We start from the raw sequence: 114288 nt of genomic DNA, 5'->3' as shown, positions 1-114288 counted from the left end.
GCTGGACAGCACCAACGAGGAGACCAACCGCATGTACGACGCGTGGCTCTCCTGTCTGAAGGACCACGGGGCGGAGGAGAAGTACAAGCGCAAGCCGAACGACCCCGCGGTGCTGGCCTGCCGGACCAAGGAACCGCTCAGCCCGCCGGAGCTGGACCCGGCCAAGAACCCGGACTACAGCGACGACGTACGCGAGATGGTGAAGTGCATGAAGGGGCACGGCATCAAAGCCCTGGTCCACGAAGGCAGTTGGGCCCTGGAGACCGGGGACGAGCTCAACCGCCCCCACTACGACGAGTACGAGATCGACTGCCAGGTGAAGGCGTTCGGTGGACACAAGTAACCACACCGGGAGCCCCCGTCGGCCGGGCGGACGGCGGTTGGCCGTCGCAGTGGTGGTACCGGCGGTCGTCGTGGCGGGCGCGTTCACCGTGACCGCGTGGCAGGACGACGACGGCAGGGCGGACACCTCGAAAGGCGACACCGTGCGGACCGCGACCGCAGTCGTGACCAGGAGCGACCTCTCCAACGCCCAGACCCTGGACGGAACCCTCGGCTACGGCCGGGCGACCACGGTCAAGGGCGGCCGGCCCGGCCTGGTCACCTGGCTGCCGGCGGCGGGGACGACGGTACGGCGCGGCGAGCCCCTGTACCGGGTCGACAACGTCCCCGTGCCGGTCCTCTACGGCGCCACCCCGCTGTACCGGACCCTTCGGGCCAGGGGCACCACCGGACCGGACGTGCGGACGGTGGCCGACAACCTCAGGGCACTCGGGTACGACATCGGCCCACAGCCTCCGATCGGCACGTGGGTCACTCCACGCCCGGTCACGCAGGACGGCGTCACCGCGGGCGAACCGGCGCCCACAGGCACGGCCTCGGACGCGCCCCCGACCCCGGCCGCCCCCACCCCTTCCCCAACTCCCTTACAGGTCAAGCGCGGTGACGCCGTCCTGACCGGCTCCCTCATCGCCGCCGTGAAGCGGTGGCAGACCGCCGCCGGTATGCCGGCCACCGGAGTGCTGGGTGTCGGCGACGTGGCGGTCCAGTCCGGTGCCGTGCGGGTCGACGGCGTACAGGCACAGCTCGCCGACGCAGCCGACGGGACTCTGATGACCGTCACCTCCACCACCAAGTCGGTGGCCGTCTCGGTGGATCCGTCAGAGGCGGGCTCGATGAAGCGCGGCGACCGGGTGACCGTGACCCTCCCCGACGACTCCACGGCCCGGGGGACCGTCACGGCCATCGGCGCCACCGTCCGCAGCAGCGACGCGTCGAGCGGCGACGACACCTCCGGACAGGCCCGGCTGACCGTCTCCGTCGCCCTGCGCGACACCGGGGCGGTGCGGGGAGTCAACTCGGCGCCGGTGCGGGTGAGTTTCACCTCGGAGACCCGCGAGAACGTGCTCACCGTGCCCATCGGCGCGCTGATGGCGCTGCACGAGGGCGGCTACGCGGTGCAGTTGCCGGGCGGCCGACTGGTCGCGGTACGGACCGGGATGTTCTCCAAGGGCCTGGTGGAGATCAGCGGCACGGGCATCGACGCCGGAACCAAGGTGGTGACGACCTCGTGAGCGGACACCCGGTCCTCGCGGTGCGCGGCGCGAGCATGGTCCACCCCGGCGGGGTCACGGCACTCGACGACGTCTCGCTCACCGTCGAGCAGGGCGAACTGCTCGGCATCGTCGGCCCGTCCGGCTCCGGCAAGTCGACCCTGCTGAACATCATGGGCACGCTGGACCGGCCGACCAGCGGCACCGTGGAGATCGACGGCCAGGACGTGGCGGAACTCTCCGACCGCCGGCTGTCGGCGCTGCGGGGGCGCCGACTCGGCTTCGTGTTCCAGCAGTTCCACCTCACGGACGGGCTGACCGCCGCAGAGAACGTCGCCACCGGACTGCTGTACGCCGGGGTGGCGCGCCGCAGACGCCGCCCGCTCGCCCTGGAGGCGCTGGAGCGCGTCGGGCTCGCCCGCCGGGCCCGGCACCTGCCCCACCAGCTGTCCGGCGGCGAGCGCCAGCGGGTGGCCATCGCCCGCGCGCTCGTCAACCGGCCCGTCCTGGTCCTCGCGGACGAGCCCACGGGCGCCCTCGACACCGCGAACGGCGTCGCCGTACTGGATCTGCTGACCGCGCTGAACCGTGAGGGGACCACCATCGCGGTCGTCACCCACGACCGGGACATCGCCGCCCAGCTGCCCCGCCGGGTGGAGATCCGCGACGGCCGCATCCGCTCCGACGCCCGCACCGACGTCTACGCCTGCACGGAAAGCCGCTCATGACCCACACCTCCACGAGAACGGCCGCCCGGCGCACCGGCGACAGGCCGGTACGGCTGGCCCCGTCGGACATCCTGGGCCTGGGGCTGCTGGGCATCCGTACCCGCAAGGTGCGGGCCGCCCTGTCGGCCCTCGGCATCTCGATCGGCATCGCCACCCTGATCGTCGTGACCGGGATCCCGGCGTCGAGCCAGAAGGCCCTGATGCGGGAACTCTCCGCACTGGGCACCAACATGCTCCAGGCCGTGCCCGCCCGGCAGGACCCACCGGTGCTGCTGCCACCGGAGTCGGTGGACATGGCCCGCCGGATCGGGCCCGTCACCACGGCCAGCGCGGTCGCCAACACCCACACCGAGGTGCTCCGCAACGACCGTCAGGGCGACGCCGACTACACGGGACTCACCGTCCTGGCCAGCAGACCGGACCTGCTGGGCGCGATCAACGCCGAGGTGGGTTCGGGACGGTTCCTCAGCGCGGACACCCAGCGGTTCCCGACCGCAGTGCTCGGCTCGGTCGCCGCCGCTCGGCTCGGCATCCCGAAGGTCGTCCCCGGCCGGAGCGCCCCGCAGATCTACATCGACCACCGCTGGTTCACGGTGATCGGCGTCCTGCACAAGACCCCGCTGTCGCCGGACATCGACCGCTCGGTGCTGGTGGGGTGGGACGCGGCACGCGCCCTGCTCCGGTTCGACGGCCACCCGACCGTGATCTACCTCAAGGCGAAGGAGTCGCGGATCGAGGCCGTACGGGACGTGCTGCCCGCCACCCTCAACCCCGAACTGCCCGGAGTGGTCCAGGTCAGCCGTCCGTCCGACGCGCTGGCCGCCAAGCGGGCCACCGAGTCCACGTTCTCGGCGCTCTTCCTGGGACTCGCCGGGGTCGCCCTGCTCGTCGGCGGCATCGGGGTCGCCAACACCATGGTGATCTCCGTCCTCGAGCGCCGCCGGGAGATCGGCCTGCGCCGCGCGCTCGGCGCCAACCGGGGCCAGATACGGGCCCAGTTCCTCACCGAGTCGGTCGTCCTGTCCGGTCTCGGCGGCCTGACCGGCATCGCCCTGGGCGCCCTGGCGACCCTCGCCTACGCCACCCACCAGCACTGGCCGCCGGTCGTCCCCCTCACCTCGGTGACCGCCGGGTTGGCCGGGGCGATCCTCATCGGCATGCTGGCCGGCGTCTACCCGTCCGTGCGGGCCGCTCGCCTGACACCGACGGAAGCGCTGGCGACGGCGTAGGGAGGTACGGCTCAGCGGGCCGGGGACCAGGCCGGTGCACGCCGGGGCTGTCGGCTTGGTCTGCAACGGGCATCTCGCCACGGTCCGGACCGGGGCTGTCGCCCTGCCCGTGCCGTACCCGATCATGGCCGTATGCGTGCTCGTTTCCTCGGGATCGCCGAGCTGACCGAAGTCCCGTCGGTGGCGGTCGTGGTCGATGTCATGCGGGCCTACACGGTGGCCGCCTGGGCGTTCGCCCAGGGGGCGGAACGGATCGTCCTCGCCGGATCGCTCGACGAGGCCCTGGAGCTCAAGGCCCGCCACCCGGACTGGGTGGCGCTCAAGGACGGGCCGCCCGCGCCGGGGTTCGACGCCGTCAACTCGCCCGGCATGCTGCGGTCGACCGACCTCGGAGGGCTGACCGTCGTGCAGAAGACGACGGCGGGAACCGTCGGCGCGCTGGCCGTCCGGGAGGCGTCCCTGGTGCTGTGCGCGGGCTTCGTGGTGGCGGAGGCCACGGCGCGTCTGCTGCGGGCCCGGGGATGCGACGACGCCACCTTCGTGGTCACCGGCGAGGACGGCCGGGCGGAGGAGGACCTGGCGTGTGCGCAGTACATCGCCGGACGGGCCGGTGGGGCGGCGACGAACGCGGCCGGGTACCTCCGGCGGGCCCGTGCCTCTCGGGCCGCGGCCGAACTGACGCAGGGGGTGCGGAAGGGCGTCCACCCCGACGACGTGGACCTCTGCCTCGAACTCGACCGGTTCTCCTTCGCCATGGTGGCGGCAGAGGAGGACGGGCTCATGGTGCTGCGCCCGTGGGCCGCCCCGTCGTCCGACGGCGAGGTGAGGCATGGCCGGTGAAGGCCCCGGCGGCTCGGCCGGGTGGGCGAAGGCCCTCACCGCGTTCGTCCTGCTCGTCCTCCTGCCCCTGGTGATCTGGTTCCTGGTCTCGTTCAGGGGGTCCGGCGCGTTCCCTTGGTGAGCGGGTCAGCGCCGAGCCGGGGCGACACCGGGCAGGTCCGCCCCCGTCGACAGGGTGGCCCTGACGGTGACGCGCGGATGCGGGGGAGCGGGTACGGCGAGCGTCCGGCCCGGCTCGCGCGCCGAGACGCTGCCGCCGATCGTGAGGGCCGTGACGGCGCGGCTGCCGGCCGCAAGCACGTACCACTTGTTCTTCGGCGACCGCCAGCCGGTGGCGGCCGCCACATGCCTGCCGAACCGTCCGCAGACCGCGGTCGACCGTTCCCGGGAGACGGTCCGCTCCGGTGCGCCGGGTCCGTCCGCCGCGCTGCGCAGCGTCACCGTCACGTCGCCGGGCCCGCGCCACGTGCTGGTGCGGGCGCACGTCCACACCGCGTGGCCGCCGCCGTCCGGGAGGTCCTGCTCGGCGAAGTCCCACGCGTGGACCGCGCTGACACCGCCGCCCCGCAGCGCCCCCAGGGAGCAGGCGTGCTGGGACCAGGCGGACAGGGCCGCCGGACCGGTGGCCTCCCTCGGCTCACGGGAGGGCGCCCCGGGTCCGGGCAGCGGGGTGTAGGTGAGGTGGACCGGGGACAGGCCGTCCAGCCCGGCCAGCAGGAAGGCGTGGTGCTCGGCGATCCGTTCCGACGACCGCAGTTGCAGCACCGGGACACTCGTGCAGCCGTCCGGCGCGGCCACCGGTCGTACGGGCTGGGTGATCCCCTCGCGCGACACGCCCAGCGGACGCCCCAGCACGTCGGGGCGCAGCAGGTCCCGGATCTCGGTCTCCGCGACCCAGGGCGCGATCAGGTAGCGCACACCCGCGCTGCCCGAGGTGAGGGCAACGGCGGCCGCGGTGGTCACGTCCGCGTCGTCGGCGCGGGCGACCGTCAGCGACCTGGGCCCGTCCGCCGACCGGGGCTCGGTGTAGCGGGCGAGCCGCCGGCCGTCGTGGAACAGGACCACGGCCAGGCCGCCCACGTCTCCGGCGTACAGCAGCTGCGGCGCGTCAGAGGGCGCCACCGTGGGCGTGCCGGGGGTCACGGCCAGGCGGGTACCGGGCCCCGGGCGGGTCCAGGTGCTCAGGGCCCGCCCGAGGAGGTTCTCGTCCCGGACGCGGGAGCCGCGGGGCGGCCAGGCGGTGAAGTCGACACGTGAGGTGTTGTCCCAGAGGTCGGCCGGGGCGCGGGTGAGGTCGGCGGGCCGCAGCCCGGAGCGCGTGGTCGCCGACGGCAGGGCGGTGCGCCGGGGCGCGGGGTCCGGGGGCGTGTCCGTGAGCACCGCCCCCACCACCAGCACCGCGAGCGCCGCCACGGCTCCCAGACGCACCCTGCGCCGACGGCGCAGCAGATCGGTGGGGCTGGCCCGCAGGGCACAGGCGTCGAACTCCTGCGGAACGAGGCCGTGCGAAACGAAGCCGTGCGGAACGAAGCCTTGCGGAACGAAGCCTTGCGGAACGCACTCTTGCGGAACGACGCCCGGCGGGACCCGCGCCCCGTCGGCCTGCTCGGCCGCGAACGCCCGGGCGGCGTGCAGCGCGCCCGCCGAGTCGGCCACATCGGCCGCCGTCAGCACATCGGCGACGGCCTCGTCCGGCATCCCCGGCAGCAGGCGGAGCATGAACGCGGCCCGCGCCGGGGCGGGAAGCTCCGACAGGGCCTGGGCGAAGCGCAGTTCCTCCGGGCTGCCCGAACCGGGGAACAGGCGCAGCCCCAGCACGAGCGGCAGACGCGGCAGCAGGGTGCGCGGCGGCGCCAGCCGGGCCGGCCACAGAGCCGGCCGACGGCCGAGCGCGAGAGCGTCGCGCACCACGGTCACCAGGTACGACCGCCGCAGCTCGGCCCGGTCCTGGCGGCCCTCCCGGCGCGGCAGCGGCACGCCCGGCACGACTCGCCCGGGGTGAGCGGCGGGCAGGACGCGCTGCACCACGGAGTGCGCCAGCAGGACCCGCCGGTGCCGGCCGAGGGAAGCGGGCAGCACGACGTGTGCCAGGCGGACCAGATCGCCGTACTGCCCGATGAGGGTGCTTTCGGCCTCCAGGACCGCGGCTCGGGAGGGACCGGCGGAGGGCGGGAAGGGGCGAAGGCGCATGGCGTGGCAGGCTTTCGTCGAGGGACGCGCTGGATGCATCCCGTCAAACGAGACCGCGCCCGGCAAGTCACTCGACCGGCGGTACCACCGAGCCCCGCGCGCGGCCTCCCCAGCGCTCCGGCTCAGCCCTGATGCAGCGGGCGAGCGCGTCACCCGTTCGCCCTGCATCCGGCCGGGCCCCACCCTGCGAATCCCTCGCACGGAACCACACCAGCCGCACTCTGCGCCTGTGCGAGCGGTCTCCGCACACAGCCCCACCGCACCGGAACCGGAGCCGAGCATGACGACCTTCCACTGGCTCTTCGGCGACCAGCTCGGACCGCACTTCCTCACCCCCGGCCCCCACGGACCGGACCGGGACGCCCCGGTCGTGATGGTCGAGGCCCGGTCGGTCTTCCGGCGTCGCCGGTTCCACCGGGCCAAGGCGCATCTGGTGCTGTCCGCGATGCGGCACCGCGCCGCGGAACTCGGCGACCGGGTCCGCTACGTCAAGGCGGACACCTACCGCGAGGGCCTGCGCCAGGCGGTCGGCTCCGCGCCGGTGACGGTCCACCACCCCACCTCCCGCGCCGCCCTGCGCCTGGTCGACGCGCTGGACGGCGTGCGCGTCCTGCCGGCGCGCGGATTCCTCGTCCCGCACGACGACTTCCGGACCTGGGCCGACGGACGTACCGGGCAGCGGCTGCGCCAGGAGGACTTCTACCGCTGGGTACGGCAGGGCCACGATCTGCTCATGGACGGCGCCCAGCCCGCCGGGGGCCGCTGGAACCACGACCATGACAACCGCAGGCCCCCGCCCCGGGGCGCCGGCACCCTCGGTGCCCCGGACCCCTACCGGCCGCGCGAGAGCGCCGTGGACGACGAGGTGCGCCACGACCTGGACCGCTGGGAGCGTTCCGGCGAGGTCTCCTTCGTGGGGCGCGACGGGCCGCGGCTGTTCCCCGCCTCCCGCCGTGAGGCCCTGGCCGCGCTGCGGCGGTTCGTGTCGCACCGGCTCGCCGGGTTCGGCCCGCACGAGGACGCGATGCTCGCGCGGGACCCGGTGCTGAGCCACAGCCTGCTGTCCTCGTCCCTCAACCTCGGTCTGCTCGACCCGCTGGAGTGCGTGTCGCTCGCCGAGGACGCCTGGCGGCGCGGAGACGCACCGGTCAACAGCGTGGAGGGCTTCGTACGCCAGATCGCGGGCTGGCGCGAGTACGTGTGGCAGCTGTACTGGTACTTCGGCGAGGACTACCGGCACCGCAACGCGCTCGGGCACCGTGCGCCGCTGCCCGAGTGGTTCCTGGAGCTGGACGCGGACGCCGTCACCGCGCGCTGTCTGTCCACGGTCCTCACCCAGGTCCGCGACACCGGCTGGACCCACCACATCCCGCGGCTGATGCTCCTGGGCAGCCACGCCCTCCAGCGCGGCTGGGACCCCGCCGCGGTGACCGACTGGTTCCACCGCTGCTTCGTCGACGGCTACGACTGGGTGATGCTGCCGAACGTCGTCGGCATGTCCCAGTACGCCGACGGCGGCCGGATGACCACCAAGCCGTACACCTCGGGCGGCGCCTACGTGAACCGGATGAGCGACTACTGCGGACCCTGCGCGTACCGGCCCACGGAGCGGACGGGAGACACCGCCTGCCCCTTCACGGCCGGCTACTGGGCCTTCCTGCACCGCCACCGCGCCCGTCTGGAGGGCAACCCGCGGATGACCCAGGCGGTGCGCGGACTGGACCGGCTCACCGACCTCGACGCGACTCTGGAACAGCATCGCGGGCACGCCGACGCCCCGCCCTGACGCAGCGGCGGCCGGCCGCGGGTGCCGCCGTGGTGCTCAGCCCGGTGTGATCGCCGTCTCCGCCGCCGTCTTGATCCGGGCACCGAAGGCGGGGGCGTCCTTGCGGGCCGCGGCCAGGGCCAGACCGACCAGCAGCTTGCCCAGGCCGTGGCCCTCCAGGACGTTGTGGAGGCGGACGCGGGTCCGGCCGTCGGGCAAGGACTCCACGTCGTAACCGCCCTCGCGGACCGCGACACTGTTCTTGGACACCTCGGTCCACCGGATCCGCACCGGTTCCTCGAACTCGGTGATGCGGAACTCCCGCGCGGTCTTCATGCCGGCGTCCTTCACCGTGCTCCGGAAGACCGTGCCGATCGCGGTCGGGGTCTCCGGAACCCGCTCGATCCGCAGGACCCTGGGGCTGAACTGCGGATCGTTGCGCCCGTCGGCGAGGTAGGCGAACACCTCCTTCGCGGGCCGGTCCACCTCGACCACCACGTCGAACCGTCCGGACATGGGAACTCCTCATCGGTCGGGCCGCGACGCGCTGCCGTGACGGCATCTGAATCTACGGGAGGGCGGCAGGGCACGCGAGAGCGCAGGCCGGGGCCCAGGTTGTTGGTTGGCCTCTCCCTCTTCGGGAACCCGGGGCACGGCCGCAGGGCAACCCGTCCGCGGCAGTCCGGGAGGTATCCGTGGCCCTTCGCCATCGTCTGATCCGAGTCAGCCCGAGTGCGGTGTGGGACGTCCTCGCCGACGGCCACCGCTACGCGGAGTGGGTCGTGGGGACCGCGCAGTCCGAACCGGTGCGCGGCCGGTGGCCGGAGAAGGGCGCCGCCATCCGCTTCCACATCGCGCTGGGCCCGCTGCACCTCACCAACGAGACCGTCGTACGCCACTGCGAGGAAGGCTCCCACCTCGAACTGGAGGCCCACGCCGGAGTGCTCGGCACCGCGCGCATCGCGATCGAGCTGCGTCCCTGGGGCGACCACTGCCTGGTCATCGTCGACGAGCACCCGCTGCGGGGCGCGGGCGGCCTGCTGCACAACGTCGGGTTCGAGGCGCTGATCCAGCTGCGCCACCGCGCCATGCTCGCCCGGCTGGCCAAGCTGTGCGAGAACCAGGACGGCCGGACCCACGAGGCCCCGCGACGGCTCTCGCCGGTCCGGTCCGGGGCCCAGGGAGCCGAAGGAGGCGGCCGTGCCTGACGCGGTGGTGATCGGCGCGGGCCCCAACGGCCTGGTGGCCGCCAACGTACTGGCGGACGCCGGATGGGCCGTCGAGGTGCTGGAGGAGCAGCCGGAACCCGGCGGCGCGGTCCGCCACGACCGCGGGGTCGACCCCGCCTTCGTCAACGACCTCTTCAGCTCCTTCTACCCGCTCGCCGCCGCCTCCCCGGTGCTGGCGTCACTGCGCCTGCACGAGCACGGACTGCGCTGGAGCCACGCCCGCAGCGTCCTCGCCCACCCCCTCACCGACGGCAGCTGCGCCCTCCTGGACCGCGACCTCGACACCACCGCCGCCTCCCTCGACGCCTTCGCGCCGGGCGACGGCGACGGCTGGCGGCGACTGCACGACGTATGGCAGAACCTGCGCCCCGACCTCCTCGACGCGCTCTTCACCCCCTTCCCGCCGGTGCGCGCCACGGGCCGTCTGGCCTGGCGGCTGCGGGCCGCGGGCGGGCTGCGCATGGCCCGGACCCTGGTGCTGCCGGTACGGCGGATGGGGGAGGAGGAGTTCCGCGGACAGGGCGGCCGGCTGCTGCTGGCCGGCAACGCCCTGCACGCCGACCTCGCCCCGGAATCGGCGGGCAGCGGCGGCTTCGGCTGGCTCATGGCCATGCTGGGACAGACCTACGGCTTCCCCGTCCCCGTAGGCGGCTCCGGCGCCCTGACCGAGGCCCTCACCCGGCGTCTCGAGACGCTCGGCGGGCGGGTCCGCTGCGGGCAGCGCGTGACGGATGTCGTCGTTCGCGGCGGACGGGCCGTCGGGGTGCGTACGGCGGCCGGCGACGCGGTACCGGCCCGCCGGGCGGTGCTCGCGGACGTGTCGGTGCCCGCGCTGTACGGCGGCCTCGTGGACCCCGAGCACCTGCCCGTGCAACTCCTGGACGACCTGCGCCGGTTCCAGTGGGACTTCGCCACCTTCAAGGTCGACTGGGCGCTCGACGGACCGGTGCCCTGGCAGGCCGAGGCGGCCTCCCGGGCCGGCACCGTGCACCTCGCCGACGGGGTCGACGAGCTGACGCGCTTCGCCGCGCAGATCGCCATGCGGCAGGTCCCGGACCGCCCCTTCCTGCTCTTCGGGCAGATGACCACCGCCGACGCCACCCGCTCCCCGCAGGGCACCGAATCGGCCTGGGCCTACACGCACATCCCGCACGAGATCGCCGCCGACGCCGGCGACGAGGGCATCACCGGTGACTGGGGCGCCAAGGACCAGGAACTCATGGCGGACCGCATGGAACGACAGGTGGAGCGGTTCGCGCCCGGCTTCCGCGCCCGGATCCGCGCCCGCCGCGTCCTGGCGCCCCCGACCCTCCAGTCCCTGGACGCCAATCTGAGCGGCGGCGCCATCAACGGCGGCACCACCGCCCTCCACCAGCAGCTCGTCTTCCGGCCCGTGCCCGGCACCGGACGCCCGGAGACCCCGGTCCCCGGCCTCTTCCTGGCGTCCTCCGGCGCCCACCCGGGCGGGGGAGTGCACGGGGCGCCGGGCGCCAACGCGGCCCGCGCCGCCCTGCACCGCCACCGGCCACCCGGCCTCACCCGAGCCCAACGCCTGCTCACCCGCCGCGACCGCACCGGCGACAGGCGCTGACCCCACGACACCGCCCCGCCGGGGCGGCCGTACCCGTCGAGGAGACCCATGAACGAGCAGACGGAGATTCCGGGCGGTCCCGACCGCGAGCACCGGCGTCCCGAGGGCGTCGACGACATCACCGTCGAGGCCCTCGGGGCGCTGTCCAAGGCGCTGGAGACGACCGAACGGGCCAGGGGCCGCCTGTACGACTTCCACCAGCTGACCGGCACCGCGGACCTGCAACTGGACCGTGCCGTCGAGCTGTTGGAGGAGGCGGGGCATCCCGAGTGGGCGGCGAAGGTCCGCTCGGAGGTCCTCGGGCGCAATGTCATCCCGGGGCACTGGACGTTCCAGATCGTCGAGGCCTACAACGCCACCTACTACCGGCCCTTCCAGCAGCTGGAGACCAGCGCGGTGGACGAACTCGCCCAGGGCAGGGACCACTTGTACGAGGCGGAGATGAAGGAGGAGCGGCGCACGGCGGGCCACCCCGACCACGTCGCGCGCCTGCCGGACCCCGAGCTCTGAGCAGTGGTCGGCGCGACACCCCCTCGACGGAAGGACTTCGGGCCCATGAGCAGCAGCCCCCTGGCGGGCCGGACGGTGGTCGTCACCGGAGCCGCCCGCGGTCTGGGTGCGGCCATCGCCGGCGAGTCGGCCCGGCGGGGCGCCCGGGTGGCGCTGCTGGGCCACGAGAAGTCCCGGCTGGAGTCGCTGGCGGCGACGCTGCCCGGGCCGACCATGGCGATGGAGGCCGACGTCACCGACCCGGACGCCCTGGCGGCCGCGGCCGCCGCCGTCCGGGCCCGCCTCGGGCCCGCCTCGGCCGTGGTCGCGAACGCGGGCGTGGCCGAGGGCGGTCCCTTCCTCGATTCCTCACCGGCCTCCTGGAGCCGTGTCGTCGACGTCAACCTCACCGGCAGCGCCCACACGGCCCGCGCCTTCCTTCCGGACCTCCTCGACACGGCCGGCTACTTCCTCCAGATCGCCTCGCTCGCGGCGATCGGCGCGGCCCCGCTGATGAGCGCCTACTGCGCCTCGAAGGCCGGGGCCGAGGCCTTCGCGCACTCCCTGCGGGCAGAGGTGGCCCACCGGGGCGTCGGCGTCGGCATCGCCTACCTCAACTGGACCGACACCGACATGATCCGCGACGCCGACCGGTACGCCGTACTGCGGGAACTGCGGGCCGCCATGCCCGGTCCGGCCCGCCGGGTGTACCCCGTCGAGACGGTCGCCGCGCGCGTGGTCGACGGCCTCGAACGGAGGCGTACGGCCGTATACGCACCGGCCTGGCTGCGCCTGACCCAACCGGTGCGCGCGGCACTGCCACCAGTCGTCCTGCGTGTCGCACGCCGCGCACTGCCCCGCCTGGAGGCCGAACGGCCCGTCGAGTCCACGGGCCCCCTCGGCGCGGGCGGCCTGGCGGACCTGGCAGGGCGGGACCGGGGGTGAGGGACGCGGCGCGGTGCACCGGCGCCGCGTGAACGACTCGCGCGGTACCGCCCCCTGGCACAAAAAGATGCCGCCCCGGACCGTGGGTCCGGGGCGGCACCGTCGTACGGCTCACCGCACGGTGGCGGCGGTCGCGTTGCCCGTCAGGAGCGGCGGGTGCGGCGGGCGGCGTAGAGGGCCGCGGCGCCGAGGGCGATGACCGCGGCCGCGCCGCCGGCTATCGGACCGACCGGCGCGCTGGAGCCGGTCTCCGCCAGCGGAGGCTTGCTCGAGGTCGGGGACGGCGGCGTCGACTGCATCGGCGGCACGTCCGGGGTGGTGGGCGGAGTCGAGGAGGAGGGCGGCGGCGTCGAGGGAGAGGCCGGCGGCGGGGTCGTCTCGTCGGCCGGCGGGGTGGTCGCGGGCGGCGAGGACGGGCTCTCGGGCGGGGTCGTCTCGGAGGACGGCGGGGGCGTGGGGGAGCTCGGCTGCTCCGGGGTGCAGGACTTGTCGCCGCCGTTCCACGCCGCGATCAGGTGGTACGGCGTGACGACGTTGCCCGGCTGGTAGGGGGCGGGGCCGTGCCCGTCCCCGGACTTGCCGTCGTAGATGACGTCGTCGCCGTACAGGTCGATCTGGCCGTAGCAGTCGGGCGACTTGACCGAGAGCTTCTGGTAGGTCTGCTTGGAGTCGTCCGAGGCGGCGACGTCCGCGGCGGTGAGGTAGACCGTGGCGTGGTCGACGAGGGTCTGGAGACCCGACGTGTACCAGTTGGGGCCCTCGGTGGTGTACTCGGCCAGCGAGACCGGGTACTTGCAGCCCTCGCCGACGTTCTGGCCGGGAGCCAGCCGCACCTCGACGGTGCCGGGGGCGCTGGACCACTGGTGGAAGCCGCCCTGCGAGGTCCAGTCGGCGTCGACCGGCTTTCCGGAGGCGTCGACGATGCGGTACTGGACCGTGGCCGACTGGCAGCCACCGACGGGCGTGGCGCTCGCGGCGGTGGCCCCGAGCAGGGGGATGACGGCGGCGGCGAAAGCGGTCGCGGCGACCGTGGCCGATGTTCTGGAGCGTGAGAGGCGCGTCAAGATATGCCCTAGCGGATCGGTGTGTGGGAGGTGGGCGGACGCGGGCAGTCGCTGCGGGCGGCGCGCAGCAGTGCAGGCCGCGGCGAAATCACTCGCGTCACTTCGCTCACCTGAGTCACAGGTGAGCGAGCCCGCATTCTTGTCGCTCCCCACAACCCCCGTCAATCTTTCACCAGTTCAGCACAGGAGCAACACAGTCGGCTTGCGTCGTCTGCCCCGTTATTCACTGATCCGGCGGCCGATCTGCCCCTCGGGCCAGGTGTTTTGACCCTCGTTCCAGCCGCCGCGCACCGGCCTCCGCGCCGAGGGCTTCCGCTCGTACGGCGCCCCCGAGTCGCCCGGAGTTGTGACGCCCACCCACGGCTTGTGGCCCCGACCCCCGGCGAGGGTATGACGACCAGGACACACCGCCCCTGCGGAGGAGTTGACCGGGTGAGGATCGTCGTGACGGGTGCGTCCGGATTTCTGGGCCGTCTGCTGGCCGACGCGCTGCTGCGGGCCGGGACCTTCGGCGGGGAGCCGATCGGCCGACTGGTCCTGGTCGACCGTGTGGCCGGGGCCGGCCGTCCGCAGGCGGGCGGACCGCTCGTGCAGGAGGTGCACGGGGACCTGGTCGAGGAGATGGAGACCGTGTTCGCCGAGCCCGTGGACGTGCTGTTCCACCTCGCCGCCGCGGTGTCCGCCGAGTGCGAGGCCGACTTCGACCTCGGGATGCGCGCCAACGTCGACGTCACCCGGGCCCTGTTGGACCGGGCACGCGCCCAGTCCCGTTCGGGCGGGCCGGCGGTGCGGCTGGTGTTCGCCAGCAGCATCGCGGTCTACGGCTCGCACCCGGACCTGCCCCTGCCACCGGCGGTCAGCGAGACCACGCTGCCGCTGCCGCGGTCGAGTTACGGCACCCAGAAGCTGATGTGCGAGCACCTGATCGCGGACTGCACCCGGCGTGGCTTCCTCGACGGGCGGGTCGTGCGGCTGATGACGGTGGTGGTCCGGCCGGGCCGGCCCAACGCGGCCGCGTCCGGCTTCCTGTCCGGCATCGTCCGTGAGCCGCTGGCCGGACTGCCCGCCGTCTGTCCGGTGGATCCCGGGCTGCGGGTGGCCCTGTCCTCGCCGCGGCGCACCGTCGAGGGGATCCTCCGGGTCGCCGAGGCCGTGCGCGGGACCGGGCCCGGACGCCTGGAGGGTCCGCTGCCGGTCAACCTGCCCGCCCTGACCGTGTCGGTCGCCGACATCCTCGCCACCCTGCGCCAGGTGGCCGGTGACACGGTCGCCGACCGGGTCACCGTTGCCCCCGACCCGGCCGTCGAGGCCATCGTGGGCTCCTGGCCGGCCGACTTCGACCACCGGCGCGCCGGTGCGCTGGGCCTCGAACCCGATGCGGATTTCCTTTCCGTGCTGAGGGATTACCTCGCCGATCACCGGTAATTCCCCCGACCCGATCTCCCGCCGGACGACTTCTCGCCGTCTGTGCATCCGGTCTTCCGGCCGTCCGTGCATCCGGTCTTCTCGCCGTCCGTGCATCCGGTGAGGCACAGCGACGTGAATTTCCTGCACGGTGCGCGCGAAGACGCGGGCAACCGCCGCCCCCGTGTCGAGGAGGCCTCATGCATGACGGCGCGGTACAGCAGGTGGTCCTGCCGGACAAGCCGGTCGTGGTGTTCTCGCGCGTCCGGCGGGCCGCCGGCCGGGAACCCGCCGAGGATCCGGTGACCTGGCGCGGTCTGGGACTGGAGACCATGGCGTCGTTGCTGGTCGAGTCGGTGCGGCGGCTGGGGGACAGGTTCTTCGAGGGGGCGTGCCAGTGGCCCCGCACGCATCCGCTCAACGAACGCGACACGGCCGTGGTGCATCACCCGCTCATCGTCGTCGAGTCCACCCGGCAGCTCGCCGCCGCCGTTCAGCGCCGGCATCTGCCCGAGTGCGGGAACGCGCTGTTCGAAGCGACGTCGGTGAGCCTGGGGCTGTCCCCGGCGACGCAGCCGACGGAGCGCCATGGCGCCACCCGGGTCCCGGCCCGGGTCGTGCTCAGTGACGTCGTGCCGCAGGCGGGCGCCCCGGCCTCGTTCCGGGTCACGGCCGAGTACCTGCACCGGGGCCAGGCCTTCGCGACCTGCGCCATGACCTTCGCCCCACCCGTCGGCAGCCAGGAGGACACGGGGGTCGCCGCGTCGCACCCCGGGCTGCTGCACCCGGCCGCGGCGGCGGTGGGCGCGGCGGCCGACGCGGACGTGCTGCTCGCCAGGGCCGCGCAGGGACGGTTGGTGATCGTGCCCCGCGACCCGGCCCACCCGGTCTTCCTGCCCGGTGCGCCGGACCGGCTGACGGCGCCCGCCCTCCTGGAGGCGGGACGGCAGGCGGTGCTGCTGTCCTCCGGCCGGACCGCCCGCGCGGTGGTGGGGTTGCGCCTGGTGGTCCGGGCGCCGGTCCCCACCGCCGGAGCGGTGATCGACGTGGCGCGGGAGCACAGCGGGGCCCGCTTCGCCGTGACCGTCGCGGGCCGGCCGGCGGCGACGGGCGCCGTGAGCCTGCTGCGGACGTGATACCCGCCGAACGGATGGCGCGGCGGAATGAATTTCCGGATCAACTGCAACCGCGTACCGGCGCCACGGTGAATGGTGTGCGAGCGGCCGAGACATTCCGGGCCGCTTCCCGGAACGACGGAAAAAAGCTCCGCGGAATGAAGGACAACCCCTCTGCGGAATGAACGACGAACCCGCCGCGGAAATGACGCGACACGTTCGCGCATCGGGAAAGGAATCGCCATGAAGCTGAGCGAGGAACTCCCCGTGGACCACAAACTGGCCACGGTCTACCGGTACGGCGCCGCCTTCTGCGGCCTGACCCTGCTCGTCTTCGGCGTCCTCGGGTTCGCCGACGAGCTGAGCCCGTTCAGCACCGACGGCGAGAACATCGCGGGGCTGTCGACCAACGGCCTGCTGAGCCTGATCTCCGTCCTGGTGGGCCTGGCCCTCATCGCCGGCGGCATCGTCGGCGGGAACTTCGCGTCGACGCTCAACATGGTCGTCGGGACCCTGTTCCTGCTCAGCGGCTTCGCGCACATCTTCATCCTGGACAAGCCCGCCAACTTCCTGGACTTCGGCATGACCAACGTCATGTTCAGCTTCGTCATGGGGCTGATCATCCTGACGTTCGGCATGTACGGCCGCGTGTCCAGCAGGCTGCCGCACGACAACCCGTACTGGCGTCGCCGGCACGCCCGTCAGGCGGCCCGCGAATCCCTGGCCGCCCGGCGCCGGCAGCACGGCGGGGCACAGCCCCTGCCCCCGGTCGGCGCGGCACCCCGAGGCGCGCTCACCGCGACCGACACGCCCTCCGAGCGGTGACCCGAACACCCCCGGGCCCGCTGCTCAGCCCTCCTGGAAATCCCTGGACCGCAGCGTGTCGAGCATGACCAGGGCCTCGTGCAGGCCCCGCGGCCGCAGCAGTCCGGGCCGAACCGACCGTCCCCAGCCGGGTCCTGTGAGCAGGACCCGGCTGCGGGTGCGCGCGCCCCTGATCCCCCAGCGGGTGGCGGCGACCTGCTGCACCAGCGCGAGGTTCGCCGTCCGGGCGGACTGTGACCACAGCACGACGGCGCCCGGGCCGACCCGTTCCACCGCCGCCAGCAGCGCGTCCCCGGGGACCGCGCCGCCCAGCATCAGCGTCGCCGTGCCGCGCTGGGCGAGGGCCGCGTTGAGCGCCTCCAGCGGCAGCGTGTGCTGCTCGCCGGGCAGACAGGCCAGGATCACCGGAACGGTCCGCGAGGTCTCCTGGCCCGCCGAGGCACACACGTAGACGTGCCGGAGGGTGGCCGAGATGTGCCACGACAGCAGGTGCTCCACCTCGACGTAACGCTCGCCCGCCGACTGCCACTTGCGGCCGACCGCCTGGAGCGCCGGGGCCAGGATCTCCTCCCAGGTGACGACCAGTCCGTGCCTGCCGATGGCGGCGGTGAGCTGCTCCTGCACGGCCAGGGCGTCCAGCCGGACCGCGGCGCGTGCCAGGCCCTTGCAGTCCTGCCGGGCGCTGCCCAGCGGCAGACCGCTGCCCGACCGGGAGGCGTGCCGGTCCGGTGGCGCGTCGGCCTCGGCCGCTGCTCCGGCGAGGCTGTCCACCGCGCCGAGGGCATGAGTGCCTTCGGTGAGCGCCTTCGCCGCCCTCGCCGCTTCCGCGGGCGGAATCCCGGCCGCGGTCAGCCGGCACATCTCCAGCACCATGGCGACGTCGTCCTGGGTCCACCGGCGGTGGCGTCCCTCCGTGCGGGCCGCCGGGCCCAGGCCGTAGCGGCGGTCCCAGGACCGCAGGGTGGTGGGTGACACGCCCAGGCGTCTGGCCAGCGAACCGGTGGTCACCCCGGCGCCCTCGGGCACCTCCGCGTCCGTCTCGCTCACGTCGAGGACCCCGCGGACGCTCCGTGGGAACCTCGGGAGCGGTTAGAGGGACGACTGCGTGCACAGCGGAATCCGATCACGATGCCCTCCGATCTCGTCGCGCGGCCGCCCGCCCGGCAAGCTCTCTTCCGCGCCCACGGGCCCGACGGATGCACGGCGACACGGACCGGCACCGGCGACACCGACCGACACCGGCGATACCGACCTGTGCCGGCGATACCGACCGGTACCAGCGATACGCCCTGTACCGGCGACACGGACCGGCACCGGCGACACCGACCAGCACCGGCGATACCGACCTGGACCGGCGACGCCGACCGGCACCGGCGACACCGACCAGCACCGGCGACGCCGCGCCGCACACCCCCCCCGGTCGGCCGGAAGGCGCCCGGCCCCGCCCGCGTCAGCCCGGGAAGCGCCCCGTGTCCCGCAGTTGCCAGCGGCGTTCGGCGTACGCCAGGTCGTCGCGCCACAGCCGTGCCGCGCCCGCCGTCATCGCACGGCGCAGCAGCGGTGCCGCCCGGCGGGCCACGGCGAAGCCGGGACGCTCGGAGGCGGCCACGACGGCCTCGACGACGGCGGTGCGCGGGCGGCCCCGTTCGTCCGGGCCCATGGGGGTCGCGTGCGTCTCGACGACGGAACCCACGCCCTCGCCCTCGGTGATGCGCATGACGACCGTGCGCGGTCCGGGCGTGGTGAACACCGCCCGCACCGGCACGACCAGCCGTCCGGCGACCTTGAAGGACACGTCCACCGTGAACCCGTCGTCGTCCGCCCCCTCGGACCCGGGCGTGTCGACGACGGTCAGGTCGACGAAGGAGTACGGGTGGAACCAGGCCCCGTGCCACGGGTCCAGCCGGTTGGCCACCACGTCCTCCGGCTCGCACACCCCCACCCCGGTGTAGACGGCGGCGACGGCCCGCGACACCTCCGGCCGCTCGGGGACCGCCGGTTCCGGCGTCGGGGGTTCACCGCCCACCGCGTCCAGGCGCACCCACACCAGCACGCCGTCGTCGTGCACGGGCAGTGGCTCCCAGCCCGCGAACGGCCCGCCGTCCAGGGCCAGTCCGTGCCAGTGGCACACCAGCGTCCCGCAGCGCACGGGGCTGTCGGCCAGGGGCGCTCCCAGGTGCGGGCAGATACCGGGGCCCGCCGCGAGCCGCCCGTCGGCCGTGCGCCACACCACCACTTCCTGCCCCGCCACCGTGGCCGACAGCGGCCGGTCACGGCGGACGTCCCGGGTGGCGCCGACGACGTACCAGTTGCCGGACGGCTGGGCCTGGGCCCGCTTCAGGGCCTCGGCGATGAGGCCGGGCCGGGCCTGGCGCCAGGTCGGTTGCTGCTTCTCCCAGCGCACCGGGCGGCGCCTCAGGGAGAGGGGGTAACGGGGGCGTCGTCGGGGGTTCATGCGATCTTCCGTTCGGGCCGGGACGAGGAGGCGGGGGCCGTCGGCTCACCGGGTACAGGCGATCGCGGGAGCTCGGTCCCGCGGTGCCGGAGTCGCGCCGCGCCCACCCTGACCAGGCCGTCGAGCGCCACGGCGGCACGACGGCGTCCGGGGACCACGGCACGGCGGTGCAGCGAGCGGTAGCCGTCCGCGGCGACCGCGTCCAGGATGCCGCCGTAGAGGACGAAGGCGGTGCGGATGCAGGGGCGTGCGACCGGGTCGAGCATGGCCAGTCCCGGGGCCGCCTCCTGGTAGACGCCGCGGTTGAGCCGCTCGAACTCCCGCAGGGCGGCCGTGATCCGGGGATCGGGGTGCCCGGTGTCCCGGCTCCAGTGCAGCAGCTCGCGGTCCACACCGTGGGCGGCCAGCAGGTCGGCGGGCAGGTAGACGCGGCCCCGGTCCAGGTCCTCGCCCACGTCCCGCAGGAAGTTCGTCAGCTGGAACGCCACCCCGAGGGCCGCCGCGTGCGGTGCCGCCTCCTCGCGCGGTACGACCGTGCCGAGCACCGGCAGCATCTGGAGGCCGATCACCTCCGCCGAGCCGTAGGTGTAGGTGCGCAGGTCCGCGTAGGTCGCGTAGTCGGTGACGTCGAGGTCGGCGCGCATCGCCGCCATGAAGTCGGTGAAGTGGCGGTGGTCGATGTCGTAGCGCCGCGCGGTGTCGGCCAGCGCGCGGACCACCGGTTCGGCGCTGTTGCCCGTGCGGAGTCCCGCCTCCAGCTCGTGCTGAAGGCGGGTCAGCTGCAGTGACCGCTCCTCGGCGCCGGTCGCGCTGTCGAGGCTGTCGACGATGTCGTCGGCCCAGCGCGCGAAGCCGTACAGGGCGTGCACGGCGGGCCGCCGGGCCACCGGCAGCAGCCGGGTGGCGAGGAAGTACGTCTTGCCGTGCCGGGCGTTGAGCCGTCGGCAGTGGGTGTACGCCTGCCGGAGTTCCGGGTCGGTGACGCCGGCCGCGTCGAGCTCACGGTCGGTCATGCCGGCCTCCGTTCCAGGGTTTCGCGTACGGCGGGGCGGGTTCGGCCCGGGCGGGCGCCGCCGGTGATGCGGGCGGCGGCGAGCTTGCCCGACAGGAGCACGGTCGGGACGCCGACGCCGGGCGTGGTGCCGCAGCCGGCGAGGACCGCGTTGGCCGTACCGCGGACCAGGTTGCGCGGCCGGAACGGGCCGGTCTGCGCGAAGGTGTGGGCCGCGGAGAAGGGCGTGCCGGCCGCGTGCCCCTGCGCCTGCCAGTCGGCCGGCGTGACCAGGCACTCCTCCTCGATCGCGTGGGCGAGCCCTTCCAGGCCGCGCCGCTCCAGCTCCTGGAGCAGGCTGTCGCGGTAGCGGGGGGCCAGCTCGCTCCAGTCGGCCGCGTCCGGACCGATGGCGGTGTTGGGGCAGGGGGCGAGGATGTAGTGCAGATGGTGTCCGGGCGGGGCCAGGCTCGGGTCGGTGGCCGTCGGGCGGGTGATGAGCAGCGACGGGTCGCTCATCAGACGGCCGGACTCGGTGAGTTCGGTGAAGGTCTGCCGCCAGGCCGCCCCGAAGGAGATGGTGTGGTGGGCCAGCGCCGGCCAGGTGCGGTCGGTGCCGGCGTGCAGGATCACCGCGGAGGGGGAGAAGCGCAGCCCCACCGGGCGGGTGGGCGTCCGCCCCAGCAGCCCGTAGGTGACGGGCAGGTCGGGGGTGAGCACGACGGCGTCGCAGGCGATGCGCCCGCGGTCGGTCACGACGGCCGTGATCCGGTCCCCGGAGCGTTCCAGGCGGGTGACCGTCTCCCCGAAGCGCAGCTCGGCCCCGGCGTCCGCGGCGGCGTCCGCCATGGCCCGGGGCAGCGCGTGCATGCCGCCACGCGGGAAGTAGACGCCCGCGATCGTGTCCATGTAGGCGATGACGGCGTAGGCGGCCAGGGCACGTTCGGGTGCGACGCCCGCGTACAGCGACTGGAAGGAGAACACGCGCCGCAGCCGCTCGTCGCCGAGGAACCGTCCGATGCGCGCGTCCAGCCGTCCGAAGCCGCCGAGGGCGGCCAGCCGGCCGAGGTCGGGGTGGAGCAGTTGCAGGGGCGAGTCGAAGTTCGCGTCGATGAAGCGCCGCATCTGCCCCCGGTAGAGCTTCTCCAGCCAGACGCGCAGCCTGCGGTATCCGTCGGCCTCGCGGGCCCCGGCGAAGCGCTCGATCTCCGTCTCCATGGCCTCGGCGTCGGTGTGCACGTCCAGGGTGCTGCCGTCGGCGAACCGCGCCCGGTAGGCCGGGTGCAGGGGCAGGAGGTCGACGCGTGCGCGCAGGCTGTCGCCGACGGCGGCGAACGCCTCGTCGGCCAGGTGGGGCATGGTGAGCACGGTGGGCCCGGTGTCGATGCGGTAGCCGTCGCGGACCAGGAGCCCGGCCCGCCCGCCGGGTGTCGCGTCCCGTTCCACCAGGGTCACCCGGCGTCCGGCGCCGAGCAGGTGGAGGGCGGCCGCCAGTCCGGACAGACCTGCTCCGACGACCACGACATGGTCGGTGCGGCCGGGAACGGTACGGGTCATCGGGCAGCCTCTTCGTCGGTGGCAGTGGTGCGGGTCATCGGGCGGCCTCTTCGTCGGTGGCAGTGGTGCGGGTCATCGGGAGGCCTCCTCGTCGGTGGCCGTCAGGATCAGCGAGGCGGGGACCGCCTCGGAGGCGGCGGTGGCGGGTGCGCCGGTCGCGGAGCGCAGCAGTGTCCTCAACCGCCGGGCGGCTTCGGGTTCGAGCACCGCGGTGTCCAGGTGGCGCAGCCCCTGGGCCACCAGCGTGCGGATCTTCACCTCCACGGTGTCGTGCGCGCCGGTGGTCACGAACACCTCGCGGACGGCGGCGAGTTCGGCTTCGGAGGCGTCCGCCCGGCCGAGCGTGCCGTCCAGCACCTCGATGGCCTCGCGGTCGCCCGAGGCCTCGGCCCGGACCCGCGCGACGGCGGCGAGGTAGGTGGGCTTGCCGCTGCGGATGTCGCCGCCCGCGGGCTTGCCGGTCTCCTGCGGGTCGCCGAAGGCGTCGAGAAGGTCGTCGCGCAACTGGAAGGCCAGCCCGACGCAGCGGCCGGCCGAGCACAGGGCGCGGGTCGCGGTGGGGCCGGCGTCCGCGAGGGCCGCCCCCAGGGCCAGCGGGCGCTCCACCGAGTACAGGGCGCTCTTGAGGCAGGCGGCGCGGATCGCCCGGGCCAGGGAGCGCCCGGAGGTCGCCTCGCCCTGCACGTCCAGGTACTGCCCGGCCACCATCTCGGTGCGCATGGCCCGCCACAGTTCCCGGACCCGCCGCGCGGTGCGGTGCGGCAGCTCGGTGTCCGCCACCACGTCGTCCGCCCAGGCCAGGGCCAGGTCCCCGGCGAGGATCGCGGAGGCCTGACCGAGCCGGTCCGCGCGCCGGGTGTCGCTCGTGCCGGCGTACTGCCGGGCCATGTCGACGTGCAGGGTCGGCCGTCCGCGGCGCAGCGTGGCGCCGTCCATCACGTCGTCGTGGACCAGCGCGCACGTCTGGATGAGCTCCAGGGCGGCGCCGATCCGCAGTGCGGCCCGGGCCTGGGCGGGTTCGGTGCCGCCGCAGGCCCGCAGCGCCCACCACACGAAGCGGGCGCGGGCCAGTTTGCCGCCGCTCTGCGTGAAGCGGGCCACGCGTGCGGCCAGGTCCTCGCCGAAGAGCGGATCGACGGCGTGGGCCGCGGCGAGCTGTTGGTCGAGAAGGTCGCCGAGGACCGTGCGCACGGCGCCCGACACGTCCTGGTCCACGGCGCCCGGATCCTCGGGAGCCGGCGGTGCTGCCGGCGGCGGGGGCCACGGATTCTCGCCGCGGCGATGGTCCCCCTGTCCATTCCGGCGCGGTGGCGGAGCGGGGGAGGCCTGCTCCGGGGTCGGGTGGGTGCCCGGACGCAGGTCCGCGCGGTGGTCGTTGGCCACGGTGGAGCTCATGCTGCCGGGTCCCCTCGTCGAGATCCTGGTGATCAGAGCTGGTGCAGTCGACACCGGTTCCTGCCGGGTGGCGGAAACGGATGCGGCATGGCACGAGAACCGCGGGTGAGTTGTTCGATTCCTGCTCGATGCCGTGTCCTCGGCCGTTTCCGCGGCCCTGCCCTCACGAGGTTCCACAGCCCTGCCCTCACCAGGTCCGATCGATTCGATGCAGAGTCGATGCAAGTTGTCGTACTTGCATCGACTCTGCACGGTGGAAGGGCGGCAGTCGCTCTGGGCGACCGCCGGGCCCTGCGGAGGAGTAACCATGACGACCGCACAGCAAACCGTCGCGGATCTCGACGACCGTGCTCTCGTGGACGGGTTTCTCGCCGGGGACGAGACATGCCTCGAAACCGTGCACCGCCGCTGGGGACCGCTCGTGTACGCCCTGGCCTGGCGCTCGTTGGGGGACGCGAGGGAGGCGGAGGACGTCTCCCAGCTGGTCTTCCTCGCCGCGTGGCGGGGGCGCGCCGGGTACGTTCCGGAGCGCGGCACGCTACCCGGTTGGCTCACCGGCATCGCGCGCCGCAAGATCGCCGACGCCCTCGCGGCGCGCACCCGCCGCAGCGAACTCGTCGCCGCCGCGGGCGCCCAGCTGATGCTCAGGCACGACGAGTGCGTGGCGCCGGAGACGGCCATCGACCGCGTGCTGCTCGCCGACGAGATGTCCCAACTCCCCGCCCCGCAGCGCCGGGTCCTCAACCTCGCCTTCTACGACGACCTCACCCAGACCCAGATCGCCGAGGTCACCGGCTGGCCCCTCGGCACGGTGAAGAGCCACGCCCGCCGCGGCCTGCGCCGCCTGGCCTGCCGGCTCCAGGACGCCGACGCCGTGGAGTGCGCGGCGTGAAAGCGTCGCCTTGCGGGAAAACGCGGGTGCCGCGTGAAAGCATGTGCGCTGCGTGAAATCGACGCAGAAACGATGCGTGTCGGAGGCCGATGATCGAGTGCCCGGCGCGCACCAGGTGAGGAACCGCATCCGGACGGGTACTGCGACCGGAATGCTGCCGCAGGGACAGCGACACCGCGCAGGGAGGGAACCGGTCGTGCACGAGGCGGACGTCGCCATCATCGGCGCGGGGGCGGCGGGGCTGTCCCTCGCGCACCGGCTCGCCCGCCCCGCCCCCGGCGCCCGCCCCCTGTCCGTCGTCCTCGTCGACGCCCCGCCCGGACCTCTGCGCCCGCCCCGGCGCACCTGGTGCTTCTGGGAGGCCGGTGCCGGACGGTACGACGCCGCGGTCACCCGGTCGTGGCAGCGTCTGCGCGTGCACCAGCCCACGGGGGAGGCCATCGAGCAGGACATCTCCCCGCTGCGCTACAAGATGATCCGCTCGGACGACTTCGAGACGCTGGTCGGGCACGACCTCGCCCGCAGCGGACGGGTGCGCCGCGTCGAGGCGGCGGTCGACAGCGTCGAGGGACTTCCGCGGGGCGCCCGCGTCGACGCCCGCACCGCGACCGGGCAGCCCGAGACCGTGCACGCCCGCTGGGTCTTCGACTCCCGGCCGCTGGGCAGTCTGCCCGCCGCCCGCACCACCCTGCTCCAGCACTTCCACGGCTGGTTCGTGCGCACCGGGCGCCCGGTCTTCGACCCGGGCTGCGTGGAGCTCATGGACCTGCGCACCCCGCAGCCCGCGCAGGGCCTGTCCTTCGCCTACGTGCTGCCCACCGGCCCCGACCAGGCCCTGATCGAGTACACCGAGTTCTCCTCGGCGGTCCTGTCCGCCGACGCCTACGACGAGGCCCTGCGCCACTACACCGGCACGGTCCTCGGTCTCCGGGACGTCGAGATCACCGGAACCGAGACCGGCGTCATCCCGATGACCGACGCCTCCTTCGCCCGGCGCACCGGGCCCTCCGTCTTCCGCATCGGGGCGGCGGGCGGCGCCATCCGGCCCTCCACCGGTTACACCTTCTCCGGCGTGCAGCGCCAGACCGCCGCGGTCGCCGACGCCCTTGGCCGTGGCCGCCGCCCCGTACCGCCGCTGCCGCACTCGGCCCGTTCCCGCGCCATGGACGCCGTCCTGCTGCACGCCCTCGACAGCGGCCTCGTCGACGGCGCCGACTTCTTCGCCCGGCTGTTCGCGCGCATTCCCCTGGAGCGCGTGCTGCGCTTCCTGGACGGCCGGACCCGGCTGCACGAGGAGCTCGGCATCGGGCTGCGCACTCCCGTCGCGCCCATGCTGCGCGCCGCGCTCGAAGTGCCCCGCCTGCCCCGACGCCCCTTTCCGGGCCCCTGAACCGCCCCGCCTGAACTCGCACCCGCCCCACCCCGCCCGAAGCCCGCACTTTCCGACGATCCGCCCCCAGGAGGCAGCGTGACCGTGCTGCGTGACGCGGAACTGGCCGCCGCATTCGACCATGCGGCGGCCCGTTACGACACCCTCGTGGCCGCCAACCCCGGCTACCACGCCCATCTGCGCCGCTCGGCGCGCCGCCTCGGCCTGCCGCGCCCCGGCACCGGTCTGCGCGTCCTGGACCTGGGCTGCGGGACCGGCGCCTCCACCGCCGCGCTCGCCCGCGTGCTCCCCGAGGCCGACATCACGGCCGTGGACGCCTCGGCCGGGATGCTGGACCGCGCCCTGGCCAAGCCGTGGCCCGGCAGCGTCAGGTTCGTGTGCGCCCCGGCGGAGGCCCTGGCCGAGGCGGGCGTGGAAGGACCGTTCGACGCGGTGTTCGCCGCCTACCTCTTCCGCAACGTCGCCGACCCCGACGCGGTGCTGCGCTCCGTCCACGCACTGCTGGCCCCGCACGGACGGCTCGCCGTCCACGAGTACACCCTCAGCGGCCGCCCCCTCGACCGGGCGGTGTGGACAGCCGTCTCCCGGGGCGTGGTCCTGCCCGTCGCCTCCGCCCTCGGCGACGGCGACCTGTACCGACATCTGTGGCGCAGCGTCGTCGACTTCGACACCGTCGACCGCTTCACGGACCGGGTCCGCGCCCACGGCTTCGACCGGGTGCGGGCCCTGCCCCTGCCCGGCTGGCAGACCGGCATCACCCACACCGTCGTGGCGCGCCGCGCCGTCTCCGCCCCAGGGAACCCGGGGAGCGCCCGGTGAGCGCCGCCCGTCCCGGACGGGACCGCCACGCCGTCCTCCTGCCGGCGCCCCCCGGGGCGACCCGGCTCGGTGGCCGACCGCGCAGCACCGCCGTCGTGGGCGGCGGCATCGCCGGCCTCGCCGCCGCCACCGCCCTCGCCGAACGCGGTGTCGACGTCACCCTCTACGAACGCGAGGCCTACCTGGGCGGCCGCGTCGGCGGCTGGACCACCGAGCTGTACGACGGCACCACGGCCACCATGAGCCGCGGCTTCCACGCGTTCTTCCGCCAGTACTACAACCTGCGTGCCCTGCTCCGCCGTACCGATCCCCGCCTGGACCGCCTCACCGGCCTCCCCGACTACCCGCTGAAGCACCGCGACGGACTCCACGACAGCTTCCGCCGGGTGCCGCGCACCCCGCCGATGAGCGCGCTGGGCTTCGTCGCCCTGAGCCCGTCCTTCCGCTGGAAGGACCTGGTGGCCATGAACCCCGTCGCGGCCCTGCCCCTCCTGGACGTCCGGGTCCCGCAGGTCTACGCCGAACTGGACGGCGTCAGCGCCGACGACTTCCTCCGATCCCTGCGCTTCCCCGAAGCCGCCCGGCACCTGGCCTTCGAGGTCTTCTCCCGCAGCTTCTTCGCGGACCCCCGCGAGCTGTCGGCCGCCGAGATGGTCCTGATGTTCCACATCTACTTCCTCGGCAGCTCCGAGGGGCTGCTCTTCGACGTCCCCGACGACCCCTTCCCGACGGCCCTGTGGGACCCCCTGGCCAAGCACCTCGCCCGGCACGGCGCCGAGCTGCGCCTGTCCACCCCCGTCCAGAACGTCACGCCCGGTGCGGACGGCACCTTCACCGTCGCCACCGACCGGGAGGAGCAGCCGTACGACAGCGTCGTCCTCGCCCTGGACACCGGCGGTCTGTCCTCCCTGGTCGGCCGCTCACCCGGGCTCGGTGACGCTGCCTGGCGCGAACGGATCGCCCGGTTGCGCACCGCCCCGCCCTTCCTGGTCTCCCGGCTCTGGCTCGACCGGCCCGTCGACCCCGGCCGGCCCGGCTTCCTGGGCACCGCGGGATACGGCTCGCTCGACAACGTCAGCGTGCTGGAGCGGTGGGAGCAGGAGGCCGCGCGGTTCTCCGCCCGCACCGGCGGCTCGGTGGTCGAACTCCACGGCTACGCGTTGCCGGAGAACGCCGACCCCGACGCCGAGGCCCGGCACCTGATCGACCAGCTCCGGAGCGTCTACCCCGAGACCCGTGACGCGCGGATCCTCGACGCGCGCCACGAATGGCGCCAGGACTGCCCCCTGTTCCCCGTCGGCGGGTACGCCGACCGTCCCGGCGTCCGCACCCCGCAGCAGGGCCTGGTCCTCGCGGGCGACCTGGTGCGCACCGACCTCCCGGTCGCCCTGATGGAACGCGCCGCCACCAGCGGTTTCCTCGCGGCGAACGCCCTCCTGGAGACCTGGGCGGTACGGGGCCACCCCCTGTGGACCGTCCCCGACGGCAGCCGCGGCCCGCTGCTCCGGGCCCTCGCGTCGGCCCGGCACAGGAGCGGCATCACCACCCCGGGGCGTCGGCGGGCCCGCCGCGTCACAGGCGGATGACCACGAGAGCGGTGTCGTCGGTGGTGCCCGTGGGCGGCAGCAGATCGGTCAGCAGGGCGTCCGCCAGGTCCTCGGGGCCGGCCTCCCGGTGGGCGCCGAGGGAGCGGGCCAGACGGGCGAGACCGATGTCGATGTCCTCGGTACGGCGTTCGACCAGCCCGTCCGTGTAGAGGACCAGCGTGGCGCCCTCGGTGAAGGGCGCACTGGCCTCGGGCCGCTCGGAGTGCTCGACGCTCGCCCCGAGCGGCGGGTCGGTGGCCTGGTCCAGGAAGGTCACCGTGCCGTCCGGGTGCAGCAGGGCGGGCGGCAGATGGCCCGCGCTGCTGTAGGTGAGGGTGTGGGTGCCCCAGTCGACGAAGGCCGTGGCCGCCGTGGTCGACTCGGCACCCTCGACGGAACGGGCGTACAGCCCGAGCGCCTCCAGCGCCCGGGCGGGGCCGTCCGCGACCCGGGTCGCCGCGCTCAGCGCGCTGCGCAGCTGGCCCATGACACAGGCGGCCGCCAGACCGTGCCCGACCACGTCGCCCACGGCCACCGCGAGGCAGTCGCCGGGCAGGTCGACCAGGTCGTACCAGTCACCGCACACGTTCAGCGCACCGACGGCGGGCCGGTAGCGCACGGCAGCCTGGTGATGCCCCAGAGGGCCGGGAGCGGGCAGCAGAGCCTCCTGGAGCGCCAGGGCCACCTCGCGTTCGTGGGCGTGCGCCTTGCGCAGGCGCTCGTTCACCTCCTGGAGCTCCCTGGCGCGTGCGTACAGATCGGCCTCCAGCGCGCGGGCCCGGCTGTCGCCGCCCGGCCCGCCGCGGGCCCGGATGAGTTCGGTGACCTCCTCCACCCGGTGCACGATCAGCGTCACCTTGCCGTCGGCGCCGAGAACGGGCGCGTTGACCGGGCTCCAGAAGTGCTCGTGCCAGAGACCGGGGTGCTGGGAATCCTCGATGTCGTAGCGGAGCACCGCCATGGTGTCGCGCTCGCCGGTGGCCACCGCGCGCAGCATCGACTCCCGGGTCTCCCGCATCCCGGCCGCGGCGTCGTCGTGGGGGTTCTCGGGGAACACGTCGAAGATGTAGCGGCCGATCAGCTCCTCACGGGAGCGGCCCGTGATGCGGACGAAGTCGTCGTTGACGTCCGCGTACACCAGCTCCGGCGTCAGCAGCGCCACCATGCCGGGCAGGGCGCGGAAGACCGCCGCGTGGTCGATCTGCGGTTCCCTCATGTGCAGCCTGCCTCGAAGCCAGCCATCATGATGTGATTTTCCACGATAGAGCCGATCAGGCGGATGTTTCGCCCACTACCCTCGGCACGCGGCCGGTCACCTCCCGGGTCGCCGTCATGGTGGTCGGTGCCCCGCCCGGTCGTCGGAGTTCGCGAAGGGACCCACTCGAATGAGTTACACAGTCCTCGGCACCGGCATCGTCGGCCGGACCATGGCGGCCAAGCTCGCCTCCCTCGGCCATGAGGTCGTCGTCGGCACCCGCGACCCCGGGGCCACCCTCGCCCGTACCGAACCCGACGGCATGGGCAACCCGCCCTTCGCGCACTGGCACGCCGAGCACGACCAGGTGCGGCTGGAGACCTTCGCCGAGGCGGCCGCCCTGGGCGGGACGATCGTCAACGCCACGTCCGGCGGGCAGAGCATCGAGGTCCTCCTGGCGGCGGGCGTGTCGAACCTGAGCGGCAAGGTGCTCATCGACATCGCCAATCCGCTGGACTTCTCCCACGGGATGCCGCCGATCCTCGACCCGGTCAACACCGACAGCCTCGGCGAGCGGATCCAGCGGACCTTCCCCGACGCCCTGGTGGTGAAGACCCTCAACACCATGAACTGTGCCGTGATGGTCGATCCGGCCCGGGTGCCGGGGGAGCACACCGTGTTCGTCAGCGGCGACGACACCGGCGCCAAGAAGGCCGTCACCGAATTGCTGGGCTCCTTCGGCTGGCCGCAGGCCGCCGTCGTCGACCTGGGCGGCATCGTCACCGCCCGGGGCGTCGAGATGGTCCTGCCGCTCTGGCTGAGCCTGTACGGCGCTTTCGGCCACGGCGACTTCAACTTCCACGTGCAGGGCGGCCATCCCCGTGGTTGAGCCGCACCGGCGCTCTCCGGGACCGCGGGGCACGACGTGTTCCCGTGACTTGAGAGACTGTCGGGCATGGGCATCGCGAGCAGAAACCATGTGACCGTCACCGGCAACCCGCAGGGGCGGCCGGTGGTGCTGGCCCATGGCTTCGGCTGCGACCAGAACATGTGGCGGCTGACGGTGCCCGCGCTGGCCGACGACCACCGTGTGGTGCTGTTCGACTACGTGGGTTCGGGCCGCTCGGACGCGTCCGCCTTCTCGGAGGAGCGGTACTCCTCCCTGGAGGGGTACGCCCGGGACGTCGTGGAGGTGTGCGAGGCCCTCGACCTGCGGGACGCGGTGTTCGTCGGCCATTCGGTCAGCGCGATGACCGGAGTGCTGGCGGCCGCCGAGGCTCCCGAGCGGATCGGCGCCCTCGTGATGGTCGCGCCCTCCCCGCGGTACATCGACGACGAGGGCTACCGGGGCGGCTTCAGCGCCGAGGACATCGACGAACTGCTGGCCTCGCTGGAAGCCAACTACCTCGGCTGGTCGGCGGCGATGGCCCCGCTCATCATGGGCAACGCGGACCGGCCCGAACTGGGCGACGAGCTCAAGAACAGCTTCTGCGCCACCGACCCGGACATGGCCCGCGTCTTCGCCCGGACCACGTTCCTGTCGGACTCGCGGGACGACCTGAAGAGCGTGACCGTGCCGACGCTGGTGCTGGAGTGCACCCAGGACGTCATCGCCCCGCGCGAGGTCGGCGCCTTCGTGCACGCGGCGATCCACGGCTCCACCCTGGTCACCCTTGACGCCACCGGGCACTGCCCGCACCTGTCCGCCCCCGACGCCACCAACCGGGCGATCACCGACTTCCTCGCGAGCCTGTGATGATGTGCCGCGCCGACCAGCACCCCGAACCGCAGGACGCCGACGCCGAGAAGGTCGCCGACGCCGCCGCGTTCGCCGCGCTGCTGGAGGACGGAGCCGAGGATTTGTACGAGAACGCGCCCTGCGGCTACCTCTCCACGCTGATGGACGGCACCATCGCGAAGATCAACACCACGCTCCTCCACTGGCTGGGCCTGGAGCGGGACGAGGTGGTGGGCCGGATGCGGTTCACCGACCTGCTGACCGTGGGCGGCAAGCTGTACCACGAGACGCATTTCGCCCCGCTGCTGAGCATGCAGAGCGAGATCAGCGGAATCGCCCTGGACCTGAAGCAGACCGGCGGGGGCCGGATACCCGTGCTGGTCTCGTCCGCCGTCAAACACGGCACCACCGGGCAGCCCCTGATGATCCGCACCACCGTCTTCGACGCCCGGGACCGCCGCGCCTACGAGGAGGAGCTCCTGCGCCGCCGGGAAGCCGCCGAGGAGGCGCGCCGACGGGCCGAGGCCGACCGCACCCGGCTCCAGGAGGCACTCGCGGTCCTCCAGCAGTCGCTGCTGCCGGACACCCTGCCCGAGGTACCCGGGGTGCGCACGGCCGCCCACTACCACACGGCCTCGCCCGACCGGCTGGGCGGCGACTTCTACGACGTCTTCGCCATCGACGGCAAACGCTTCGGGTTCTTCCTCGGCGACGTGTGCGGCAAGGGCCCCCAGGCCGCCGCCCTCACCTCGCTCACCCGCTACACGCTGCGCGCCGCCGCCCTGCACGACCCCGACCCCGTCTCCGCCCTCACCACCCTGAACCGGGTGCTCCACGAGCGCTACACCGGCAGCGGCGACCCCCGCTACTGCACCGCCGTGTACGGCACCCTCGAACCCGATCCCGGCACCGGCACGCTCGCCGTCCACCTCGCCTCCGGCGGCCACCCGCCGGCCGTCGTCCTGCGCGCGGACGGCACCGCCGACTTCCTGCCCACCCCCGGCGGACTGCTGGTCGGCATCCTGCCGACGGCACGCTTCACCACCGCCACGACGGTGCTCGGACCCGGTGACACGCTCCTGCTCTACACGGACGGCCTCACCGAGGCCCGCACCGGCCAGGACCGCACCGGTCTCTACGGCGACGAGGCGCTGCTCGCCTTCCTCACCGCCCACGCGGGGCGGCCCCCGCACTCCGTCATCGAGGCCCTGACCGGACTCCTGGACAGCTTCGGTGACGGTCTCGACGACGACACCGCTCTGCTCGCCATCGGTGTCCCCACCGCCGACGACCCACGGACGAGAAACGAACGATGAGCCCGCTGAACATCACGACCCGAGACGCCGGGACCGGCCCCGTCCTGGAGATCTCCGGCGAACTCGACTACGCCAACGTCTCCGCGCTCCAGAAGCGACTGGACGGCCTCACCCTGCGCCAGGGACAGCGCCTGGTCCTGGACATGCGGGGACTGGAGTTCTGCGACTCCAGCGGCATCACGGCCCTGCTCGCCGCCCGCGGCCGTGCCGAGGCCGTCCAGGCAGAGATCGCCCTGGCCGCCGTACCGGCGAACACGCTGCGGGTGCTGCGCATCGTCGGTCTCGACCAGATCTTCACCATCCACCCCGACAGCGAGACGGCCACCCGGCCCTGAGCCGCCGGGCGGCCTGCTCAGACACCCAGCCGGTCGGCGACCGTCGACAGGGCGGTGCCCAGCGGCAGGCCGACGCGGGTGTGCGCGAGGGCGTCACCGCGGGTGGGGTCCCGGTTGACGATGAGGACCGGCTTGCCGGCCTGGGCCGCCTGGCGGACGAACCGGAGCCCGGACATCACCGTGAGGGAGGAACCCAGGACCAGCAGCGATTCGGCCTCGTGGACCAGTCGGCGGCACCGCTCGATCCGTTGGACGGGCACCGACTCGCCGAAGAAGACGACGTCGGGCTTGAGGACCCCGCCGCAGTCCTCGCAGGGCACCACGCGGAAGCCGGCGACCTGCTCGTCGGTGAGGTCGGCGTCCCCGTCCGGGTTGATCCCCGCGGCCACCGGCGCGAAGCCCGCGTTGGCCGCCTCCAGCCGTACAGCGAGGTCGTGACGCGAGGTCATGGCCTCGCAGTCCAGACAGCGGACCCGCGCCAGGCTCCCGTGCAGTTCCACGACGTCCTCGCTGCCGGCGGCCTGGTGCAGTCCGTCGACGTTCTGGGTGATCACCCCCGACAGCAGACCGTGCCGGGCGAACGCGGCGACCGCCCGGTGCCCGGTGTTGGGGCGGGCGCGGCCGAAGGTGCGCCAGCCCAGGTGGCTGCGCGCCCAGTATCTTCGCCGCGCCTGCGGGGAGCCGGTGAAGTCCTGGTACGTCATCGGCGTGTGACGGCTCAGGCTCCCGCCCGCGCCCCGGTAGGCGGGGATGCCCGACTCCGTGGAGATGCCCGCCCCGGTGATCACCAGCACCCGGCCGGCGCTCAGCGCGTCGACCACGGGCCGCAGATCGGTGGTGCCCGGCGGCAGGTCCGCGGGCGGGGTCCAGTGGAGCGTGGGACGCGTGCGCATGCGTGCCAGCGTACGGAACCGGGGCGGGGAGCGGCGGGGAGTCCAGGGGGCCGGGGCGGGGGAGGCCGCGAGGGGGTGGAGCCGCGCCAGGGACGCCGCGGAGGGCGTCGAGCCGTACCAGGCCGCGACGGGGATGCCGCGAGGGCGTCGAGCCGCAGAAGTGCCGCGACAGGGACGCCGTCCCCGGGCCCGGGGACGCTACGCCGCGTCCTCCTCCAACAGGTAGTCGATCGCCGCCACGACGTCCTTGACCGTGTGGTGCGGGGTCAGCAGTCCCTCGGGCCAGGGCCGGCCGGTGACCCAGATGGTGCGCAGCCCCGCCTCGTGGCCGCCCACGATGTCGGTCTCGGGGTTGTCGCCGGTCATCCAGTCGCCGGGGCTGAGCTGTGTCCCGCAGCGCGCGGCGGCCAGTTCGAACAGGCGCGGGTCGGGCTTGCGGATGTCGATGTCGCCGGACGCGGCGATCCCGTCGATCAGCTCGGAGAGCCCGGTGGCCTGGATCTTGGCCCGCTGGATGTCGCTGGCGCCGTTCGTGGCGACACCGACGCTCCAGCCCGCGGCCTTGAGCCGCTCCAGGCTGCCGAGGACGGCGGGCCGGCAGTGCACCGAGGACGCCATGCGGTCGATGTAGACGCGCCACAGGTGGTCGGCGCTCTCCCGGACCGGGAAGGCGGCGCGCAGCCGGTCGAAGTCGCCGCGCTCGGCGTGGTCGGCCAACTCCGTCAGCAGCCACTGCTCGATCTCCGGACCGTATCCGTGGTCGCCGCTCAGGCTGGTGACGGCATCGGCGAAGGCGCCGCTGCGGTCGACCAGGGTGCCGTCCAGATCGAAGATCGCGAGTCTCACGCTGTCGGACCCTACTTGCCGGAGCGGACATCCGGTACAGGGCGGCCCCGCAGGTCGGTGCGTTCGGGCGGGACGGGCAAAGTCATTGTCTTCTTCCGGACCGTTGTGTTGAGTCAACTGCCGCCCTACTGTTCGACTTTGCCTGAGTCTGTTTGATGCTGTTGCCCAGGCCGTAGGGAGGCCGCAGTGCGGAGTGATCGGATCGATTCGGAGACCGCCAGACCGGGACGCCGACGGTGGTGGAGGGCGGTCCTCGCGACCGCCGCGACCATCGCCCTGGCGACGGGCATGATCGCGCCGGCCGCGGCGCAGGAGGCGCAGGGGCCGCCGCCGGCCGCCGCAGCCGCCCCCGACGCCACACCGCACACGGTGACCTACGACGGCTACTCGTTCCTCGTCGACGGCAGGCGCACCTACCTCTGGTCCGGCGAGTTCCACTACTTCCGGCTCCCGAGCCCCGACCTGTGGCGCGACATCTTCCAGAAGATGAAGGCCGCCGGCTTCAACTCGACCTCCCTGTACTTCGACTGGGGCTACCACTCGCCCAAGCCGGGCGTGTACGACTTCACCGGCGTCCGCGACGTCGACAAGCTCCTCGACATGGCCGAGGAGGCGGGTCTCTACGTCATCGCCCGCCCCGCCCCCTACATCAACGCCGAGGTCGACAGCGGCGGCCTGCCCGGCTGGCTGACCACCAAGGCCGAGAACAACCGCAGCGACGACCCGCGCTTCCTGAAGTACGCCGACGAGTGGCTGACGCAGATCGACCGGATCATCGCCCGGCACCAACTCACCAACGGCACCGGCTCGGTCATCGCCTACCAGGTCGAGAACGAGTACTACAACGGCTCCGCGGCCGCCCGCTCCTACATGAAGCACCTGGAGGACAAGGCCCGCGCCGACGGCATCACCGTGCCGCTGACCGGCAACAACAACGGCACCTTCAACTCCGGCGACGGCGCCCTGGACGTGGACGGCCCGGACTCCTATCCGCAGGGCTTCGACTGCTCGAACCCCACCAAGTGGAACGGCGTCCCCGACATCAGCTACGACCACCCGGCCGGAAAGCCCCTGTACTCCCCGGAGTTCCAGGGCGGCGCCTTCGACCCCTGGGGCGGCCCCGGCTACGACAAGTGCGCCCAGCTGATCAACGACCAGTTCGCCGACGTCTTCTACAAGCAGAACATCGCCGTCGGCGCGACCGCGCAGAGCTTCTACATGACGTACGGCGGCACCAACTGGGGCTGGCTGAGCATGCCCCAGAACTACACGTCGTACGACTACGGAGCCGCGATCCGCGAGACCCGCCAGCTCGACCCGAAGTACGACGAGGACAAGCTGATCGGGTACTTCACCCAGGCCGTGGCCCCGCTGACGAAGACGGACGCGATCAGGACCACGCCACCGGACGACTCGGCGATCGTCGACACCGCGCGGATGAACCCCGACACCCGGACGCAGTTCCATGTGCTGCGGCACGGCAACTCCACGTCCACGGCGGTCGACCGGACCCACATCTCCCTCGATTTCAATGCCCAGCCCGCCGGGGACACCACCTACACCTGGGACGACCCCGACTCCGCGCTCCAGTACGCCGGTTCGTGGTCGCACGTGCACGACACGAGCTACACCGGGGGCGACTACAAGCACACCGAGTCGTTCTCCAACAAGGCCGGTGACTCCCTCACCGTCCCCTTCGACGGCACCGCGATCCGCTGGATCGGCTCCAAGACGAACAACCACGGCAACGCCGACGTCTACCTCGATGGCACCAAGGTCGCCACGGTCGACGACTCCGGCAGCGAGAGCCAGGCGGTGATCTTCCAGAGGACCGGCCTGGCACCCGGCGCGCACACGCTGAAGATCGTCGTCACCGGCACCCACGGCTCGGGCTCCACCGACAACTACGTGGCCGTGGACGCCATCGACGTGCCGACCGGTGCCGCCGCCGAGCAGCCGACCTACCCGGTCGTGCCCCAGCAGCCCGGTACCGCGATCACCCTCGACGGCCGCGACTCCCACATCGTCGTCGCCAACTACCGCCTCGGCGAAGCGCAGTTGCAGTACTCGACCTCCGAGCTCATGACCGACGCCACCATCGGCGACCGGGACGTCGCCGTCCTCTACGGCGACACGGACAGCGACGGCGAGACGGTTCTGCGGTACTCCTCCGAGCCGACCGTGACCGCCACGGGCGGTGCGGTCACCAGCACGTGGGACGCCACCACCGGCGATCTCCGGCTCAACTACACCCACAAGGGCCTGATCCGCGTCAGCGTCACCGCCGCTGGACAGCGCCCGCTGCTGCTCCTCGTGGGCGACAAGGCCACGGCGAAGACCTTCTGGCGCCAGGACACCGCGACCGGCCCGGTCCTCGTCCGCGGCACCCATCTGCTGCGCACGGCGACCAGCCTCGACAAGGGCCGTACCGTGGCGCTCACCGGCGACAACGCCGACGACAAGAACATCGAGGTGTTCACCTCCGCGGCCCGCGTCACCTGGAACGGCCGACCGGTGAAGACGGCAGCCGGCCAAAGCCTCACGGGGCAGATCGCCACCGCCGCCGCCATCCACCTGCCCACGCTGACGAACTGGAAGCACGCCGAGGAGTCCCCGGAAGCGGCCCCCGGCTTCGACGACACCAGCTGGCAGGTGGCCGACAGGACGACCACCAACAGCGTCTCCGGCATCAACAAGCTGCCGGTCCTCTACGCCGACGACTACGGCTTCCACACCGGCAACACCTGGTACCGCGGCCGCTTCCGCGCCACCGGCAAGGAGAACGGCGTCCACCTGGTGTCCGACTCCGGCGGCGGAGCGCAGGCGTTCTCCGCCTGGCTCAACGGCACCTTCCTCGGCAGCTCCACCACCGGCAGCGCCGACTTCGCCTTCCCGGCCGGCTCGGTCAGGTCCGACGGCGACAACGTCCTCTCCGTGCTCACCGTCAACATGGGCCACGAGGAGGACTACAACTCCACCAACGGCAACAAGACCGCACGCGGTCTCACCAGCGCTTCCCTGGTCGGAGCCCCGCTGACCTCCGTCACCTGGCGCCTGCAGGGCGTACGCGGCGGTGAGGACCTCCAGGACACCGTACGCGGCCCCCTCTCGACGGGCGGCCTCTACGGCGAGCGGGCGGGCTGGTCGCTGCCCGGCTACCCGGACGCCAAGTGGAGCAGGGTCTCCCTGCCGACGACCGACACCCGCCCCGGCGTCTCCTGGTACCGCACCGACGTCAGCCTGGACCTCCCACGCGGCCAGGACACCTCGCTCGGCCTGACGTTCACCGACGACCCGGCACGCAAGTACCGGGCCACCCTCTTCGTCAACGGCTGGCAGGTCGGCAACTACGTCAACTACCTCGGCCCGCAGCACAGCTTTCCCGTCCCCAACGGCATCCTGAACCCCGACGGCCGCAACAGCATCGCCATCGCGGTGTGGAACCTGGACGGCAGCACCGGCGGCCTCGGCAAGGTCGCGCTGACCGACTACGGCAGCTACGCCTCCTCCCTGCGGGTCACGCAGAACGACAGCCCGCGCTACGACGCCCGGACGTACGCGATGCCCAAGCGCCCGGGAGTGGACGTCACCCTCGCCGTGCCCGACACCGCCCAGCCGGGAGAGGCCTTTACGGCCGCCACGACCGTCGCGGTGCCGAAGGGCGGGCGTCAGGCGTCCGACCTGACGGTCGCGCTCTCCGCCCCCGACGGCTGGAACGTCAGCGCCACCGGCCCGACCTCCCTCAAGCGCCTGCGACCCGGCACCTCGGCGACCGTGACCTGGAAGGTCCAGCCGCCGACGGGGGAGCTGCCCTCCGCCTCGGCACTCACCACCACCGTGCGCTACGTGCAGGACGGACGGTCGGCCACCGGCACCGACGAACGGATCGTCGGCGGCATCCCACCGGCTCCACCGGCCGGCAAGGACGCGGTGAGCGACCTGCCCTTCCTGTCCTCGACCAACGGCTGGGGGCCGGTCGAGCGGGACAGCAGCGTCGGCGAGCAGGCGGCCGGGGACGGCCGTCCGATCAGCATCGCCGGCGTGACCTACGCCAAGGGCCTCGGCACCAACTCGCTCAGTGACGTCCAGCTCTATCTCGCCGGAAAATGCACACGGTTGACGGCGGACGTGGGCGTCGACGACGAGACCGGCGGGGCCGGAACCGTCACCTTCTCCGTGGTCGCCGACGGCAAGACCCTGGTGACGACGCCGACGATCCGCGGCAGACAGGCCGCCGTGCCGATCGACGTCGACGTCAGCGGCGCCCAGGTGGTCGACCTCAAGGTCGGCGACGCCGGGGACGGCAACGGCAACGACCACGGCGACTGGGGGACACCGACCCTGACGTGCGGCTGAGGGCCGTAGGAAAGGACGAAGAGCCGACCGCACGAGCGGTCGGCCCTTCGTCGGCGTCACGCGGGACCAACTGCCGGAGGTCACGGTCCGGCCTGCCGTTTCGGCCTGGCGGGACAGGGCCCAGCCGCCTCGGCCGCGGCGATCTCCTCGGTGAGTCCCGCGATCGTTGCCTTCGCCGAGGCGATGCCCCGCACCAGGAGCCGCAGATGCGTCGTCGACTCCGGTACGGCCGCCTCGAACTCCGCCAGCCGCCGCCGCTGCGCCGAGAGCAGGGCCCTGAGCCGGGCCACCGGGTCAGGCGGCGGGGGAGGGACGGTCCCGTTGAAGACCACGTTGTACAAGGGACGTTCGGCCTGGACGGTGTCGCGTTCGGCGGCCTCCGCGTGGTCGGGGTAGTCGATGCGGACGGCGATGACGCGCGGACCCCAGGGCTGGTCCCGCAGATGGGTGCGGATGCGGGTGAGCGGGCTGGTGGTGATGCCGACGTACAGCAGCCCTTCGAGGCCGTAGAGGCGGTACAGGGCGGTGCGGCCCGCCGCGTGCAGGCCGCCTTCCTCGTCGAACAGGCCGCGCAGGAACTGGGTGTCGACGTCCTTCACGGCACGGCCCCCCTCGACCAGGCGCCCACGGTGGCTGACCCGGCCGGCGCGACGCGCCGGCCGTCCACCCACCACGCTCCCACGAGGGTCTGACATCAGGTCAGGACAGGATCTCCACGTACCCGTCGGTGCCGTGCACACGGATCCGCTGCCCGTCCCGGATCAGCCGGGTGGCCCCCTCGACGCCGACCACCGCGGGCAGGCCGTACTCGCGGGCGACCACCGCGCCGTGGGTCATCAGCCCGCCCACCTCCGTCACCAGGCCCGCGATGCCGACGAACAGCGGTGACCAACTGGGGTCGGTGAAGGAGGTGACCAGGATGTCGCCCGCTTCGAGATCGGCGTCGGCCATGTCGAGGACGACGCGGGCCCGGCCCTCGACCGTCCCGGCGGACACCGCCAGACCGGCGAGCGAACCGTCCGGCACGTCGTCACGCCGGTACGCCCCGCTGACGGCCTCGCCGTCCGAGGTCAGCACCCTGGGCGGGGTGAGCGCCTGGTACGTCCGGAAGGTCTCCTTGCGCTCCTCGACGAGCCGGTGGTCCACCTCGTTCGAGCGCACCGCGGCCTCGAACTCCTCGAGGGTCAGGTAGAAGCAGTCGTCCCGCTCGGCCAGCACACCCGCCCGCACCAGCCGTTCGGCCTCCGCCGTCAGCGCCTGCTTGTAGACGAAGTAGCGGCTGATGATGTTGTACTTCGGGTACTCCCGGTAGCCGATGAAGGTGCGGACCCGGTCGATCATCCGCTTGGTCTCCTCGGCCTTCCGCTCCCCGTCCGGCAGGGTGCGCAGCCGGGACAGCACCTCCTGCTCCTTCCGCTCGGCCTTCAGCCGGCCCTCCTCGAAACGCCGCCGGGCGGCGCCCGGTCCGAAGTTCCTGACGTTGTCGAGGATCACGGGCACGAGGGTGGTGGGGCGCTCACGCCAGCGCGGCCTCGTGATGTCGATCTCGCCGACACAGCGCATGCCGTAGCGGTCGAGGTAGGCCTCGATGGCGTCGCGCGCCTCCGTGCCGCCCGGGAGCTTCGGCAGCTCGTCCAGGAAGCCCTCGTCCTCGACGCCCTGGAGGAACTCGACCACCTCCGGACGCGCCCGGACCACGTCCGCGACGTCCAGCAGCGCCAGGCCCATCTCCGAGGTGATGTTGTCGGGAGCGGAGAGCGTGAGCGTGTCCGCCGCGTTCTTCTCGCCCAGCCACTCGTGGAGCTTCTCGTTGAGCCACCACGTGGCCTCCATGCCCGCCATGATCACCGGGAGGTTCTGCGGATCGGCGAGGACCCGCTTGTGCTCCACGAAGGCCTCCCGCAGGAAGTCGAACAGCTCCGGCCCCGACTTCGTCCGGATGTCACGCTCCAGGGCGGCGACGGAGGCCTTGCTGCGTTCGATCAGTCCCGTCACGATCGCCGGATCGGTCTCGATCGGTGCGGGTGCGGGTGCGGGTGCGGGTGCGGGGGAGCCGTTCGGCCCCGCTTCCGGCGGTGCGTCCGGGAGCGGCAGGACGAAGTCGTCGCGGTCGAGGACGCTCTCCAGCGCGTCCCTGACCAGCGGGTCGCCCTTCCCCATCAGGTCCAGGAGCGCGGCCCGGCTCGCGGGCGCGGCCAGCCGCCGGGTGACGTCGACGAACAGCCTTCCGCCCGCCTCCGCCATCGGCACCATGGCCGTCCGCCGCCAGGTGGAGAGCCCCAGCGGCTTCATGGCGTCGGTCATCATCTGCTGATGGCCGACGGAGACGTAGATGTGGTTCTCCCGGTCGGCACTGGCCGGGACGGGGAACAGCGTGGTGATGGGCCGGCTCTGCACGATGTGGAAGCCGTCGTCGGTCAGGCACCACTCGATGTCCTGGGGGCGGCCGAAGCGGTCCTCGACGACCCGCCCGAGCCGTACGAGCTCGACCGCCTGGGCGTCCGTCAGCGCGGGCTGCTCCTGGCGGGCCGCGTCGACGGCCGTCTCCTGCGTGCCGCCGTCCGGCAGGGCCAGTACGGCACGCTGCTTGACGGCGATCGTCCGGGAGACCACCTCACCGTCGCGCACCTTGAAGACGTCCGGGTTCACCAGGCCGGAGACCAGCGCCTCGCCGAGGCCGAAGCCGGCGTCCACGGTGGCCACCCTCCGGTTGCCCGTGACGGGGTCGGCCGTGAACAGGATGCCGGACGCCTGCGGGAAGACCATCTTCTGCACGACCACCGCCATGTGGACCGCACGGTGGTCGATGCCGTTGCGCCGGCGGTACGTCACGGCCCGCTCCGTGAACAGGGACGCCCAGCACCGGCGGACGTGCCGGAGGATCTCCACCGGCCCGACGACGTTCAGGTAGGTGTCCTGCTGGCCGGCGAAGGAGGCGGACGGCAGGTCCTCCGCCGTCGCGCTGGAGCGGACCGCGCAGGCCTCCTGCTCGCCGAGCCGGGCGAGCGCGCCGGTGATCGCGCCGGCGATGTCGTCCGGGACGGCGATCTCCTCGATGGCCCGGCGGATTTCCGCACTGAGCGTGCGGATCGCCTCCCGGTCGTCGGGGTCCGCGTCCGCCAGCCGATCGAGCCGACCGTCGATCCACGGCCCTGCGGCCATGAACCGCCGGAAGGCGTCCGTCGTCACACAGAAACCGTCCGGCACCCGCACGCCCTCGATCCGCGACAGCTCCCCCAGATGCGCGCCCTTGCCGCCCACCAGGGCGACCTGGCTCCGGTCGATCTCCTGAAGAGCCGACACGTACTGCTCGCTCATCGCGTTCCCCCCGGGACAGTCGTGGTCCGTTGCGTAGTCACACGCACGTAGCGCCCTCATTTCCGCAGGTAGTGGCCTCGGCCGAAGATTCTGCGCCGTACCCGGGGCCTTGCCGCAAGCCCCCCTGTGCGCTATAACTTGAGACAGGCAAGGAGAGCACTCTCCTTGCCTTTGCCGTTTCCTGCGGTGAGTTGGTGCGCCGCGGGCCCGCTGGTCAGGTCTCGCGGAGGTCCTTCACGCGACGCAGTTTGCCGAGGGAACGCTCCAGGGTGTCCGGGTCGACGATCGCGACGTCCACGGTGATCCCCACCCCGTCCTTGACGCCCTGGGCGATCGAGCGTGCGGCGGCCTCCCGCGTGTCGTCGGCGGTGCCGGGGCGGGCCTCGACGCGGACGGTCATGCGGTCCAGCCGCTCGCGCCGGGACAGTTCGATCCGGAAGTGCGGGGCGACCCCCGGGGTGCGCAGCACGATCTCCTCGATCTGGCTCGGGAAGACGTTCACCCCGCGCAGGATGACCATGTCGTCGCTGCGGCCGGTGATCTTCTCGATACGGCGGAACGCGGGCCGTGCGGTGCCGGGCAGCAGCCGGGTCAGGTCCCGGGTGCGGTACCGGACGATCGGCAGCGCCTCCTTGGTGAGAGAGGTGAAGACCAGCTCGCCCTCCTCGCCCTCGGGCAGGCTCTCGCCGGTGATCGGGTCGACGACCTCGGGGTAGAAATGGTCCTCCCACACGTGCAGACCGTCCTTGGTCTCCACGCACTCCTGGGCGACACCGGGGCCGATCACCTCGGACAGGCCGTATATGTCGACGGCGTGGAGGTCCATGCGCTCCTCGATCTCCCGGCGCATCTCCTCCGTCCACGGTTCGGCGCCGAAGAGGCCCACCCGCAGGGAGGTGGACCGCGGGTCGACGCCCTGCCGCTCGAACTCGTCGAGCAGGGTGAGCATGTAGGAGGGGGTGACCATGATGATCTCGGGCCGGAAGTCCTGGATGATCTGCACCTGGCGCGCGGTCATCCCGCCCGAGGCGGGGATCACCGTGCAGCCGGCCCGCTCGGCGCCGTAGTGGGCGCCCAGGCCGCCGGTGAACAGGCCGTAGCCGTAGGAGATGTGCACCTTGTGGCCGGGACGGCCGCCGGCGGCGCGGATCGAGCGGGCGACCATGTCGGCCCACATCGACAGGTCGTTCTCGGTGTAACCGACCACGGTGGGGCGGCCGGTGGTGCCGCTGGAGGCGTGGACGCGGCGGACCTGGTCCATGGGGACGGCGAACATGCCGAACGGGTAGGTGTCGCGCAGATCGGCCTTCGTGGTGAAGGGGAAGCGGGCCAGGTCGTCGAGCGTCCGGCAGTCCTCGGGGGCGAGGCCGGCCTCGTCGAACTTTTTGCGGTACGACTCGACGTTGTCGTAGGCGTGCCGCAGGGTCGTGCGCAGCCGGCTCAGCTGGAGGGCGCGCAGCTCGTCGAGGGACAGGCGCTCGCCGTCGTCGAGCAGGTGGTCGGGAAGCGGCTCCCCCCGGCGGGCGGGGGGCGTGGCCGGGCTCTGGCGCTCGCTGGTCATGGCTGCGACTCCTTGGTCCTGGAACCGGTACGGCGGCTGCGCCCGCGGAACGCGACGATCACCGCGTCACCTCGCAGAACGCGCGTGACGTGGATGCCGTTCCGGCTGACCCGACTGCGTGGTGACAGTGCCGGCGAGGAGGAACGGGTGGCCGTGTCCGCCGTCGCGGCAGAACCTGGCGTGCGGGACCGAGGGCGCTCATGTGCACCATCTTGTCACCCGACCGAACATTCGGTTAGCTTGCGGCACGGTCCACGCAGAGGAGTCCGCCCATGTCCGACGAGGTTTATCTGATCGACGGCGCCCGCACCCCGCAGGGCCGCTACGGCGGTGCCCTGGCCGCCGTCCGCCCCGACGACCTGGCCGCCCTCGTCGTGGGAGAGGCGCTGCGGCGCTCCGGGGCGCCTGCCGAAGCGGTGGACGAGGTGATCCTGGGCGCCGCCAACCAGGCCGGCGAGGACAACCGGGACGTGGCCCGCATGGCGGTGCTGCTGGCCGGACTCCCGCACACCGTGCCCGGCTACACCGTCAACCGGCTCTGCGCGTCGGGCCTGACCGCGGTCGCCTCCGCCGCCCAGGCGATCCGTGCCGGGGAGGCGGACATGGTCGTCGCCGGGGGAGTGGAGTCGATGACCAGGGCCCCCTGGGTGATGGCGAAGCCCGGCACCCCCTGGGCCAAGCCGGGGGAGGTGCACGACACCTCCCTGGGCTGGCGCTTCACCAACCCGCGCTTCACGGCCGCCGACCGGGCCGTGCCCGCGGACGCCGGGCCCGAGGCGGTGAAGGTGACGCTGTCTATGGGCGAGACCGCCGAGGAGGTCGCCGCGCTCGACGGCATCACCCGTGCCGACTCCGACGCCTTCGCCCTGCGCAGCCACCAGCGGGCCCTCGTGGCCCAGGCGGCCGGGCGCTTCGACCGGGAGATCGTGCCGGTCCCGGTGAAGGACGGCGAGGTCACCCGGGACGAGGGGCCGCGTCCCGGCACCACGCTGGAGAAGCTGGGCACGCTGCGTACCGTCTTCCGCGCGGACGGCATCGTGACCGCGGGCTCCTCCTCGCCGCTGTCGGACGGGGCGGCCGCGCTGGTGGTGGCGAGCGCGGCGGCCGTGGAGCGGTACGGGCTCGTCCCGCGCGCCCGGATCGTCACCTCCGCCTCGGCCGGCGTCCAGCCGAACCTCATGGGCCTCGGACCGGTGCCCGCCACCGAGAAGGCCCTCGCCCGAGCCGGGTGGCAGACCGCGGACCTGGGCGCGATCGAGCTGAACGAGGCGTTCGCCGCGCAGGCTCTCGCCGTCGTCCGCCGTCTGAAGCTGGACGAGGAGAAGGTCAACGCCGACGGCGGGGCGATCGCCCTGGGGCATCCCCTCGGCTGCTCGGGCGCGCGCATCCTGCTCACGCTGCTGGGCCGACTCGAACGCGAGGACGCCCGCAGGGGGCTCGCCACGCTGTGCGTCGGCGTGGGGCAGGGCGTCGCCATGCTGGTGGAGCGCGTCTGAGACGCTTCGAGCGGCCGGTGTTGGGGGGCGTCCGCGCTGGTGGGGTGCCTTCTGTGAAGGTCGTCGGAGGCACTGGTAGCGCGGCGGAAACCATCGTACAATTGGCCGAACGAACGGTCGGTTGGGGAGAGTCCATGACAGACGCACAGGCCGGTCCGGCGGGGCCCGCCGAACCGGAGCTCCACAGGCACTTCGACGCGACGATCGCCCGCGACCAGCGCATCGAGCCGCGCGACTGGATGCCCGACGGCTACCGCAACACGCTGATCCGCCAGATCGCCCAGCACGCCCACTCGGAGATCATCGGCATGCAGCCGGAGGGCGAGTGGATCACCCGCGCACCCTCGCTGCGCCGCAAGGCGATCCTGTTCGCGAAGGTCCAGGACGAGGCCGGGCACGGCCTGTACCTGTACTCGGCCGCCGAGACCCTCGGCGCGGACCGCGCGGACCTCACCGAGCGGCTGATCGCGGGCCGTCAGAAGTACTCGTCGATCTTCAACTACCCGACGCCGACCTTCGCCGACGTCGGCGTGATCGGCTGGTTCGTGGACGGCGCCGCCATCTGCAACCAGGTGCCGCTGTGCCGCAGTTCCTACGGCCCCTACGCGCGCGCGATGGTGCGGATCTGCAAGGAGGAGTCCTTCCACCAGCGGCAGGGCTACGAACTGCTGATGACCATGATGCGCGGCACCGACGCCCAGCGGGAGATGGTCCAGGACGCGGTGAACCGCTGGTGGTGGCCGTCCCTCATGATGTTCGGCCCGCCCGACGACAACTCCCCCAACTCGGCGGCCTCCATGGCCTGGAAGATCAAGCGGCACAGCAACGACGAGCTGCGGCAGCGCTTCGTCGACATGACCGTGCCGCAGGCCGAGAAGCTCGGCGTGACCCTGCCCGACCCGGAGCTGCGGTGGAACGAGGAACGCGGCCGGCACGACTTCGGCACCCCCGACTGGGACGAGCTGATGCGGGTCATCAAGGGCGGCGGACCGTGCAACGCGCAGCGCGTCGAACGGCGTCGCAGCGCCCACGAGGACGGCGCCTGGGTACGGCAGGCGGCCGCGGCCCACGCGGCGAAACAGCAGGCACGCGCGGCCGGGCGGCAGACACCCGGGCCCGGGCGGCAGACCCCGGCGGCCGAGCAGCAGACCCCCGCGGCCGAGCGGTCGACGGACGCGCACGAAGGAGCGGCGGTATGAGCGACGAGCAGGCGACCAGGGCGAACTGGCCGCTGTACGAGATCTTCGTACGCGGCAAGCGCGGGCTGAACCACGTCCACGTGGGCTCGCTGCACGCGGCCGACGACCGGATGGCCCTCACCCACGCCCGCGACCTGTACACGCGGCGCAACGAGGGAGTGAGCATCTGGGCCGTGCGCTCGGAGCACATCGCGGCCTCCACGCGCGACGAGAAGGACCCCTTCTTCGAGCCCAGCGCCGACAAGGTGTACCGCCACCCCACCTTCTACGACATCCCCGACGACGTCCCGCACATCTAGTCCCGCACCGAGGAACAGGCATGAGTGACGACCACGTCTACATGACCCTCGCCGAGGGACACGACGACAGCGACGCCCGGTGGGCGTTCGGCACCGGCTTCGAGGACCCCCTGCACGGCGTGGACACCACCGTCCCGGCCGGTGTCGACCGGGAGGACCTCGCCGCGCTGTGCCTCGCGCTCGGCGACGACGCCCTCGTCTCGGCGCAGCGGCTCGCCGAGTGGACCACCCGCGCGCCCGAACTGGAGGAGGAGGTGGCCCTGGCCAACATCGGCCTCGACCTCCTCGGCCAGGCCCGCCTGCTGTACGCCCGCTGCGGCCAGGCCGACGGCACCGGCCGCGGCGAGGACGCCTACGCGTACTTCCGGGACCCCGACGACTTCCGCAACGTACGCCTCGCCGAACTGCCCAACGGGGACTTCGCGTTCAGTGTCGTCCGGCTGCTGGTGCTGTCCAGCTGGCGGCTCGCGCACTTCGAGCGGCTGACGCGGGATCCGGACCCGGTGCTCGCCGCCGTCGCCGCCAAGGGCGTCAAGGAGCTGGCGTACCACCGGCAGTGGGCCGCCGAATGGGCCGTACGGCTCGGTGACGGCACCGAGGAGTCGCGGCGCCGTACTCAGGCGGCTCTGGGTCAAGTCGCGCCCTACCTGGGCGAGTTGTTCTCGGCGTTCGACGTGCGGGACGAGGTGGTCGCCGTTCTCGGGCAGGTGACGGAGGCGGCCGGACTGAGCATGCCCGCCTGGCAGCCGCTGCCCGGGCGGGGCCGTGAGGGGCGCCACACCGAGCATCTCGCGCCGCTGCTGGCCGAGTTGCAGTCCGTGGCCAGGGCGCATCCGGGGGCGACGTGGTGACCGCCTCGTCTGCGTCAATCGCGTCGACCGCCTTGACCGCGTCGACCGCCTCGGCTGCGTCGACCGAGTCGACCCCGTCGACCGTCTCGGCCGCTTTTACCGACGCGGGGCGCGCCAGGCAGATCGCCTCGACGGTTCCGGACCCCGAACTGCCCATGCTCACCCTGGCCGACCTCGGGGTGCTGCGTGACGTCGAGGTCGGGGCGGACGGGACGGTGGTCGCGACCCTCACCCCGACCTACTCCGGCTGCCCGGCGATGGCCGAGATGCGTGCCGCGGTGGCCGCCCGGCTGTCGGACGCCGGGTACGCGCGCGTGGAGATCCGCACCCTGCTGGACCCGCCCTGGACCACCGACTGGATCAGCCCCGAGGGGCGCCGCAAGCTCGCCGAGCACGGCATCGCCCCGCCCGGCCCCGCACCCCGGCCCGCGCCCGGCCCGGTACCGCTGGTGCTGTCCCCGACCCGGCGCGAGGTGGCCTGCCCGCTCTGCGGCTCGGCGGACACCGAGGAGACCTCCCGGTTCGGCGCCACCTCCTGCAAGGCCCTGTGGCGCTGCCGCGCCTGCCGCGAGCCGTTCGAGTACGTCAAGGAGATCTGATGGAGGACCTGTTGAGCCCCGCCCCGGTCCGGGCACCGCGCCGCCGGCCCGCGTTCCACGCGCTGCGGGTGGCCGAGGTGCGGCGGCTCTGCGAGGACGCGGCCACCGTCGCCTTCGAGATCCCCGACGAACTGTCCGAGGAGTTCGCCTTCGCCCCCGGACAGTCGCTCACCCTGCGCCGCCGCGTCGACGGACGGGACGAGCGGCGGTCGTACTCCATCTGCGCCCCGGCCGGCACCCCGCCGCGCATCGGTGTGCGGGAGGTGCCCGGCGGTCTGTTCTCGTCCTGGCTGGTGCGCGAGGTCGCGCCCGGAGATGTCGTCGAGGTCATGGCACCGACCGGCGCCTTCACCCCGGACCTCGCCACTCCCGGCCACCACGTCCTGATCGCCGCCGGTTCCGGCATCACCCCGATGCTGTCCATCGCCGAATCGGTCCTCGCCGCCGACGACCGCTCCCGGGTCACCCTCTTCTACGGCAACCGCCGCACCGACTCTGTGATGTTCGCCGACGAACTCGCCGACCTGAAGGACCTCCACCCCACCCGCTTCCAGCTCGCGCACGTCCTCTCCCGCGAGCCGCGCGAGGCCGAGGTGCTCTCCGGCCGCCTGGACGCCGAGCGGCTCACCGCGCTCGTCGACGCACTGGTGGACGTCGGCTCGGCCGACCACTGGTGGCTGTGCGGCCCGCACGGCATGGTCCGCGACGCGCTGCGCGTGCTCACCGACCTCAAGGTCCCCGCCGACCGCGTCCACCAGGAACTCTTCTACGCCGACGACGAGCCGGTGCGCGAGGTCCGCCACGAGGACGCCACCACCGAGGGCCCCGTCAGCCAGGTCACCATCACCCTCGACGGCCGCTCCACCACCGGCGCCCTCTCCCGCGCCCGCAGCATCCTGGACGGCGCCCAGAAGACCCGCCCCGACCTGCCGTTCGCCTGCAAGGGCGGAGTCTGCGGCACCTGCCGCGCCCTGGTCACGGAAGGCGAGGCCGACATGCGCCGCAACTACGCCCTGGAACCCGCCGAGGTCGACGCGGGCTACGTCCTGACCTGCCAGTCCTTCCCCGCCTCGGAGACACTGACGGTCGACTACGACAGCTGACCCCTTGCCGGGAGGGTTGATTTGCCGATGCGCGGAAGACGACCTGCACCTGCCCCATGCGAAGAAAGACGATTCGACGCGTAGGCGGCGGCGACGGGGTTACCCGACGGGCATGGCGAGGCTGCATCTTCCAGGACACAAGGCGGATCACGACGAGGTCGAGGCTGAGGCCGAGGACCGAAGGACTCCGGCGCCCGAGGAGGCCGGGCCGGGGCCCGAGGTGGAGCGCGACGCACCCGACACTCCGACCCGGCTGCCCCGACGAGCATGGGGCGGGGTCTTCAAAGGGGCCGTGCGCGAGTTCAAGGACGACGAGCTGACCGACCGCGCGGCCGCCCTCACGTACTACGGCGTGCTGTCGCTGTTCCCGGCCCTGCTGGTCCTGGTGTCCCTGCTGGGCCTGACCGGCAAGTCGGCCACCGACAAGGTGCTCGACAACCTCAGGCAGCTCACCCCCGGCTCGGCCCGCGACATCATCACCCGGGCCGTCGAACAACTTCAGGGCAACGCCGGCACCGGCTCCCTCATGGCGATCGTGGGCCTGGTGCTGGCGGTCTGGTCGGCCTCCGGCTACATCGCGGCGTTCATCCGCGCCGCGAACCGGGTGTACGACATGCCCGAGGGGCGCCCGGTCTGGAAGATCCTTCCTCTCCGGGTGGCGCTCACGGTCGTGTTGATGATCCTCGCCGTGGCCAGCGCCCTGATCGTCGTCTTCACCGGCGGCATCGCCCGCCAGGCCGGCAGCGCCCTCGGGATCGGGGACGCGGCACTGACGGTGTGGGCGATCGCCAAGTGGCCGGTCCTCGTCGTCCTGGTCACCCTCATGATCGCCCTCCTCTACTGGGCCGCCCCCAACGCCAAGGTCAAGGGCTTCCGTTGGATCACCCCGGGCAGCCTCCTGGCCCTGTTGATCTGGATGATCGCCTCCGCGGGCTTCGCGTTCTACGTGGCCAACTTCGCCTCGTACAACAAGACCTACGGCACCATGGCCGGCGTCATCGTCTTCCTCGTGTGGCTGTGGATCACCAACCTGGCCATCCTGCTCGGCCTGGAGTTCGACGCGGAGAGCGTCCGGCAGCGGGCGATCGTCGGTGGCCTGCCCCCGGACAAGGAGCCGTACACCGAACCGCGGGACACGCGGACGTGGACCGAGGAGGACGTCCGTAGGCTGGACGAGACCTGACTCCTGGCCGTCGAGACCTGAACTCCTGGCCGTCGAGACCTGATTCCTAGGCGTCCGGGTCGGCGCGCACGAAGAGGCAGAACGGGTGGCCCACCGGATCGAACATCACCCGCACATCGTCCTGGGGCTGGAAGTCCGCGGGAGTCGCTCCCAGAGCGAGGGCACGGTCGGCGGCCGACGACAGGTCGTCCACCTCGATGTCCAGATGCATCATCATCTGCTGTCCGGCCGAAGCAGTGGGCCACTGAGGGCGGGTGAAGCGCGGCTCTGTCTGGAACGACAGCCCGGCCGCGCCGTCGTGCGGGGCGATCTCGACCCAGCCGGGTTCCTCCTTCCGCACCGGCCAGCCCAGCAAGTCCCGGTAGAACAGGGCGAGTTCGTGAGCGTCCGGGGCGTCGAGGGTGGTCGCGGCCAGAGTGAAACGCGGCGAGGGCTTCATGCAGTGCTGCTGCCCGGTCCGGCGCCGGAGTCCACACGGCTCAGGCGCCTGTGCTCCGACCGTCGGCCAATGAACCGTGCGGGTGGACCCAGTGGACCCAGAGGACCCATAGGTTCCACCCCTTCGGTCCGCCCGGCCTCAGCCGCCCGTCTCACCCTGGGCGACCTCGATGTCCTCATGGACACGGACCGCCCCCGTGGCCGCCGTCGCGCAGGAGAGTACGGCGCAGGCGGCCAGCAGCGCGGCGATCCACGGCACGGCACGTCGCGCGGGGCGGGCGGGAGCCATGAGAGCGGCCACGCGCTGGGGCACCGGCCCCGTGGTCGCGGCGGGGGTGACCGTCGGCCGGCCGGCCTCCCGGCCGTTCGTGGCCAGTGCCGCGCGGGCGATGGCCCGCGCGGTGAGGCGCCGGTCGCCCACGGTGCCCGCCGCGGCCTCGTCGGCGGCCCGTTCGACGGCGAGCCGGATGGCGTCCCGGACCGGCCGCAGGGCCGGGTGGCAGTGGGCGGTGAGCTCGGCCACCGCCAGGAACCAGTGGTGGCCGCCGCTGTTGTGGGCCCGCTCGTGCGCGAAGAGTGCCTCACGCTCGGAGGCGTCGAGGCTGCGCAGCATGGCGGTGGTGACGACGATGCGGTGCGGGCGCCCGGGGAGCGCGTAGGCGTCGGGACGCGGGGAGTCGATGACGCACAGGTCACCGGCGGCGGGCCGGCGGTCGGCTGCGGCGCGGGCGTTGCGCAGGCCCGCGCTCTGGCGTACGAGGGACAGGCCGAGGGTGAGGGCGGCCAGGGTCAGCAGTCCGGCCGCGAGCGCGGCGAGCGGCAGCAGCACCCGTTCCGATGGGGTGTGCAGCGGGTGGACCAGATCGCCCAGCGCGGCGAAGGCCGGGATCTTGAGCAGACCGGTCAGGGCGAGGGTGCCCAGCGCCGCCACGCTGCCGCCCGCCAGGAGGACGGCCGAGACGGTCAGGGCCCACAGGGCGGCGACCGGGGAACAGCGGGCGGGCACCCGGCGGGCCAGGGCGGGGGCGGCCCAGGGCAGCAGCAACGGGACCAGCAACAGCGTGATCATCGGGGGCCGTCCTCGAGCAGTTGACGCAGGACCTCCTCGTCGTCGGGGCTGAGCCGGTCGACGAAACGGGCCAGGACCGTCGCCCGGTCGCTGTCGCGGTCGAGTTCGCCGTGCATGCGCAGGGCGGTCAGGCCGTGCGGGTCCTCTATGGGTCGGTAGGCGAAGCCGCGCCCCTGGCGCTCCCGTTCGAGGGTTCCCTTCTCGTGCAGCCGGGACAGGATCGTGGTCACCGTCGTGCGGGCCAGGTCGGAGGAGAGTTCCGCCTGGACCTGGGCCGGGGTGAGCGGGGTGCCCGCGGCCCACAGGGCGGCCAGCACGGCCGCCTCCAGTTCACCCGCCGGTCGCCGTTCGTCCCTTGCCTCGGTCATGGGAACCTTCCTCACTCCACGATCGTCTACAGTGACGTAGACCGTCTACAGAATTGTAGTCAGTCGGGGCCGCCGTGTCAGGTGGTCCCGGCCGTCCGGCCGCCCGCAGCGAAGGGAACCACCAGATGACCGCCACCGTAGCCGGGCCGCAGCAGCTCGCGGTGGGCCCCTCGGTAAAGACCCTCGCCCTCGACGGAGCGTCGATCGACGGCTCGGCCTACCGGGACGTGGTCGGCCTGGCCCACCGTTCCCCGGGCTGGCTGGACGCCTTGGTGTCCGTTTGGTCGGCGTACGGACTCGTGCTGTTCGCGGTGTTGACGGTCGCGGGGTGGTGGCGCGCCAGACGGGTGGACGCCGTGGCGGCGGTGACCGCACTGGCCGTACCCCTGACGGTCGTGGCGGCGTACGGTGTCAACTCCGTGATCAAGCTCCTCGTGCACGAGAACCGACCGTGTCGGACCCTCGCGGTGAAGACGCTGGAGTCGTGTCCCGCACCCGGCGACTGGTCGTTCCCCAGCAACCACGCGGCCATCGCCGCCGCCGCGGCCGTGGCGCTCCTCTTCGTCTCCAGAAGGCTGGGCGCGTGGGCGGTGGCCGGCGCGCTCGCGATGGCGGCCTCCCGGGTGTGGGTCGGCGTGCACTACCCGCACGACGTACTGGCCGGGCTGACCGTGGGCGCCGCGGTCGCCTTCGGCCTGATGACGCTCGTACGACGGCGGGCGGGGGCCGTCACCCGCCTCCTCACCGGTACACCGCTGAGCCCGTTGCTCGCCGTCTCATGAAGCGCGGCGACGTCTGCGAACTGGCCGGAAGCGTCGGCGTCGGCGCCTGGGCGGCGTTCACGGTCCTGGCCGTCAACGCCGTCGGTGGCGACGGCGGCCCGCTCTGGGGCGACCGCTCCCTGCTCACCTGGTCCCTCCACCACCGCCCGACCATGCTGTCGGCCCTCGCACGGGGCGTGACCGCCACCGGCACCGGCGCCCTCCCGTATCTCCTCGTCACGCTCGCCGGCGTCCTGGCCGGACGGACCGCGCGGCAACGCCTGACGGCCGCGGCACTCGGTCTCGCCTGCCTCACCGGCGGACAGGCCCTGCGCTACGGCCTGATGGAGGCCCTGCACCGGGCCCGCCCGCCGCGCCTCGACTGGGCCACGGCGGCGAGCGGCTGGTCCTTCCCCTCCGGGCACACCACCACCGCGGCCCTGACGGCGGGACTGCTCGTCATCGCGCTGACCCTGCGTGCCCCGCGCGGCGGCACGGCCCTGCGCACAGCCGTCGGCTGCTGGGGCGCGCTGGTCGGACTGACCCGTGTCTACCTCGGCGTCCACTGGTTCAGCGATGTCGTCGCCGGCTGGCTCTTCGCCGTCGGCTGGCTCGGGCTGTGCCTGTGCGTCGCCGCCCGCCGGCTGCCCGCCGCCTTTCTCGCCCCGCCCGCAGAACCGCGAACCCCGGAGGAGCATGCGCCCCAAGATCCTGGTCGTGGAGGACGATCACGCCCTGCGTGACGTCCTGCGCCGCGCCCTGAACGACGAGGGCTTCACCCCCGTTCTCGCCGCCGACGGAGCCACCGCCCTGCGCCTGGCCGACGTCGACATCGCGGGCGTGATCCTCGACGTGGGGCTGCCCGACGCCGACGGGCGGGACGTGTGCCAGGCCCTGCGCGCGGGCGGATTCCGCGGTCCGGTCATCTTCCTCACGGCCCGCCACCACGTCACCGACCGGCTGTCCGGGTTCTCCGCCGGGGGCGACGACTACCTGCCCAAGCCCTTCCACCTGGCCGAACTCACCGCCCGGTTGCGCGCCGCGCTCAGACGGGCCGGACCCCCGCCGCCTGCCACCGCGGGTGACCTGGTCCTGGATCCGGTGGGCCACCACGCGACCGTCCGCGGGGTGCCCGTCACCCTCTCACCGACGGAGTTCCGGCTCCTGGCCGCGCTCGCCGCGGCGGGCGGCGACCTCGTGCGCCGACGGGACCTGGCCCGGGCCGGCTGGCCGGAAGGCGCGCACGTCAGCGACAACACCCTGGACCAGTACCTCACCCGCCTCCGCCGCAAGCTGCGCGCGGCGGACAGCGAACTGACGATCGGCACCGCACGAGGGATGGGACACCGGCTGTCATGAACCGTGTCCGGCGCGGCCTCACCCCCCGAACCCTGCGCGGCCGACTCTCCCTGACGGCACTCACCGCCGCCGCCCTGCTGATGACGGTCCTCACCGTGGTCTTCAACGCGGTGATGGAACGGCATCTGGGGCAGCAGGCGGACGACGAGCTGCTCAGCCGGGCGGCCGCGGTCGCCACGACCGTCGACACCAGGGGCCCGCGCGTGCGCGTTCTGGAGACCGGCCACGACGAACTCCTCGACGCCAACGTGTGGATCTACGCCGGCGGTCGTCTGCTGGAGGGACCGCCGGCGGGCAGTTCCGCGCCGCAGAGACCACCGTCCGCCGCGCCCGGCAGTTCCGCCCCCGCACCCGGCAATCCCCTCACCGCACCCGGCAATCCCCTCACCGCGGCCGCCGACCGGCTCGCCGCACAGGGCCTGCGGACCTGTTCGACGGTACGAGGGGAGCGGCACCGGTCGGTCCGCCTGTGCTCCGACATCGTCACCGGCGGCCGTACCACCGCCACCGTCGTCACCGCCCTGGACCTTGCCCCGTACCGCGGTTCGGCCGACAGCATGCTGCTCGGCTCCCTCGTCCTGGACGCCCTGATGCTCGCCTGCACCTACGCGCTGACCCACCTCATGGTCGGCCGGGCGCTGCGCCCCGTCCGTGACATGACCGAGCAGGCCACGCGGTGGAGTGCGGTCGGCTCCGCCCAGCGCTTCGGCACCGTACGCCGGCCGGCCGAACTTGCCCGCCTCGGCGCCTCCTTCGACGCCCTGCTGGACCGTATCCGCGCGGTCCTGCGTCACGAGCAGCAGCTGACCGGCGAGCTGTCGCACGAACTGCGCACCCCGCTCGCCCGGATCGTCGCCGAACTCGACTGGTGGTGCGCCCGTCCCCGCTCGACGGCCGAGACCCGGGCCACCCACGAGGTGATCGCCGAGGCGGCCCACTCGATGCGCGCCATCTGCGACACGCTGCTCGACGCCGCCCGCGACACCACACAGAGCCCCGCGACCGCTCCCGGCACCGCCGAGGTCGGCCCGTCACTGCGCCGACTGACCGAACTCCAGGTCACGGCAGGCGGAGTGGAGATCCGCGTCGAGACGCAGGGGGCGCCCCTGACAGCGGGCGTCACCGCCAACATCCTCGAACGGATCGTCAGCCCCCTACTGGCCAACGCTCTCCGCCACGCCGAAAAGACGGTCACGGTACGCGTACGCCCGGCCTCCGGTGCCGTCCGTATCGACGTCGAGGACGACGGCCCGGGCGTACCGAAGACCTTCGCCGCCGACCTCTTCCAGCCCGGCCGCCGTGCCGACCCCGACGACGGCCACGACGGCGCCGGCCTCGGTCTGTCCCTCGCCCGCCGACTGGCCCGCGCGGCCGGGGGAGACGTCGTGCACGACGCCGATCACACACCGGGAGCGCGGTTCACGGTCACGCTGCCGACGGGATGAGCGTGGAGCAGTGACCCCCGGGGGCCTGCGTAGCATCACCCCCCAATCCGACCCCGTCCGCAGCCCATCGACCTGAACGCATCCTGACCACCGCGAGCATGTCCCCGCAGGTCACCTCACACCAGGTCAGCATGCCCTCATGCGCTCCGAGCCCGGCACCGCCCCCCACGCTCACACCGCCCAGACCCCCACCCCCACCTCCGGCCCGTCCATCTGGATGCGCCGCCGTCTCGGCCGTACCGTCGTCGTCTCCTACGCGCTCGCCGCGCTGCTGCCCGGCCCCGGCCTGTGGCTCCGCCGACCTCACACCCTCCCGCTGGGGGACACCGCCCGCATCTCCCTGCACAGCGCACCACTCCTCCTGGCGCTGGTCCTGTTCTCCGCAGGACTCCAGGTCCCCGCGCAGGCCTTGGGCAGACTCCTGCGACACCCGCGGACCCTGCTCGCCGGACTCACCCTCCACCTGGCCGTCCCGCTGCTGGTCGTGCCCGCTCTGGCATTCGTGTTGCACCGGACCCCCGACTCCGACGGCGGCAGCGGCCTGGTCACCGCGATGATCCTGATCGTGGCGATGCCGGTCGCCGCGGGTGCGACGGTCTGGACCGGCAAGGGCGACGGCGACCAGCCGACGATGGTCGGCCTCGTCCTCGCCTCCACCCTCCTCAGCCCCCTCGCCGTGCCCCTGACCGTGAGGGCCCTCGCGCCCCTCGTCGACCAGGAGTACGCCGATCAGCTCGGCCGCGCCGCGAGCACCGCGGGCGGAGCCGTCACCCTGGGGGGAGTGGTCATTCCCTGCGCGGCCGGGGTCCTCTGCCGTCTCGTGCTGCCACCGGCCCCGCTCGCCCGGACACTGGCCGCGGTCGTCCCCACGGCTCTCGCGGGCTCGCTGCTGCTGACCTACGTCAACGCCAGCGGGGCGTTCAGCTCCTTCCTGACCCACCCCCGCCCGCTGCTGCTGGCCGCCGCCCTCGCCGTGGCGACCCTGGTCTGCCTGACGTCCTTCGCCCTGGGCCGTTGCGCCGCCCGGCTGCTGCGCCTGGACACGGACGCCGCCTCGTCCCTCACCCTCGCCTGCGGAATGAGCAACAGCAGCGCGAGCGCGGTTCTGATCTCCACCACGCTGCCCGACAAACCGCACCTGCTCCTGCCGGTCCTCGCCTACGGCCTCTTGCAGAAGACGGCGGCCAACCACGTCGTCGGCGGACGCGCCGCGCGCAGGCTCAGCCGTTGACGCGGACGTCGCGCCGCGACACGGCGAGGTAGGCGACGAACGCGACGATCGCGGCCGTCCACGCGAGCGTGACCGGAGCGAGCCCGAGCCCCAGGCCGCCGCGGGTGTGCCCCACGGCCATCCAGTCGGCGAGCGAGGCACCCAGCGGGCGGGTGATGACGTACGCCGTCCAGAAGGCGGTCACCGCGCTGAGCGTGCCGAAGCGGTGCGCGAGGGCGGGCAGGCAGATGGCGACCGCGAAGAGCACGACCGAACCGAGGTACCCGAACCCGATGCCGGCGGTGAGGTCGCCCGCCGCGGTGCCGAGGGCGAAGGTCGCGAGGACGGCCGCCCAGTAGAACACCTCGCGGCGGCGCGTACGGATGCCGTGGATCGACAGGGTCCCCTCGGAGCGGTACCAGAGGGCGAAGACCGCGGCCAGCACGACGAGGAAGGCCGGCGTCGAGACGACGTACGGCACACCGAGGCCGACATGCAGGACGTCGGCGGCCATCGTGCCGACGACGCTGACCATCACGACGGCCGTCCAGTAGGCCCAGGCAACGTAGCGGCGAAGGGTGAACTGCACGGCGAGGGAGGCGATCAGGGCGAGACCGCCGAGTCCGACCGCGGGCACCGGGCCGAGGGCCTTCGCCAGGAAGTCCGACGCCGTCTCGCCCATGCCGGTGGTCAGCACCTTGATGATCCAGAAGTAGACGGTCACTTCCGGCACCTTGTTCGCCGTCCGGCGCACCGGGTCGAGCGGCCGACGGTCGAGGACGTGCTCTGCGGTCATGATCCGCACGATGGCACCGGTTCCCTGAACACAACCTGAACACGACCGGAGGAGAGGGCTTATTGCTGCTAGTGTGCAGCTGCACATCATTCGCAATTAAGTCGGAGGACGTTGGACATGCCGGTGTACACGCTCCCGGAACTGCCGTACGACTACGCGGCACTCGCCCCGGTCATCAGCCCCGAGATCATCGAGCTGCACCACGACAAGCACCACGCCGCCTACGTCAAGGGCGCCAACGACACCCTGGAGCAGCTCGCCGAAGCGCGCGACAAGGAGTCCTGGGGCTCGATCAACGGACTGGAGAAGAACCTGGCGTTCCACCTCTCCGGCCACATCCTGCACAGCATCTACTGGCACAACATGAGCGGCGACGGCGGCGGCGAGCCCCTGGAGGCCGACGGCGTGGGCGAGTTGGCGGATGCGATCGCCGAATCCTTCGGCTCCTACGCCGGCTTCAAGGCCCAGCTGACCAAGGCCGCGGCGACCACGCAGGGTTCGGGCTGGGGTGTCCTGGCCTACGAGCCCCTCAGCGGACGCCTGGTCGTCGAGCAGGTCTACGACCACCAGGGCAACGTGGGCCAGGGCTCCACGCCGATCCTGGTCTTCGACGCCTGGGAGCACGCGTTCTACCTCCAGTACAAGAACCAGAAGGTCGACTTCATCGAGGCCATGTGGGCGGTCGTCAACTGGCAGGACGTGGCCCGGCGTTACGCGGCGGCGAAGGAACGCGGCGACGGCCTGCTGCTCGCTCCGTGACTGCCCTGCAAGCCGCTTGAACAAACGGATCCGGTGACGGCGGGCTCAGGACTGCGCGTAGCGCCCGACGAGTGTGGCGGCGCGGTCGCGCAGGGCGCAGCGCAGAGACGCCGGGGCCAGCGCTTCCGCGTCCGTGGCGAGCTGCCACAGTGCCCACTCGGCGTGGCGCAGGTCCTGGAACGTCACCTCCAGCCGCACCCAGCCCTCCGTGTCCGATTCGGCTCCGCGGAGGGCCACCACGCTGTTCAGCAGGTCCTCCCGCCGCTCAGCTCTCACCCGTACCAGTACGGCGATGTGGTCGCCGGACAGGAACCGGGCGCAGCGTTCCCGCCAGAGCCGGTCCAGGTCCACCGCGTCGGGTCGCTGTGCCGGTTCGGGCAGTTCCTCGGCGGCCAGGACCCGCGACAACCGGTACGTGCGGTCCGCGCCCGCGCGAAGGGCCAGCAGGTACCCACGGTCGCGCACGGTGACCAGACCGACCGGATCCACCGTGCGCCACCGAGGGGTCTGGTCGGTGGCCGCGTACCGTATGCGCAGCCGGTGTCCGGCCAGTACGGCACGCCGGACCTCGGTCATCGCGGTCGCGGGCACCTCCTCGGTGACGGACGGCCGCGAGAGCAGGTCGGTGTCCGGCTCGACGAGGAACCGCCGGGCCGCGTCGCTCGCGGTGGCCTGATGCGGCTCGGGCAGTGCGTCAACCACCTTGCGCAGAGCCGAAGTCAGCGCGGTACCGAGACCGAACGCCTGCTCGCCGCGCCCCGATGAGGCGGTCGACAGCGCGAGGGCCTCGTCCTGGTTCAGCCCCGTGAGCTCGGTACGAAAACCGGGCAGCAACGCGAACCCGCCGTGCCGGCCGCGTTCGGCGTAGACGGGAACCCCCGCCGCGGACAACGCCTCGATGTCGCGCAGCACGGTACGGGTGGACACCTCGAGCTCGCGGGCCAGTGTGCCCGCGGTCAGCCGACCGCGCTGACGCAGCAACAGCACGAGCGAGACGAGCCGATCGGCACGCATGCGAGAACCCTATGCCCATACATGACGAAGGGTGTCACCTTTCCCTGGCAGGCTCCTCGTGACTTCGAACCCACCATGACGCAGGAGGAGTTGACGTGACGGTGGCACTGAAGCGAACGCCGGTCAATCCGGTGAACTGGTCCGTGGAGATGGGCTTCAACCAGGCAGAACTCGTCTCGGGCCACACCCGGACCCTGTACTGCTCAGGACAGACGGCCATGAACGCCGAGGGCAGGCCCCAGCACGACGGGGACATGGCCGCACAACTGACCCTGACCCTCGACAACCTGGAGGCCGTGCTGAACGCGGCCGCCATGTCCTTCGGGAACCTCGTCCGCCTCAATGTCTACACCACCGACATCGACCGACTGCTCCCGCACTACGGCGTACTGGCATCCCGCATGTCCGCGGCCGGCGTGAAACCGACGACCACGATGCTCGAGGTGACACGGCTGGCGATCCCCGGCCAGATGATCGAACTGGAGGGAACGGCCGTCGCCTGAGTCGGCTTCGCCGCCTTTGGCATGCGCCTGGCACCTCCCTTCCGTACGCGAGGAAGGTCAGTCCCCGACTCGCGCGGCTTGGCGGATGCCGGCGCCAGCGAGGTGTCCGGGTGTGAAAACGGCCGCCGCGATGCGGAGTCGGGGCGGCAGCGCCGACCACAGCTCGTCGAGGAGGGCGTCGGCGTCTTCGGCGGTGGTGCGGGTTTCCGTGAACGGGGCGCCGGTGGCGGGGTGCTGTCCGCTGGAGCGGTACGTCGTCATGAGTACGGCCTCGCCGGGAGGCAACTCGCTGACGTGCAGGGTGAGTCGGTCGGTCGTGGTGCGGCCCCCGGCGCTGCGTCGCGCGGCGCCGAACCACGCCCTTCCGTCTCCGTCCGCGACAACGGTCAGACGCGGGGTGAAGATCGGTGGGTCGGGTTCGTAGTCGAGACCGTCCAGGGCAAGGAGAGGCGTCCGGCCGGCGTCGAGACGGTCGGCGACCGTGGAGACCTGCTCCCCATTGCCGAAGACCAGCCACTGCCGACTCTGACGGGCGGCGACGTAGTGCCGGAGGTGGTCGTGTTCGCGGGTGTCGGAGGCGGCGACGACCAGTGTGTCTTGAGCGGTACGGCGCAGGGTGCGGGCCTGGGAGGCGGGGCTGCGCCCGGTGAGGAAGTACGCGCCGAGCGCGGTTCCGTCCCCTGTGGTGCACCACAGCACGCCGCGGCCGGGGTAGTCGTGGGCGGCCAGTACGTCCGGCAACGAGTCCACTGCGGTCGAGCTCCTTCGCGTGATGACCTCGCGTCGCGAAGCCGGTGGTGCCATCCAAGCGGGTGAAGGAGCACGCGACCCATCCCCGTGAAGTCGGCGCATGGCAAAGAGCAGGTGTGGGCCGTGCGTCATGAGCGGTGACGGGGTGGTGTCCCGCCGCCCTGTCGGCAACGCCCTGTCCTCCTACTGTCGGTCGGTCTCCTCCCGTCGCGTGGTCGCGAACCGGCGCTGATAGCCGGCAGGGGTGAGCGACAGTTCCCGTGAGAACACGCGGCGCAGGCTCTCGTAGCTCGGGAAGCCGGCCATCGCCGCAGCCTGGGTGGCGTTGTACCCCTGGTCGAGCAGTGACTTCGCGATGTCGAAGCGGATCGACTCGACGTACCGGGCCGGTGTGGTGCCCAGCTCCTCCCGGAACAGCCGGGTCAGGTGCCGCGTACTGACGTTGAGCCGTCCGGCGAGCTCGGGCAGCGAGTGGTCGCCGACCGGGTCGGCCATGACGAGGTCGACGATCCTGCGCAGGGCGGGGGAGCGGGGCGGTGGGCCCTGGAGGGGCGCGGAGAACTGTGACTGGCCACCAGGCCGTTGCAGGTAGACCACCAGTGAACGGGCCACCTCCCTGCTGACCTCGGGCCCGTGGTCCTCCTCGACGAGCGCGAGTGCGAGGTCGATGCCCGCGGTGACGCCCGCCGAGGTGTAGACCGTGCCGTCGCGCACATAGATGGCGTCGGGCTCGACACGGGCCTTCGGGTGCCGGGCGGCGAGTTCCGCGGTGATCTTCCAGTGCGTGGTCGCCCGTCTGCCGTCCAGCAGCCCCGTGGCCCCGAGGATGAACGCGCCCGAGCACACGGAGGCGACGCGACCGGCACGGGCCGCCAGATCCCCGGCCGCTTCCGCCAGGTCGCGCGTGACCGCCGTCCGGGGATAGACGTCGCCGCCGGGCACCAGGAACGTGCCGGGGTCCGGCTGAGCGGCGGCGCTGCCGTCGACGGCGACCCGCATGCCGACCGAGGAGGTGACATCGGCGCCCGTCGTCGACACCAGCGCGATCCGGTAGTCGGCGCCGAGCAGATTGGCCTCCCCGAACACGTCGGCGGGCCCGGCGACGTCCAGCAGCTTGACCCCGTCGTAGACGAGGACCGCCACGCGGTGCGGATCAGGGCTCACGGGCCCACCCTGGGATGACCGGATTCGGGTGACTCATGGCCGGACCGAGGCGGCGCCGTCGGCCGCGCGTTCGCCACCGTGGAGGTCGGACGCAAGGTCCACACCCAGCACCTCGCATCGGAAAGCACGAGCATCATGACCGACATCATCGCAGGCGTGGAAATACCCGGGACGTCGGCCGTCGCGGCGGCCACGGAGTTTCTCCGGGAGCGGACCGGCCCCCTGATCTTCCACCACTCCCGGAGGGTATTCCTCTTCGGTTCGCTCCACGCCCGGGCGAGGAATCTCCGGCCCGATCCCGAGTTGCTCTACATCTCGGCGATGTTCCATGACGCGGGCCTCCTGTTCCCGTTCTCCGGCACACCCCAGCGATTCGAACTGGACGGCGCCGACCACGCCCGCTCGTTCCTCCTCGACCGCGGATTCCCCGCGAGCGCCGCCGACCTGGTCTGGAGGGCGATCGCCCTGCACACGACGCCGGGGATTCCGGGCCGGATGGAGCCCGAGGTCGCCGCCACGAACTACGGCGTACTGACCGACGCGGTCGGCTGGGAGCTGAACAGCCTCGAAAGCGGCCGGGCAGAGGAGATCGTCAGCGCTCATCCGCGGGGCGATTTCAAGAAGGAATTCCTCGCGGTGTTCGTCGACGGCCTCAAAGACCGCCCGGACACCACCTACGGGACGGTGAACGCGGATGTCCTGGAACATTTCCTGCCAGGATTTCGCCGTACGTCCATGGTCGAGCGCATTCTCGACTCCCCCTGGCCGCGCTGAAACCGACACGTCCGCCATCCGCACATCTCACTTCACACCAGGAAAGGACCACTCTCGTGCGAGCCATCACTGTCCGGGATCGCAAGGCGGGGACCGACGGGCTGCGCCTTGAGGATCTCCCCCGTCCTCACGCCGCCGAGAACGACGTCGTCCTGCGGGTGCACGCCGCGGGATTCACCCGAGGGGAGCTCGACTGGCCGGCGACCTGGACCGACCGCGCGGGCCGCGACCGTACACCGAGCGTGCCCGGCCACGAGGTCTCGGGGGTGGTGACGGAACTCGGCTACGGAACGACCGGTCTCACCGTCGGCCAGCGGGTCTTCGGACCGACCGACTGGACCCGCGACGGGTCGCTCGCCGAGTACGTGGCCGTGGAGGCCCGCAATCTCGCCCCGCTGCCCGCCGACATCGATCACACGACCGCCGCGGCCCTGCCGATCTCCGGACTGACCGCCTGGCAGGGCCTCTTCGACCACGCCCGTCTCACCGCCGGCCAGACCGTCCTGATCCACGGAGCGGCCGGCGGTGTCGGCTCGATCGCCGTCCAGCTGGCGCACGAGGCTGGAGCCCGTGTGGTCGGCACGGGCCGGGGCGCCGACCGGGACACCGCGCTCGAACTGGGTGCGCACGCGTTCCTCGACCTGGAGACGCAACGGTTGGAGGACGCCGGGCAGGTCGATGCCGTGCTCGACGTCATCGGCGGGGACGTCCTCGATCGCTCGGCCGCCCTTGTGCGCCCCGGCGGCACACTCGTCAGCATCGCCCAGCCACCCACCGTGCGCCCGGACGACGCGAGGGCCGTCTTCTTCGTCGTGGAACCCGACCGCGCCCGCCTCGCCGACCTGGCCCAGCGCCTGCGGGACGGCCGGCTGCGGGTACGGGTCGGCTCGGTGCGTCCCCTGGACGAGGCACCCGACGCCTTCTCCACGCGACAGCGTGTCCCTGGCCGCACGATCATCAGGGTGGCCGAGGACTGACGGTGAGAGGGCACCGGCAGGCACGGAACGGCGGTTCTGCAGGGCCCGCGCGGGCGGTAGGGAAACCGATTGCGGGCGGCCGGAGGGTGTCCGACACTATGCCGGTTTCGACCACTCCCGTGAGGACTGCATGACGATCTACTTCTACGGCGCCGACGAGGTCCCGTACGGATGCTTCTCGAACTTCTCCGCTCACGGCTTCGACCTCGACGGGGTGTGGTGGCCCACGTCGGAGCACTACTTCCAGGCGCAGAAGTTCGCGGGCACCCGCCACGCCGACGCCGTCCGGCGCGCCCGCACGCCACTGCGCGCCGCGGAACTGGGCCGTGACACCTCCAAGCCGCTGCGCAGGGACTGGGAGCGGGTGAAGGACGACGTGATGCGCCGCGGGGTGGCGGCCAAGTTCCGTGCGCACACCGACATCCGCGAGGTTCTGTTGGCCACCGGTGATGAAGAGATCGTCGAGGACACCACCACCGACCACTACTGGGGCCGGGGCAGGTCCGGGAACGGCAAGAACATGCTGGGGAAGATACTGATGCGCACCCGAAGCCGCCTCCGCGACGGGGTTCAGTGAGAAGGATGTCTGCCATGGCCGACGAGCGCATCGTGGCCCTCCTCGGCGGGAGTCCGTAGCTTCCGGCAGGGACGGCCTGGCCCGAGTGGCCCGGGCACGGCCCCCTGTCCTTCGTCGCTTCGGTGCGGTGTGCCGCACTGCCCCGAGAGGGGCTCGCCGAGGAGTTCCCCCGGGACGGAACCCTGCTCTTCTTCTCCTTCGACGGCCAGGCGGACGACGAGGTCTTCGTGTCCCTCGACGATCCGGCGACCCGGGTCGGCGCCCGAGTGCTGTACATCCCAGAGAACACCCCGGTCCTCCCGGCGGAGCCGCCTCCGGTCCTGGAGGCCTGTCCACTCGTGGAACCTCTGGTCGGCCACCAGATCGGTGGTCATGCCGTGCCCGTCCAGGGTCCGGTGGAGTACGAGATCGCGAACGCGACGCATGGCGGCGCGCACGCGTGGGGTGACGAGCCGTTGGACCGGGAAGCCGAACGCTGGGTTCTGCTGGCCCAGTTCGCGGGTGACGCCGACGCGAAGGCGACGTGGGGCGACGAGGTCGTCCTCTACTGGCTCATTCGCCCGGAGGACCTCGCCGCCCACCGCTTCGATCAGGCCCGGCTCATCGTGCAGGGGTGACGGCCCTTGCTCACCGTGCCGTCAGTCGCCACAGATGGTCGGCCGTGCCGTTGTCGTCCCACTGGAGCACCTGTGCGCCGGACGCCGTACTCATCTGGTCGACTCCGAGCAGCCGGCCGCTGTTGTAGTTGGCGATCTTGTAGTAGCCGTCCCGGGCCGGGATCACCTGCCACAGGTGGTCGGGGGTGCCGTTGTCACCCCAGATCAGGGCCGTTCCGCCGGATGCGGTGCTCGCGTTGGTGATGCCGAGCAGCAGGCCGCTCTTCTGGTTGACCAACTTGTAGAGCCCGGAACCGGCTGCCACCAGTGTCCAGTTCTGGTCGGTGCCGGTCGTGGACGTGGCCTGGACGACCGAAGTGCCCTGTGCGGTACCCGCGTTGAGGGTGTCCAGCGCGAGGCCGCTGTTCCTGTTGGTGATCTGGTACCGCCCGGCCAGGGACGTGGACGTGCCGCTCGGCGTGATCACCAGGTGGTAGCCGTCGGAGGCGTTCATCGTCACCGGCACCGTGATCGAGCCGCCCGAGACCGGGTAGTCGGCGTCGGAGATCGTGATCGGGCCCGGAGAAGCCGTCGTACGGCCGGTGTTGGGCGTGTACTCCAGCTTCACGTGGACCGTGCCGCCGAAGGCGGACAGGGACGACAGGCCGTTCACCGTCACCGCGCAGGAGCTGGCGCAGCCGCCCGCGATCACGCTGAGCTGGTTGCCCGAGCCGTTGAGGGAGGCGATGCCGTCGATGCCGGTCTGCGCCGGAGGAGTGGTGAGCACCATGTTCCCCGACATGTCGCCGTACCACTTGTACATCCAGTACGAGCCGTTGGGCGAGGCGCCGGTGTCGGTGAGGGTGTCGCCGAGGGTGCCGTAGTGGTTCCAGAAGGCGAGCTCCGCGTCATGGACGCCCGCCCGCTCGAACTTGGCGACATAGCCGATCAGCGAGCCCGGTACGCCCATCTCGGACGGCTCGGCGTACTCCTCGATGGAGATCGGGCGCGGGCTGATGCCGAGGCTCGACTCCAGCGCGCGGTACGCCGAGACATGCGCGGCGATGTCCTTGCTGCCCTGGAGCTCGTGCCAGGCGATGACGTCGGGGACCGTTCCGCTCGCCTTGGCGTCGGTGAGGAACGTCGACATCCGCGACTGGTTCCACGCCGAGTAACTCGGGCCCTGGATCGGTGTCGTGGCGTCCTTCGCGCGGACCTCCTTGTACGTCCGCGCCCAACCGGCGTCGAAGGCACCCGCGTTGGTGGTGTCCCACGTCCAGTCGGGCTCGTTCCACAGCTCGTAGGCCGCGATGTTCGTGGCGCCGGAGGACTTCACCGAGGCGATCTGCTTGTCCACGGCGGACAGCCAGTCGCTCCAACTGACCCACCGGTACGGAAAGTTCGGGTACCAGTCCGGCATCCGTACGACCACCTTGGCGCCGGCCCGGGCCGCCTTCGGAGCCACGACGAGCGCGTCACCGGCCGGTGAGGGTTCGCCGTTGGGGAGTTGCGAGCCGCCCGGGGCCATCTGCACGAAGGTGTTCGGCTTCAGGGCGTTGGTCAGGCTGTCGCTCGGGGTGCCGGCGTCGGCCAGGCCGTAGAGGCTGCCGGTGGCGACATGGGTGACGGGTCGCAGGGTCTGGTTGGCGTTGACCACCAGGGTGGTGGAGGTGGTGGGGACCGCGGACGCCGGGGAGGCGGTGGCGAGTCCCGCGGCGGCGAACGCCGTGGTGGCGAGGGCGGCCGTGAGGCGCGCCCGTCTGGTGTTGCGGCTCATCGAGGGTTCTCCTGAGGAGAGGGGGAGGGAGAGGACGACCTTCCTGGGGCGGAGCCGGTCCTTGACCGGCCAGCTCGGTCCTTGACCGGTTTGGTCGGTCTTTGACCGGTCGACTCGGTCCTTGACCGGCGGATCAGTCCTTGACCGCGCCCGCGGTGACACCCGCGGCCACGTAACGCTGGGCGAGCACCAGCAGGACCGCCGCCGGGACGGACGCGACGACGGCGGTGGCCATGATCGCGTTCCATTCCTGGTTGTTGTTGCCGATGTACTTGTAGATGCCGAGGGTGATCGGCCTGAGGTCGCCGCCGCTGTCGAGGGTGTTGGCGAAGACGAAGTCGGACCAGGCCCACAGGAAGCTGAAGAGGGAGACCGTGACCAGGGCGTTGCGGCTGACCGGTAGCACGACGGACCAGAAGGTGCGGAAGGTGCCCGCGCCGTCGATGCGGGAGGCGGCGATGAGTTCGCCGGGGATGCCGGACATGAACGCCGTGAAGATCATGACTCCGAACGGCACCGCGATGGTGGAGTCCGCGACGATCAGCCCCCACCAGGAGTTGAGCAGACCGAGGTCCAGGAAGATGCCGTAGAAGCCCATCGCCATGACGATGCCGGGGATCATCTGGGCGACCAGCAGGGCGAGTCCGAGCGCGCCGCCGCCGAACGGGCGGAGTTTGGCCAGCGCGTACCCGGCCGGGGCGGCCAGCAGGAGGGTGAGGGCGACCGTGCCCAGGCCGATGAGGAGGCTGGTGCCGAGGTAGGGCATCTGGTCGTCGAGGACGGCACGGTAGCCCTCGAAGGTGGGGTGCAGCGGCAGCAGGTCCGGCGGGTCCTTGCGCATGTCCTGCTGCGGGGTGAGGGACACGTTGATCATCCAGTACACCGGGAACAGCATCACGGCGGTGAGCAGGAGCCCGATGACGGTGTAACGGCGCTTTCCGGTACGGGACTTCACGCTTCCTGCCTCCTCTGGACGCGGATGTACAGCAGGCCGAAGACGAGCGCGATGAGGATCAGGATGTTGCCGACCGCCGCGCCGGGGCCGAACTTGGGCAGCAGGCTGCCGAACCCCAGCTGGTACGACCAGGTCGCGAGCGTCGAGGAGGAGTCGTCGGGGCCGCCCTTGGTCATGATCCAGATCAGGTCGAACACCTTGAGGGTGTAGACGAGTCCGAGCAGCAGGGTGATCGCCGAGACCGGGCGCAGCAGCGGGAAGGTGATCCGGCGGAACTGCTGCCAGGCGCTCGCCCCGTCCAGGGAGGCGGCCTCGTACAGCTCGGCGGGGATGTTCTGCAGTCCGCTGTAGAGGATGACCAGGTTGAACGGGATGCCGATCCAGATGTTGGCGATCACGACCGAGGTGAGCGCCCAGTCCGGCGAGGTGAGCCAGTCGACGGGGGAGGCGCCGACCAGGTGGAGGGCGTAGTTGATGACGCCGGACTCGCTGTTGAACATCCACGACCAGGTGGACGCGGACACGATCAGGGGGAGCAGCCACGGGATCAGGAACAGGGCCCTGAGGGTGCCGGCCAGCCGGAAGTGCCGGTTGAAGAAGACGGCCAGCGCGAGCCCGAGGACGTACTGGAAGGCGATCGACACGAAGGTGAACAGCATCGTGTGCCGCAGCGCCGGCCCGAACGTCGGGTCGTCGAGGACCGTACGGAAGTTGTCCCAGCCGGAGAACGGCGCGTCACCCGCGACGAACGAGCGGACCGTGTAGTCGCGCAGGCTCAGGTCGAGGTTGCGATAGAGGGGATAGACGTAGAACGCGCCTAGGTAGACGGCCAGCGGTGCGAGGAACGCGAGAGCGGTCAGCCGGCTCCTGAGGCGTCGGCGGCGCCTGAGGGCGCGCGCCTCCGCCTCCTCGGCGGTGCCGGCCGCCCCGGACCTGGCGGCCGGGGACCGCGGGGGGCGGTGGCCGACGCGGGCGGTGGTCATGTGCACTCCTGGATGCGGGCGGGCCTGCCCGGGGCGCCGAGCGCCCTCGGGCGGGCCACTGGGGGAGGGGGAGCCGAGCGTCAGCTGGTGCCCTTGCCCGCGGCCGACTGCGCGGTGTCGAGCGCCTCCTGGGGGCTCTTGGCGCCGGACACCGCGGACTGGACGGCGGTCCACATCGGCTGGGAGATCACCGGGTACTTGGTGCCCAGGCCGCCGCTGGTGCGACCGCGCGCCGAGGCCACCGCGTCGATCCACGGCTTGAGCGCCGGGTCCGCCTTGACCTGCTCAGACTGCACGGCCGCGGTGGGCGCGACGTACGCCAGGGTGGTGTCCGTGGCCAGCAGGTTGGCGGAGTTGGTCAGACAGGTGACGATCTTCTTGCTGACGTCGTAGCGCCCGGTGTCCTTCTGCACCGGGACCGTGACGAACTCGCCGCCGGTCGGCACCGGCGCCGAACCGCCGTTCTGCGCCGGGATGCTGAGGACGCCGTAGCCGAAGCCGGCCTTCTCGGCGTTGCCGAGCTGCCAGGTGCCGTTCTCGCCGAACGCGTACTCGCCGGTGGCGAACTCCTGCCAGCTGGTCGTCTGGGTGTTCTGGAGGACGTCCTTGGGTGCGTAGCCCTCGTCGACCCAGTCCTTCCACAGGGTCAGCGCGGCGACGCCCTTGGCCGAGTTCAGCTTGGTGAGGTCACCGCCGGCACCCCAGAACCACGGCAGGAACTGGAAGCTGCCCTCCTCCGTGTTGATGGCGGAGAAGGTGATCCCCTTCTTCCCGGCGGCCCTGACCTTCTTCAGGGCCGCCGTCAGCGACGCCCAGTCCTTGACGGAGGCCGGATCGACCTTGGCGGCCGACAGCACCTTCTTGTTGTAGTAGAGGGCGAGCGTGTTCGCACCGATCGGGACACCGTACGAGGCACCGTCGATGGTGCCCGCGCCGATGATGTTCTTCTGGATCGACGCCGTGTCCAGCCCGAGGTCGCTCGTCTTGTTGAGGATGCCCGCCTCCACCAGCGTGGAGACCACGGGGTTGTCCACGAGCATCACGTCGGGGGCGTTGCCCTGCTGCGCGGCCAGCAGCGCCTTGTTGCCCAGGTCGGTGGTGTCGTAGGCGGTGCGCTTGACGGTGACCCCGGCATCGGTGCCGCACTTGGCGACCAGCTTGCCCCACGCCGAGGAGGCGTCGAACTGCGGGTACGGGTCCCAGAAGGTGTACGTCCCGCCCGTGCTGCCGGACCCGGAGCCGGCGGAGTCGGACCCTCCGCCGCAGGCCGCGACGGAGGTGAGCGCGCCGAGGGCGGCTATGGCGGTGATCAGGGTGCGTCGGGGCTTTCTCACGGGTGACCTCGTTGTCTTGGCTCGGCGGAGAGGAAGCGCGGGGGGAGGGAGAGGGGCGAAGCGGTGGGGCGCTGGAGCAGGAGGAGTTGAAGAGGAGAGGACTCAGGAGGTGGGCAGCCAGACGCGCATGCTGCCGTCCCGGCGGTTGGCCCACGCGTAGTAGGGGACCGCGGTCAGTTCGATGGGTGCGCCCGGCGGCGGTTCCTCGGCGTCCTCCGCGCTCCGGTAGGGCCACCAGCCCGTCTCCGGGAGGCGTCGGCGGTGTCCGGCGGCGATCACGGTGGTGACTCCGCCCAGCAGGTCCGGGCGGTGCTTCACGGCCAGCGGCCCCGTGGTGTCGATGACCATGTCGTCGAGGCCGCCACCCGGGTGGTCGACCTGCTCCAGGCAGTACACGAGCGGCCCGCGCTCGATCGCCACGCAGCCGCGCACGGCGTCCACACGCGGGTCGGCGGCGGTGAGCCGGGGCTCCATGCCGAGGTCCAGCACGACCTGGTCGCCAGGGGCCCACGTCCGCTCCAGACGCAGCCAACCGTCGGTCACGGGCGCGTCCGTGCGGTCGTACACCGTCTTGCCGACCCGCACCCGGAAGTCCCGGCACCACTGGGGGATGCGCAGCGAGAGCGTCCAGGGCCGGTCGGCCGGGCTCTCCTCGACGGTCAGGGCGATCGTGCCCTGCCAGGGGTAGTCGGTCTCGGCGCCGACCACGACGGGTGTCCCGCCGAGGTCACCGGAGTAGCGCCCGGTTGCGTACTGGTGGATCTGGAGCCCGTCGGCGTCGGCGGAGGCGAGGTAGTGCTCCAGGGAGGCCATCAGCCGCATCACGTTCGGCGGGCAGCACGCGCACCTGAACCAGCGGGTGCGGCGCGCCGACTGGTCGCCGCCGGGGTCGGTGTGTCCGTCGCGCACCTGGAGCGGATTGACGTACAGCCAGCGTTCGCCGTCCAGGGAGACCCCGGCGAGGAAGCCGTTGAACAGGGTGCGCTCGATCAGGTCGGAGTAGCGGGCGCTGCCCGTCAGCAGCGCCAGGCGCCAACTCCACTGGATCGAGGCGATGGCGGCGCAGGTCTCGCAGTACGCCCGCTCGTTGGGCAGCTCGTACGGGTCGCCGAAGTCCTCCTCGTCGTGATGGGCCCCGAGCCCTCCGGTGAGGTGGGTCTTGGCGGCGGTCATCGCCGTCCACAACCGCTCCGCGGCGGCCCGCAGTTCCTCGTCCCCGATCTCCGTCGCCAGATCGGTGGCCGCGGCCAGCAGGTACAACTGCCGTACGGCGTGCCCCTCGACGTCGGTCGCCTCGCGCAGCGGCACCCGGTCCTGGCAGTACGCCTCACCGCCCAGCAGGCCGTGTCCGAACCGGTCGACGAAGTAGCCGGCCAGTTCCAGGTAGCGCCGCTCGCCGGTCTCCCGGTACAGCTCCACGAGGGCGGTCTCGATCTCGGGGTGGCCGTCGATGCCGTCGATGGGCTTGCCGCTGTCCGGCGGTCCGAAGACCGAGTCGACGTGGTCGGCGAACTTGCGTGCCACGTCCAGGAGTTCGGCGCGGCCGGTGGTCCGGTGGTGGGCCACCGCGGCCTGGATCAGATGTCCGGCGCAGTACAGCTCGTGACTCCAGCGCAGCTCCTTGTACCGCTCGCCGCCCTTGCGGAGCTGGAACCACGTGTTGAGGTAGCCGTCGTCCTGCTGGGCCGCGGCCACAAGGGCGACGATGCGGTCGACGTCGGCGGCGAGCGCCTCGTCCTCGCCCTGACCGAGCTGCCAGGCGGCGGCCTCCAGCCACTTGTAGACGTCCGAGTCCACGAACGGGTAGGCACCCTGGAACTCGCCCTCGGCCGCGCCCGCGGCGAGCCGCAGGTTGTGCAGGTTGCCCGCCGACTCCAGCAGGTCGGGGCCCTGGGGGACGGAGGTGCGGGCGTTGACCTGGCGGCGCACGGCCCAGAAGCCGTCCCGCAGCTCCACGGCGACGGGCGTGAGTGTGGCGTGGGCCCCCGCGCCCGGACCGGGACGGACCGGACCCGTGGAGTCGTGTCCCGGACCGGGGAAGGCCGGGGACGAGGGCACGGTGGAATGTGGGCGGGGCATGGCTCTCCGGTCGGCTGGAGGGAGACGGGGGTGGGCGGAGGCACCGGGCTGGGGTGCGTTCCCGGAGCCGGACGGTGTTCGGCGGCTCCGACCCGATTGCGCAATCGTTTTTCTAGCCGAAACGTAGGAACGCGACCGACCTGAGTCAAGAGGTTCGGCACAGGGAATTTCCTGTGTGTCAGTAAGGCTGGTCAGCGCGGGCGATCGATGTCAGGATGAACGCTGCCTACGATGTCCAGGAAAAGGGTTGCGCGTGACCGCCGTTCCAGGTTCTCCCCCAACAGGGCGGGCGAAGCTCGCCGATGTCGCCAAGCTGGCCGGTGTGAGCGTCGGGACGGCTTCGAAGGCGCTGAGCGGCAGCGGCAGGATGCGGCCCGAGACCAGGCAGCGGGTGCTGGACGCGGTCGCGGCGCTCGACTTCCGGCCCAACCAGCACGCCCAGAGCCTGCACACGGGGCGCAGCTGGACCGTCGGACTGATGACCACCGACGGCATAGGCCGCTTCAGCACCCCGGTCCTGCTCGGCGCGGAGGACGCGCTCGGCGCCGGGAAGATCTCGGTGCTGCTGTGTGACACCCGCGGCGACGCCATCCGTGAGCAGCACCATCTGAGCAACCTCATGGACCGCCGGGTCGACGGCATCATCGTGACCGGCCGCCGTACCGACCCGCGCCCGCCCCTGAAGGGCATCGAACCGATCCCGACGGTGTACGCCCTCTCGCCGTCCACCGATCCGCAGGACATCTCCGTCGTCTCCGACGACCGCAGCGGAGCCCGGCTGGCCGTCGAGCACCTCATGGCGACCGGCCGCACCCGGATCGCGCACATCACCGGCCCGGCGCACCACGCGGCCGCCCAGGACCGCGCCCGCCACACCGCCGACCTCCTCGACCAGGCCTCGCTCCCGCTGTCCACCGGCCGCGTCCACTTCGGGGAGTGGAGCGAGGCGTGGGGGCGGCGGGCCGCCGAGGCCGTCCTGCGCACGGCACCCGACACCGACGCCTTCTTCTGCGGCAACGACCAGATCGCCCGGGGTGTCGCCGACACCCTGCGGGAGAAGGGCCTGGACGTGCCGGGCCAGGTGGCGATCGTGGGCTACGACAACTGGGACATCATGGCCCTGGCCAGCCGGCCGCCGTTGACGACGATCGACACCGACCTGGGCGAGATCGGCAGACAGGCCGCGCTGCGCCTGCTGGACGCCATCGGGGCCGAGCCGGAGCCCGGGCTGCACACGGTGCCGTGCCGGCTGGTGGTGCGGGAGTCGACCTGAGGGCCGAGGGGAAGTCCCCGTGGCGGAGGGGGCGAGACACGGGGCCCCGTTCGCGCCGGCTTCGGCCGCTCCCGCCGCCGGGCGGCGTCGTCCTCAGGCCCGGTCCACCGGCCGCAGCCGCAGCCCCTGCATGCCGCCGTCCACCGCGAGCGCGGTGCCGGTGACACTGCCCGCCGAGGGGCCGGCGAGGTAGAGGACGGCGGCCGCGACCTCGTCCGCGGTCACCAGACGCGCCAGCGGCTGGCGGGCGTTGAGCGCGGCGCGCTCGGCCTCGGGATCCTCGGCGCCGTCCAGCAGCCGGGACACCCAAGGGGTGTCGACGGTACCGGGGTTGACGCAGTTCACGCGGATGCCCTCACGGACGTGATCCGCGGCCATCGCCAGGGTCAGCGAGAGCACGGCGCCCTTGGTCGCCGAGTACAGCGCGCGCTGGGGGAGTCCGGCGGTCGCGGCGATGGAGCAGACGTTGACGACGGAGGCATGCGCGGACCGGCGCAGATGGGGCAGCGCGGCCCGGGTGACACGCACCATGCCGACGACGTTGACGTCGAGGACGTGGTGCCACTGCTCGTCCGTGTGGTCCTCGACGGTGCCGACGGCACCGATACCGGCATTGTTGACCAGGATGTCGAGGCCGCCCAGCCGTTCGGCGGCCGCGGCGACGGCAGCCCGTACGCCGGCGTCGTCACTCACGTCGGCGCGGATCCCGGTGAGCGGGCCGTGCACTCCGGAGGGATCGAGGTCGAGCACGGCGACATTCGCTCCGCGCTCGGCCAGTCGCTCCGCGACGGCCCGTCCGATGCCTGAGGCTCCGCCGGTGACGACGGCTCGCAGGCCGGTGAACTCGGTCATGCCGCCGCCTCGTTCTGTGGGTAACGAGCGTGCCCTTCGCTGGGGGCTGGGACCGCCGGGGTGTTTGCTCCCGGCGGTCCCAGGCGCGTGAGCCTCATCCGCGTCCCTTCTACGGCCGTGCCACTCCTCCGGCCAGCGGAGACGCATTGCTCGGATGAATGCCGTGGCTGTCGCTGACCATACGGCCGAGCGGAGCGATCGCGCAATATTCATCCGATGAATCATGTGCCAAGGGTGTCAGCAGGTCGAGTTGGTCTGGGTGAGCAGGCCCAGGCGCCAGGGCAGGCTGTTGTAGTCGCCGCCGGCGTTGGGGTCCTTGCCCTGGTACAGGTACTGGAGCTTGCAGGCCGGGATGGTGAGGGTCTGGTCGTAGCCCGCACGGATCATCTCGCCGTGACTGATGTCCCGGCTCCATGTACCGGACGGGAACGTCACGTTGGTGGACTTCGCGAACGGGTTGCTCTCGGACGCGGCCAGGGGTGACCACGACCCGGCGAGACTGCTCGACGTCCAGGAGCGGAAGTAGCGCCTGCCGTCCGAGGCGATCGCCTCGACCAGCAGCAGGTACTGGTTGCTGCCCTGCACCTTGTAGACGTTGCTCGCTTCGAACAGGGCGTACTTGGAGTCCTGGGCCGCGATGACGGTGTTGGTGAACCCGTTGGGGAACTGGCTCACGCTCGTCTGCGAGCGGTACAGATGGCCGTTGTCGTCCGAGGAGAACAGGTAGCAGTTGGCGCTGTCGCAGATCACCCACATGTCGACCCAGTAACCGTTGCCGATGTTCTGGCGGATGATGTCCGGCATCGAGGAGTAGAAGTTCTTGGGAGCGCTCCACCCGTTGGGGTTGCTGATGTCCGGGTTCGTCGAGTACGACGCGTTGCCGGTCTGGTAGACGAGGTACCACAGGCGCTGCGGGGCGTTGTAGAAGACCTGGGGCGCGGCCCGGTACCCGGTGCCGATGGCGGTGCGGTCCAGGTAGTGGTGGGTGGCCGAACCGGCCTGCGACCAGTCGGAGAAGCTCAGGTACACCAGGTTGTACCCGGCGGCGTTCGCGGTGCTCGCGAACACGTGGTACTTGCCGTTGTAGTACACGACCGACGGGTCCTTGATCCCCGCGATGTTGTGGGTCGCGTCCGGCTTCGGCGCGATCAGGGGGCCGCTCGAACTCCAGCGGTAGGAGGTGGGCAGCGCCGCGGCGGACCGGGGCGATACGGCGTCGGACCTGCCGACCGCGGCCCTGCTGCCCGCTGCACTGCGGACCGCCGCGCTGCCGCCCATCGCGGTGAGCGTCGACTGGTAGGCGGGCTTCTTGTTGCCGTTGCGGTCGAACAGCAGCGGGTTCTCACCACTGCGCCAGGAGTCGCTGTCGCGGATGCCCCACACCGTGATGCCGGTGCAGCGGGCCACGTTCATGCAGGCCCGGACCGTGTTGGCGTACGCGCTGGTCGGCGCCTGGGCGATGTCCAGTTCGGTGATCTGGACGTCCACACCGAGGGCGGCGAAGTTCGACAGGGTCGTCTGGAAGCTGGACGGCGGTCCGCCCGCCCCGAAGTGGGACTGGAGGCCGACGCAGTCGATGGGCACGCCGCGGGACTTGAAGTCGCGCACCATACGGTAGACGCCCTGGGTCTTGGCGTCGCTCCAGTTCTCGATGTTGTAGTCGTTGTAGCAGAGCTTGGCGGCGGGGTCGGCCGAGCGTGCGGTGCGGAAGGCCTCCTCGATGAAGCCGGTGCCGAGCACGTCGCGGAAGACCGAGCTGCGCATCTGGCCGCTGCCGCCGTCGGCGAAGGCCTCGTTGACCACGTCCCAGGCGTAGACCTTGCCCTTGTAGTGGTTCATGACCTGGGTGATGTGGTTGTTCATGACGCTGCGCAGGGTGCCTGCGTCCCTGATGGAGCTGACCCAGGACGGCAGTTGCTGGTGCCAGACCAGGGTGTGGCCGCGCAGGCGCTGTCCGCGGGACGCGGCCCGGTTCGCGATCTGGTCGCCGGGACCGAAGTTGAACTGGCCGCGGGAACGCTCGACGGTGTCCCACTTCATCTCGTTCTCGGGTGTCACCGCGTTGAACTCGCGGTCCAGGATGCCGGTGTACGTGCCGTCACCGAGCCGGCCCGCGGCCACGGCGGTCCCGAAGTACCGTCCGGACTGGGCTGCTTGGGCGCCCAGCGTGGAGGCGCGGACGCCGTCGGGTGCGGCGCTCGCAGCACCCGGCGTGACCAGGGCGGCCACGGCCAGCAGCGACAACACCGAGGCACGGCGACAGCCGAGCCGTTTCAGAGGGTTCATGCTTCTCCTCGTGCGGGTGGGTGGGGGGTTGGTTGTGCCGTGCGGTCCGCGGGACGGGGTTCAGGGCGTCGACAGCTCGAACCGTGGGATGCGGACCGCGCCGCCGAGCGCCTGGGTGGCGTGGTTGAAGAGGGCGAACCGGTAACCCATGAAGAAGCGCCAGTCGTTGCCCATGGAGAACGCGGGACCGAGCGGGGTGAAGCGAGTGCCGTCGGTGCTGTAGGAGAAGGTCCCGGGGCGGGCCGAGCCCGGTCGGATGTCGGCGGTCGCCCGCAGCCACACGGTGCCCGAGGGGGCGGCCGCGCTCGCGACCTCGGTACCGGTACCCGTCGTGTTCCAACTGCCGTCCATGGTGAGCCCGTTGACCATGACCACGCGGGCCGTGCCGCCGTCGCGCTTGACGCCGATCCACGCGGAGGAGTCACGGAGCAGGGCGAGGCCGGCGCGGTCGCCGTCGCGCATCCCCGAGTGGTCGAGCTGGACCGTGGCGGTGGAGGTGGGGCCCTGGATGCGGTGGGTGAGGGTGTTGCGGGCCCAGTACAGGTCGTTGGTGACGGTCGCGGTGCGCAGGGTGAGGCCGTTGCCAGTCGACCACTTGGTGTTGTCGGGGTTGTGGTTCCACTCCCACCTCGGTTTGAGGGCCGTGCCGTCGAAGGTGTCCACGCCGGTCATGGGGGTGACCTGGCGCGGCGGAGCGGGCACGGCAGGGGCGGGATACGACGTGCCCCAGGCGCCGTTGACCAGTTGGACGACGGGCCAGCCGTCCGAGGTCCACGTCACCGGTGCGAGCACCGGCACCCGACCGCCGGGGTAGGCGTCCACGAAGGCCATGTAGTACCAGGCGCCGCCCTGCGTCTGCACGAGCCCGCCCTGGTGCGGGACGCCACCGCCGGAGATCGGCCCCCGCAGGTCCAGCAGGACCTGTCGCATCGTGTACGGGCCGAAGGGACCGCCGGAGGACTTGAGGATGTACTGGCCGTTGGCCGGGCGGGTCAGGAAGATGTAGTACTGCCCGTTGATCTTGTAGAAGCGGGAGCCCTCCAGGGTGCCGACGCTCGACGGTGTGGTGAACACCTGCTGGGTGCGGACCTGGCTGCGGCCGTCGGGGGAGAGCTGGGCCACGCTGATGGTGGTGTTCCCGTACGCCACGTACAGGGTGTCGTCGGTGTCGACGAGCAGCCCCGCGTCGTAGTACGGGGTGCTGATCGTCGTCAGTCTGCTCCACGGCCCCTCGACGGCGGTCGCGGTGTACACGTACGTCCGGGCGAAGTCGATCTGGCCGAGCCAGTAGAAGGTCCGGTTGCTCGGCCGGTACGCCAGCGACGACGCCCAGATCCCCCGGACGTAGCCGCGCGCGCCGTTGAGGTCGTACTTGGCGCCGAAGTCGAGGACGGGCACCGAGTGTCCGGCGATCTCCCAGTTCACGAGGTCGTACGAACGCAGCACGGGGGCGCCCGGCGAGTAGTGCATCGTCGAGGCCGAGGCGTAGTAGGTGCTGCCGACGCGGATGACGTCGATGTCCGCGAAGTCCTGCCAGACGACCGGGTTGGTGTAGGCGGCGGCCGCGGCCGCGGGAGCCGGCCCTCGGGTGGGGGTCAGGAAAGCGCCGCCGGCCAGGCCGACGGCGGCGGTCAGTGCGCGGCGACGGTCCATGTATTGGCGAGACCATGACATATTCATGTGTCGTTCTCTCTGCGAGGGAGCGCGGTGGGGGTGGGCTGATCCTGCTCGTTCGAGAGTGCGAACACCGACTGGCGTGGTGAGCAACCAGGATGTTAAGGGGCCGACACATCCCGTCAATACCCCTCGCATGATTCGTTGTTCAGGGCGAAAGTTTTCGGAGATTCGCCGCCTTCGGATCGAGTTCGTCTCTTCCGAAGCTGTTGACATGTCCAGCTCGATCTCTAACATCCGTACGGCTGACCATCCGGAATCCGATCGAAATTTCGAACCGCCGACGGAGGTCCCCGCCATCGCACTGCCCGGACCCGTGCACGGGTCATCCGCTGTCTGCCCGCGAAAGGAGAGCACGGTGCCCCGACGATCACGTGGACGACTGCTCCGTGTCCTGGCCGCCGTCACGCTGGCCTTCGCCGCGTCCTCGACGGTCACCGCCCCCTCCACCGCCACGGCCGCCCCCGGCAGCCCCGCCCTCACCCCGCCCCTGGGCTGGAACAGCTGGAACAGCTTCGGCTGCGGGATCACCGAGGCGCAGGTCCGCCAGGCCGCCGACGCGATGGTGTCCTCGGGCATGCGGGACGCCGGCTACCGGTACGTCGTCGTCGACGACTGCTGGTTCGACCCGCAGCGCGACGCCTCGGGCAACCTGCGGGCCAACCCGACCAAGTTCCCCGGCGGCATGAAGGCGCTCGGCGACTACATCCACGGCAAGGGCCTGAAGTTCGGCATCTACGAGGTGCCGGGCGAGCGCACCTGCGCGCAGGGCACCGGCGCCTATCCCGGGTCGACGGGCAGCCAGGGCCACGAGGCCCAGGACGCCGCCACGTTCGCCTCGTGGGGCGTCGACTACCTCAAGTACGACTGGTGCTCCTCCAGCGGTACCCGCGACGAACAGGTCGCCCGGTTCACGGTGATGCGCGACGCCCTGCGGGCCACCGGACGGCCGATCGTCTACAGCATCAACCCCAACAGCTTCCACGCCATCACCGGCGCCACCTACAACTGGGGCGAGGTCGCCGACCTGTGGCGGACGACGGAGGACCTGCTCGACATCTGGCAGAACGGCAACACCAACAGCTACCCCATGGGCGTCGGCAACGTCCTGGACGTCACCGCCCCGCTGGCGGCGCAGTCCGGCCCGGGACACTGGAACGACCCCGACATGCTGGTGGTGGGCCGCCCCGGCCTGTCCCTGACGGAGTCCCGCGCGCACTTCGCCCTGTGGGCACTGATGGCCGCACCGCTCATGGCCGGCAACGACATCCGCACCATGTCCGCCGACGTGAGCGCGATCCTGCGCAACCCGCGGCTGCTGGCGGTGAACCAGGATCCGCTGGGCGCCGGCGGACGCAGGGTGCGTGACGACGGCAACGTCGAGATCTTCGCCAAGCCCCTCTCCGACGGCTCCGTCGCGGTGGGCCTGTTCAACCGGGGCGGCGCAACTGCCACCATCTCCACCACGGCCGCCCAAGTCGGGCTGTCGGGCGGCCCGTTCACCCTGACTGACCTGTGGACCGGCGGCACCTCCAGCAGCTCCGGGCAGATCTCGGCGAGCGTGCCCGCCCACGGCGTGGCCGCCTTCCGGGTGAGCGGCGGCAGCCAGGTGGCCGCCACCACCGCCCGACTGCGCGGCAACGCCTCCGGCCGCTGCGCCGACGTGGACAACGCCTCCACCGCGGCCGGGGCCACGGTGCTGCTCTGGGACTGCCACACCGCCGCCAACCAGCTGTGGACCACCTGGGCCGGCGGCGAGATCCGCGTCTACGGCGACAAGTGCCTGGACGCCTACAACCAGGGCACCACCGACGGCACCCGGGTCATCATCTGGACCTGCAACGGCCAGAACAACCAGAAATGGACCGTCGGTTCCGACGGCACGATCCGCAACGTCAACGCCGCCGGCCTGTGCCTCGACACCAGCGGCTCGGGCACCGCCAACGGCACCGCGCTCCTCCTGCGGACCTGCAACGGGCAGGCCGGCCAGAAGTGGAGCCGTGTCTGAGCCGTTTCGCGGACGCCGACCCCCAACACCCCTGACCGGAAAGGCAGATGCTCGATGCCCAGGTCAAGAACCCTGTTATGGCCCGCCATGGTCGCCGTGCTGGTCGTCCTGAGCCTCGCCGGCACGGCACTGGGCCGTGGCCAGGACACCAGCGCCCGGCCGGCAGCCGCCGTCGCCGCCGCCGCGAGCCCCGGCTGCGGCAAGACCCCCACCCTGACGAGCGGTACCTACACGATCCAGAGCGGCGGCAAGAACCGCACCTTCATCCTGAAGATCCCGGACGGCTACGACCGCGACCACGCCTACCGGCTGGTCTTCGGATTCCACTGGCTCGGCGGCACCTCCACGGACGTCGCCACGGGCCGCACGGTAGAGACGGGAACCTGGGCCTACTACGGCCTCCAGCGACTGGCCGGCAACAGCACGATCTTCGTCGCACCCCAGGGCCTCAACAACGGCTGGGCCAACTCAGGCGGCGAGGACGTCGCTTTCGTCGACGACATGATCCGCCGCATCGAGTCCGACCTGTGCGTCGACACCACCCAGCGCTTCGCGCTCGGCTTCAGCTACGGCGCCGCCATGTCGTACGCCCTCGCGTGTGCGCGTGCGACGGTCTTCCGGGCGGTCGCGGTGCAGAGCGGTGGACAGCTGAGCGGATGTGACGGCGGCACCCAGCCCATCGCCTACCTCGGCGTGCACGGGCTCAGGGACAACGTCCTCGGCATCGCGGGCGGGCGGACCCTGCGCGACCGGTTCGTCAGGAACAACGGCTGCACCCCGCAGAACCCGCCCGAACCCGCCCAGGGCAGCCTCACCCACCGGGTCACCACCTACGCGGGCTGCTCGGCCGGGCACCCGGTCGCCTGGGCCGCCTTCGACGAGGGCCACATCGCCGCCCCGCAGGACGGGGCTCCGGGCGACAGCGGCAGGACCTGGGTGCCGGGCGAGGTGTGGAAGTTCTTCACCCAGTTCCAGAGCTCCGAACCGCCGCCGCCGGGAACCGCCGGCTGCCGCGTCACCGACACCGTCAGCGCGTGGAACAACGGCCTGACCTCGAACATCACCATCACCAACACCGGGCCCACGGCCGTCGACGGCTGGTCACTCCTCTTCACCCTGCCGGCCGGCCAGGTCATCACCTCCGGCTGGAACGCGGACTACTCACCCACCTCCGGACAGGTGACAGCCAGAAACCTCGCCCACAACGCCGTCATCGCACCCGGCGCCTCGACCACCATCGGCTTCCAGGCCACCCACACCGGGGTCACGGCGGCGCCGACGTCCTTCACCCTCAACGGCACCAGCTGCGCTGTCGGGGGGAGTTGACCGGCCGGGTGCCGGCACCCACCTTCGTCTATTCATCGAGGTATCGATATTCCTGGCCGGCAGCCCGGATCCTGACCGTCCCGTCGCGGACCTGCCACTCGCTCATGCCGTCGACCTCGTGACTGACGAGGAAGAGGCCGGTGACCAGGTCGTTGTCGTCGTCCGAGGCCGGGATCCGGGCCACGCTCCGCAGTCGTTCCAGGAACCAGTCGAGGGACTGGGCCCGCATATGGGCACCGAAGAAGACCCAGTTGACGTAGTTGTACTGCCGGGGAGGAAAGGCCCAGCCCCCGCTGTACGTCTCCTCCGGATCGTCCCCCTGAACGATCTCCTTGACCTGGGCGAGCTGCTCGTCATCACACTCCAGCCAGCCTCTGACCCCTACGAAGACACCCACGGCGATCGGGCTCCCTTGCATTCCTTGTGTGTTCGCTTCAAGACCTGAGGGCCGAAGTCCCCGGTACCGGCAGGTCCAGAGCACGGCACAGGGCGGCGGTGACAGGGGTGGCGTGATCGCCCAGGCACAGGGCGGCCCGAGCGGTGACGAGACGAAGGAAGCCGAGCAGGTCGCGCTCCGCGTAGACGATCACCCGGGAAGTCTGTGGCACGTCTGCTCCCGCCGCACCGCAATTACCTGGCCGGAGGGTGGGGTAGTTTCCGGGCGTGCGAGACAAAGACGTCGTTCCGGAGAAGGTGGCCTGGGTCCTGGTGCGGGACGGGCGGGTGCTCGTGACGCGCAACCACGGGGTGGACCTCTTCTACTTCCCCGGTGGGAAGCGGGAGCCGGGGGAGTCCGACGCAGAGACCCTGGTGCGCGAGATCGAGGAGGAACTCCGGTCCCAGGTCGATCCCGCCACCATGACGCACGTGGGCACCTTCGAGACGCTCAGGGAGCATGACGGTAGGCCCGAGTTCCGGATGATCTGCTACACCGCCGAGCACGCCGGCCCGCTGCTTCCCTCCCGGGAGGTCGCCGAGTCGGACTGGTTCGGCTACGGCGACCGTGCGCGGGTCTCGGCTGTGGACCAGCTGGTGTTCGACGCGCTGCACGCCTCCGGCCGACTCGACTGAGACCGGCCGGCCGGAACGCGCCGGTTCAGGTCGCGAGCAGTCCGCGGCCCAGCCAGTCCTTCGCGTCCCGCACACCAGGCAGGGCGAAGAAGTAGCCCCCGCCGGTGGGGGAGATGTAGTCGACGAGCGGCTCGTCGATCAGCCGGGTCTGCGTGGCCTCGAACTGCCGCTGCACGTCCTGCTGGTAGCAGCAGAACACCAGCCCCATGTCGAGGTTGCCGACGGAGTCGATCCCACGGTCGTAGTTGTAGCCGCGCCGCAGGATGCGGGAGCCGTCCGTGCGGGCGGTACGGGGATTCGCGAGCCGGATGTGCGCGTCGAGCGGGATCGCCTCGCCCTTGGGATCCTTGGCGTAGTTCGGGATGTCGGTCTCCTTGGCGCCGTCCAGCGGGGCGCCGGTGTCCTTGCGCCGGCCGAACATCAGCTCCTGCTCGCTGAGCGAGACCCGGTCCCAGAACTCCACCAGCATGCGGATGATCCGGATCACCTGGTAGCTGCCGCCCGACGCCCAGGCGGGCTCCCCGTCACCGTCGCCGACCCAGACGAGCCGGTTGGTCTCACGGGCCGAGTGGACGTCCGGATTGGCGATCCCGTCCTTGAAGCCGAGCAGATTGCGCTGGGCGCCGGTGGGCCGGGGCGCGTTCTGGAAACCGTCGATGCGCCACTTGATCTGCATGGCCCCACGGGTGTGCTTGGCGATGTCCCGCACCGCGTGCAGCACGGTGTCCTGGCGGTCCGCACAGATCTGGAGCGACAGGTCCCCGTGGCACTCGGCGGCCCGGAGGTTGTCGTTGGGGAACGTACGCATCGGGGTCAGGCGGCGCGGCCGGGCCTTGGCGAGGCCGTAGCGGTCGTCGAACAGGGACGCGCCGACACCGACCGTCACGGTCAGGCCGTCGGCGGGGACGGTCGGACCGAGGATGCCGTTGTCCGAGGGCGGGGCGCCGACGCCGAGGTCGGCCGGGGTGCCGCCGGAGGTGAGGAAACGGGCCCGGGCGGTGATCGTGCGCAGCAGGTCGGCGAGTTCGTCACGGCTGCCGGCGATCACGTCGAACGACACGAAGGTGGCCGCGGCCGGCGCGGGCGTGACGATCCCGGCCTGGTGGGCGCCGTGGAAGGGGACCGCGGGGGAGTTCTCCGTCTGCTCGGCGGCCTGCGCGGTGCCGCCGCTCCCGGCGAGGGCGAGTCCGCCGCCGGCGAGCGCCGCACCGGCGGCTCCGGCGCCGAGGGCCGTCTTCACGAAGGAACGGCGGCCGGCACCGGCGGGGCAACCACCCTGCGGGGCGGGGGATTCGGCGGACGGCATGGAGGCGTTCCCTTCGCTCTGTGCAAAGTTGTCGTGTCGGGTGCTCATCAGGCGGACTTCCGGATCTCCAGCAGGTCGGGCACCGGGGAGAGGTCCTCCAGAAGCTGCCCGGTCGCGCCGTTCACCTGGGCCCGCACGGTGGCGCCGAGTTGGGCGACCGGGGTCCAGGTGCCCCCGTGCCGGGCCGCGTCCAGAAGGGTCTGAAGGCGGGCGATGTCGGCGTCGACGGTCGGCAGCAGGTGCGGCGCCCGGGTGGTCAGCAGGGGCCGGAGCACGGTGAGCAGCTCGCGGGTGCCGGCGAGATTGGCGTCGGCGGTGGCGAGGTTGGTGCCGCTGCCCTCGTCGGTGTCGCCGGTCAGCTCGAACTGGAGGGTGTTCTCGAGGATCTCGTGGGCGCGCAGCGGCAGGTCGGACGGGTCGAAGTCCTGGTGCGGGAAGGCTTGTCGGAGTCCCTCGACCTCCGTGGCGAGCTGCTGGGCCGGGGCGGTGAGCGAGGCCGCGGACTCGCCGTGCCACAGGCCGTACTCGACGCGGTGGAAGCCGGCGAAGTCCTTGTCGTGGACGCCGTCCGGCAGACCGTCGGCCCTGCCGTTGATCTTCTGGTCGAAGTCCTCGAAGGTGCCGTAGGCGGCGCCGAGGGAGGAGTAGGTCAGGTGCGCGGTGAGCCAGTCGGCACGCGCCTTGCCGAGATGCCCGCCCTTGATGTCGGCGGCGAGCGTGCGGGTCTGCCCGACGAGCGTGGCCAGCCCCTTGTCGACGTACGACCTGTACTGCCGGAGCGGGCCGGAGAGGTCCTGCTCGGACACCGGGACCACGGCCTGCGTGGTTCCCCCGCCGCTGACCCGGACCGCCTTGGAGGTCACCGCGGGTCCGCTGCTGGGCACGCACCGCCAGGCGTACGTGCCGCCCGCGACGGTGGCGACCAGTGCCCGGGTGGTGCCGGGCGCCAGGCCCTCGACCTCGCCGTACACCGCGTTGGTGGCCGGGTCGACGAGGTACACCTCGGACGTCTTGTCGCCGGTGTTGTGCATCTGGAAGGTCTGCCGGCCCGGCTTGGGCGCGCTGAAGCCCTTGCCGCACTCCTTGTCGGAGACGGCGACGGTCTCGGCGGCGGCCGGCTTGGGACGCCCGAGGACGATCGCGCCACCGGCGATCAGGGCGGGAACGGTGACGACGGCGACGGGCACGAGCCAGGCGGGCCGACGCCGGGGGGCCGGCGTGGGCTGCGCGGCCGGGAGGCCGGCTGCGCCGGCTTCGGTCGCTGCGCTGGCGTCGGTCGCGTCGGTCGCGTCGGTCGCTTCGGCGCTCTCGGCGGTCTCGGTCCCGACCCGGGTCGGGACCCCCGTCGGTACCCGCCTCGGTGCCGTGTCGCGCACCCCCCGTACGAACAGCGTCATCACCACGGCGAGGTACCCGCCGTAGCCGAGGACCTGAAGCACGGTCATGGTCGGCGTCAGGTTGAGCACGCCCTGGACGAGGGTGCTGTACCAGGCCCCCGCGTCGACGGTGCCGCTCAGGTCGAAGGCGTACGACGTCCTGCCGGGCAGTACGCCGCCCTCCTGGAGGTCGCGCAGGCCGTAGCCGAGCACACCGGCGGCGATGACGATCAGTACGGCGCCGGTGGCGGTGAAGAACTTCCTCAGGTTGATCCTCAGGACCCGCCGGTACAGGCCCCAGCACAGGGCGGCCGCCAGGACGAGACCGATGGCGGCGCCGGTCAGGGGGCCCGCGGACTCCCCGGCCGCCTGTGCGGTGGTCCACAGGAACAGCGCGGTCTCCAGGCCCTCCCGGCCCACGGCGAGGAAGCTCGTGGCCACCAGGACGCCCGCGCCCATGCCGAGCGCGCCGGTGACCTTGTCCTTGATCTCGCCGGACAGGCTGGGGGCCGAGCGGCGCATCCAGAAGACCATGGCGGTGACGAAGGCGACCGCGATCACGCTGAGTGTGCCGCCGAAGGCCTCCTGGGCGGTCGCGGACAGGGAGGCCGCGGTGAAGGTGAGGACCGCGCCGAAGCTCAGTGCGAGCGCGATCGCCGCGAGGACGCCGGTCCACACCTGCGGAAGCCGGGAGCGGGCACCGGCCCGTACCAGCGTCGCTACCAGGATGGAGACGATGAGTCCGGCTTCCAGTCCTTCCCGCAATCCGATCAGGAAGCTCGGAAACGCGTCATCCCACATGCGGTCCTCATTAGCGTAGGCATGCCTAACTTCAACGCGGACCATCATGACTGCGGGTATGCAATCAATCGGTCCCGGAAAGGTAATTCCGGAGCCAAAACCCGTTCAGGGGTTTCGTCCCGTCGTACGAAGAAGGCCCCGCTGTCGGCTCCGGCTCCGCCGCCGACTACCGTCCCGCTGGGACGGGACACGCGACGCCCCGAACGGCCCGGAGGAGGACTGCGCGCATGACCGGTGACCCGACGACCGCAGCGTCGGCCCTGTCGGCACTCTCGGCCGGACAGCTCGCGGAGCTGACGGCGGGACGCCTGCTGTCGTCCTGGCAACTGGACGTTCCGGCGCTGCTCCTGATCGCCGCGCTGGCCCTGTCGTACGGCTGGGGCGTCCGACGGGTCCAACGGCGAGGTGGGCACTGGCCGTTCGCCCGGGCCGCCGCGTTCGCGGTCCTCGGACTCGGCGCCCTGACGGTGGCGACGATGTCCGGGCTCGCCGTCTACGACCACGTGCTGTTCTGGCCGGCCGCCGTCCAGAACATCCTCCTGGACCTGGTGGCACCCCTGGGCCTCGCCCTCGGTGACCCGCTGCGCCTCGCGGTCGAGGCGCTTCCCGAGGGGGCGGCGGCCCGGGTCCGCCGGACGATGACCGGCAGGCTGGTACGCGTTCTGACGTTTCCCCTGGTCAGCACGGTTCTGGTGCTCGCCACCGAACTGACCGTCTACTTCACGCCGTACTTCGCCACCGCCCTGCGCGTGGGCTGGCTGCATCAGCTGATGTACCTGCACCTCCTGGTCGCGGGCTGCCTCTTCGTCGTGCCGGTCCTGACCCGCGAGCAGACGCTGCCGGCCTGGTGCACGCACCCGGTCCGGGCGGCGCTGGTCTTCCTGGACGGCATCGTCGACGCCGTGCCGGGCCTCGTCGTCATGACCCACGGCACGCTCATCGCCGGTGCCTGGTACCTGCACCACGCGCCGTCCTGGTCCCCGGACGTCCAGCACGACCAGCAGATCGGCGGCGGGGCGATGCTGGGCATCGCCGAACTGACCGCATTGCCCTTCCTGTTGGCCCTCCTGTACCAGTGGGCCCGCGCGGAGCGGCTCCAGACCGCGGTTCTGGACCGCCGACTCGACGCGGAACTCCCGTCGGCCGCACCCGCGTCCCCCGGCCAGGACGTGGCTCCCGAACGCGTCCGCCCCTGGTGGGAGACCGAACAGAACGAGGTGGCCGCGCGCATCCGACGGCAAAGGTGAGTGCCGGGCACAATCCACGGATGACGATCACGTACGAATGGCGGGGCGACGTCGACAACGCCGCCCTCAACGCCCTGCACGCTGACGGCTTCGGCACGGGAGGCCGGCCGCCCGCACGGACGGACTGGCGGGAACGGCTCGAGCGGCACAGTCTCGGCTGGGTCTGCGCACGGGAGGACGACGCGCTGATCGGTTTCGTCAACGTCGTCTGGGACGGCGGAGCCCACGCCTTCATCCTGGACACGGTGGTCGCAACGCACCGGCGGGCGGAGGGAATCGGCGCGGCGTTGGTCGCAACGGCGGCCCAGGAAGCCCGTGCCGCGAACTGCGAATGGCTCCACGTGGACTTCGAGGACCGACTGCGTCCGTTCTACTTCGGTTCCTGTGGCTTCAAGGAGACGACCGCCGGTCTGATACGGCTCCGCTGAGGCCTGTCCCCGCGGGTTGTGCTGCCTTCAGACTGTCACCCATGAAGCCCCGACAGGACGGCCCTGCTATGCGCTTACAGCCCCTGACCGAGACCGGGCTCCGCCAGATCCACCACTGGTTCGACCACCCCGAGGTCCAGAGCCGTCTGGGCGGCCGGTCCTGGATCCGCACGCAGCTGCAACTGACCCGTGAGGACCCCGGCAGCGTCTTCCGTGGCGCGGTCGTACTGCGCTGCCACGCATGGATCGGCCTGGATCAGGAGGGAACGCCGGTCGCGTTCCTCTGCGGCGACGTCTACGACCGCTGGGTCCGCTACCACGGCGAAGGCCCCGACGGCCCCCTCCTGACCGAGGCCGACCCCCGACGCGCCATGGGCCTGGCCTACCTGGTCGACCCGGACCGGTGGCGGCACGGACACGGCCGCGCAGCCCTCGACGCTGCCGTCGCGCACCCCGCCACCCGAGATGTCGAGACGTTCTTCTTCGGCATCGACGCCGACAACCACGCCAGCCGCAACTGCGCCGAATCCGCCGGCTTCACCCTCACCGACCCCGAACCGGACCACGATGAGATGCTCTACTACAGCCGCGCGGCACCGACTGCGCGAGCACCTCGCGCAGGACGCCTCACGGGCGAGGAAGCGTGTCCAGGAAGCGGTGGAGGGAGGACGTCATGCTCTCCACGAAGGAATCACGGGTCTGTTCAGGGACCAGGTCCAGGGACAGGTACGGGTTGAGGTCCTCCAACTCGACGAGGAGCAGTTCGCCGTCCTGGGTGCGGCAGGCGTCCACGCGCTGGATTCCGTGGTCGATCGTGTTCCAGTCGATGAAGCGCCGGGCGAAGGCGAGGTCGGCGTCGGTGGGCTCGTAGGGTTCGAGGACCCAGCGCCGTTCGGGATCGGGGGCGTTGAGGGCGTACTGGAAGATGTCGTCGACGAAGTAGAACGACACCTCGTACCGGAAGTCGATGCGCGGTTGGACGAGGATGTCTCCGTAGGCGAGCGCGCCCAGTTGTCCGCCGGGGACGAAGGTCAGGCCGATGGAGTCCGCGCCCGCCTTCGGCTTGACCGCGTACTGTCCCGCCTCGGGCAGCAGGTGGAGGTCTTCGGGCCTGTCGATGGTGGGGATGACCGGGTGTCCGGCCGTCGTCAGGTCCAGCAGGTACTGCTTGCCCGCCATGTCGCCCCGGCCCGACAGCGGGTTGTAGACCAGGGTCCCGCGGGCCGTTGCCTGTTCCCGGAAGGCGTCGTACTCCTTCTGGTAGTGCAGCACGGGTCCGCTGTTTCGGACCACGACTCCGTCGAAGCCGTCCATCAGCGCGGCGGCATCCAACGGGTGGCACAGGGCGATGTCGAAGGCGTCCCGCAGTCGGGAGGTCAGGAAGATGTCCTCGTCGCAGTAGCGCCGCCCCCGGGCCTGGTAGGCGAGGTCGGTCACGAACAGCACTTTGCGGCGGTCGGGCATCGCGGATCTCCTCGGGTCGTGCAAGGAATCTACAGCGGTGCGAGCGTGCGACCACGCTCGCCGTCGCGTGCTCGGCCTCCGCTGCGCGCGATCCTTCGGCCCGACGCCATGACCCCGTGACACCACAACCCGTGTCCAGCGGTCGTGGCACCTCGGTGCCGTGGCGCGCCGGTCCGAGGTCCCCGCGGCCACTCGGTCGAGCGGACGTCGTACGTCATGGTTCCGTAAGGCCTGAACATGTGCGTCGGACCGGGACAAACCGTCGTGCGCGCGAGACCCTGCCCCCATGACAGCACCCACCACCGACGCCTCGTACCGCTTCGACGACCTGACCGCCCTCTTCATCAACTGCACGCTCAAGCCGTCCCCGCAGCTGAGCCACACCCAGGGCCTGATCGACAAGAGCGCGGAGATCATGATGTCGCGCGGTGTCACCACGTCCGAGATCCGAGCCGTCGACCACGACATCGCCCCCGGCGTCTACCCGGACATGACCGAACACGGCTTCGCCACCGACGAGTGGCCCGCGCTGTACGAGCGGGTGATGGCCGCGGACATCCTGGTCGTCGCCGGTCCGATCTGGCTCGGCGACAACAGCTCGGTGACGAAGAAGGTCATCGAGCGTCTCTACGCCTGCTCCAGCCTGCTCAACCCGCAGGGCCAGTACGCCTACTACGGCCGGGTCGGCGGATGTCTGATCACCGGTAACGAGGACGGGGTGAAGCACTGTGCGATGAACGTCCTCTACAGTCTCCAGCACCTCGGTTACACGATCCCGCCCCAGGCCGACGCGGGCTGGATCGGCCCGGCGGGTCCGGGACCCTCGTACCTCGACGCGGGGTCGGGCGGACCGGAGAACGACTTCACCAACCGCAACACCTCGTTCATGGCGTGGAACCTCATGCACCTGGCCGCTCTGCTCAAGCGGTCGGGCGGCGTGCCCGCCTACGGCAACCAGCGCTCGCAGTGGGACGCGGGCTGCCGTCCGGGCGCGGAGAACCCCGAGCATCGCTGAGCGACGTGCCGGGCGTGGGGCGGGCGTCAGAGCTCCACGGCCGGCCAGTCCAGCAGCCGGGCGCCGATGACCGCGGTCTGGAGCACGTAGCGGTGGCCGGCGTCGGCCGGGTCCGCGCCGGTGAGCTGGTGGATGCGTTCGAGCCGGTAGGTCATGGCCCGCACGCTCAGGGAGAGGCGGCGGGCGGCCTCGGCGGCGACGCAGCCGGAGTCGAAGTAGGCGGTGAGCGTGTCCAGGAGGGGCTGCGCGCCGCCCCGGGCGGTGGTCAGCGGGCCGAGGGTGTTCACCACGAGGTCGGCCATGGCCTGGCGGTCACGGGTGAGGACGGGGTAGACGAGCATGTCGGCGGCGCGCAGGACCGGCTCGTCGAGGCCCAGCCGTTCGGCCATCTCCAGGGCGCTCAGGGCTTCTTCGTACGACTGGACGACGCCGCCGGGGCCGGGCTGCGGGCGGCCGATGGCGACCCGGCCGCCGTCGGTGGCGGCGTGGGCCTGCTTGGCGAAGTAGGGCAGCACCTCGTCCTCGTGGCCGGGGGCGACACAGAGCAGTCGGCCGTCCTTGGTGGTGAGCAGGACGTCGCGGTGGCCGAAGCGGGCGATCAGGGCCTGTTCCACCTGCCGCGGCACGGCGTTGCCCTCGTCGTAGGCCGTCGGGCCCTGTGCGACGGCGACCGCGTGGGCGTGGGACAGGCGCAGACCGAAGCGTTCAGCGCGTTCGGCGAGGCGGCCCAGGTCGCTGCGGCCGTAGAGGAGGTCGTCGATGAACTCCCGCCGGGCGGCCTCCTCTTGCCGTACGGCCTGGCGCTGGGCCCGTTCGTGGCCCTCGGCGAACGCGTCGATCACCTGCTGTACGGCGGCGAGCGTGTTGTCGGCCGAGCCGGGGACGTCCGGCCAGGCGGCGCGCGCCGCCGCGAGGTGGGCGACGACCACGGCACGCAGACCGTAGCCGGCTTCCGCGGCCCGTTCCCCGAGCGCGCGCCGGGACTCGATCTCCTCGCGGGTGAGACGGCGGCCCGTGGCCGAGACTTCGGCCAGGATGCGGGCGTAGCCGTCCAGATACTGCCCGGCCATCTCGCGCTCCGCCATGTCGCCCCCGAAGATTTTGATGGACCGCTGACGGATCCTTAGCGCCTCACCGGCATCCAGACCCTAGTGAACTCTGCCGGGAACCGGCAATGCGCGCACGGCTGCCGGACCGGCATCATGCCGTGCGGGGAGCACTGCGGATGGTTCCGGTGCCGGACACCGGCAGGTACCGGCACCGGAACCGCACGCGGTCGGCTTGCCCTCATGGGCGACGGACGCGGGACGGGGGGGGGCGGGAGATGCGGATGGTCGTCGAGGCCGCCACCGGCCTTCCCGTGATCCTGTGCACCACCGCCCTGCTCGCGGTCGGTGTGCCCCTGCCGAGCGCCCTCGCGTGGCTGCTCGGTGTCCGTGCGGCCCCGGCGTTCACCGCGCTCCCGCCCGCGGGAGCCGTGCCCGGAGCGCTGCGGCCGGTGGCGCCGGCGGTGAGCCCGGTCGTCGCCCGGCGGCCGACGTGTCGTTTCGTACGGCCGCTGCACCGGCTCTTTCCCGACGAACCCGGCTCCCGTCGCCCTCCGGCCGCCTCCCGGGGCACCTGACGCAGGGGGCGAACTCGCCGAGGGCCAACCGGCCGCCTCCCGTGCATTCCACGACTTCCTCATGTCTGAAGGACGTATGCCATGAACGCCACGACCCTCGGCATCGGCGTGCTCGTCGCCGTCTGCCTGCTCGCCACGTTCGTCGTCTCCCTGCTGTTCCGCAAGGTGGAGCAGGGCAAGGCGCTGATCGTCTCCAAGCTGCGCAGGGTCGACGTGACCTTCACCGGGCAGGTCGTGCTGCCGGTGCTGCACAAGGCCGAGGTGATGGACATCTCGGTGAAGGCCATCGAGATCACGCGGGCCGGCAAGGACGGGCTGATCTGCAAGGACAACATCCGTGCCGACATCCGGATCTCGTTCTTCGTGAAGGTCAACAAGACCGTGGAGGACGTCGTCAAGGTCGCCCAGGCGGTCGGCACCGCGCGGGCCAGCGACCAGAAGACACTCCAGGAGCTGTTCCACGCGAAGTTCTCCGAGGCGCTGAAGACCGTCGGCAAGCAACTGGACTTCACCGACCTGTACACCAAGCGTGAGGAACTGCGGTACCGGATCATCGAGGTCATCGGCGTCGATCTGAACGGCTACCACCTGGAGGACGCGGCGATCGACTACCTGGAGCAGACGCCGCTGACCCAGCTCGACCCCGCGAACGTGCTGGACGCCCAGGGCATCCGGAAGATCACCGAGTTGACGGCCGTGGAGCACGTGCGCACCAACGAGGCCCAGCGCACCGAGGAGAAGGAGATCACCCGGCAGAACGTCGACGCCCGGGAGGCGATCCTGGAGCTGGAGCGCCGGCAGGCGGACGCCGAGATCAAGCAGCGCCGCGAGATCGAGACCGTGCGCGCCCGCGAGGAGGCCGAGACCGCACGGGTGGTGGAGGAGGAGCGGCTGCGCGCGCAGGGCGCGTTCCTGCGGACCGAGGAGGAGCTCGGCATCCAGCGGGAGAACCAGGCCCGCGAGATCGCCGTCGCCGCGAAGAACCGTGAGCGGGTCATCGCCGTGGAGAGCGAGCGGGTCGAGAAGGACCGGATGCTGGAGGTCATCGCCCGGGAGCGGGAGACCCAGCTGACCCGGATCTCCGCCGAGAAGGAGGTCGAGGCGGAGAAGCGGGAGATCGCCGAGGTCATCCGGGAACGGGTCTCGGTGGACCGGACGGTGGCCGAGCAGGAGGAGGCCGTCAAGACGCTGCGGGCCGTGGAGGAGGCGGAGCGGGAGCGGCAGGCGGTGGTGATCGCGGCGGAGGCCGAGGCGCAGGAGAAGCTGGTCAAGGACATCAAGGCCGCGGAGGCGGCGGAGCAGGCCGCCGTTCACCGTGCCGCCCAGGAACTCACCCTGGCCGAGGCCCGGTTGAAGAGCGCCGATCTCGACGCCCAGGCCAAGCTGCGGCTCGCCGAGGGAGTCCAGGCGGAAGCCGCCGCGCAGGGCCTTGCCGCGGTCCAGGTGCGGGACAAGGAGGCCGAGGTCCTGGAGAAGGCCGGCCGCGCGGAGGCCGAGGCCACGCAGGCACGGCTGCGGGCCGAGGCGGAGGGCTCCCGGGCCAAGGCGCTCGCGGAGGCCGAGGGGTCCCGGGCCAGGGCGCTCGCCGAGGCCGAGGGCATCGGCGAGAAGCTGAAGGCGGAGGCGGCCGGACTGACCGAGAAGGCGGCGGCGATGGCCGCGCTGGACGACGCCTCGCGCGGTCACGAGGAGTACCGGCTGCGTCTCGCCGCGGAGAAGGACGTGCGGCTCGCGGGCCTGGAGGTGCAGCGGCAGATCGCGGAGGCGCAGGCCACCGTCCTCGCCACCGGTCTGGAGAACGCGGACATCGACATCGTCGGCGGCGACTCGGTGTTCTTCGACCGGCTGGTGGCGGCCATCGGGCTCGGCAAGAGCGTCGACGGGTTCGTCCGGCACTCGGACACCGCGCAGGCGCTGGCCCGGCCCTGGCTGGACGGCAGTTCGGGCTTCACGGACGACCTGGCGCGTGTCCTCGGCTCGGTGTCCACGGCCGACGTGCAGAACCTGACCGTGTCCGCGCTGCTGATGAAGCTGATGAAGACCGGCGGCGCGGACGCCGGACAGCTTCAGCGACTGCTGGACAAGGCCGGAGAGCTGGGGCTCTCCGACACCTCTCTCGCCGCTCTCGACGGTCACGTCCGGAGCTGACCGGCCCGTGCTCCGGAGCCGCCGCACAGGGGACGGCGGCTCCGGACCACGTCCTCCCACCGACCGTCCTCCCACCGACCGTCCGAGAGGAACCCATGACCACCGGCACGGACACCGGTCCGTATGACGCATCGGGCACCGGCGTGGGCACCGGTCCATCCGACGCATCCGGCACCGGCGCGGGCACCGGTCCGGGGGACGCACTCGACACCGGCACCTACGAACTGCTGCGCACCCGTCTCACCGCGCAGGCCGCCGACCTCGCCCGGCGGGCCGAGGCGCTCAACACCCGCCGTGTCGAGGAGTTCGGTTCCGCCCGGCTGGAGTTGCGCGGCACCGGACAGCTGCGCACCGGGCACGATGGCGTGCCCAGGGACCTCGTCGCCGTGGGCGGCCTTCTGCTCTTCGGCCACCACTCCCTTCAGGCCCCGCAGCGCGAGGCCGCCGTCGGGGACGTCTTCGCGCTGTACGACCGCGACCTGAACCCGCTGCCCGACGACGCGGTGCCCGGCCTGCTCGACGACCCGGCCTTCGTCCGCGAGTTCACCGCGCTGCACCGCTACTACCGCCAGGCGCACCTGCTGCGGCTGCGCCGTGTCGACGGCAAGGTGCTGGCCGTTTTCCAGACCGGTGAGAAGGTGGAAGACATCCGCGTCCTGCGCTGGACCGTGTCCGCCGACGGCCGGGCCGACTTCCTCGACGCGCGGGGCGACCGCGACCACGTCTCTCCGCCGGCGCACGACTTCGCGTGGACGCGGACGGCTCGCGAGAACCACGTCCTGGGCCGCCACCCGCACGTCTCCGTCGAGGACGAGGTCTTCGTCGCGACCGTCGGCGGCACCCTCACCGTCAAGGTCGACAACGACACCGAGACCGGCGAGGGCATCCACACCGAACCGGTCGCCGAACCGTTGCAGTCCCTGGCCGACGCGGACATCGCGTACGCGCGAGTCGGCGCCCTGATCCTGTTGCGGATCCGGCCGTACAAAGAGGACGCCGACCGCCACCTGGTCTTCGACACCCTCACCCGCACCGTCGTCCGCCTGGACGGCATCGGACCGGCGAGCCGCCGCCTGCCGGAGGATGAGGGCATCGTCTTCCCCGGCGGCTACTGCCTGACCGCGGGCCCGCACAAGACGTACGAACTCGACACGACAGCAATGGAGTTCGAGTGCGAGGTGCGATCGCCCAACGGCGAGGACGTACTGTACGCCTTCCGCTCGCAGACGCCGGGACGCAGTCTGCTGCTGTCGTACAACATGATCCGCAAGGAGCTCGCCACCCCGCTGTCCTGCCGCGGCTGGGCCCTGCTCGGCGACGGCACACTCGTCGCCCTGCGGGCCGACGGCGACGCCCCCCGGCGTGTGCACCCCGTCCAGCTGTGGAGCACGCCCTACGCCTCGGCCGCCCACGCCGCCTCCCGGCCCGTGGGCACCGGCCCACTGGCCCGCGTCGGCAACGCCGACCTCGTCCGGGGCATCTCGGACTGTCTGTCCCTCACGCGCGCGGTCGCCGGGACGACGCCGACGAGCGAGATGTACGAGGCTCTCCTCGCCGCCTGCGTCCGGGTCGCCGACTCCCACCACTGGCTGGGTGATCCGGCACTGGGCGACCTGTACGAGCCGCTCGGACGGCTGAGGATCACCGCCGCACAGGTGCTGTCCGAGTTCGAGACCGTCCAGGACCTCACCCGCCGGGCCGCCGACGCGCTCGCCGAGGCTTCCGCGAGCATCGCCGCGGTCGTACGCCGGCTGCGCGGCGAGGCGCCCCGCAGTGCCGCCGCCTGGGTCTCCGGACTGGTCGAACTGCGGCAGTCCCAGGGCCACTTGCTCGCCCTTCGAGATGTCCGGTACGTCGACACCGCGCGCCTCGACGGACTCGCCGCCGAAGTCGAGGCGGACCTGGCCTCCTTCGCGCAGCGGGCGATCACTCACCTGGCCCGCGCGGACGCCTTCACCGGTTTCCGGTCCGACGTCGAGCGGCTGGTCGCCGAAGCCGAGGCCCTCACGACGGTGGCGGGATCCGCACCCCTCGTCGCCCGACTGGACGAACTCACCGACGGCCTGCGCACCGTGACCGAGACGGTGGCCGGGCTGGACATCGGAGACGCCACCGTGCGCACCGCGATCCTGGAACGGGTCGCCGGCATCCTGGGTGGCGTCAACCGGGCCCGCGCCACCCTCGACGGCCGCCGCCGGGCGCTTCTGGCCGACGAGCAACGAGCCGCTTTCGCAGCGGAGTTCGCCCTGCTGGGTCAGTTGTTCACGGGCGCGCTCGCGTCCGCCGACAGCCCGGACGCCTGCGACGACCAGCTCGCCCGGATGCTCGTACAGGTGGAGGACCTGGAGTCCCGGTTCTCCGAGTTCGACGACTTCCTCGGGCATCTCGCGGACCTGCGCGAGGAGATCCACGAGGCGTTCTCCGCCCGCGGACAGACCCTCGCCGACGACCGTGCCCGGCGCTGCGAACGCCTCGCCGGCTCGGCGCTGCGCGTGCTGGAGACGGTCACCCGCCGGGCCGTCACCCTCGCCGACGCGGACGCCGTCGCCACCTACTTCACCTCCGACCCGATGCCCGCCAAGGTCCGGCGCGTCGCGGCCGAACTGCGCGAACTCGGTGATCAGGGCCGGGCGGAGGAGCTCGACGGCCGACTGCGGTCCGCCCGCCAGGGAGCCCTGCGCGCCCTGCACGACCGCACCGAACTCTACAGCGACGACGGCCGTACGATCCGGCTCGGCAGCCACCGCTTCGCCGTCAACCACCGGCCCTTCGACCTCGCCCTGGTACCGCACGGCGACGGACTGGCCTTCGCCCTGACCGGCACGGACTACCGGTCCCCGGTCACGGACCCCGCTTTCCTGGCCGCCCGCGCCCTCGGGGACCGCCCGCTGCCCTCGGAGTCACCCGAGGTCTACCGCGCCGAACACCTCGCCGCCCGGCTCCTCGACGAACACGGCCCGGCAGCCCTCGCGGCCGCGGACCTGCCCGCCCTCGTCCGGCAGGCCGCGGACGCCGCGTACGACGAGGGCTACGAGCGCGGCGTCCACGACCACGACACGGAGCTGATCCTCACCACACTCCTGCGGCTGCACGCCGACGCGGAGCTGCTCCGCCACGAGCCCGCCGCCCGCGCCGCCGCCCAGTTCTTCTGGACCCACGGCACGACCGCGGAGCTACGAGCCGCATGGCGGCGCCGGGCGGTGTCCCTGGCCCGCGCCCGTGACTCGTTCGGCCCGGTACCCGCGATCGACGACCTGTGCGGAGAGTTCGCGCGGGCGATCGGTGCCGGACAGCACGCGCAGGCCGCCGCCGCGTACCTCTTCGAGGAACTGACCTGCGGACCCGAGGGCTTCGTCCTCAGCGCCGGCGCTCGTACGCTGCTCGACAAGTTCCGTCACACAGTGGGTACTTCGGCGTACGAGGACGATCTCGCCGCCCTGGGTGACCCGGACGCACGGCGTCAGCTCGTCGAGGCGTGGCTCACCTCGTACACCGCCTCGACCGGCACGGACCTCCCGCCCGGCGACCTGGCCGAGGCGGTGGCCGCCGAACTCTGTCCCGATCTGCCCCGCTACGCACGCGAAGCCGCCCTGACCGGCACGGTGGAAGGTCTGCTGGGCACCCATCCCCGCATCACCGACGGGACGTTGTCCCTGCGGATCGACGAATTCCTCACCCGCACGCGGGAGTTCCGCACTCGCGAGGTCCCCGCCCACCGCGCCCGCCAACGCCGTCGCACCGAACTGGTGACGGCCGAGCACGCACGGCTGCGACTCGAGGAGTTCCGGCCCCGGACCACGTCGGCGTTCGTCCGCGGTCGCCTCGTCGACGAGGTCTATCTGCCGCTGATCGGCGACAGCCTCGCCAAGCAAATCGGCACCACCGGTGCGGGCGGGCACCCCGGCACCGGTGGTCTGCTCCTGCTCATCTCGCCGCCGGGCTACGGCAAGACGACCTTGATGGAGTACGTCGCCGACCGCCTCGGTCTGCTCCTCGTGAAAGTCGACGGCCCGGCCCTCGGGCACTCCGTCACCTCTCTCGACCCGGCCGAGGCCCCGAACGCCGCCGCCCGACGCGAGGTCGAGAAGATCAACTTCGCGCTGGAGGCGGGCACCAACATCCTGCTCCACCTCGACGACATCCAGCACACCTCCCCCGAGCTGCTCCAGAAGTTCATTCCGCTGTGCGACGCCACCCGCCGCATCGAGGGCGTGCGCGACGGCCGGGCGCGTACCTACGACCTGCGCGGCAAGCGCTTCGCCGTCTGCATGGCGGGCAACCCCCACACCGAGTCCGGCGGCCGTTTCCAGGTCCCCGACATGCTCGCCAACCGGGCGGACGTATGGAACCTGGGGGACGTGCTGACCGGCAAGGAGGAGGTCTTCGCGCTGAGCTTCGTCGAGAACGCGCTCACCGCCAACCCGGTGCTCGCTCCCCTCGCCGGCCGGGACCGCGCCGATCTCGAGTTGCTCGTCCGCCTCGCGGAAGGCGACCCGTCCGCCCAGGCCGACCGGTTGGTGCACCCGTACGCCCCCGCCGAGCTGGAGCGCGTCGTGGCCGTCCTGCGCCATCTGCTCGCCGCCCGCGAGACGGTCCTGGCGGTCAACGCCGCCTACATCGCATCCGCCGGGTGCTCCGACGCCACCCGCACCGAGCCACCCTTCCGGCTCCAGGGCTCCTACCGCACCATGAACAGGATCGCCCAGCGCATCCAGCCGGCCATGAACGACAGCGACCTGGCGGCCCTCGTCGACGACCACTACACGGCCGAGGCCCAGACCCTCCCGACTGCCACCGAGGCCAACCTGCTGAAACTCGCCGCACTGCGAGGCGCCGCGACGCCTGAACAGTCCCTGCGGTGGGCGGAGTTGAAGGCCGCGTACGTGCACGGCCGTAGTCTCGGCGGCCCGGACGGCGACCCCCTGACCCGCGCGGTCGCCACCCTCGGTCTGCTCGCCGACCGGATCGCCGCCGTGGAAACGGCGATCATCCGCGCCACCGGGACCCCGCCACACGCCGGAGCGGAGTGAGGAACTGCCCGCGTTCCTGTCCTGCCGTCCGCCGGCCCGAAAGGTCTTACGGGAAGATGACGTGGCGACCGAATCACTGAAGCCGCCCCGTCCCACAGACCACTCTGGCCCCGTCGGTCAGCCGCAGTCGGCGGCTGAAGAGGACGGGAGGACCACCGCATGAGCAGGCACACCAGGCGCAGGTCGCCGATGAAGTCCCGGATGACCCTGGCCGGAGCGGGACTGCTCGCAACGGCCGCCGTGGTGGGGACGGTGACCATCGCCTCGGCGGGGGAGCCCGCCGGGAAGGCCGGGGCCGGCCACGCCGTCTTCGTGCAGGGCAACGAGCTGGCCGGCAACTCCATTCACGTCTTCGAGCGGAGCGATGACGGCACGCTGTCCGCCGCGGGGACCTACGCGACCGGAGGCAGGGGCGGTGACCAGGTGGACGCGCCCACCGACTCCCTCGCGTCGCAGGGGTCCCTGGTCTACGACGGCCGGTCGCGGCGGCTCATGGCCGTGAACGCGGGCAGCGGCACGGTGACCTCGTTCCGCGTCGAGGGGCACAAGTTGATACATCGTCAAGTCATCTCCTCAGGGGGTGACTTCCCGTCGTCGATCACCGTGGCGGGCGATCTCGCGTATGTGATGAACGCCGGTGGCAGCGGAAGCGTCTCGGGATTCCGCGTCACCGCCGAAGGACTGAAGCCGCTGAGCGGCTCGCACCGCTCGCTGGGCCTGCACAACAAGAAGGTCCCGCTCTTCAGCAGTTCGCCCGGTCAGGTCGCGTTCACGCCGGACGGACGCCACCTGGTGGTCACCACCAAGTCCGCCAACACCGTGGAGGTCTTTCCGGTACGGCACGACGGGCGTCCCGCGCCCCGTGCCGTGGTCAACGAGTCGGCGGGCGGCGTCCCGTTCGCGATCACCTTCGACAGGGCGGGCCGCATGCTGGTCGCGGAGGCCGAGAAGTCCACTGTCAGCACGTACCGGGTACGCCGTGACGGCACCCTCAAGGTGCTTCAGAAGCCACTCCCCAACGGTCAGGAGACCCTGTGCTGGCTGGAGCGGGCCGGTGACTTCTTCTTCGGTGGCAACACCGGAAACTCCACGGTCACGGGCTACCGCACCGATCGGCACGGCAGGTTGGCCCTCACTGACCGGGTCGGCGTCGCCACACCTCCCTCGGCCCGGTCGCAGGGCGTCATCGACCTGGCGGTGACGGAGGACGCGCGGTTCCTGTACGTGCAGAACGCGACCTCCGGCACGGTCGACGGCTTCAGGATCGGCAGCAACGGCACCCTCACGAAGGTCGCCACCGTCACCGGTCTGCCACCCTTCGCCGGGTCGGGCATGGAGGGCATCGTCGCGCTGTGAGGCCGGGGGGCGGCGGAACACCGGGCACTGACGAACGACGTTCCCTAGCCCCTCTGCAAGGTGTCCCGCCCCTCCCGGTCCGGCAGTCGCAGGAGTGAGGCGCCGAGCGGGGTGAGGGTGTGCAGGACGGTGTTCGCGTGGCGGTGGCTGGCGATGAGCCCCGCGTCGCGCAGCACCGTCGTGTGGTGGCTGGCGTTGGCGGCCGACATCGAGACGGCCCGGGCGATCTCCGAGTTGGTCGCTCCGTACGTCACCGCGACGAGCACCGCGGCGCGGGTGCGGCCGAGCAGGGCCGACAGCGGAGCCTCGCACGGGCTGGGCCGGAACGCGCGCTCGGCCGGGGCCAGCGGGTAGAGCAGCACGGGCGGCAGGTCGGGGTCGGCGAAGGAGACCGGCTTCTGCCAGCAGAAGTACGAGGGGATCAGGAGCAGACCGCGACCGTCCAGACGCAGGTCGCGATCGATGCCGCCCACGTAGTCGACCTCGAGGACGGGTGCCTTCCACCGCATGGCCGGTCCCAGCCCCCCGAGCAGTCCCTCCGCTCCGCCGTGCAGCAGAGTGCGGCTCTGGCGTGCGCCTTCGGCGTCGATGCGGGCCTGCATGCGGTCGAGATAGGGACCGATGACGGCGTCGTGGTACCTGCGCAGCGCCGTGACCAGGTCCGCGCGGACGTCCTGGTCGGCCAGCCGGTACATCTCGCTCGGGACTCTCCGCACCTGGGCCAGCAGGCCGATCTCCTGACGGACCCGGTCGGGCGGGGTGCCGAGGACGGCGTCGAGGCCGGCGCGCAGTCCCTGGCCCGACTCGGCCGGCGTGAGGAAGTCGGGGAAGTAGGACGCGCGGGGGAACAGCGGGATCAGCAGGGTACGCACGACGGAGCCCAGCTTCTGGCTCGCGATGGCGGCGCGGGCGTCGCGGTACCAGCCGGCATAGGCCCAGCGCCCGTCCTGGGACTGAAGCCGGTGCAGACTGGCGGTGATCTCCCACAACGGATCGGGGCGTTCGGCGAGTCTGGTCCGCGCGAGATCCTCCGCAGTGAAATGGATACGCAGCACGGTCCCCCCATGCGTCACTCCGGCCCGGTGGGGTCGAGAATGCCCCACCGGGCCAGGGAGACAAAGACGGGACCAAGCCATCCTCGGCCGTGCGACGGCGTCGGGCCGACGGGGGTGCACGGCCGTGCCGTCATCCTGATGTCAGGGCGGCCACTTCCTCGCGTATGGCGGGCAGTTGGGACCAGACCGTGCCCGGGCAGTCGGTGGCCGCCCAGTCGAGGTGGCCGCCGATGACGGGTGCCGCGCGGCTGACTCCGCTCACCGGGTTGCGGTAGAGCACCTTGCCCGCCGGGACGAGCGCGTGGCGCCCCGCGAGGTCGGCCAGCAGATGGACGAGCGCGGTGCGCGCGGCGGTCGTCGGGGGAGTGGTGGTGAAGGTCCCCAGCAGGGCGATCCCAAGGTTCCCGCTGTTGTACCCCTGGACGTGCGCGCCGGTCACCATCCGCCCTGCCGCGTCATGGGCGGCCGTGCCGTCGGTGCCGGACCAACGCCCTTCGTACACCCGGCCGTTCCGGTCGATCAGGAAGTGGTAGCCGATGTCGCCGTAGCCCTTGCCCACCGTGTCGTTGCGGTAGATCGCGCGCACCACGGCGGCCGGGTCCGGATCGGTGCTGCCGTCGTCGGTGTGGTGCAGGGTGAGCGTCTGGACCGGGTAGTACTCCGGCGGCCAGATCTCCGTACCGGCGGTGGTGTACCGCAGCGACTCGTCCGCGCCCCAGTCCGCGCGCGACAGCAGGGTGTAGGCGGTGGAGTCGGCGGCAGCCGCGGGCAGCGCGGGTACGACGCTCAACGCCCCGGCGGCTCCGAGGGCCCCCAGGAACACGCGGCGCGGCACCAAGGGCCCCGGGCGGGTGGGGCGTCGGGAGCCTGCGGAGTTCGGGTCCGACATCGTGGGGGTTCCTCCTGTGCGTGGTCCGGGGCCGGTCGAACAGCGTCGGGCTGAGATGCGGCGGGGTCCCGCTGCGCTGTCCGCTTCCTCGCACGGAAGCGGACAGCCGGCGGAACGAAGGAGCGTCCAGCCCGGGCCTACAGCGCGCAGGCGGGCTTGGGGTTGTAGAGCCGGGACCAGGTGCTGGGACCGACGATGCCGTCGGCGCCGCCCGTGGTGCCGTTACAGGTCTGCACGTAGAAGACGCCGGCCGCGGTCTTCTGGCCGTAGTCCCCGTCCACGTCGATCCATGTGGGGTACTTGCTGTAGAAGTCGATGAGGCACTGCACCTGGCGGACGTTGTTGCCCTTGTCACCGGGGTGGACCGTGGGCCGGGCGCTGTCGGAGATGTAGTTGCAGTTGTCCTCGGCGGCGGTGGCGCCGGCGGACGGCGCGCTCGCGAGGACTCCTCCGGCGGCGAGTACGAGGGTGCCGAGCAGGAGGGCTGAGCGGTGGGTGCGCATGTCGTCTCTCCCGAGGTGAGGGGTTCGTGTGACGGAAGAAAGACTGCGCGGTGAGACGACGACCGGTCCACGAAATTCGAACAGCCCGAAAGAACGCAGGTCAGAGCAGAGGAGCAGACGGTTTCGTCGGCACCGCCCGACTGATCAACCGCATCGGACGTCTGCCTCCGACGCGTCGCTCCATGCGCGGAACACGGCGGCCTGGCCGTGGTGGGTCCCGGCGGTGTCGACCAGGTTCCACATGGTGACGTCCTCTATCCAGAACCTGCGGCCGGACTTGGCTGTGCGGAGGCCTCGGTAGCCGGACGCGTAGCCGTGTTCCGTCACGGACCGTACGAACTCCCGTCTGTCGTCCTGCCCTTCGGCTCCTGCGGACAGGCGGGACGGGAGGCGTACGAACTCCGCCCAGGAGTACCCGAAGCACCGCTGTGCGGTCCTGTTCGCGTAGACGAAGACCGGGTCCGGGCTCGTGTCGTGGGCGAGCAGGCCGAACGCGGTGTTGTCGTAGAGGAGATGGACCGGGTCGGCGCCGGGTTCCGACGGACACAACGGGGTGCCGGTCAGCCGCTGGTGACTGGAGAGGAGGAGCTGGGCGAAGGCCTCGTCCCGGTTCCGCGTGACCTCGGAGGCGCCGGGGGCGGCGTCAGCTGCGTGGTCGTCGAAGAACGTGGTCATCGAGGGGGCCTCTCGCTGGTCCCGGACAGGGAAACGGATCACGGATGCGTACGCCGCCGCCCAGTATGCGTGTGCACCCATGTCCCGCCGCCGCGGGGGCCGTTGTCGCAGACCTTGCCCACGGACGCCCGGTCCGCCCTCACCGCCCGGCAGCGGACCAGGACATGGGTGAACGGTCGTGTCGCGGTGCCGGGCGGTGCTCACACGGGGTCAGTGCTGGGCGAACTGGACCCCCGTCGGCTGGACGACGTTCGCCCGCACCCCGAGTCCGCTGACCGTCAGTTGCTCACCGTAGATGTCGGTGACTCTGATCGCCTTGCCGCAGCCGGTGCCGTCCGCGGAGATGAAGTAGTTGAAGCTGGTGCGGGGCAACTGGCGCCAGCCGCTCCCGGTGCTGACCTCCAGCCGTGCCACCGGGTTGCGGTGGCCGATGACCTGGATGCCGCACCAGTAGATGCTGGAACCGGTCTTGTACCGGATGGACATCGTGCCGATGGAGCTGGGGCTCACCAGGCTCCAGGTGATGGACAGCCGGCCTACCTTGAGGTCGGCGAGTTTGGCGAAGGCCTGCTGGCTGAGGTCGATCTGCCCGGGCGCGCAGGGCAGGGGGCATTCGTTGGTGATCCGCACCGTGACGGACTTGCCGTTGGCCGCGTGGACGAGGATGTAGGCCCCGCAGGCTCTGGAGGTCTCGTAGTCGGTGGTGTTCATCGCCGCGATCATCATGTCGGGGCTGGGACCGAACAGACAGGCTCCGTCCCCGACCCCGGCCTCGTAGGCGGTGGCGACGCCCTTGTACGAGGTGTTGGGCCGGATGCGCCCTGCCGAGGGGGGTGTCGTGGACCCGCGCGAGGACTTCGGGGCGGCCTTGGACGGGGACTTCGCCGCCTTGGGGGTCTTCTTCGGCTTCGGGCTGGTGGAGCTGCTTGCACTCGGGCTGGCCGACGGACTCGGCGTCGCGCTGGGAGAGGCCGTACCGGTGGCGGTGTCGGCGGCTTTCGGCTGGGTGGTGACGAGGGGGGAGGCCGCGGTCGACTCCGCGTCCACCTTGTGGCCGCCGGGGAGCAACGCCATGACCAGGTAGACGAGAACGCCCACGGAGGTCAGCGCCGCCGCGGTGCCCACTGCGAGTCTGCGCCTGCGCCTGCGCTCTCGCGCTATCTGCCTCGTTGTCATCATCTGTCCGTTCAGGATCGTGCCGATGTACCGGTGGTGCACTCCTCAGTGGCCGCCCACGACGAAAAGGTTGCCGATGAATTTCGCGCGACTTGGGGCGTGGGTGATGCGCACCGTGATGCGCAGGACGGCGACCGGCGACCGGGAGCGCTGCCGGGAACGGACGGTCAGGCCGGCTGCGGGCAGCCGGTGGTCCTCAGGTCGACTCGCGGACGACCAGTGCCGTACGGAGAATGACATGCCGGTAGGCCACCGACGGCTCCTCCATGTCCTCCAGGAGCAGCCGGATCATGGCCCGGCCCATCTCCTCCAGCGGCTGGCGCACCGTCGTGAGCCGCGGCCTCGTGCGCTGGGCCAGGGGGAAGTCGTCGAAGCCGATCACGGCGACGTCCTGCGGCACGCGCCGTCCCGCCGCGCGCAACGCCTGCAAGGCTCCTGCGGCCGTGGTGTCCGACGCGGCGAGGACACCGTCGATCCCCGGATGCCGTGCGAGCAGGTCGGTCATGGCGAGGCGTCCGCTCTCCTGCGTGAAGTCGCCCTCGGCCACCAGGGACTGCTCGCTGTCCAGGCCGGCCAGCGCCAGAGCGTCCTGATAGCCGCGCAGCCGGCACTGGGCGGCGTCCATGTCCAGGGGGCCGGTGATGGTGGCGATCGTCCTGCGGCCCCGTGACACCAGGTGGGAGACGGCGCTCCGGGCGCCCCCCACGTTGTCCGCGTCCACGTAACTGACGTACTCGTCGCGCGAGCGGCGACCCAGCATCACGGTCGGCAACCGCGCCTCGGCGAGCATGTCCGGCAGCCGGTCCCCGGCGCGCACCGACAGCAGCAGGACTCCGTCGACCCGGCTGCCGCGCGCGTACTCCAAGAAGCGCTTCCGGTCGATGTCCGAGCGGACCAGGGTCAGCATCAGCTGCATCCCGATGTCCGCCAGCGCGTCGCCCAGGGAGCGGACGATCTCGGAGAAGAAGGGCTCAGCGAACATTCTCCAGTCGGGCTCGGTCAGGACGAGGGCGACGGCGTTGCTCCGCTGGCCGGCCAGGGAGCGGGCGGCGAGGTTGGGGACGTAGCCCAGTTCCTCGATGGCCTGCTGCACGGCTCGGCGCGTCGACTCCTTCACGCCTGCCGCGTTGTTGATGACGCGGGAGACCGTGCCCCGCCCCACCCCGGCGTGAGCGGCCACCTCTTCCAGCGTCGGCGTGCCGGGGCGTCGCGTGCCCATGACCACCTCCCCCATGAGACAGCCGATCTTACGGGCCGACAGATGCGGGCACACGCCTTCCGCGCGGAACCCGTGCCATGTCAGCCAAGGGGGTGGTGGTCGCAGGGAAGCAGGAGAGCGGGGCCCGCCCTGTCGCCGTGTGGGCGGGCCCCGCAGGGACGAATCCCCTGGTCACGCGACGGTGCAGGACATTCCGTTGAGGCTGAAGGCAGCCGGCTTGGCGAAGCTGCCGCTGTAGGTGCCCTGGAACCCGAAGGAGACCTGTCCGCCTGGTGCGATGGACGCGTTGTGCGCGGCGTTGGTGGCCGTCACGGCCCCCGACGCCGGGGAGACGGTGGCGTTCCAGGCGTTGGTGATCCGCTGCCCCGACGGCAGCGTGAACGCGACCTTCCAGCCGTCGACCGGGGCGGAACCCGTGTTGGTCACGGCGACGTCGGCGGTGAACCCGTCCTGCCAGACACTCGTGCCGTAGGCCACCTTGCACGCGACGGGACCGCCGGGGGTGCCGGGGTCGCCCGGGGTGCTGCCGCCACCGAGGTTCACCGAGGAGGAGAACGAGTTCACGGCCAGGCCGGCGCCGTTCTGCCAGGGTTCGAAGCCCGCCTGAATGCTCGTCAGGTACCAGTTGTTCTGGGCGAGTCCACGGGAGACGGCCTGCCGGACGAAGTCCATCACGTCGAAGTTCCAGCTGTCGATCGCCGACGGCGCGACGAAGGACAGGACGTCGTTGCCGCCGTTGTTGCCGGACCACACCTGCCACTGGCGTCCGCCCACCGTGGCGGAACCGACGACCGAGCCGACCGGCTGCACGGATCCGACACGGTTGAACCAGATCATGATCTCGGTGCGGTTCACGCCGTCCTTGCGCGGGGTCGGGTCCAGCCAGATGTCGTAGGCGGCGTCATAGGCCGCACCGCTCACGTAGCTGTAGGAGATGCCCGAGGGCGCGCTGGAGATCGAGCTCAGCTGGGCCGGGAGGTTGGTGCCGGGCGAGCAGTTGGTGTAGTGGCAGCCGTTGTACACCGACGGATACGACTTCGGGGCGCCGTTCGTCGGGACCGAGCCGTCGGCCTGGGTGATCCTGAAGCCGGAGTTCGTGACGGAGATGCACTGGGTTGCGCTGGTGCCCCAGCGGTTGTTCTGCACGACGTAGCGGCCCTGGATCGTGGTGCTGCCGAACTCCTCGCAGATCGTCGTGTCGGCGTGGGAGGCCGTGGCGCCGGTCAGCAGCGCGGCCAGTGCGACGAGCGTGGTCAGCAACGCGCCGCAGAGCGCGCGCATCCTGCGGACTTGGTGAGGTGACGGTTGCATGCGGGTCCTCCGCGCGGGTGGGGTGTGGGGGGCGAGGGCTTCTGCATGGGATTGGGAGCGCTCCCAACAAGCGATCTCGCAGGGACTGTAGGAGAGGATCATGTTCCTGACAAGGAGGTCGGCTCGAGTGCCGTGAGCGGATTCTCGAAGCCGCTGGTCGTACGGCTGGATCGAGGCCCGCCGGATGGTGGGCCCGTGGTGCCGGGCGGCCCCCAAGGGGGCGGGGGCCGCCCGGCCGGGTGACCCCGCCGCCTGATGGCGGGGTCGCGCACGCGGCCTCAGCGGGGGGTTATTCGAGGAGCTCCGCGTACGAACCCATGGCCAGGGCGATGTCCGCCTGGGCCCAGAACCGGTGGTACGTGAACGACGGCACCGCGCCGCCCTTCAGATAGGCCTCGATCTTCGACCAGGCCGGGTCGCTCTTGTAGAAGGACCGCAGCGAGGCGAAGGTGGAGGAGGAGTCGATCTTGTCCCCGTTCGGCATCGTGCCGCTGAAGCCGCTGGGGATGTAGACGCTGTCGTTGAACCGGCTGTAGTCCGCCCGGTTCTCGGGGACCGCGACGCCGAGGCTGTCCTGGTAGTTGTTCCACATGCCGTCCAGGAGCGCCTTGGCGGTGGTCTTCGCCGCGGTGTCACCGGACTTGGCGGCGTAGTAGCTCAGCGTCTTGGCGTAGGCGGCGGCCACGCCGACGTCGTTGGTGTAGTCGGCGACGGTGACGTGAAGTCCGCTGTTGGCGCCGGGACTTGACGCGTTCCAGGTGTCGGGCTGGCCTGACCACTGGAGGGTCGAGGGGATCCGGTAGGTGCCGTCCGGGTTGATCGTGGTCTTGGACAGCGCCCACTTGACCCACTTGTCGAGAACGGCCTTGGCCTGCGCGTTGCCCGTCTGCTGGTAGTACTCGGCGACGCGTTCCATCGACCAGGCCTGGAAGCCGAACCACTGGTTGGACGGCGGGTCGTGGTAGACGGGCTGCTCGTCGTAGTACATGCCGTAGAAGGTGGACTTGCCGGCCGGGGGAGTGGCGTAGCGGCCCGCCCAGCTGTTGGTCGCACCGCCTGCGATGGCGCCCTCGTCGGACTGGAGCCACCGGTAGAACTCCAGTTGCCGGTCGAGGGACTTCGACCAGTCCGCCTGTCCCGTGGCCGACTTGGGCTTCAGGTCGGCGTAGGAGCTGAGCGCGTAGGCCGCGAGGGGGTTCTGGTAACCGCTGTGCGCGTGGCTGGAACCGATGCGCCAGGCCCACCCTGCCGAGGTGTCGGTCGCACCGCCCCAGGCGTAGTACCAGGACAGCAGGTACATCGAGGCGTCCTTGCCGGTTCCCGCCGGGCACGCCGAGGGGCCGACACAGTTGCCGATCTTCTTGAAGTACTTGTCGTACATGGCGTAGCGCAGGTAGTCGCCCATCTTCGCGGCCTTGCCCACGGTCGCGGAGACGGCCGAGCCCTTGCCCTGCTGCTTGGCCCAGATGTCGGCCCAGTACGCGGCCTGCACCGCGCGTGCGTCGGCGTCGGGTGCGTCGGTGAACTTCCACTGCTTGGCGTAGGAGGAGTCACCGGTGAACAGGTCCAAGTAGCCGTTCTTGCCGCCGTACTTGAAGGCGTCACAGGTCGGCTGCGGCACTGTCTCCCACACCGACTCCTGCACCCCGCGCTGGAAGGTGTTGATGTACGACGGTCCGGTGTCCGCAGGTCCGGCCTCGCACTTGCCGGGCGAGTTGCCGTAGCCGTAGACGTTGTCGACGTCCTGGAGCCAGTGCATGCCGTAGATGTCGTCCGTGCCGTACGCCGACTTCAGTTCACCGGCGATCGGATCGGACCCCACCGACACACCGCTGTCCAGCTTGGCCGGGTACTCGTTGGGGGTGTCCAGCTCGGGTGCGTAGGTGGCCGGCTTGGAGGCGTTGTAGAAGGAGTTGGTCGGCTGGTCGGCGTGGGTGGGGATCATGTACTTCTCCATGATCTCCCAGGCGCCGTTGAACTTGGACCAGTCGCCGGTCACCTTGCCGTACATGGCCTGGAGCCACAGGAGGTAGCTGTACGCCTCCGACGTGGTCTCGTGACCGTGGTCCGGCGCCTCGACGATCAGCGTCTCCACCGAGTGGTAGGGAATGCCCTCGGGGGAGAAGTAGCCGTTCGCCGGGTTGGTGATCTTCCCGTACAGATCCAGGAAACGGGCGTCGTACGCCTTGGTCGCCCCGAGCTCCGTCACGGTGACCGATGCCTTGGCGTGGCCGGGTGCGGTCGACTCGAAGGTGGCCGCGCCGGTGCCGGAGGAGTCGGCGGTGATGGTCACCGTCTGCGCGGTGTTCCAGTTCGACGGCGTGAAGGTGAGCGAGGCACCACCCGTGACCGAGAGGCCCGAGTTGCCGCTCGCGCGAGCCGTCGTGACCGTCACGTTCGCGCTCGGCTGCTTCGACAGCTTCACGTCGTACGTGCCCGTCTTGCCCTGCTGGACGCCCAGTTGGGACGGCGTGGCGACCACGGACGGGCCGGACGCCACCGTGATCCCGACCGGCGTCGACTCGGCGGACGCGCCCAGGCTGTCGTACGCCTTCGCGAGCAACGAATGACTGCCCACGGTCAAGCCAGAGGCCGAGAGCGAGTACGGCGACGTCGTGTCCGTGCCCAGCAGCGTGGTGTTGTCGTAGAACTCCACCTTGCTGATCGTCGCGTTGTCCGCGGCCGCTGCCGTGGCCGCGAGCGGGACCGCCTCGCCCTGGCTGTAGACGGCTCCGGCGGCCGGGCTCGTCAGCACGGTGATCGGCGGCTGGTGAGCCCCGTTGCAGACGGTGCCGTTGACCGAGAACGACCCGGGGGCCGTGTTGGTGCCGCTGTAGGTGAACTGCGCGCCGGTGGAGGTGGAGGCTCCCGCGGCGATCTTGCCGTTGTAGCCGGCGTCCTTGACGCTGATGTTCTGGCCGGACTGGGACCAGGTGCCGTTCCAGCCGTTCATGAGCTTCTGGTTGCCTGCGTAGGCGTACGTCAGCGTCCAGCCGTCGATGGTGTCGGTGCCGCGGTTGGTGATCGTGACGTCCGTGGTGAAGCCGGAGCCCCAGTCGTTCGTCTTGTAGTCGACACTGCACTGAACTGCGGCCGCCTGTGCGGTCGTTGCGCCCGTGGCCAGCAGCGACAGGGGCAGGGCCAGGGCGGTTGCCGTGGCGATCCACACCCGTCGGAGGGTTCTGCGTTTGCGTCCTGGATCCATGAACTGGTTCCTCCAAGCGGCTCAAAGCATGGGGAAGGACAAGTCTTGACCAGTGGGAGCGCTCCCATCATGGGGACGAGGGCGCGTGCGGTCAAGGAGGTTGAAGAGTCGAAGACGCGAAAGGGTTTAGTTGAAAGGAAGTTCAGCTGTACCTCTGGGCAAGCGCGCAACTTGGCGCTACCTTCCTTCGCACCAGTGGGAGCGGTTCCAAACAGTTGACGCGCCGGTCACGGCACGTCACTCTTCCCGGAGTCGCTCATGCGAGACCCCCCACCTTCAATTCTCGGAGCCACCGCAGGTCGGCGACGTGTTCATGGCGTCGCGGGTCGCGGTCGTCGCCCTGGTCCGGCCTATGGGCGCCCTGCGCCGCCGTACGGCGGAAAGCGCCGTTGCCGGTCCGATGGGCCGCAGCTCCCCAGGATCAGTGCCACGAGCAACACCCAGTGCAACAGCAGTAGTTGACGGCCTGCCGTCGAGATCTGACGACTGCGCCACGAGCGACGGTCGGGCAAGCCTCGTCGTGCGGGACGCGGGATCCGTTCAGGCACCCCAGCCGCCTGAGCGGTCCCGCAACCACCCGACGACGCCATGACGCAGGATCAGTGACGGTCCCACCCTCTGACCGCCGGATGGGGAGCGCTCCCATCAACTGCTCCGCGTCTCCCCTGACCAGGGGGCCCGGTCACCCATGAGCCGTTGCCCCGAGTTCTCCTCGGCCTCCGGCCGTGACGCCGCGTCACATCCCAGTACTCAGCCAGGTGTGCGGCTTTCGCGCGCGCCGAACCAGCGGAGAAATCCTCCAACCAGAAGGAACCCCTTCATCATGAGTCGCACCAAGACCTCACTGCTCGCAGCGCTCGCGCTGCTCAGCGGAACCTCAGCGGCCGCCCTCGTCTCCGTGCCGGCCGGCGCTGCCACGGCTGCCGCGCCCTGCACGGTGGATTACAAGGTGAACCAGTGGGACACCGGCTTCACCACCGCCGTCACGATCACCAACAACGGCGCGGCCAAGTCGAGTTGGTCGCTGAAGTGGACGTACGCCGGAAACCAGAAGATCAGCAATGGCTGGAACGCGAAGATCAGCCAGAGCGGTTCGTCCGTGACGGCCGCCAACGAGAGCTACAACGGCAGCCTCCCCACCGGGGGTTCGGCGAGCTTCGGCTTCCAGGCGTCCTACAGCGGGACCAACGCCGTCCCCGCCACGTTCACGCTCGACGGGGTGACCTGCAACGTCGACGGCGGCGGCGGTCCCACCGACCCGGGGCCGACGGATCCGGGACCGACGGATCCCGGGCCGACCGATCCCGGCCCGGGCGGCAAGGCCGCCAACCCCTACGTCGGCGCCAAGGTCTACGTGAACCCGGAGTGGTCCGCGAAGGCGGCCGCCGAACCGGGCGGCAGCCGCATCTCCAACCAGCCCACCGCCGTATGGCTGGACCGCATCGCCGCCATCAACGGCGTCAACGGCGGGATGGGCCTGCGCGCCCACCTCGACGAGGCGCTGAAGCAGAAGGGCAGCGGAGAACTCGTCGTCCAGCTGGTCATCTACGACCTGCCGGGCCGCGACTGCGCCGCCCTCGCCTCCAACGGCGAACTGGGGCCGAACGACCTCGACAAGTACAAGACCCAGTACATCGACCCGATCACCTCGATCCTGTCCGACGCGAAGTACGCGGGCCTGCGGATCGCCACCGTCATCGAACCCGACTCGCTGCCCAACCTGGTCACCAACGCCGGTGGCACCAACACCACCACAGACGCGTGCGTGACCATGAAGAGCAACGGCAACTACGAGAAGGGCGTCTCCTACGCGCTCGACAAGCTCGGCGCCCTCGCGAACGTCTACAACTACATCGACGCCGGCCACCACGGCTGGCTGGGCTGGGACAGCAACCTCGGCCCGTCGGTGCAGGAGTTCTACAAGGTCGCCACGACCAACGGGGCGAACGTGAGCGATGTGACCGGCTTCATCGTCAACACCGCCAACTACAGCCCCGTCAAGGAGCCCAACTTCAAGGTCACCGACATGGTGAACGGGCAGACCATACGCCAGGCGAAGTGGGTCGACTGGAACCAGTACGTGGACGAGCAGTCGTTCGCGCTCGGCCTGCGGGACAAGCTGGTCGCCGCCGGGTTCGACTCCGGCCTCGGCATGCTGATCGACACCTCGCGCAACGGCTGGGGCGGCTCCGCACGGCCCGCCGGCCCCGGCCCGCAGACCTCCGTCGACGCCTACGTCGACGGCGGCCGCATCGACCGGCGCATCCACGCCGGCAACTGGTGCAACCAGAGCGGTGCCGGAATCGGCCAGCGGCCCACCGCGGCCCCCGCGGCCGGCGTCGACGCCTACGTGTGGGTCAAGCCGCCGGGGGAGTCCGACGGCAACAGTGCCGCCATCCCGAACGACGAGGGCAAGGGCTTCGACCGCATGTGCGACCCGACGTACGGCGGCAACGCCCGCAACGGCAACAACCCCACCGGGTCGCTGCCGAACGCACCGCTCGCCGGGCACTGGTTCTCCGCCCAGTTCCAGCAGTTGATGCAGAACGCCTACCCGCCGCTGTCATGATCCGCTGACACGGTGACCCGCCGGGGCCCCGGTCCGCTCTCGACCGTGGCCCCGGCGGGCCGACTTGCTCCAGCCGCTCCCCTTGCTCCCCAGCCGCTCCCGCTTCTCCGGAGCAAGGAGATCCGACCGTGCGGCTCGGTGTCACATGTGGACGACGGGTGCCGCGTCGGCGTTCTGCTCGGGTACGCCGCGCCGATAGAGGAGGACGCTGACGACCAGGCCGGCACCGAAGAAGACGGCAGACCACCAGTAGGCGGTGGAGTAGGCCTCCAGGCCCGCCTGGGCCCGCACCGCGGGATCCCTGGGATCCTTCCCGGCCAGGTAGTCGGTGGCGGCGCTGGTGGCCAGGGTGTTCAGCAGGGCGGTGCCGATCGAGCCCCCGACCTGGAGCATGGCGTTGACGGTGGCCGAGGCGACCCCGGAGTGCTCGGCGTCCACGCCGGCGACGGCCAGGCTCATGCCAGGGGGCATCACCAAACCGAGGCCGAGACCCACCACGACCAGAGTCGGCAGGATGTCCGTGACGTAGGAGCTGTGCTGGTCGAGCGCGGTCATCCAGACCATGCCGGCGGCGGCCAGCCCCATGCCGAGCGGGACCACCGGCTTGGGGCCGACGCGGGGGATCAGCACGCTGGTGGCAAGGCTGGAGCTGATCACCAGCGCGCCGGTCATCGGCAGGAAGGCCAGCCCGGTCTCGATGGGCGTGTAGCCGAGGCTCTGCTGGAGGTAGTAGGTGAGGAAGAGGAACACGCCGAACATGCCGGCGCCGCTGATCAGTACGGAGATGAAGGAGGCGCCGCGGTTGCGGTCGAGCAGCACGCGCAGGGGCAGCAGAGCATGGGAGGACTTGGTCTGCCACACCGTGAACACGGCGAGCAGGACCGCGCCGACGACCAGCCAGCCCCAGGTCTGCGGGGAACTCCAGTCGTGGCTCTCGGCGTTGGCGAAGCCGTAGACCAGGCTGAACAGGCCCCCGCCGACCAGGATCGCCCCGGGGATGTCGAGGCTCGTGGTCCTGTCGCGCGCGGTACGGCGGAGCAGCAGGGTACCGCCGAGGAACGCCACACCGGCGAAGACGAGGTTGACGTAAAGGGTCCAGCGCCAGTCGAGGTGCTCGGTGAGCACACCGCCGAGCAGCAGGCCGATGGCACCGCCGGCGCCGGCGATGGCGCCGTAGACACCGAAGGCCTTGGCGCGTTCCCTGGGGTCGGTGAACGTCGTGGTCAGCAGGGACATGGCGGCCGGGGCGAGGAGGGCTCCGAACAGGCCCTGGCCGACGCGCGCGGCGACCAGCATCTCGAAGCTGTTGGCGGCGCCGCCCAGGGCGGAGGCCCCGGCGAAACCGACCAGCCCGACCAGGAAGGTCATCTTGC

General features: G+C 71.7%; 98 protein-coding genes and 1 pseudogene (2 of these 99 only partly in view). 55 read left to right on the top strand and 44 right to left on the bottom strand.

From position 1 onward, the window contains the following. The 6 genes from AQJ54_RS21120 to AQJ54_RS47410 all read left to right on the top strand — a co-directional run. Window positions 1-343 carry the 3' portion of a hypothetical protein gene (locus AQJ54_RS21120; protein ID WP_062239633.1) on the top strand. The gene continues 206 nt to the left of window position 1, outside the view, so 343 of the gene's 549 nt are visible here — the last part of the coding sequence; its start codon lies off the left edge, out of view; it ends in the stop codon at window positions 341-343. A gap of 37 nt (window positions 344-380) precedes the next feature. Next, window positions 381-1574 (top strand): efflux RND transporter periplasmic adaptor subunit, encoded by a 1194-nt coding sequence (locus AQJ54_RS21115; protein WP_062239631.1) that lies wholly within the window; start codon window positions 381-383, stop codon window positions 1572-1574. Between the two features lie 35 nt (window positions 1575-1609). Then, window positions 1610-2281: an ABC transporter ATP-binding protein gene (locus tag AQJ54_RS21110; protein WP_062240482.1), complete on the top strand. Its 672-nt coding sequence runs from the start codon at window positions 1610-1612 to the stop codon at window positions 2279-2281. Then, window positions 2278-3510, top strand: coding sequence for an ABC transporter permease (locus AQJ54_RS21105; protein WP_062239629.1), 1233 nt, complete (start codon window positions 2278-2280; stop codon window positions 3508-3510). Before AQJ54_RS21110 ends, AQJ54_RS21105 begins: the two co-directional genes overlap by 4 nt. A gap of 132 nt (window positions 3511-3642) precedes the next feature. Further along, a complete protein-coding gene (locus AQJ54_RS21100) occupies window positions 3643-4350 on the top strand; it encodes a 2-phosphosulfolactate phosphatase (RefSeq protein WP_062239625.1) in 708 nt (235 codons plus the stop codon). Next, the gene (locus tag AQJ54_RS47410) at window positions 4340-4471 is read left to right on the top strand and encodes a hypothetical protein (protein WP_281279400.1); all 132 of its coding nucleotides are present in this window, start codon (window positions 4340-4342) and stop codon (window positions 4469-4471) included. The genes AQJ54_RS21100 and AQJ54_RS47410 overlap by 11 nt, the downstream gene beginning before the upstream one ends. A 5-nt stretch (window positions 4472-4476) precedes the next feature. On the opposite strand, the gene AQJ54_RS21095 is transcribed toward AQJ54_RS47410, so the two are convergent. Then, window positions 4477-6540, bottom strand: a complete 2064-nt coding sequence (locus AQJ54_RS21095; protein ID WP_062239619.1) for a hypothetical protein — start codon at window positions 6538-6540, stop codon at window positions 4477-4479. 280 nt (window positions 6541-6820) lie between these two features. On the opposite strand from AQJ54_RS21095, the gene AQJ54_RS21090 reads away from it, so the two are divergent. Then, the gene (locus AQJ54_RS21090) at window positions 6821-8326 is read left to right on the top strand and encodes a cryptochrome/photolyase family protein (protein WP_062020079.1); all 1506 of its coding nucleotides are present in this window, start codon (window positions 6821-6823) and stop codon (window positions 8324-8326) included. A gap of 36 nt (window positions 8327-8362) precedes the next feature. Here the strand turns inward: AQJ54_RS21090 and AQJ54_RS21085 are convergent, their stop codons facing one another. Beyond that, complete coding sequence (locus tag AQJ54_RS21085) at window positions 8363-8821, bottom strand: SRPBCC family protein (RefSeq protein ID WP_062020077.1); 459 nt, start codon at window positions 8819-8821, stop codon at window positions 8363-8365. 179 nt (window positions 8822-9000) lie between these two features. On the opposite strand from AQJ54_RS21085, the gene AQJ54_RS21080 reads away from it, so the two are divergent. The 4 genes from AQJ54_RS21080 to AQJ54_RS21065 are packed head-to-tail and all read left to right on the top strand — an operon-like array spanning window position 9001 to window position 12559. Further along, window positions 9001-9513, top strand: a complete 513-nt coding sequence (locus tag AQJ54_RS21080) for an SRPBCC family protein (RefSeq protein ID WP_062239616.1) — start codon at window positions 9001-9003, stop codon at window positions 9511-9513. Continuing rightward, complete coding sequence (locus AQJ54_RS21075) at window positions 9506-11125, top strand: phytoene desaturase family protein (RefSeq protein WP_062239611.1); 1620 nt, start codon at window positions 9506-9508, stop codon at window positions 11123-11125. The genes AQJ54_RS21080 and AQJ54_RS21075 overlap by 8 nt, the downstream gene beginning before the upstream one ends. Window positions 11126-11173: 48 nt before the next feature. Continuing rightward, a complete protein-coding gene (locus AQJ54_RS21070; protein ID WP_062239606.1) occupies window positions 11174-11635 on the top strand; it encodes a hypothetical protein in 462 nt (153 codons plus the stop codon). A 45-nt stretch (window positions 11636-11680) separates the two neighbouring features. Further along, entirely contained in the window at window positions 11681-12559 is an 879-nt protein-coding gene (locus AQJ54_RS21065; RefSeq protein WP_062239603.1) for an SDR family oxidoreductase, read from the top strand. A 143-nt stretch (window positions 12560-12702) separates the two neighbouring features. Here the strand turns inward: AQJ54_RS21065 and AQJ54_RS21060 are convergent, their stop codons facing one another. Continuing rightward, window positions 12703-13623, bottom strand: a complete 921-nt coding sequence (locus tag AQJ54_RS21060; RefSeq protein WP_062020067.1) for a hypothetical protein — start codon at window positions 13621-13623, stop codon at window positions 12703-12705. 432 nt (window positions 13624-14055) lie between these two features. On the opposite strand from AQJ54_RS21060, the gene denD reads away from it, so the two are divergent. The 3 genes from denD to AQJ54_RS21045 all read left to right on the top strand — a co-directional run bounded on the left by denD (window position 14056) and on the right by AQJ54_RS21045 (window position 16967). Then, window positions 14056-15048 (top strand): D-erythronate dehydrogenase, encoded by a 993-nt coding sequence (gene denD / locus AQJ54_RS21055; protein ID WP_062239600.1) that lies wholly within the window; start codon window positions 14056-14058, stop codon window positions 15046-15048. Window positions 15049-15227: 179 nt separating this feature from the next. Then, complete coding sequence (locus AQJ54_RS21050) at window positions 15228-16163, top strand: hypothetical protein (protein ID WP_062239597.1); 936 nt, start codon at window positions 15228-15230, stop codon at window positions 16161-16163. Window positions 16164-16385: 222 nt separating this feature from the next. Further along, window positions 16386-16967, top strand: coding sequence for a DUF4383 domain-containing protein (locus tag AQJ54_RS21045; RefSeq protein ID WP_062020060.1), 582 nt, complete (start codon window positions 16386-16388; stop codon window positions 16965-16967). 24 nt (window positions 16968-16991) lie between these two features. Here AQJ54_RS21045 and AQJ54_RS21040 read toward each other — a convergent pair whose 3' ends face one another. The 5 genes from AQJ54_RS21040 to AQJ54_RS21020 all read right to left on the bottom strand — a co-directional run bounded on the left by AQJ54_RS21040 (window position 16992) and on the right by AQJ54_RS21020 (window position 23365). Next, window positions 16992-18014 (bottom strand): MerR family transcriptional regulator, encoded by a 1023-nt coding sequence (locus AQJ54_RS21040; protein WP_062020058.1) that lies wholly within the window; start codon window positions 18012-18014, stop codon window positions 16992-16994. Window positions 18015-18417: 403 nt separating this feature from the next. Further along, window positions 18418-19422, bottom strand: coding sequence for a Rieske (2Fe-2S) protein (locus AQJ54_RS21035; protein WP_062020056.1), 1005 nt, complete (start codon window positions 19420-19422; stop codon window positions 18418-18420). Next, complete coding sequence (locus tag AQJ54_RS21030; protein WP_062239594.1) at window positions 19419-20435, bottom strand: phytoene/squalene synthase family protein; 1017 nt, start codon at window positions 20433-20435, stop codon at window positions 19419-19421. Before AQJ54_RS21030 ends, AQJ54_RS21035 begins: the two co-directional genes overlap by 4 nt. Next, a complete protein-coding gene (crtI, locus tag AQJ54_RS21025) occupies window positions 20432-21970 on the bottom strand; it encodes a phytoene desaturase family protein (protein WP_062239589.1) in 1539 nt (512 codons plus the stop codon). The genes AQJ54_RS21030 and crtI overlap by 4 nt, the downstream gene beginning before the upstream one ends. A gap of 72 nt (window positions 21971-22042) precedes the next feature. Further along, window positions 22043-23365 (bottom strand): polyprenyl synthetase family protein, encoded by a 1323-nt coding sequence (locus AQJ54_RS21020; protein ID WP_062239584.1) that lies wholly within the window; start codon window positions 23363-23365, stop codon window positions 22043-22045. Window positions 23366-23672: 307 nt separating this feature from the next. Between AQJ54_RS21020 and AQJ54_RS21015 the strand changes: the two genes are divergently transcribed. From AQJ54_RS21015 to AQJ54_RS21000, 4 genes are all read left to right on the top strand, one after another. After that, window positions 23673-24257, top strand: a complete 585-nt coding sequence (locus AQJ54_RS21015; RefSeq protein WP_062020049.1) for an RNA polymerase sigma factor — start codon at window positions 23673-23675, stop codon at window positions 24255-24257. A 196-nt stretch (window positions 24258-24453) separates the two neighbouring features. After that, window positions 24454-25647, top strand: a complete 1194-nt coding sequence (locus AQJ54_RS21010) for a lycopene cyclase family protein (RefSeq protein ID WP_062239583.1) — start codon at window positions 24454-24456, stop codon at window positions 25645-25647. A gap of 78 nt (window positions 25648-25725) precedes the next feature. Then, window positions 25726-26466, top strand: coding sequence for a class I SAM-dependent methyltransferase (locus AQJ54_RS21005; RefSeq protein WP_062239579.1), 741 nt, complete (start codon window positions 25726-25728; stop codon window positions 26464-26466). Next, a complete protein-coding gene (locus AQJ54_RS21000) occupies window positions 26463-28052 on the top strand; it encodes an FAD-dependent oxidoreductase (protein WP_211278568.1) in 1590 nt (529 codons plus the stop codon). The genes AQJ54_RS21005 and AQJ54_RS21000 overlap by 4 nt, the downstream gene beginning before the upstream one ends. Here the strand turns inward: AQJ54_RS21000 and AQJ54_RS20995 are convergent. Then, the gene (locus AQJ54_RS20995; RefSeq protein WP_062239575.1) at window positions 28039-29268 is read right to left on the bottom strand and encodes a PP2C family protein-serine/threonine phosphatase; all 1230 of its coding nucleotides are present in this window, start codon (window positions 29266-29268) and stop codon (window positions 28039-28041) included. The genes AQJ54_RS21000 and AQJ54_RS20995 overlap by 14 nt on opposite strands. Window positions 29269-29437: 169 nt before the next feature. On the opposite strand from AQJ54_RS20995, the gene AQJ54_RS20990 reads away from it, so the two are divergent. From AQJ54_RS20990 to AQJ54_RS20975, 4 genes are all read left to right on the top strand, one after another. Continuing rightward, entirely contained in the window at window positions 29438-30136 is a 699-nt protein-coding gene (locus AQJ54_RS20990; RefSeq protein WP_062239570.1) for an NADPH-dependent F420 reductase, read from the top strand. A 66-nt stretch (window positions 30137-30202) separates the two neighbouring features. Continuing rightward, complete coding sequence (locus tag AQJ54_RS20985; RefSeq protein ID WP_062239567.1) at window positions 30203-31003, top strand: alpha/beta fold hydrolase; 801 nt, start codon at window positions 30203-30205, stop codon at window positions 31001-31003. A 2-nt stretch (window positions 31004-31005) separates the two neighbouring features. Continuing rightward, window positions 31006-32301, top strand: a complete 1296-nt coding sequence (locus tag AQJ54_RS20980) for a PP2C family protein-serine/threonine phosphatase (protein ID WP_062240477.1) — start codon at window positions 31006-31008, stop codon at window positions 32299-32301. After that, window positions 32298-32636, top strand: coding sequence for an STAS domain-containing protein (locus AQJ54_RS20975; RefSeq protein ID WP_062020038.1), 339 nt, complete (start codon window positions 32298-32300; stop codon window positions 32634-32636). The genes AQJ54_RS20980 and AQJ54_RS20975 overlap by 4 nt, the downstream gene beginning before the upstream one ends. 17 nt (window positions 32637-32653) lie before the next feature. Here AQJ54_RS20975 and AQJ54_RS20970 read toward each other — a convergent pair whose 3' ends face one another. Together AQJ54_RS20970 and AQJ54_RS20965 are read right to left on the bottom strand one after the other, a co-directional pair. Further along, entirely contained in the window at window positions 32654-33529 is an 876-nt protein-coding gene (locus tag AQJ54_RS20970) for an NAD-dependent protein deacetylase (protein ID WP_062239564.1), read from the bottom strand. 198 nt (window positions 33530-33727) lie between these two features. Continuing rightward, the gene (locus AQJ54_RS20965) at window positions 33728-34375 is read right to left on the bottom strand and encodes an HAD family hydrolase (RefSeq protein ID WP_062020034.1); all 648 of its coding nucleotides are present in this window, start codon (window positions 34373-34375) and stop codon (window positions 33728-33730) included. 186 nt (window positions 34376-34561) lie between these two features. On the opposite strand from AQJ54_RS20965, the gene AQJ54_RS20960 reads away from it, so the two are divergent. Beyond that, entirely contained in the window at window positions 34562-38731 is a 4170-nt protein-coding gene (locus AQJ54_RS20960; protein ID WP_062239562.1) for a beta-galactosidase, read from the top strand. A gap of 80 nt (window positions 38732-38811) precedes the next feature. On the opposite strand, the gene AQJ54_RS20955 is transcribed toward AQJ54_RS20960, so the two are convergent. The 3 genes from AQJ54_RS20955 to paaK form a co-directional block, all read right to left on the bottom strand. Next, a complete protein-coding gene (locus AQJ54_RS20955; RefSeq protein WP_062020030.1) occupies window positions 38812-39330 on the bottom strand; it encodes a GIY-YIG nuclease family protein in 519 nt (172 codons plus the stop codon). A 100-nt stretch (window positions 39331-39430) separates the two neighbouring features. Next, window positions 39431-42049, bottom strand: coding sequence for a rifamycin-inactivating phosphotransferase (gene rph, locus AQJ54_RS20950; protein ID WP_062239559.1), 2619 nt, complete (start codon window positions 42047-42049; stop codon window positions 39431-39433). A gap of 214 nt (window positions 42050-42263) precedes the next feature. Then, window positions 42264-43610, bottom strand: a complete 1347-nt coding sequence (gene paaK, locus AQJ54_RS20945; protein ID WP_062239556.1) for a phenylacetate--CoA ligase PaaK — start codon at window positions 43608-43610, stop codon at window positions 42264-42266. A 272-nt stretch (window positions 43611-43882) separates the two neighbouring features. Between paaK and AQJ54_RS20940 the strand changes: the two genes are divergently transcribed. The 7 genes from AQJ54_RS20940 (at window position 43883) to AQJ54_RS20910 (ending at window position 50340) form a co-directional block, all read left to right on the top strand. Continuing rightward, entirely contained in the window at window positions 43883-45106 is a 1224-nt protein-coding gene (locus tag AQJ54_RS20940) for a thiolase family protein (RefSeq protein ID WP_062239553.1), read from the top strand. Between the two features lie 134 nt (window positions 45107-45240). After that, the gene (gene paaA / locus AQJ54_RS20935; RefSeq protein WP_062020021.1) at window positions 45241-46305 is read left to right on the top strand and encodes a 1,2-phenylacetyl-CoA epoxidase subunit PaaA; all 1065 of its coding nucleotides are present in this window, start codon (window positions 45241-45243) and stop codon (window positions 46303-46305) included. Next, window positions 46302-46604, top strand: coding sequence for a 1,2-phenylacetyl-CoA epoxidase subunit PaaB (gene paaB / locus AQJ54_RS20930; protein ID WP_062020019.1), 303 nt, complete (start codon window positions 46302-46304; stop codon window positions 46602-46604). Before paaA ends, paaB begins: the two co-directional genes overlap by 4 nt. Window positions 46605-46624: 20 nt before the next feature. Next, on the top strand, window positions 46625-47455 hold the full coding sequence (gene paaC / locus AQJ54_RS20925) for a 1,2-phenylacetyl-CoA epoxidase subunit PaaC (RefSeq protein WP_062020018.1): 831 nt from the start codon (window positions 46625-46627) through the stop codon (window positions 47453-47455). A gap of 122 nt (window positions 47456-47577) precedes the next feature. Next, window positions 47578-48054 (top strand): 1,2-phenylacetyl-CoA epoxidase subunit PaaD, encoded by a 477-nt coding sequence (gene paaD, locus AQJ54_RS20920; protein WP_062240474.1) that lies wholly within the window; start codon window positions 47578-47580, stop codon window positions 48052-48054. Continuing rightward, the gene (gene paaE / locus AQJ54_RS20915) at window positions 48054-49157 is read left to right on the top strand and encodes a 1,2-phenylacetyl-CoA epoxidase subunit PaaE (protein WP_107121112.1); all 1104 of its coding nucleotides are present in this window, start codon (window positions 48054-48056) and stop codon (window positions 49155-49157) included. The genes paaD and paaE overlap by 1 nt, the downstream gene beginning before the upstream one ends. 112 nt (window positions 49158-49269) lie before the next feature. Beyond that, the gene (locus AQJ54_RS20910; protein WP_062020014.1) at window positions 49270-50340 is read left to right on the top strand and encodes a YihY/virulence factor BrkB family protein; all 1071 of its coding nucleotides are present in this window, start codon (window positions 49270-49272) and stop codon (window positions 50338-50340) included. Window positions 50341-50386: 46 nt separating this feature from the next. Here AQJ54_RS20910 and AQJ54_RS20905 read toward each other — a convergent pair whose 3' ends face one another. The 3 genes from AQJ54_RS20905 to AQJ54_RS20895 all read right to left on the bottom strand — a co-directional run bounded on the left by AQJ54_RS20905 (window position 50387) and on the right by AQJ54_RS20895 (window position 52215). Further along, window positions 50387-50779, bottom strand: coding sequence for a VOC family protein (locus tag AQJ54_RS20905; protein ID WP_062239550.1), 393 nt, complete (start codon window positions 50777-50779; stop codon window positions 50387-50389). A 138-nt stretch (window positions 50780-50917) separates the two neighbouring features. Then, entirely contained in the window at window positions 50918-51847 is a 930-nt protein-coding gene (locus AQJ54_RS20900; RefSeq protein ID WP_062239549.1) for a M56 family metallopeptidase, read from the bottom strand. Beyond that, the gene (locus AQJ54_RS20895) at window positions 51844-52215 is read right to left on the bottom strand and encodes a BlaI/MecI/CopY family transcriptional regulator (protein WP_062020008.1); all 372 of its coding nucleotides are present in this window, start codon (window positions 52213-52215) and stop codon (window positions 51844-51846) included. The genes AQJ54_RS20900 and AQJ54_RS20895 overlap by 4 nt, the downstream gene beginning before the upstream one ends. A 125-nt stretch (window positions 52216-52340) precedes the next feature. Here AQJ54_RS20895 and AQJ54_RS20890 point away from each other — a divergent pair, with 125 nt between their 5' ends. The 5 genes from AQJ54_RS20890 (at window position 52341) to AQJ54_RS20870 (ending at window position 57011) form a co-directional block, all read left to right on the top strand. After that, window positions 52341-52997, top strand: a complete 657-nt coding sequence (locus AQJ54_RS20890) for a phosphatase PAP2 family protein (protein ID WP_062239547.1) — start codon at window positions 52341-52343, stop codon at window positions 52995-52997. Further along, window positions 52994-53719 (top strand): phosphatase PAP2 family protein, encoded by a 726-nt coding sequence (locus AQJ54_RS20885; protein ID WP_062239544.1) that lies wholly within the window; start codon window positions 52994-52996, stop codon window positions 53717-53719. The genes AQJ54_RS20890 and AQJ54_RS20885 overlap by 4 nt, the downstream gene beginning before the upstream one ends. Beyond that, window positions 53673-54335, top strand: a complete 663-nt coding sequence (locus tag AQJ54_RS20880) for a response regulator transcription factor (protein ID WP_062239541.1) — start codon at window positions 53673-53675, stop codon at window positions 54333-54335. Before AQJ54_RS20885 ends, AQJ54_RS20880 begins: the two co-directional genes overlap by 47 nt. Next, complete coding sequence (locus AQJ54_RS20875) at window positions 54332-55780, top strand: sensor histidine kinase (protein WP_062239538.1); 1449 nt, start codon at window positions 54332-54334, stop codon at window positions 55778-55780. The genes AQJ54_RS20880 and AQJ54_RS20875 overlap by 4 nt, the downstream gene beginning before the upstream one ends. A gap of 139 nt (window positions 55781-55919) precedes the next feature. After that, window positions 55920-57011, top strand: a complete 1092-nt coding sequence (locus tag AQJ54_RS20870; RefSeq protein WP_079069955.1) for a bile acid:sodium symporter family protein — start codon at window positions 55920-55922, stop codon at window positions 57009-57011. On the opposite strand, the gene AQJ54_RS20865 is transcribed toward AQJ54_RS20870, so the two are convergent. Beyond that, the gene (locus tag AQJ54_RS20865; protein WP_062240468.1) at window positions 57001-57786 is read right to left on the bottom strand and encodes a COG4705 family protein; all 786 of its coding nucleotides are present in this window, start codon (window positions 57784-57786) and stop codon (window positions 57001-57003) included. The genes AQJ54_RS20870 and AQJ54_RS20865 overlap by 11 nt on opposite strands. Window positions 57787-57903: 117 nt before the next feature. Between AQJ54_RS20865 and AQJ54_RS20860 the strand changes: the two genes are divergently transcribed. Further along, entirely contained in the window at window positions 57904-58545 is a 642-nt protein-coding gene (locus AQJ54_RS20860; protein WP_062239535.1) for a superoxide dismutase, read from the top strand. 45 nt (window positions 58546-58590) lie between these two features. On the opposite strand, the gene AQJ54_RS20855 is transcribed toward AQJ54_RS20860, so the two are convergent. Then, window positions 58591-59559, bottom strand: coding sequence for a helix-turn-helix transcriptional regulator (locus tag AQJ54_RS20855; protein WP_062239532.1), 969 nt, complete (start codon window positions 59557-59559; stop codon window positions 58591-58593). A 107-nt stretch (window positions 59560-59666) separates the two neighbouring features. Between AQJ54_RS20855 and AQJ54_RS20850 the strand changes: the two genes are divergently transcribed. Next, window positions 59667-60062, top strand: coding sequence for a RidA family protein (locus tag AQJ54_RS20850; protein ID WP_062240467.1), 396 nt, complete (start codon window positions 59667-59669; stop codon window positions 60060-60062). A gap of 57 nt (window positions 60063-60119) precedes the next feature. On the opposite strand, the gene AQJ54_RS20845 is transcribed toward AQJ54_RS20850, so the two are convergent. Both AQJ54_RS20845 and AQJ54_RS20840 read right to left on the bottom strand, forming a co-directional pair. Next, complete coding sequence (locus AQJ54_RS20845; protein WP_062239529.1) at window positions 60120-60812, bottom strand: IMP cyclohydrolase; 693 nt, start codon at window positions 60810-60812, stop codon at window positions 60120-60122. 183 nt (window positions 60813-60995) lie between these two features. After that, the gene (locus tag AQJ54_RS20840; protein WP_062239525.1) at window positions 60996-61976 is read right to left on the bottom strand and encodes a GlxA family transcriptional regulator; all 981 of its coding nucleotides are present in this window, start codon (window positions 61974-61976) and stop codon (window positions 60996-60998) included. A 135-nt stretch (window positions 61977-62111) separates the two neighbouring features. Here AQJ54_RS20840 and AQJ54_RS20835 point away from each other — a divergent pair, with 135 nt between their 5' ends. From AQJ54_RS20835 to AQJ54_RS47400, 5 genes and pseudogenes are all read left to right on the top strand, one after another. Then, window positions 62112-62750 (top strand): HD domain-containing protein, encoded by a 639-nt coding sequence (locus AQJ54_RS20835; RefSeq protein ID WP_211278578.1) that lies wholly within the window; start codon window positions 62112-62114, stop codon window positions 62748-62750. Window positions 62751-62806: 56 nt separating this feature from the next. Continuing rightward, window positions 62807-63727, top strand: a complete 921-nt coding sequence (locus tag AQJ54_RS20830) for an NADP-dependent oxidoreductase (protein ID WP_062239522.1) — start codon at window positions 62807-62809, stop codon at window positions 63725-63727. A 130-nt stretch (window positions 63728-63857) separates the two neighbouring features. After that, a complete protein-coding gene (gene ybiA / locus AQJ54_RS20825; RefSeq protein WP_062239519.1) occupies window positions 63858-64304 on the top strand; it encodes a riboflavin biosynthesis intermediates N-glycosidase in 447 nt (148 codons plus the stop codon). Window positions 64305-64375: 71 nt separating this feature from the next. Continuing rightward, window positions 64376-64582 (top strand): annotated as a pseudogene (locus AQJ54_RS47405) (DUF1963 domain-containing protein); the annotation flags it as partial. Next, on the top strand, window positions 64571-64921 hold the full coding sequence (locus tag AQJ54_RS47400) for a DUF1963 domain-containing protein (RefSeq protein WP_342781971.1): 351 nt from the start codon (window positions 64571-64573) through the stop codon (window positions 64919-64921). The pseudogene AQJ54_RS47405 and the gene AQJ54_RS47400, both read left to right, overlap by 12 nt. A 10-nt stretch (window positions 64922-64931) precedes the next feature. On the opposite strand, the gene AQJ54_RS20815 is transcribed toward AQJ54_RS47400, so the two are convergent. The 5 genes from AQJ54_RS20815 to AQJ54_RS20795 all read right to left on the bottom strand — a co-directional run bounded on the left by AQJ54_RS20815 (window position 64932) and on the right by AQJ54_RS20795 (window position 72028). Further along, window positions 64932-66677, bottom strand: a complete 1746-nt coding sequence (locus AQJ54_RS20815; RefSeq protein WP_062239514.1) for an RICIN domain-containing protein — start codon at window positions 66675-66677, stop codon at window positions 64932-64934. Window positions 66678-66810: 133 nt separating this feature from the next. Next, entirely contained in the window at window positions 66811-67632 is an 822-nt protein-coding gene (locus tag AQJ54_RS20810; protein ID WP_062019981.1) for a carbohydrate ABC transporter permease, read from the bottom strand. After that, window positions 67629-68615 (bottom strand): carbohydrate ABC transporter permease, encoded by a 987-nt coding sequence (locus tag AQJ54_RS20805; protein WP_062019979.1) that lies wholly within the window; start codon window positions 68613-68615, stop codon window positions 67629-67631. Before AQJ54_RS20805 ends, AQJ54_RS20810 begins: the two co-directional genes overlap by 4 nt. Window positions 68616-68695: 80 nt before the next feature. Then, the gene (locus AQJ54_RS20800) at window positions 68696-69949 is read right to left on the bottom strand and encodes a sugar ABC transporter substrate-binding protein (protein ID WP_062239511.1); all 1254 of its coding nucleotides are present in this window, start codon (window positions 69947-69949) and stop codon (window positions 68696-68698) included. A 102-nt stretch (window positions 69950-70051) separates the two neighbouring features. Continuing rightward, the gene (locus AQJ54_RS20795; RefSeq protein WP_062239508.1) at window positions 70052-72028 is read right to left on the bottom strand and encodes a glycoside hydrolase family 127 protein; all 1977 of its coding nucleotides are present in this window, start codon (window positions 72026-72028) and stop codon (window positions 70052-70054) included. Window positions 72029-72281: 253 nt separating this feature from the next. On the opposite strand from AQJ54_RS20795, the gene AQJ54_RS20790 reads away from it, so the two are divergent. Next, complete coding sequence (locus AQJ54_RS20790) at window positions 72282-73301, top strand: LacI family DNA-binding transcriptional regulator (RefSeq protein ID WP_062019973.1); 1020 nt, start codon at window positions 72282-72284, stop codon at window positions 73299-73301. A gap of 93 nt (window positions 73302-73394) precedes the next feature. Here the strand turns inward: AQJ54_RS20790 and AQJ54_RS20785 are convergent, their stop codons facing one another. The 3 genes from AQJ54_RS20785 to AQJ54_RS20775 all read right to left on the bottom strand — a co-directional run bounded on the left by AQJ54_RS20785 (window position 73395) and on the right by AQJ54_RS20775 (window position 78092). Beyond that, window positions 73395-74153 (bottom strand): SDR family NAD(P)-dependent oxidoreductase, encoded by a 759-nt coding sequence (locus AQJ54_RS20785; protein ID WP_062239506.1) that lies wholly within the window; start codon window positions 74151-74153, stop codon window positions 73395-73397. A gap of 237 nt (window positions 74154-74390) precedes the next feature. Continuing rightward, window positions 74391-76439: a glycoside hydrolase gene (locus AQJ54_RS20780; protein ID WP_062239504.1), complete on the bottom strand. Its 2049-nt coding sequence runs from the start codon at window positions 76437-76439 to the stop codon at window positions 74391-74393. Window positions 76440-76499: 60 nt separating this feature from the next. Then, the gene (locus AQJ54_RS20775; RefSeq protein WP_211278567.1) at window positions 76500-78092 is read right to left on the bottom strand and encodes a glycoside hydrolase family 43 protein; all 1593 of its coding nucleotides are present in this window, start codon (window positions 78090-78092) and stop codon (window positions 76500-76502) included. A 379-nt stretch (window positions 78093-78471) separates the two neighbouring features. Between AQJ54_RS20775 and AQJ54_RS20770 the strand changes: the two genes are divergently transcribed. After that, the gene (locus tag AQJ54_RS20770) at window positions 78472-80121 is read left to right on the top strand and encodes a glycoside hydrolase family 27 protein (protein WP_062019966.1); all 1650 of its coding nucleotides are present in this window, start codon (window positions 78472-78474) and stop codon (window positions 80119-80121) included. Window positions 80122-80175: 54 nt separating this feature from the next. Then, complete coding sequence (locus tag AQJ54_RS20765; protein ID WP_062239501.1) at window positions 80176-81447, top strand: CE1 family esterase; 1272 nt, start codon at window positions 80176-80178, stop codon at window positions 81445-81447. Between the two features lie 28 nt (window positions 81448-81475). Here the strand turns inward: AQJ54_RS20765 and AQJ54_RS20760 are convergent, their stop codons facing one another. Both AQJ54_RS20760 and AQJ54_RS45715 read right to left on the bottom strand, forming a co-directional pair. Next, a complete protein-coding gene (locus tag AQJ54_RS20760; protein WP_062240462.1) occupies window positions 81476-81844 on the bottom strand; it encodes a hypothetical protein in 369 nt (122 codons plus the stop codon). A 37-nt stretch (window positions 81845-81881) separates the two neighbouring features. Then, entirely contained in the window at window positions 81882-82055 is a 174-nt protein-coding gene (locus tag AQJ54_RS45715; protein WP_159055542.1) for a hypothetical protein, read from the bottom strand. 55 nt (window positions 82056-82110) lie between these two features. On the opposite strand from AQJ54_RS45715, the gene AQJ54_RS20755 reads away from it, so the two are divergent. Next, on the top strand, window positions 82111-82518 hold the full coding sequence (locus AQJ54_RS20755) for an NUDIX hydrolase (protein WP_062019960.1): 408 nt from the start codon (window positions 82111-82113) through the stop codon (window positions 82516-82518). A 25-nt stretch (window positions 82519-82543) separates the two neighbouring features. On the opposite strand, the gene efeB is transcribed toward AQJ54_RS20755, so the two are convergent. Together efeB and efeU are read right to left on the bottom strand one after the other, a co-directional pair. Further along, window positions 82544-83824 (bottom strand): iron uptake transporter deferrochelatase/peroxidase subunit, encoded by a 1281-nt coding sequence (gene efeB / locus AQJ54_RS20750; protein ID WP_062019958.1) that lies wholly within the window; start codon window positions 83822-83824, stop codon window positions 82544-82546. 47 nt (window positions 83825-83871) lie between these two features. Next, window positions 83872-86001, bottom strand: a complete 2130-nt coding sequence (gene efeU, locus AQJ54_RS20745) for an iron uptake transporter permease EfeU (protein ID WP_062239498.1) — start codon at window positions 85999-86001, stop codon at window positions 83872-83874. Window positions 86002-86228: 227 nt separating this feature from the next. On the opposite strand from efeU, the gene AQJ54_RS20740 reads away from it, so the two are divergent. The 3 genes from AQJ54_RS20740 to AQJ54_RS43740 are packed head-to-tail and all read left to right on the top strand — an operon-like array spanning window position 86229 to window position 88413. Further along, window positions 86229-87248 (top strand): cytochrome c oxidase assembly protein, encoded by a 1020-nt coding sequence (locus AQJ54_RS20740; RefSeq protein ID WP_062239495.1) that lies wholly within the window; start codon window positions 86229-86231, stop codon window positions 87246-87248. 20 nt (window positions 87249-87268) lie between these two features. Further along, complete coding sequence (locus tag AQJ54_RS20735) at window positions 87269-87676, top strand: GNAT family N-acetyltransferase (RefSeq protein ID WP_062239492.1); 408 nt, start codon at window positions 87269-87271, stop codon at window positions 87674-87676. Continuing rightward, window positions 87580-88413 carry a GNAT family N-acetyltransferase gene (locus tag AQJ54_RS43740; RefSeq protein ID WP_346265466.1) on the top strand — a complete coding sequence of 278 codons (834 nt, stop codon included), beginning with the start codon at window positions 87580-87582 and terminating at the stop codon, window positions 88411-88413. Before AQJ54_RS20735 ends, AQJ54_RS43740 begins: the two co-directional genes overlap by 97 nt. Here AQJ54_RS43740 and AQJ54_RS20725 read toward each other — a convergent pair. Further along, window positions 88304-89140, bottom strand: coding sequence for an ATP-grasp domain-containing protein (locus tag AQJ54_RS20725; protein ID WP_062019949.1), 837 nt, complete (start codon window positions 89138-89140; stop codon window positions 88304-88306). The genes AQJ54_RS43740 and AQJ54_RS20725 overlap by 110 nt on opposite strands. A gap of 286 nt (window positions 89141-89426) precedes the next feature. Here AQJ54_RS20725 and AQJ54_RS20720 point away from each other — a divergent pair, with 286 nt between their 5' ends. Beyond that, window positions 89427-90155, top strand: coding sequence for a flavodoxin family protein (locus AQJ54_RS20720; RefSeq protein ID WP_062019947.1), 729 nt, complete (start codon window positions 89427-89429; stop codon window positions 90153-90155). Window positions 90156-90181: 26 nt separating this feature from the next. On the opposite strand, the gene AQJ54_RS20715 is transcribed toward AQJ54_RS20720, so the two are convergent. Continuing rightward, window positions 90182-91240 carry a PucR family transcriptional regulator gene (locus tag AQJ54_RS20715; RefSeq protein WP_062239489.1) on the bottom strand — a complete coding sequence of 353 codons (1059 nt, stop codon included), beginning with the start codon at window positions 91238-91240 and terminating at the stop codon, window positions 90182-90184. Window positions 91241-91485: 245 nt separating this feature from the next. Here AQJ54_RS20715 and AQJ54_RS20710 point away from each other — a divergent pair, with 245 nt between their 5' ends. The 4 genes from AQJ54_RS20710 (at window position 91486) to AQJ54_RS20695 (ending at window position 100313) form a co-directional block, all read left to right on the top strand. After that, window positions 91486-91779: a hypothetical protein gene (locus AQJ54_RS20710; protein WP_062239486.1), complete on the top strand. Its 294-nt coding sequence runs from the start codon at window positions 91486-91488 to the stop codon at window positions 91777-91779. Window positions 91780-91860: 81 nt separating this feature from the next. Then, window positions 91861-93927, top strand: a complete 2067-nt coding sequence (locus AQJ54_RS20705) for a flotillin family protein (protein WP_062239483.1) — start codon at window positions 91861-91863, stop codon at window positions 93925-93927. A gap of 95 nt (window positions 93928-94022) precedes the next feature. Then, window positions 94023-98957, top strand: a complete 4935-nt coding sequence (locus tag AQJ54_RS20700; protein ID WP_107121110.1) for a DNA repair ATPase — start codon at window positions 94023-94025, stop codon at window positions 98955-98957. 159 nt (window positions 98958-99116) lie between these two features. After that, window positions 99117-100313, top strand: a complete 1197-nt coding sequence (locus AQJ54_RS20695; protein ID WP_248845402.1) for a lactonase family protein — start codon at window positions 99117-99119, stop codon at window positions 100311-100313. A 44-nt stretch (window positions 100314-100357) separates the two neighbouring features. Here the strand turns inward: AQJ54_RS20695 and AQJ54_RS20690 are convergent, their stop codons facing one another. From AQJ54_RS20690 to AQJ54_RS20655, 8 genes are all read right to left on the bottom strand, one after another. After that, window positions 100358-101368, bottom strand: coding sequence for an ArsR/SmtB family transcription factor (locus tag AQJ54_RS20690; RefSeq protein WP_062239479.1), 1011 nt, complete (start codon window positions 101366-101368; stop codon window positions 100358-100360). Window positions 101369-101498: 130 nt separating this feature from the next. After that, window positions 101499-102257, bottom strand: a complete 759-nt coding sequence (locus AQJ54_RS20685) for an N-acetylmuramoyl-L-alanine amidase (RefSeq protein WP_062239475.1) — start codon at window positions 102255-102257, stop codon at window positions 101499-101501. Between the two features lie 137 nt (window positions 102258-102394). Beyond that, window positions 102395-102760 (bottom strand): peptidoglycan-binding domain-containing protein, encoded by a 366-nt coding sequence (locus AQJ54_RS20680; RefSeq protein ID WP_062019936.1) that lies wholly within the window; start codon window positions 102758-102760, stop codon window positions 102395-102397. A 144-nt stretch (window positions 102761-102904) separates the two neighbouring features. Then, window positions 102905-103435: an MEKHLA domain-containing protein gene (locus AQJ54_RS20675; RefSeq protein ID WP_062239472.1), complete on the bottom strand. Its 531-nt coding sequence runs from the start codon at window positions 103433-103435 to the stop codon at window positions 102905-102907. Between the two features lie 210 nt (window positions 103436-103645). Beyond that, on the bottom strand, window positions 103646-104611 hold the full coding sequence (locus AQJ54_RS20670) for an expansin EXLX1 family cellulose-binding protein (RefSeq protein WP_388361512.1): 966 nt from the start codon (window positions 104609-104611) through the stop codon (window positions 103646-103648). 196 nt (window positions 104612-104807) lie between these two features. Next, window positions 104808-105830 (bottom strand): LacI family DNA-binding transcriptional regulator, encoded by a 1023-nt coding sequence (locus AQJ54_RS20665; RefSeq protein ID WP_062019931.1) that lies wholly within the window; start codon window positions 105828-105830, stop codon window positions 104808-104810. Window positions 105831-106001: 171 nt separating this feature from the next. Further along, window positions 106002-107141, bottom strand: a complete 1140-nt coding sequence (locus AQJ54_RS20660; RefSeq protein ID WP_062239470.1) for a glycoside hydrolase family 12 protein — start codon at window positions 107139-107141, stop codon at window positions 106002-106004. A gap of 289 nt (window positions 107142-107430) precedes the next feature. Next, window positions 107431-110346 (bottom strand): glycoside hydrolase family 48 protein, encoded by a 2916-nt coding sequence (locus tag AQJ54_RS20655; RefSeq protein WP_062239466.1) that lies wholly within the window; start codon window positions 110344-110346, stop codon window positions 107431-107433. An 823-nt stretch (window positions 110347-111169) separates the two neighbouring features. On the opposite strand from AQJ54_RS20655, the gene AQJ54_RS20650 reads away from it, so the two are divergent. Further along, entirely contained in the window at window positions 111170-112915 is a 1746-nt protein-coding gene (locus AQJ54_RS20650) for a glycoside hydrolase family 6 protein (RefSeq protein ID WP_062239463.1), read from the top strand. 141 nt (window positions 112916-113056) lie between these two features. On the opposite strand, the gene AQJ54_RS20645 is transcribed toward AQJ54_RS20650, so the two are convergent. Beyond that, window positions 113057-114288: the 3' portion of an MFS transporter gene (locus AQJ54_RS20645; protein WP_062239461.1), read on the bottom strand. The gene runs 277 nt beyond the window's last position; only the last 1232 of its 1509 coding nucleotides appear in the window; its start codon lies beyond the right edge, outside the window — the gene reads right to left on this strand; the stop codon is at window positions 113057-113059.

Origin of the sequence: Streptomyces griseorubiginosus, assembly GCF_001514195.1 — a bacterium.
GTDB classification, from domain to species: domain Bacteria; phylum Actinomycetota; class Actinomycetes; order Streptomycetales; family Streptomycetaceae; genus Streptomyces; species Streptomyces griseorubiginosus.
Note: the sequence above shows the minus strand (reverse complement) of the source record. Positions and strands in the feature narration are given on the sequence as shown.

What these genes read in the sequence shown, in the direction of transcription:
- AQJ54_RS20985 (WP_062239567.1), top strand. Translation starts at nt 30,203, where the DNA reads ATGGGCATCGCGAGCAGAAACCATGTGACCGTCACCGGCAACCCGCAG.
- AQJ54_RS20670 (WP_388361512.1), bottom strand. Translation starts at nt 104,611, where the DNA reads ATGACAACGAGGCAGATAGCGCGAGAGCGCAGGCGCAGGCGCAGACTC.
- AQJ54_RS21065 (WP_062239603.1), top strand. Translation starts at nt 11,681, where the DNA reads ATGAGCAGCAGCCCCCTGGCGGGCCGGACGGTGGTCGTCACCGGAGCC.
- AQJ54_RS20715 (WP_062239489.1), bottom strand. Translation starts at nt 91,240, where the DNA reads ATGGCGGAGCGCGAGATGGCCGGGCAGTATCTGGACGGCTACGCCCGC.
- AQJ54_RS21030 (WP_062239594.1), bottom strand. Translation starts at nt 20,435, where the DNA reads ATGACCGACCGTGAGCTCGACGCGGCCGGCGTCACCGACCCGGAACTC.
- AQJ54_RS20655 (WP_062239466.1), bottom strand. Translation starts at nt 110,346, where the DNA reads ATGGATCCAGGACGCAAACGCAGAACCCTCCGACGGGTGTGGATCGCC.
- AQJ54_RS47410 (WP_281279400.1), top strand. Translation starts at nt 4,340, where the DNA reads ATGGCCGGTGAAGGCCCCGGCGGCTCGGCCGGGTGGGCGAAGGCCCTC.
- AQJ54_RS20780 (WP_062239504.1), bottom strand. Translation starts at nt 76,439, where the DNA reads ATGAACCCTCTGAAACGGCTCGGCTGTCGCCGTGCCTCGGTGTTGTCG.
- AQJ54_RS20995 (WP_062239575.1), bottom strand. Translation starts at nt 29,268, where the DNA reads ATGAGGGAACCGCAGATCGACCACGCGGCGGTCTTCCGCGCCCTGCCC.
- paaB (WP_062020019.1), top strand. Translation starts at nt 46,302, where the DNA reads ATGAGCGACGAGCAGGCGACCAGGGCGAACTGGCCGCTGTACGAGATC.
- AQJ54_RS20865 (WP_062240468.1), bottom strand. Translation starts at nt 57,786, where the DNA reads ATGACCGCAGAGCACGTCCTCGACCGTCGGCCGCTCGACCCGGTGCGC.
- AQJ54_RS20875 (WP_062239538.1), top strand. Translation starts at nt 54,332, where the DNA reads ATGAACCGTGTCCGGCGCGGCCTCACCCCCCGAACCCTGCGCGGCCGA.
- AQJ54_RS20910 (WP_062020014.1), top strand. Translation starts at nt 49,270, where the DNA reads ATGGCGAGGCTGCATCTTCCAGGACACAAGGCGGATCACGACGAGGTC.
- AQJ54_RS20725 (WP_062019949.1), bottom strand. Translation starts at nt 89,140, where the DNA reads ATGCCCGACCGCCGCAAAGTGCTGTTCGTGACCGACCTCGCCTACCAG.
- AQJ54_RS20975 (WP_062020038.1), top strand. Translation starts at nt 32,298, where the DNA reads ATGAGCCCGCTGAACATCACGACCCGAGACGCCGGGACCGGCCCCGTC.
- AQJ54_RS20660 (WP_062239470.1), bottom strand. Translation starts at nt 107,141, where the DNA reads ATGCAACCGTCACCTCACCAAGTCCGCAGGATGCGCGCGCTCTGCGGC.
- AQJ54_RS20785 (WP_062239506.1), bottom strand. Translation starts at nt 74,153, where the DNA reads ATGACCGAGTTCACCGGCCTGCGAGCCGTCGTCACCGGCGGAGCCTCA.
- AQJ54_RS20855 (WP_062239532.1), bottom strand. Translation starts at nt 59,559, where the DNA reads ATGCGTGCCGATCGGCTCGTCTCGCTCGTGCTGTTGCTGCGTCAGCGC.
- AQJ54_RS21090 (WP_062020079.1), top strand. Translation starts at nt 6,821, where the DNA reads ATGACGACCTTCCACTGGCTCTTCGGCGACCAGCTCGGACCGCACTTC.
- paaE (WP_107121112.1), top strand. Translation starts at nt 48,054, where the DNA reads ATGGAGGACCTGTTGAGCCCCGCCCCGGTCCGGGCACCGCGCCGCCGG.
- AQJ54_RS20900 (WP_062239549.1), bottom strand. Translation starts at nt 51,847, where the DNA reads ATGATCACGCTGTTGCTGGTCCCGTTGCTGCTGCCCTGGGCCGCCCCC.
- AQJ54_RS20815 (WP_062239514.1), bottom strand. Translation starts at nt 66,677, where the DNA reads ATGAGCCGCAACACCAGACGGGCGCGCCTCACGGCCGCCCTCGCCACC.
- AQJ54_RS20710 (WP_062239486.1), top strand. Translation starts at nt 91,486, where the DNA reads ATGGTCGTCGAGGCCGCCACCGGCCTTCCCGTGATCCTGTGCACCACC.
- AQJ54_RS20665 (WP_062019931.1), bottom strand. Translation starts at nt 105,830, where the DNA reads ATGGGCACGCGACGCCCCGGCACGCCGACGCTGGAAGAGGTGGCCGCT.
- AQJ54_RS20650 (WP_062239463.1), top strand. Translation starts at nt 111,170, where the DNA reads ATGAGTCGCACCAAGACCTCACTGCTCGCAGCGCTCGCGCTGCTCAGC.
- AQJ54_RS21105 (WP_062239629.1), top strand. Translation starts at nt 2,278, where the DNA reads ATGACCCACACCTCCACGAGAACGGCCGCCCGGCGCACCGGCGACAGG.
- AQJ54_RS20990 (WP_062239570.1), top strand. Translation starts at nt 29,438, where the DNA reads ATGAGTTACACAGTCCTCGGCACCGGCATCGTCGGCCGGACCATGGCG.
- AQJ54_RS20720 (WP_062019947.1), top strand. Translation starts at nt 89,427, where the DNA reads ATGACAGCACCCACCACCGACGCCTCGTACCGCTTCGACGACCTGACC.
- AQJ54_RS21070 (WP_062239606.1), top strand. Translation starts at nt 11,174, where the DNA reads ATGAACGAGCAGACGGAGATTCCGGGCGGTCCCGACCGCGAGCACCGG.
- rph (WP_062239559.1), bottom strand. Translation starts at nt 42,049, where the DNA reads ATGAGCGAGCAGTACGTGTCGGCTCTTCAGGAGATCGACCGGAGCCAG.
- AQJ54_RS20940 (WP_062239553.1), top strand. Translation starts at nt 43,883, where the DNA reads ATGTCCGACGAGGTTTATCTGATCGACGGCGCCCGCACCCCGCAGGGC.
- AQJ54_RS20885 (WP_062239544.1), top strand. Translation starts at nt 52,994, where the DNA reads ATGAAGCGCGGCGACGTCTGCGAACTGGCCGGAAGCGTCGGCGTCGGC.
- ybiA (WP_062239519.1), top strand. Translation starts at nt 63,858, where the DNA reads ATGACGATCTACTTCTACGGCGCCGACGAGGTCCCGTACGGATGCTTC.
- AQJ54_RS21110 (WP_062240482.1), top strand. Translation starts at nt 1,610, where the DNA reads ATGGTCCACCCCGGCGGGGTCACGGCACTCGACGACGTCTCGCTCACC.
- AQJ54_RS21085 (WP_062020077.1), bottom strand. Translation starts at nt 8,821, where the DNA reads ATGTCCGGACGGTTCGACGTGGTGGTCGAGGTGGACCGGCCCGCGAAG.
- AQJ54_RS21095 (WP_062239619.1), bottom strand. Translation starts at nt 6,540, where the DNA reads ATGCGCCTTCGCCCCTTCCCGCCCTCCGCCGGTCCCTCCCGAGCCGCG.
- AQJ54_RS20680 (WP_062019936.1), bottom strand. Translation starts at nt 102,760, where the DNA reads ATGCGCACCCACCGCTCAGCCCTCCTGCTCGGCACCCTCGTACTCGCC.
- AQJ54_RS20835 (WP_211278578.1), top strand. Translation starts at nt 62,112, where the DNA reads ATGACCGACATCATCGCAGGCGTGGAAATACCCGGGACGTCGGCCGTC.
- AQJ54_RS20740 (WP_062239495.1), top strand. Translation starts at nt 86,229, where the DNA reads ATGACCGGTGACCCGACGACCGCAGCGTCGGCCCTGTCGGCACTCTCG.
- AQJ54_RS20685 (WP_062239475.1), bottom strand. Translation starts at nt 102,257, where the DNA reads ATGTCGGACCCGAACTCCGCAGGCTCCCGACGCCCCACCCGCCCGGGG.
- AQJ54_RS21045 (WP_062020060.1), top strand. Translation starts at nt 16,386, where the DNA reads ATGAAGCTGAGCGAGGAACTCCCCGTGGACCACAAACTGGCCACGGTC.
- AQJ54_RS21020 (WP_062239584.1), bottom strand. Translation starts at nt 23,365, where the DNA reads ATGAGCTCCACCGTGGCCAACGACCACCGCGCGGACCTGCGTCCGGGC.
- efeU (WP_062239498.1), bottom strand. Translation starts at nt 86,001, where the DNA reads ATGTGGGATGACGCGTTTCCGAGCTTCCTGATCGGATTGCGGGAAGGA.
- AQJ54_RS21100 (WP_062239625.1), top strand. Translation starts at nt 3,643, where the DNA reads ATGCGTGCTCGTTTCCTCGGGATCGCCGAGCTGACCGAAGTCCCGTCG.
- AQJ54_RS20970 (WP_062239564.1), bottom strand. Translation starts at nt 33,529, where the DNA reads ATGCGCACGCGTCCCACGCTCCACTGGACCCCGCCCGCGGACCTGCCG.
- AQJ54_RS20775 (WP_211278567.1), bottom strand. Translation starts at nt 78,092, where the DNA reads ATGGACCGTCGCCGCGCACTGACCGCCGCCGTCGGCCTGGCCGGCGGC.
- AQJ54_RS20905 (WP_062239550.1), bottom strand. Translation starts at nt 50,779, where the DNA reads ATGAAGCCCTCGCCGCGTTTCACTCTGGCCGCGACCACCCTCGACGCC.
- paaC (WP_062020018.1), top strand. Translation starts at nt 46,625, where the DNA reads ATGAGTGACGACCACGTCTACATGACCCTCGCCGAGGGACACGACGAC.
- efeB (WP_062019958.1), bottom strand. Translation starts at nt 83,824, where the DNA reads ATGCCGTCCGCCGAATCCCCCGCCCCGCAGGGTGGTTGCCCCGCCGGT.
- AQJ54_RS20895 (WP_062020008.1), bottom strand. Translation starts at nt 52,215, where the DNA reads ATGACCGAGGCAAGGGACGAACGGCGACCGGCGGGTGAACTGGAGGCG.
- AQJ54_RS20880 (WP_062239541.1), top strand. Translation starts at nt 53,673, where the DNA reads ATGCGCCCCAAGATCCTGGTCGTGGAGGACGATCACGCCCTGCGTGAC.
- AQJ54_RS21035 (WP_062020056.1), bottom strand. Translation starts at nt 19,422, where the DNA reads ATGAACCCCCGACGACGCCCCCGTTACCCCCTCTCCCTGAGGCGCCGC.
- AQJ54_RS20765 (WP_062239501.1), top strand. Translation starts at nt 80,176, where the DNA reads ATGCCCAGGTCAAGAACCCTGTTATGGCCCGCCATGGTCGCCGTGCTG.
- AQJ54_RS20795 (WP_062239508.1), bottom strand. Translation starts at nt 72,028, where the DNA reads ATGCCCCGCCCACATTCCACCGTGCCCTCGTCCCCGGCCTTCCCCGGT.
- AQJ54_RS43740 (WP_346265466.1), top strand. Translation starts at nt 87,580, where the DNA reads ATGGCTCCACGTGGACTTCGAGGACCGACTGCGTCCGTTCTACTTCGG.
- AQJ54_RS20705 (WP_062239483.1), top strand. Translation starts at nt 91,861, where the DNA reads ATGAACGCCACGACCCTCGGCATCGGCGTGCTCGTCGCCGTCTGCCTG.
- AQJ54_RS20890 (WP_062239547.1), top strand. Translation starts at nt 52,341, where the DNA reads ATGACCGCCACCGTAGCCGGGCCGCAGCAGCTCGCGGTGGGCCCCTCG.
- crtI (WP_062239589.1), bottom strand. Translation starts at nt 21,970, where the DNA reads ATGACCCGTACCGTTCCCGGCCGCACCGACCATGTCGTGGTCGTCGGA.
- AQJ54_RS20700 (WP_107121110.1), top strand. Translation starts at nt 94,023, where the DNA reads ATGACCACCGGCACGGACACCGGTCCGTATGACGCATCGGGCACCGGC.
- paaA (WP_062020021.1), top strand. Translation starts at nt 45,241, where the DNA reads ATGACAGACGCACAGGCCGGTCCGGCGGGGCCCGCCGAACCGGAGCTC.
- AQJ54_RS20695 (WP_248845402.1), top strand. Translation starts at nt 99,117, where the DNA reads ATGAGCAGGCACACCAGGCGCAGGTCGCCGATGAAGTCCCGGATGACC.
- AQJ54_RS20870 (WP_079069955.1), top strand. Translation starts at nt 55,920, where the DNA reads ATGCGCTCCGAGCCCGGCACCGCCCCCCACGCTCACACCGCCCAGACC.
- AQJ54_RS20805 (WP_062019979.1), bottom strand. Translation starts at nt 68,615, where the DNA reads ATGACCACCGCCCGCGTCGGCCACCGCCCCCCGCGGTCCCCGGCCGCC.
- AQJ54_RS20860 (WP_062239535.1), top strand. Translation starts at nt 57,904, where the DNA reads ATGCCGGTGTACACGCTCCCGGAACTGCCGTACGACTACGCGGCACTC.
- AQJ54_RS21050 (WP_062239597.1), top strand. Translation starts at nt 15,228, where the DNA reads ATGCATGACGGCGCGGTACAGCAGGTGGTCCTGCCGGACAAGCCGGTC.
- AQJ54_RS20980 (WP_062240477.1), top strand. Translation starts at nt 31,006, where the DNA reads ATGTGCCGCGCCGACCAGCACCCCGAACCGCAGGACGCCGACGCCGAG.
- AQJ54_RS20675 (WP_062239472.1), bottom strand. Translation starts at nt 103,435, where the DNA reads ATGACCACGTTCTTCGACGACCACGCAGCTGACGCCGCCCCCGGCGCC.
- AQJ54_RS21015 (WP_062020049.1), top strand. Translation starts at nt 23,673, where the DNA reads ATGACGACCGCACAGCAAACCGTCGCGGATCTCGACGACCGTGCTCTC.
- paaK (WP_062239556.1), bottom strand. Translation starts at nt 43,610, where the DNA reads ATGACCAGCGAGCGCCAGAGCCCGGCCACGCCCCCCGCCCGCCGGGGG.
- AQJ54_RS20735 (WP_062239492.1), top strand. Translation starts at nt 87,269, where the DNA reads ATGACGATCACGTACGAATGGCGGGGCGACGTCGACAACGCCGCCCTC.